The 113,467-nt window shown below is 72.3% G+C and carries 98 protein-coding genes, 3 tRNA genes and 2 pseudogenes (2 of these 103 only partly in view); 51 read left to right on the forward strand and 52 right to left on the reverse strand.

Translation table 11 applies throughout. The features are described 5' to 3' along the window. From ACZ7DL_RS10515 to ACZ7DL_RS10535, 5 genes are all read left to right on the forward strand, one after another. On the forward strand, positions 1-1,050 hold the 3' portion of the coding sequence (locus ACZ7DL_RS10515) for a carbohydrate kinase family protein (RefSeq protein ID WP_470773133.1). The gene continues 105 nt to the left of window position 1, outside the view; 1,050 of the gene's 1,155 nt are visible here — the last part of the coding sequence; the start codon falls outside the window, past its left edge; it ends in the stop codon at positions 1,048-1,050. 314 nt (positions 1,051-1,364) lie between these two features. Beyond that, the gene (locus ACZ7DL_RS10520) at positions 1,365-2,444 is read left to right on the forward strand and encodes a PhoH family protein (protein ID WP_470773134.1); all 1,080 of its coding nucleotides are present in this window, start codon (positions 1,365-1,367) and stop codon (positions 2,442-2,444) included. Positions 2,445-2,456: 12 nt separating this feature from the next. Then, complete coding sequence (gene ybeY / locus ACZ7DL_RS10525; RefSeq protein WP_470773135.1) at positions 2,457-2,954, forward strand: rRNA maturation RNase YbeY; 498 nt, start codon at positions 2,457-2,459, stop codon at positions 2,952-2,954. Positions 2,955-2,961: 7 nt separating this feature from the next. Further along, entirely contained in the window at positions 2,962-4,263 is a 1,302-nt protein-coding gene (locus ACZ7DL_RS10530; RefSeq protein ID WP_470773136.1) for a hemolysin family protein, read from the forward strand. After that, on the forward strand, positions 4,260-4,619 hold the full coding sequence (locus tag ACZ7DL_RS10535) for an MmcQ/YjbR family DNA-binding protein (protein WP_470773138.1): 360 nt from the start codon (positions 4,260-4,262) through the stop codon (positions 4,617-4,619). Before ACZ7DL_RS10530 ends, ACZ7DL_RS10535 begins: the two co-directional genes overlap by 4 nt. Here the strand turns inward: ACZ7DL_RS10535 and ACZ7DL_RS10540 are convergent. Then, a complete protein-coding gene (locus tag ACZ7DL_RS10540) occupies positions 4,581-6,020 on the reverse strand; it encodes an MFS transporter (RefSeq protein WP_470773139.1) in 1,440 nt (479 codons plus the stop codon). The two genes, ACZ7DL_RS10535 and ACZ7DL_RS10540, sit on opposite strands and share 39 nt — an antisense overlap. A gap of 148 nt (positions 6,021-6,168) precedes the next feature. Between ACZ7DL_RS10540 and ACZ7DL_RS10545 the strand changes: the two genes are divergently transcribed. The 5 genes from ACZ7DL_RS10545 to ACZ7DL_RS10565 all read left to right on the forward strand — a co-directional run bounded on the left by ACZ7DL_RS10545 (position 6,169) and on the right by ACZ7DL_RS10565 (position 10,720). Further along, a complete protein-coding gene (locus tag ACZ7DL_RS10545; protein WP_470773579.1) occupies positions 6,169-6,990 on the forward strand; it encodes a helix-turn-helix transcriptional regulator in 822 nt (273 codons plus the stop codon). 28 nt (positions 6,991-7,018) lie between these two features. Continuing rightward, a complete protein-coding gene (locus tag ACZ7DL_RS10550; protein ID WP_470773140.1) occupies positions 7,019-7,372 on the forward strand; it encodes a cytidine deaminase in 354 nt (117 codons plus the stop codon). Between the two features lie 298 nt (positions 7,373-7,670). Beyond that, positions 7,671-8,147, forward strand: coding sequence for a hypothetical protein (locus ACZ7DL_RS10555; RefSeq protein ID WP_470773141.1), 477 nt, complete (start codon positions 7,671-7,673; stop codon positions 8,145-8,147). Positions 8,148-8,321: 174 nt separating this feature from the next. Beyond that, positions 8,322-9,650, forward strand: a complete 1,329-nt coding sequence (locus ACZ7DL_RS10560; protein ID WP_470773143.1) for a WxL domain-containing protein — start codon at positions 8,322-8,324, stop codon at positions 9,648-9,650. A gap of 59 nt (positions 9,651-9,709) precedes the next feature. Further along, positions 9,710-10,720, forward strand: a complete 1,011-nt coding sequence (locus tag ACZ7DL_RS10565; RefSeq protein WP_470773145.1) for a DUF916 domain-containing protein — start codon at positions 9,710-9,712, stop codon at positions 10,718-10,720. On the opposite strand, the gene ACZ7DL_RS10570 is transcribed toward ACZ7DL_RS10565, so the two are convergent. Continuing rightward, complete coding sequence (locus ACZ7DL_RS10570) at positions 10,614-10,952, reverse strand: P-II family nitrogen regulator (RefSeq protein WP_356151878.1); 339 nt, start codon at positions 10,950-10,952, stop codon at positions 10,614-10,616. The genes ACZ7DL_RS10565 and ACZ7DL_RS10570 overlap by 107 nt on opposite strands. Beyond that, positions 10,949-12,259, reverse strand: coding sequence for an ammonium transporter (locus tag ACZ7DL_RS10575; protein ID WP_470773147.1), 1,311 nt, complete (start codon positions 12,257-12,259; stop codon positions 10,949-10,951). Before ACZ7DL_RS10575 ends, ACZ7DL_RS10570 begins: the two co-directional genes overlap by 4 nt. A gap of 175 nt (positions 12,260-12,434) precedes the next feature. Here ACZ7DL_RS10575 and era point away from each other — a divergent pair, with 175 nt between their 5' ends. After that, on the forward strand, positions 12,435-13,388 hold the full coding sequence (gene era, locus ACZ7DL_RS10580; protein ID WP_470773149.1) for a GTPase Era: 954 nt from the start codon (positions 12,435-12,437) through the stop codon (positions 13,386-13,388). Positions 13,389-13,730: 342 nt separating this feature from the next. Here era and ACZ7DL_RS10585 read toward each other — a convergent pair whose 3' ends face one another. After that, positions 13,731-14,591 carry a helix-turn-helix transcriptional regulator gene (locus ACZ7DL_RS10585; protein WP_470773150.1) on the reverse strand — a complete coding sequence of 287 codons (861 nt, stop codon included), beginning with the start codon at positions 14,589-14,591 and terminating at the stop codon, positions 13,731-13,733. A gap of 134 nt (positions 14,592-14,725) precedes the next feature. Here ACZ7DL_RS10585 and ACZ7DL_RS10590 point away from each other — a divergent pair, with 134 nt between their 5' ends. After that, positions 14,726-15,571 carry an NAD-dependent epimerase/dehydratase family protein gene (locus ACZ7DL_RS10590; protein WP_470773152.1) on the forward strand — a complete coding sequence of 282 codons (846 nt, stop codon included), beginning with the start codon at positions 14,726-14,728 and terminating at the stop codon, positions 15,569-15,571. A gap of 4 nt (positions 15,572-15,575) precedes the next feature. Here ACZ7DL_RS10590 and ACZ7DL_RS10595 read toward each other — a convergent pair whose 3' ends face one another. Genes ACZ7DL_RS10595 through ACZ7DL_RS10605 form a run of 3 tightly spaced genes read right to left on the reverse strand, consistent with a single transcriptional unit; the run spans position 15,576 to position 18,306 of the window. Continuing rightward, a complete protein-coding gene (locus ACZ7DL_RS10595) occupies positions 15,576-16,892 on the reverse strand; it encodes a GH1 family beta-glucosidase (RefSeq protein ID WP_470773154.1) in 1,317 nt (438 codons plus the stop codon). Between the two features lie 57 nt (positions 16,893-16,949). Then, complete coding sequence (locus ACZ7DL_RS10600; RefSeq protein WP_470773156.1) at positions 16,950-17,216, reverse strand: protealysin inhibitor emfourin; 267 nt, start codon at positions 17,214-17,216, stop codon at positions 16,950-16,952. 22 nt (positions 17,217-17,238) lie between these two features. Continuing rightward, on the reverse strand, positions 17,239-18,306 hold the full coding sequence (locus ACZ7DL_RS10605) for a M4 family metallopeptidase (RefSeq protein ID WP_470773158.1): 1,068 nt from the start codon (positions 18,304-18,306) through the stop codon (positions 17,239-17,241). A 334-nt stretch (positions 18,307-18,640) separates the two neighbouring features. Here ACZ7DL_RS10605 and leuA point away from each other — a divergent pair, with 334 nt between their 5' ends. The 6 genes from leuA to ACZ7DL_RS10635 all read left to right on the forward strand — a co-directional run bounded on the left by leuA (position 18,641) and on the right by ACZ7DL_RS10635 (position 26,582). Beyond that, complete coding sequence (leuA, locus tag ACZ7DL_RS10610; protein WP_470773161.1) at positions 18,641-20,362, forward strand: 2-isopropylmalate synthase; 1,722 nt, start codon at positions 18,641-18,643, stop codon at positions 20,360-20,362. A 185-nt stretch (positions 20,363-20,547) separates the two neighbouring features. After that, positions 20,548-21,243 carry a TerB family tellurite resistance protein gene (locus ACZ7DL_RS10615; RefSeq protein WP_470773162.1) on the forward strand — a complete coding sequence of 232 codons (696 nt, stop codon included), beginning with the start codon at positions 20,548-20,550 and terminating at the stop codon, positions 21,241-21,243. A gap of 163 nt (positions 21,244-21,406) precedes the next feature. Beyond that, a complete protein-coding gene (locus tag ACZ7DL_RS10620) occupies positions 21,407-23,482 on the forward strand; it encodes an MMPL family transporter (protein ID WP_470773164.1) in 2,076 nt (691 codons plus the stop codon). A 45-nt stretch (positions 23,483-23,527) separates the two neighbouring features. Continuing rightward, a complete protein-coding gene (locus ACZ7DL_RS10625) occupies positions 23,528-24,721 on the forward strand; it encodes a sensor histidine kinase (protein WP_470773166.1) in 1,194 nt (397 codons plus the stop codon). Then, positions 24,718-25,383: a response regulator gene (locus ACZ7DL_RS10630; protein ID WP_470773168.1), complete on the forward strand. Its 666-nt coding sequence runs from the start codon at positions 24,718-24,720 to the stop codon at positions 25,381-25,383. The genes ACZ7DL_RS10625 and ACZ7DL_RS10630 overlap by 4 nt, the downstream gene beginning before the upstream one ends. Continuing rightward, positions 25,380-26,582, forward strand: a complete 1,203-nt coding sequence (locus ACZ7DL_RS10635; RefSeq protein ID WP_470773169.1) for a sialidase family protein — start codon at positions 25,380-25,382, stop codon at positions 26,580-26,582. Before ACZ7DL_RS10630 ends, ACZ7DL_RS10635 begins: the two co-directional genes overlap by 4 nt. Here ACZ7DL_RS10635 and ACZ7DL_RS10640 read toward each other — a convergent pair. Genes ACZ7DL_RS10640 through ACZ7DL_RS10660 form a run of 5 tightly spaced genes read right to left on the reverse strand, consistent with a single transcriptional unit; the run spans position 26,570 to position 33,138 of the window. After that, positions 26,570-27,562: a dihydrodipicolinate synthase family protein gene (locus ACZ7DL_RS10640; protein WP_470773171.1), complete on the reverse strand. Its 993-nt coding sequence runs from the start codon at positions 27,560-27,562 to the stop codon at positions 26,570-26,572. The genes ACZ7DL_RS10635 and ACZ7DL_RS10640 overlap by 13 nt on opposite strands. Then, complete coding sequence (locus ACZ7DL_RS10645; RefSeq protein WP_470773173.1) at positions 27,563-28,567, reverse strand: oligopeptide/dipeptide ABC transporter ATP-binding protein; 1,005 nt, start codon at positions 28,565-28,567, stop codon at positions 27,563-27,565. Further along, positions 28,564-30,540 (reverse strand): dipeptide/oligopeptide/nickel ABC transporter permease/ATP-binding protein, encoded by a 1,977-nt coding sequence (locus ACZ7DL_RS10650; RefSeq protein ID WP_470773175.1) that lies wholly within the window; start codon positions 30,538-30,540, stop codon positions 28,564-28,566. The genes ACZ7DL_RS10645 and ACZ7DL_RS10650 overlap by 4 nt, the downstream gene beginning before the upstream one ends. Next, positions 30,540-31,496 carry an ABC transporter permease gene (locus ACZ7DL_RS10655; protein ID WP_470773177.1) on the reverse strand — a complete coding sequence of 319 codons (957 nt, stop codon included), beginning with the start codon at positions 31,494-31,496 and terminating at the stop codon, positions 30,540-30,542. The genes ACZ7DL_RS10650 and ACZ7DL_RS10655 overlap by 1 nt, the downstream gene beginning before the upstream one ends. A 4-nt stretch (positions 31,497-31,500) precedes the next feature. Continuing rightward, complete coding sequence (locus tag ACZ7DL_RS10660; protein ID WP_470773179.1) at positions 31,501-33,138, reverse strand: ABC transporter substrate-binding protein; 1,638 nt, start codon at positions 33,136-33,138, stop codon at positions 31,501-31,503. 388 nt (positions 33,139-33,526) lie between these two features. Here ACZ7DL_RS10660 and ACZ7DL_RS10665 point away from each other — a divergent pair, with 388 nt between their 5' ends. From ACZ7DL_RS10665 to ACZ7DL_RS10685, 5 genes are read left to right on the forward strand one after another with little or no spacing between them, the layout of a single operon-like run. Next, positions 33,527-33,742 (forward strand): hypothetical protein, encoded by a 216-nt coding sequence (locus tag ACZ7DL_RS10665; RefSeq protein WP_470773581.1) that lies wholly within the window; start codon positions 33,527-33,529, stop codon positions 33,740-33,742. A 29-nt stretch (positions 33,743-33,771) separates the two neighbouring features. Then, on the forward strand, positions 33,772-33,903 hold the full coding sequence (locus ACZ7DL_RS10670; protein ID WP_470773182.1) for a hypothetical protein: 132 nt from the start codon (positions 33,772-33,774) through the stop codon (positions 33,901-33,903). Then, positions 33,900-34,646: a DNA repair protein RecO gene (gene recO, locus ACZ7DL_RS10675; RefSeq protein ID WP_470773184.1), complete on the forward strand. Its 747-nt coding sequence runs from the start codon at positions 33,900-33,902 to the stop codon at positions 34,644-34,646. The genes ACZ7DL_RS10670 and recO overlap by 4 nt, the downstream gene beginning before the upstream one ends. A 26-nt stretch (positions 34,647-34,672) precedes the next feature. Continuing rightward, a complete protein-coding gene (locus ACZ7DL_RS10680; RefSeq protein WP_470773186.1) occupies positions 34,673-35,521 on the forward strand; it encodes an isoprenyl transferase in 849 nt (282 codons plus the stop codon). A gap of 40 nt (positions 35,522-35,561) precedes the next feature. Next, positions 35,562-36,926 carry a histidine-type phosphatase gene (locus tag ACZ7DL_RS10685; RefSeq protein ID WP_470773187.1) on the forward strand — a complete coding sequence of 455 codons (1,365 nt, stop codon included), beginning with the start codon at positions 35,562-35,564 and terminating at the stop codon, positions 36,924-36,926. A gap of 53 nt (positions 36,927-36,979) precedes the next feature. Here ACZ7DL_RS10685 and ACZ7DL_RS10690 read toward each other — a convergent pair whose 3' ends face one another. The 4 genes from ACZ7DL_RS10690 to ACZ7DL_RS10705 form a co-directional block, all read right to left on the reverse strand. Further along, positions 36,980-37,390: a Fur family transcriptional regulator gene (locus tag ACZ7DL_RS10690; RefSeq protein WP_470773188.1), complete on the reverse strand. Its 411-nt coding sequence runs from the start codon at positions 37,388-37,390 to the stop codon at positions 36,980-36,982. Positions 37,391-37,460: 70 nt separating this feature from the next. Next, complete coding sequence (locus ACZ7DL_RS10695; protein WP_470773190.1) at positions 37,461-38,363, reverse strand: metal ABC transporter permease; 903 nt, start codon at positions 38,361-38,363, stop codon at positions 37,461-37,463. Next, positions 38,363-39,133 carry a metal ABC transporter ATP-binding protein gene (locus tag ACZ7DL_RS10700; protein ID WP_470773583.1) on the reverse strand — a complete coding sequence of 257 codons (771 nt, stop codon included), beginning with the start codon at positions 39,131-39,133 and terminating at the stop codon, positions 38,363-38,365. Before ACZ7DL_RS10700 ends, ACZ7DL_RS10695 begins: the two co-directional genes overlap by 1 nt. Before the next feature lie 17 nt (positions 39,134-39,150). Continuing rightward, positions 39,151-40,128, reverse strand: a complete 978-nt coding sequence (locus tag ACZ7DL_RS10705; protein WP_470773191.1) for a metal ABC transporter substrate-binding protein — start codon at positions 40,126-40,128, stop codon at positions 39,151-39,153. Between the two features lie 161 nt (positions 40,129-40,289). Between ACZ7DL_RS10705 and ACZ7DL_RS10710 the strand changes: the two genes are divergently transcribed. After that, positions 40,290-41,672 carry a glycine--tRNA ligase gene (locus tag ACZ7DL_RS10710; protein WP_470773192.1) on the forward strand — a complete coding sequence of 461 codons (1,383 nt, stop codon included), beginning with the start codon at positions 40,290-40,292 and terminating at the stop codon, positions 41,670-41,672. Between the two features lie 217 nt (positions 41,673-41,889). Here ACZ7DL_RS10710 and ACZ7DL_RS10715 read toward each other — a convergent pair whose 3' ends face one another. Next, the gene (locus ACZ7DL_RS10715) at positions 41,890-42,945 is read right to left on the reverse strand and encodes a chitinase (protein WP_470773194.1); all 1,056 of its coding nucleotides are present in this window, start codon (positions 42,943-42,945) and stop codon (positions 41,890-41,892) included. Positions 42,946-43,106: 161 nt separating this feature from the next. On the opposite strand from ACZ7DL_RS10715, the gene ACZ7DL_RS10720 reads away from it, so the two are divergent. Next, entirely contained in the window at positions 43,107-44,117 is a 1,011-nt protein-coding gene (locus ACZ7DL_RS10720) for an aldo/keto reductase (protein ID WP_470773195.1), read from the forward strand. A 26-nt stretch (positions 44,118-44,143) separates the two neighbouring features. Beyond that, the gene (locus ACZ7DL_RS10725) at positions 44,144-44,743 is read left to right on the forward strand and encodes a TetR/AcrR family transcriptional regulator (protein WP_470773197.1); all 600 of its coding nucleotides are present in this window, start codon (positions 44,144-44,146) and stop codon (positions 44,741-44,743) included. Positions 44,744-44,851: 108 nt separating this feature from the next. On the opposite strand, the gene ACZ7DL_RS10730 is transcribed toward ACZ7DL_RS10725, so the two are convergent. Together ACZ7DL_RS10730 and ACZ7DL_RS10735 are read right to left on the reverse strand one after the other, a co-directional pair. Then, positions 44,852-45,298, reverse strand: a complete 447-nt coding sequence (locus ACZ7DL_RS10730) for a hypothetical protein (RefSeq protein ID WP_470773199.1) — start codon at positions 45,296-45,298, stop codon at positions 44,852-44,854. 79 nt (positions 45,299-45,377) lie between these two features. Then, entirely contained in the window at positions 45,378-45,926 is a 549-nt protein-coding gene (locus tag ACZ7DL_RS10735) for a DUF2231 domain-containing protein (RefSeq protein WP_470773200.1), read from the reverse strand. Between the two features lie 121 nt (positions 45,927-46,047). Between ACZ7DL_RS10735 and ACZ7DL_RS10740 the strand changes: the two genes are divergently transcribed. Then, the gene (locus tag ACZ7DL_RS10740; RefSeq protein WP_470773202.1) at positions 46,048-46,800 is read left to right on the forward strand and encodes a helix-turn-helix transcriptional regulator; all 753 of its coding nucleotides are present in this window, start codon (positions 46,048-46,050) and stop codon (positions 46,798-46,800) included. A gap of 79 nt (positions 46,801-46,879) precedes the next feature. Here ACZ7DL_RS10740 and ACZ7DL_RS10745 read toward each other — a convergent pair whose 3' ends face one another. Beyond that, positions 46,880-47,104, reverse strand: a complete 225-nt coding sequence (locus ACZ7DL_RS10745) for a hypothetical protein (protein ID WP_470773204.1) — start codon at positions 47,102-47,104, stop codon at positions 46,880-46,882. Positions 47,105-47,210: 106 nt separating this feature from the next. Continuing rightward, on the reverse strand, positions 47,211-48,638 hold the full coding sequence (locus tag ACZ7DL_RS10750) for an MFS transporter (protein WP_470773206.1): 1,428 nt from the start codon (positions 48,636-48,638) through the stop codon (positions 47,211-47,213). 176 nt (positions 48,639-48,814) lie between these two features. On the opposite strand from ACZ7DL_RS10750, the gene ACZ7DL_RS10755 reads away from it, so the two are divergent. Beyond that, positions 48,815-49,723 (forward strand): helix-turn-helix transcriptional regulator, encoded by a 909-nt coding sequence (locus ACZ7DL_RS10755; RefSeq protein WP_470773207.1) that lies wholly within the window; start codon positions 48,815-48,817, stop codon positions 49,721-49,723. A 3-nt stretch (positions 49,724-49,726) separates the two neighbouring features. Here the strand turns inward: ACZ7DL_RS10755 and ACZ7DL_RS10760 are convergent, their stop codons facing one another. From ACZ7DL_RS10760 to ACZ7DL_RS10770, 3 genes are all read right to left on the reverse strand, one after another. Further along, positions 49,727-50,410 carry a DUF6766 family protein gene (locus ACZ7DL_RS10760; protein WP_470773208.1) on the reverse strand — a complete coding sequence of 228 codons (684 nt, stop codon included), beginning with the start codon at positions 50,408-50,410 and terminating at the stop codon, positions 49,727-49,729. An 87-nt stretch (positions 50,411-50,497) separates the two neighbouring features. Beyond that, positions 50,498-50,875, reverse strand: a complete 378-nt coding sequence (locus tag ACZ7DL_RS10765) for a hypothetical protein (protein WP_470773209.1) — start codon at positions 50,873-50,875, stop codon at positions 50,498-50,500. Between the two features lie 187 nt (positions 50,876-51,062). After that, the gene (locus ACZ7DL_RS10770; RefSeq protein WP_470773210.1) at positions 51,063-52,514 is read right to left on the reverse strand and encodes an MFS transporter; all 1,452 of its coding nucleotides are present in this window, start codon (positions 52,512-52,514) and stop codon (positions 51,063-51,065) included. An 82-nt stretch (positions 52,515-52,596) separates the two neighbouring features. Here ACZ7DL_RS10770 and dusB point away from each other — a divergent pair, with 82 nt between their 5' ends. Next, on the forward strand, positions 52,597-53,739 hold the full coding sequence (gene dusB / locus ACZ7DL_RS10775) for a tRNA dihydrouridine synthase DusB (protein ID WP_470773212.1): 1,143 nt from the start codon (positions 52,597-52,599) through the stop codon (positions 53,737-53,739). A gap of 246 nt (positions 53,740-53,985) precedes the next feature. On the opposite strand, the gene ACZ7DL_RS10780 is transcribed toward dusB, so the two are convergent. The 3 genes from ACZ7DL_RS10780 to ACZ7DL_RS10790 all read right to left on the reverse strand — a co-directional run bounded on the left by ACZ7DL_RS10780 (position 53,986) and on the right by ACZ7DL_RS10790 (position 59,397). Further along, positions 53,986-55,752 carry an alkaline phosphatase family protein gene (locus ACZ7DL_RS10780; protein ID WP_470773214.1) on the reverse strand — a complete coding sequence of 589 codons (1,767 nt, stop codon included), beginning with the start codon at positions 55,750-55,752 and terminating at the stop codon, positions 53,986-53,988. 178 nt (positions 55,753-55,930) lie between these two features. Further along, entirely contained in the window at positions 55,931-57,868 is a 1,938-nt protein-coding gene (locus ACZ7DL_RS10785; protein ID WP_470773216.1) for an amylo-alpha-1,6-glucosidase, read from the reverse strand. After that, positions 57,865-59,397, reverse strand: coding sequence for an MGH1-like glycoside hydrolase domain-containing protein (locus tag ACZ7DL_RS10790; protein ID WP_470773217.1), 1,533 nt, complete (start codon positions 59,395-59,397; stop codon positions 57,865-57,867). Before ACZ7DL_RS10790 ends, ACZ7DL_RS10785 begins: the two co-directional genes overlap by 4 nt. Positions 59,398-59,517: 120 nt before the next feature. On the opposite strand from ACZ7DL_RS10790, the gene ACZ7DL_RS10795 reads away from it, so the two are divergent. From ACZ7DL_RS10795 to ACZ7DL_RS10815, 5 genes are all read left to right on the forward strand, one after another. Further along, positions 59,518-60,738, forward strand: coding sequence for an ROK family transcriptional regulator (locus ACZ7DL_RS10795; RefSeq protein ID WP_470773219.1), 1,221 nt, complete (start codon positions 59,518-59,520; stop codon positions 60,736-60,738). Positions 60,739-61,155: 417 nt separating this feature from the next. Continuing rightward, positions 61,156-63,876 (forward strand): pyruvate, phosphate dikinase, encoded by a 2,721-nt coding sequence (ppdK, locus tag ACZ7DL_RS10800; RefSeq protein ID WP_470773221.1) that lies wholly within the window; start codon positions 61,156-61,158, stop codon positions 63,874-63,876. A 259-nt stretch (positions 63,877-64,135) separates the two neighbouring features. Next, positions 64,136-65,386: an ABC transporter substrate-binding protein gene (locus ACZ7DL_RS10805; RefSeq protein WP_470773223.1), complete on the forward strand. Its 1,251-nt coding sequence runs from the start codon at positions 64,136-64,138 to the stop codon at positions 65,384-65,386. Beyond that, positions 65,383-66,285 (forward strand): carbohydrate ABC transporter permease, encoded by a 903-nt coding sequence (locus tag ACZ7DL_RS10810; protein WP_470773225.1) that lies wholly within the window; start codon positions 65,383-65,385, stop codon positions 66,283-66,285. The genes ACZ7DL_RS10805 and ACZ7DL_RS10810 overlap by 4 nt, the downstream gene beginning before the upstream one ends. Beyond that, complete coding sequence (locus tag ACZ7DL_RS10815; RefSeq protein ID WP_470773226.1) at positions 66,278-67,111, forward strand: carbohydrate ABC transporter permease; 834 nt, start codon at positions 66,278-66,280, stop codon at positions 67,109-67,111. The genes ACZ7DL_RS10810 and ACZ7DL_RS10815 overlap by 8 nt, the downstream gene beginning before the upstream one ends. A gap of 236 nt (positions 67,112-67,347) precedes the next feature. Here ACZ7DL_RS10815 and nirD read toward each other — a convergent pair whose 3' ends face one another. From nirD to ACZ7DL_RS10855, 8 genes are all read right to left on the reverse strand, one after another. After that, on the reverse strand, positions 67,348-67,698 hold the full coding sequence (nirD, locus tag ACZ7DL_RS10820) for a nitrite reductase small subunit NirD (protein ID WP_470773228.1): 351 nt from the start codon (positions 67,696-67,698) through the stop codon (positions 67,348-67,350). Continuing rightward, positions 67,695-70,310, reverse strand: coding sequence for a nitrite reductase large subunit NirB (nirB, locus tag ACZ7DL_RS10825; RefSeq protein ID WP_470773229.1), 2,616 nt, complete (start codon positions 70,308-70,310; stop codon positions 67,695-67,697). Before nirB ends, nirD begins: the two co-directional genes overlap by 4 nt. Beyond that, positions 70,311-71,528: an NAD(P)/FAD-dependent oxidoreductase gene (locus ACZ7DL_RS10830; RefSeq protein WP_470773230.1), complete on the reverse strand. Its 1,218-nt coding sequence runs from the start codon at positions 71,526-71,528 to the stop codon at positions 70,311-70,313. A 297-nt stretch (positions 71,529-71,825) separates the two neighbouring features. Next, positions 71,826-72,455, reverse strand: a complete 630-nt coding sequence (locus ACZ7DL_RS10835; protein ID WP_470773231.1) for a class F sortase — start codon at positions 72,453-72,455, stop codon at positions 71,826-71,828. A 152-nt stretch (positions 72,456-72,607) separates the two neighbouring features. Next, entirely contained in the window at positions 72,608-73,120 is a 513-nt protein-coding gene (locus ACZ7DL_RS10840) for a hypothetical protein (RefSeq protein ID WP_470773232.1), read from the reverse strand. A 280-nt stretch (positions 73,121-73,400) separates the two neighbouring features. Then, a complete protein-coding gene (locus tag ACZ7DL_RS10845; RefSeq protein ID WP_470773233.1) occupies positions 73,401-73,781 on the reverse strand; it encodes a hypothetical protein in 381 nt (126 codons plus the stop codon). 125 nt (positions 73,782-73,906) lie between these two features. Further along, positions 73,907-74,497: a LuxR C-terminal-related transcriptional regulator gene (locus tag ACZ7DL_RS10850; protein ID WP_470773234.1), complete on the reverse strand. Its 591-nt coding sequence runs from the start codon at positions 74,495-74,497 to the stop codon at positions 73,907-73,909. A gap of 177 nt (positions 74,498-74,674) precedes the next feature. Further along, positions 74,675-76,324 (reverse strand): M4 family metallopeptidase, encoded by a 1,650-nt coding sequence (locus tag ACZ7DL_RS10855; RefSeq protein ID WP_470773235.1) that lies wholly within the window; start codon positions 76,322-76,324, stop codon positions 74,675-74,677. Positions 76,325-76,462: 138 nt separating this feature from the next. Here ACZ7DL_RS10855 and ACZ7DL_RS10860 point away from each other — a divergent pair, with 138 nt between their 5' ends. Then, positions 76,463-76,891 (forward strand): gamma-glutamylcyclotransferase family protein, encoded by a 429-nt coding sequence (locus tag ACZ7DL_RS10860; RefSeq protein WP_470773237.1) that lies wholly within the window; start codon positions 76,463-76,465, stop codon positions 76,889-76,891. 10 nt (positions 76,892-76,901) lie between these two features. On the opposite strand, the gene ACZ7DL_RS10865 is transcribed toward ACZ7DL_RS10860, so the two are convergent. From ACZ7DL_RS10865 to ACZ7DL_RS10875, 3 genes are all read right to left on the reverse strand, one after another. Then, positions 76,902-77,732 carry an arylamine N-acetyltransferase family protein gene (locus ACZ7DL_RS10865; protein WP_470773238.1) on the reverse strand — a complete coding sequence of 277 codons (831 nt, stop codon included), beginning with the start codon at positions 77,730-77,732 and terminating at the stop codon, positions 76,902-76,904. 56 nt (positions 77,733-77,788) lie between these two features. Then, complete coding sequence (locus ACZ7DL_RS10870; protein ID WP_470773239.1) at positions 77,789-80,224, reverse strand: molybdopterin oxidoreductase family protein; 2,436 nt, start codon at positions 80,222-80,224, stop codon at positions 77,789-77,791. Between the two features lie 105 nt (positions 80,225-80,329). After that, on the reverse strand, positions 80,330-81,007 hold the full coding sequence (locus ACZ7DL_RS10875; RefSeq protein WP_470773240.1) for a SanA/YdcF family protein: 678 nt from the start codon (positions 81,005-81,007) through the stop codon (positions 80,330-80,332). 152 nt (positions 81,008-81,159) lie between these two features. Between ACZ7DL_RS10875 and ACZ7DL_RS10880 the strand changes: the two genes are divergently transcribed. The 5 genes from ACZ7DL_RS10880 (at position 81,160) to ACZ7DL_RS10900 (ending at position 88,137) form a co-directional block, all read left to right on the forward strand. Beyond that, on the forward strand, positions 81,160-81,951 hold the full coding sequence (locus ACZ7DL_RS10880; protein ID WP_470773241.1) for a sirohydrochlorin chelatase: 792 nt from the start codon (positions 81,160-81,162) through the stop codon (positions 81,949-81,951). 115 nt (positions 81,952-82,066) lie between these two features. Beyond that, the gene (locus ACZ7DL_RS10885; RefSeq protein ID WP_470773242.1) at positions 82,067-83,344 is read left to right on the forward strand and encodes a deoxyguanosinetriphosphate triphosphohydrolase; all 1,278 of its coding nucleotides are present in this window, start codon (positions 82,067-82,069) and stop codon (positions 83,342-83,344) included. A gap of 136 nt (positions 83,345-83,480) precedes the next feature. Next, positions 83,481-84,743 carry an NAD(P)/FAD-dependent oxidoreductase gene (locus tag ACZ7DL_RS10890; protein ID WP_470773243.1) on the forward strand — a complete coding sequence of 421 codons (1,263 nt, stop codon included), beginning with the start codon at positions 83,481-83,483 and terminating at the stop codon, positions 84,741-84,743. Between the two features lie 126 nt (positions 84,744-84,869). Further along, complete coding sequence (gene dnaG / locus ACZ7DL_RS10895) at positions 84,870-86,774, forward strand: DNA primase (RefSeq protein ID WP_470773245.1); 1,905 nt, start codon at positions 84,870-84,872, stop codon at positions 86,772-86,774. A gap of 67 nt (positions 86,775-86,841) precedes the next feature. Beyond that, positions 86,842-88,137, forward strand: a complete 1,296-nt coding sequence (locus ACZ7DL_RS10900) for an RNA polymerase sigma factor (RefSeq protein ID WP_470773247.1) — start codon at positions 86,842-86,844, stop codon at positions 88,135-88,137. A gap of 18 nt (positions 88,138-88,155) precedes the next feature. On the opposite strand, the gene ACZ7DL_RS10905 is transcribed toward ACZ7DL_RS10900, so the two are convergent. Together ACZ7DL_RS10905 and ACZ7DL_RS10910 are read right to left on the reverse strand one after the other, a co-directional pair. Next, complete coding sequence (locus ACZ7DL_RS10905) at positions 88,156-88,557, reverse strand: YbaK/EbsC family protein (protein WP_470773249.1); 402 nt, start codon at positions 88,555-88,557, stop codon at positions 88,156-88,158. Between the two features lie 142 nt (positions 88,558-88,699). Beyond that, positions 88,700-89,083: a VOC family protein gene (locus tag ACZ7DL_RS10910; RefSeq protein ID WP_470773250.1), complete on the reverse strand. Its 384-nt coding sequence runs from the start codon at positions 89,081-89,083 to the stop codon at positions 88,700-88,702. Positions 89,084-89,167: 84 nt separating this feature from the next. On the opposite strand from ACZ7DL_RS10910, the gene ACZ7DL_RS10915 reads away from it, so the two are divergent. Further along, on the forward strand, positions 89,168-89,968 hold the full coding sequence (locus ACZ7DL_RS10915; RefSeq protein WP_470773251.1) for a TetR/AcrR family transcriptional regulator: 801 nt from the start codon (positions 89,168-89,170) through the stop codon (positions 89,966-89,968). A gap of 165 nt (positions 89,969-90,133) precedes the next feature. Here the strand turns inward: ACZ7DL_RS10915 and ACZ7DL_RS10920 are convergent, their stop codons facing one another. From ACZ7DL_RS10920 to ACZ7DL_RS10935, 4 genes are all read right to left on the reverse strand, one after another. Further along, positions 90,134-92,062 (reverse strand): ABC transporter ATP-binding protein, encoded by a 1,929-nt coding sequence (locus tag ACZ7DL_RS10920; RefSeq protein WP_470773252.1) that lies wholly within the window; start codon positions 92,060-92,062, stop codon positions 90,134-90,136. Next, positions 92,062-93,795 (reverse strand): ABC transporter ATP-binding protein, encoded by a 1,734-nt coding sequence (locus tag ACZ7DL_RS10925; protein WP_470773253.1) that lies wholly within the window; start codon positions 93,793-93,795, stop codon positions 92,062-92,064. Before ACZ7DL_RS10925 ends, ACZ7DL_RS10920 begins: the two co-directional genes overlap by 1 nt. Positions 93,796-93,949: 154 nt before the next feature. Beyond that, positions 93,950-95,404, reverse strand: a complete 1,455-nt coding sequence (locus tag ACZ7DL_RS10930) for an FGGY family carbohydrate kinase (RefSeq protein ID WP_470773255.1) — start codon at positions 95,402-95,404, stop codon at positions 93,950-93,952. Between the two features lie 82 nt (positions 95,405-95,486). Beyond that, positions 95,487-95,792 (reverse strand): YtxH domain-containing protein, encoded by a 306-nt coding sequence (locus ACZ7DL_RS10935; protein WP_470773257.1) that lies wholly within the window; start codon positions 95,790-95,792, stop codon positions 95,487-95,489. 158 nt (positions 95,793-95,950) lie between these two features. Here ACZ7DL_RS10935 and ACZ7DL_RS10940 point away from each other — a divergent pair. The 3 genes from ACZ7DL_RS10940 (at position 95,951) to ACZ7DL_RS10950 (ending at position 96,350) form a co-directional block, all read left to right on the forward strand. Further along, a tRNA-Asn gene (locus ACZ7DL_RS10940) sits at positions 95,951-96,023 on the forward strand. Between the two features lie 6 nt (positions 96,024-96,029). Next, a tRNA-Asn gene (locus ACZ7DL_RS10945) sits at positions 96,030-96,102 on the forward strand. A gap of 174 nt (positions 96,103-96,276) precedes the next feature. Then, positions 96,277-96,350: transfer RNA gene (locus tag ACZ7DL_RS10950), tRNA-Ile, on the forward strand. Between the two features lie 209 nt (positions 96,351-96,559). Here ACZ7DL_RS10950 and pcp read toward each other — a convergent pair. From pcp to ACZ7DL_RS10965, 3 genes and pseudogenes are all read right to left on the reverse strand, one after another. Next, positions 96,560-97,210 (reverse strand): annotated as a pseudogene (pcp, locus tag ACZ7DL_RS10955) (pyroglutamyl-peptidase I). A gap of 351 nt (positions 97,211-97,561) precedes the next feature. Further along, on the reverse strand, positions 97,562-98,035 hold the full coding sequence (locus ACZ7DL_RS10960; RefSeq protein ID WP_470773258.1) for a pyridoxal-phosphate dependent enzyme: 474 nt from the start codon (positions 98,033-98,035) through the stop codon (positions 97,562-97,564). Then, on the reverse strand, positions 98,035-98,955 hold the full coding sequence (locus ACZ7DL_RS10965) for a polysaccharide deacetylase family protein (RefSeq protein WP_470773584.1): 921 nt from the start codon (positions 98,953-98,955) through the stop codon (positions 98,035-98,037). Before ACZ7DL_RS10965 ends, ACZ7DL_RS10960 begins: the two co-directional genes overlap by 1 nt. A 258-nt stretch (positions 98,956-99,213) precedes the next feature. On the opposite strand from ACZ7DL_RS10965, the gene ACZ7DL_RS10970 reads away from it, so the two are divergent. The 5 genes and pseudogenes from ACZ7DL_RS10970 to ACZ7DL_RS10990 all read left to right on the forward strand — a co-directional run bounded on the left by ACZ7DL_RS10970 (position 99,214) and on the right by ACZ7DL_RS10990 (position 103,990). Beyond that, positions 99,214-100,488 (forward strand): M20 metallopeptidase family protein, encoded by a 1,275-nt coding sequence (locus tag ACZ7DL_RS10970; RefSeq protein ID WP_470773259.1) that lies wholly within the window; start codon positions 99,214-99,216, stop codon positions 100,486-100,488. Then, on the forward strand, positions 100,485-101,030 hold the full coding sequence (locus ACZ7DL_RS10975; protein WP_470773260.1) for a GNAT family N-acetyltransferase: 546 nt from the start codon (positions 100,485-100,487) through the stop codon (positions 101,028-101,030). Before ACZ7DL_RS10970 ends, ACZ7DL_RS10975 begins: the two co-directional genes overlap by 4 nt. Next, a complete protein-coding gene (thpD, locus tag ACZ7DL_RS10980) occupies positions 101,027-101,977 on the forward strand; it encodes an ectoine hydroxylase (RefSeq protein ID WP_470773261.1) in 951 nt (316 codons plus the stop codon). The genes ACZ7DL_RS10975 and thpD overlap by 4 nt, the downstream gene beginning before the upstream one ends. 56 nt (positions 101,978-102,033) lie before the next feature. Then, positions 102,034-102,537 (forward strand): annotated as a pseudogene (locus tag ACZ7DL_RS10985) (MFS transporter); the annotation flags it as partial. 94 nt (positions 102,538-102,631) lie between these two features. Beyond that, positions 102,632-103,990 carry a serine/threonine-protein kinase gene (locus tag ACZ7DL_RS10990; protein ID WP_470773262.1) on the forward strand — a complete coding sequence of 453 codons (1,359 nt, stop codon included), beginning with the start codon at positions 102,632-102,634 and terminating at the stop codon, positions 103,988-103,990. Between the two features lie 152 nt (positions 103,991-104,142). On the opposite strand, the gene ACZ7DL_RS10995 is transcribed toward ACZ7DL_RS10990, so the two are convergent. Next, on the reverse strand, positions 104,143-104,898 hold the full coding sequence (locus tag ACZ7DL_RS10995; RefSeq protein WP_470773264.1) for an ANTAR domain-containing protein: 756 nt from the start codon (positions 104,896-104,898) through the stop codon (positions 104,143-104,145). Positions 104,899-105,033: 135 nt separating this feature from the next. Between ACZ7DL_RS10995 and ACZ7DL_RS11000 the strand changes: the two genes are divergently transcribed. After that, complete coding sequence (locus ACZ7DL_RS11000) at positions 105,034-105,402, forward strand: STAS domain-containing protein (protein ID WP_470773266.1); 369 nt, start codon at positions 105,034-105,036, stop codon at positions 105,400-105,402. Next, complete coding sequence (locus tag ACZ7DL_RS11005) at positions 105,399-106,352, forward strand: anti-sigma factor RsbA family regulatory protein (protein ID WP_470773268.1); 954 nt, start codon at positions 105,399-105,401, stop codon at positions 106,350-106,352. Before ACZ7DL_RS11000 ends, ACZ7DL_RS11005 begins: the two co-directional genes overlap by 4 nt. Before the next feature lie 124 nt (positions 106,353-106,476). Here the strand turns inward: ACZ7DL_RS11005 and ACZ7DL_RS11010 are convergent, their stop codons facing one another. The 4 genes from ACZ7DL_RS11010 to ACZ7DL_RS11025 form a co-directional block, all read right to left on the reverse strand. Further along, positions 106,477-107,514, reverse strand: a complete 1,038-nt coding sequence (locus tag ACZ7DL_RS11010; RefSeq protein ID WP_470773269.1) for a rod shape-determining protein — start codon at positions 107,512-107,514, stop codon at positions 106,477-106,479. Positions 107,515-107,668: 154 nt separating this feature from the next. After that, positions 107,669-111,262 (reverse strand): SAV_2336 N-terminal domain-related protein, encoded by a 3,594-nt coding sequence (locus ACZ7DL_RS11015; RefSeq protein ID WP_470773271.1) that lies wholly within the window; start codon positions 111,260-111,262, stop codon positions 107,669-107,671. Next, on the reverse strand, positions 111,252-112,340 hold the full coding sequence (locus tag ACZ7DL_RS11020) for an AAA family ATPase (RefSeq protein WP_470773273.1): 1,089 nt from the start codon (positions 112,338-112,340) through the stop codon (positions 111,252-111,254). Before ACZ7DL_RS11020 ends, ACZ7DL_RS11015 begins: the two co-directional genes overlap by 11 nt. A gap of 38 nt (positions 112,341-112,378) precedes the next feature. Next, positions 112,379-113,467 carry the 3' portion of a VMAP-C domain-containing protein gene (locus ACZ7DL_RS11025; RefSeq protein ID WP_470773274.1) on the reverse strand. Its footprint extends 663 nt past the window's final position, so only the last 1,089 of its 1,752 coding nucleotides appear in the window; the start codon falls outside the window, past its right edge; it ends in the stop codon at positions 112,379-112,381.

Raw genomic sequence — 113,467 nt, forward strand, 5'->3', positions numbered from 1 at the left:
GACCCGCCCTGGGACGTCTACCTCACCGGCACGGTCTTCCTCGACATCATCTTCACCGGCCTGGACTCGGCGCCCGTCCGCGGCACGGAGTCCTGGGCCCGGGGCATGGGCTCCAGCCCCGGCGGGGTCGCCAACATGGCCACCGCCCTGGCCCGGCTCGGCCTGCGGACGGCCCTCGCCGCGGCCTTCGGAGACGACCACTACGGCGAGTACTGCTGGGACGCGCTGGAGCAGGGCGAGGGCATCGACCTCTCGGCCTCGCGGACCGTGCCCGGCTGGCACTCCCCGGTGACCGTCTCCATGGCGTACGAGGGCGAGCGGACGATGGTCTCGCACGGGCACGAGCCGCCGCCCGAGGCCGTGTTCGGCGAGGGGGCCCCGGCCCGGCCGCCCCGCGCGCGTGCGGCCGTCGCCTCCCTCACCCCCGGGACGCGCGCCTCGTGGATCGCCGAGGCCGCCCGCGAGGGCACCCGGATCTTCGCCGACGTCGGCTGGGACGACACGGGGGCGTGGGACCTGGCCGGGCTCGCCGACCTGGAGCACTGCGAGGCGTTCCTGCCCAACGCGGAGGAGGCCAAGCGATACACCGGCACCGACTGTCCGCGGCTGGCCGCGCATGCCCTGACCGCGTACGTGCCGGTGGCCGTGGTGACCCTCGGGTCGGAGGGGGCGTACGCGGTGGACCGGCGGACCGGGGAGACGGCGGAGGTGCCGGCGATCGCGGTGGAGGCGCTGGATCCGACGGGTGCGGGGGACGTGTTCGTCGCCGGGTTCGTGACGGGGTCCCTCGCGGGGTGGCCGCTGGCCGACCGGCTGGCGTTCGCCGGGCTCACGGCCGCGCTGTCGGTGCAGGAGTTCGGGGGGTCGCTGTCGGCGCCAGGGTGGTCGGAGATCGGGGCGTGGTGGCGGCGGGTGCAGTCCCTTCCGGGGCAGGAACCGAGGGCGCTGCGGAAGTATGCGTTCCTTGACGGGCTGGTGCCGGAGGAGCTGGATCGGCCCTGGCCGCTGCGGCGTGCCGTGCCGACCATCGGGTTCCGTCGGTCCGGCTGACGTGACCAGGGGGCTCCGCCCCCTGGACCCCCGTTTCGCCCACCCGCCCACCCGTCTCGGTCGGCCGAGAAGTGACCCACCGGGGGTCGCGGATCGGCCCGCCGGCAAGCGGCCGGGCCTGCGGGCTTGCGGCTCGGCCCGCAGGCAAGCGGTCGTATGAAAGGGCCTGCGGGCTTGCGGCTCGGCCCGTCGGCAAGCGGTCCCGTGAAAAGTCCTACAGGCTTGTCAGTCCACCGTCGTACCCTGGAATCGCGAGGCCGCCCTCAGCTACGCGGCCGTGACGAGGAGGAAGCGCAGGCCTTAAGCGCCGGCCCATGACAGAGACACCCACAGCTCACACACCCGCGCAGGAGCAGGCGAGAGCGCAGTTCACCGTCCCCGCCCAGCACCCCATGGTGACCGTGCTGGGTTCCGGCGACTCCCTCCTGCGCGTGATAGAGAGGGCCTTCCCGGCGGCCGACATCCACGTCCGGGGCAATGAGATCAGCGCGGTCGGCGACCCGAGGGACGTCGCTCTGATCTCGCGCGTGTTCGACGAGATGATGCTGGTGCTCCGCACCGGGCAGCCGATGACGGAGGACGCAGTGGAACGCTCGATCGCCATGCTCAAGGCGAGCGAGAACGGGATGAGCGACGGGCCGGAGACCCCGGCACAGGTTCTGACGCAGAACATCCTGTCCTCGCGGGGCCGCACGATCCGCCCGAAGACCCTCAACCAGAAGCGGTACGTCGACGCGATCGACAAGCACACGATCGTCTTCGGCATCGGCCCCGCCGGTACCGGCAAGACCTACCTGGCCATGGCCAAGGCCGTGCAGGCCCTCCAGTCCAAGCAGGTCAACCGGATCATCCTGACCCGTCCGGCGGTGGAGGCGGGCGAGCGGCTCGGCTTCCTGCCCGGCACGCTCTACGAGAAGATCGACCCCTACCTGCGCCCGCTGTACGACGCGCTGCACGACATGCTCGACCCGGACTCCATCCCGCGGCTGATGGCGGCGGGGACGATCGAGGTCGCGCCGCTCGCCTACATGCGTGGCCGCACGCTCAACGACGCCTTCATCATCCTGGACGAGGCCCAGAACACGAGCCCCGAACAGATGAAGATGTTCCTCACCCGCCTCGGCTTCGACTCGAAGATCGTGATCACGGGTGACGTGACCCAGGTCGACCTGCCGAACGGGCAGAAGTCGGGCCTGCGGCAGGTCCAGGAGATCCTGGAGGGCGTGGAGGACGTCCACTTCTCCCGGCTGTCGTCCCACGATGTCGTACGGCACAAGCTGGTGGGCCGTATCGTCGACGCGTACGAGCAGTACGACAGCAAGCACGGCACCGAGAACGGCGCCCACAAGGGCGGCCATGGCAAGACCGGTGCCAAGGGCCCCAAAGGGAAGTAGACCAGCACCGCCATGTCGATCGACGTCAACAACGAGTCCGGCACCGAGGTAGACGAGCAGGCGATCCTCGACATCGCCCGCTACGCGCTCGCGCGGATGCGCATCCACCCGCTCTCCGAGCTCTCGGTGATCGTCGTGGACGCCGACGCCATGGAGCAGCTGCACGTCCAGTGGATGGACCTGCCGGGTCCGACCGATGTCATGTCGTTCCCGATGGACGAGCTGCGGCCGCCGTCCAAGGACGACGAAGAGCCGCCGCAGGGGCTGCTCGGTGACATCGTGCTGTGCCCGGAGGTCGCCGCGAAGCAGGGCGCCGATGCGCCCACGCAGCACTCCATGGACGAGGAGCTCCAGTTGCTCACCGTCCACGGAGTGCTGCACCTGCTCGGGTACGACCATGAGGAGCCCGACGAGAAGGCCGAGATGTTCGGTCTCCAGGCCGCGATCGTGGACGGCTGGCGGGACGAGCGCGGTCTGACCGGGCCGTCCCCGGCGCCGACCGTCTCGTAAGCGCCCCATGTCCGTGCAGATCGTGGTCGGCGCGATCGCGCTGGTCGTCGTCGCCTGGCTCGCCGCCTGCGCGGAGGCGGGCCTCGCGCGCGTCTCCAGCTTCCGCGCCGAGGAGGCCGTGAAGTCCGGCCGGCGGGGCAGCGCCAAGCTCGCCCAGATCGCCGCCGATCCCACCCGCTATCTCAACCTGGCCCTGCTGGTCCGCGTGGCCTGCGAGATGGCCGCCGCCGCGCTGGTGACGTACGCCTGCCTTCAGGAGTTCGCCGCCACCTGGCAGGCCCTGCTGATCGCCATCGGCGTGATGGTGCTCGTGTCGTACGTCGCCGTCGGCGTCTCCCCGCGCACCATCGGCCGCCAGCACCCCCTGCACACGGCGACCGCGGCCGCGTACGTGCTGCTGCCGCTGGCCCGGGTCATGGGGCCGATCCCGTCGCTGCTGATCCTCATCGGCAACGCGCTCACCCCCGGCAAGGGCTTCCGGCGCGGCCCCTTCGCCTCCGAGGCGGAGCTGCGCGCGCTGGTCGACCTCGCCGAGAAGGAGTCGCTGATCGAGGACGACGAGCGCCGCATGGTGCACTCGGTGTTCGAGCTGGGCGACACCCTGGTCCGCGAGGTCATGGTGCCGCGCACCGACCTGGTCACCATCGAGCGCTTCAAGACCATCCGGCAGGCCCTCACCCTCGCCCTGCGCTCCGGGTTCTCCCGCATCCCGGTCACCGGCGAGAGCGAGGACGACATCGTCGGGATCGTGTACCTGAAGGACCTGGTCCGCAAGACGCACATCAGCCGGGAGACGGAGGGCGACCTGGTGTCCACGGCCATGCGCCCCGCCGTGTTCGTGCCCGACACCAAGAACGCCGGCGACCTGCTGCGCGAGATGCAGAAGGAACGCAACCACGTCGCCGTCGTCATCGACGAGTACGGCGGCACCGCCGGGATCGTCACCATCGAGGACATCCTGGAGGAGATCGTCGGCGAGATCACCGACGAGTACGACCGGGAGCTGCCGCCCGTGGAGGACCTCGGCGACGACCGCTTCCGGGTCACGGCCCGCCTGGACATCACCGACCTCGGCGAGCTGTACGGCCTGGAGGAGTACGACGACGAGGACGTGGAGACCGTCGGCGGACTGCTCGCCAAGGCGCTCGGCCGGGTGCCCATCGCGGGCGCGTCGGCTGAGGTGGAACTGCCCGACGAGCGCACGCTGAAGCTGACCGCGGAGGCCGCCGCCGGCCGCCGGAACAAGATCGTCACGGTTCTGGTGGAACCGGTGCCCGTGCCCGTCGCCGAGGAGGAGAAGGCCGAGTGACCCCGCAGGAGCTGCGCGCCTTCTGCCTGTCCTTCAACGCGGCCGTGGAGGAGTTCCCGTTCAACCCGGAGACCTCGGTCTTCAAGGTGCTGGGCAAGATGTTCGCCCTGACGAACCTGGACGCGCGACCCCTGACGGTCAACCTCAAGTGCGACCCGGAGGACGCGATGCGGCTGCGCGGCGAGCACGAGGGGCTGATCGTCCCCGGCTGGCACATGAACAAGCGGCACTGGAACACCGTCACGGTGGACGGCGAACTCCCGGACCGGCTGGTCCGGGAGCTGATCGAGGACTCGTACGACCTGGTCGTCGCCGGTCTACCGCGTGCCGAGCGGCTGCGGCTGGACCGTCCGTGACCTGAGGCCCAGGCCGACCAGGACGGCGGTGGCGAGGACGACGCCCGCGTCCAGGGCCAGGACCGTGTGCGCCCCGGTCAGCAGATCGCCGGAGGTGGTGGCCAGCACGCCGAGCAGCGGGATGCCGACCGTGAGGCCGACCTGCTGGGTGGAGGTCACCAGGCCGGTGGCCAGGCCCTGTTCCTCGTCCGGGACACCGGAGGTGACCGTGAGGCCGTACGAGATGATCGCGCCCAGGTGGCACATGCTCGCCAGGGACACGGCGGCCGTGGCCAGCCACACCGACCAGGTGTGAGTGTTCAGCAGGAGCAGCGTCGCCACCAGCGCGCCCTGACCGGTCAGCGAGCCGACCAGCGTGCGGCGGGCGCCGAAGCGGCCGATGACCCGCGCCGCGAGGCTGCCGGCGACGGCCGACAGGACGCCCTGGACGCCGAAGACCAGGCCGGTCTCGAAGGCAGACAGGTGCAGCACCTCCTGGAGGTACAGCGTCAGCACGAAGATCACCGTCGACATCATCGAGAAGGTGACCAGACCGGCCAGATTGCCCCAGGCCACCGTGGGGCGGCGCAGCATGGGCAGCGAGACGAGGGGTGCCGCCGAGCGGGACTCGACCACGGCGAACGCGGTCAGCAGCAGCAGGCCCGCGACCAGCGCCACGAGGACGTTCGCGTGGCCGAAGCCGTGGTCGGCGGCCGTGGACAGGGCGTAGATCAGGGAGAGCAGGCCCCCGGTGACGGTGATCGCGCCGGGCACGTCCAGGCGCGGCCGCTCGGGGGTGCGGGACTCCGGCAGCAGGCCGGGCGCGAGCGGCAGGACGATCAGCGCGAACACCGTGAGCACGGCCATCGTGGAGCGCCAGCCGAGCGTGTCCGTCAGCACACCGCCCGCGACCATGCCGACGGTGAAGCCCAGCGACAGCAGCATGCCGGAGATGCCGAGGGCGCGGTCGCGGGCCGGGCCCTCCGGGAAGGTGGTGGTCAGCAGGGACATGCCGGCCGGGACGATCGCCGCCGCGCCGACGCCCTGGAGCGCGCGCCCGACGAGGAAGACCGCCGGGTCCCAGGCCAGCGTCGCCAGCAGGGAGGCCGCACCGAACAGCGCCAGACCGGTCAGGAACAGCCGGCGGCGGCCGTACAGGTCGCCGATGCGGCCGAAGAGCAGCAGGAAGCCGCCGGAGGGCAGCGCGAACGCGGTGACCGCCCACTGGAGGGCGGACTGGCTCATGCCGAGGTCGCGGCCGAGGTCGGGCAGGGCCACGTTGAGGACGGAGAAGTCCAGCGCGACCATGAACTGGGCCGCGCACAGGACGAACAGGACGAGCTTGTCGCGCGTCGACAGCCGGGGGGCGCCGAGCGGTTCGCCGGTGGCAGCGGACGGATGGGTGGTGGTGTCGATCGCCATGACACCGAGCTTGCGGTGATCGGAATACCGCTGGGGAGTCGGAACTTATGGTGGTGGTGGCACCACCAGACAGCATGAGGGGGATCGGTACGTGCCGGCAGTCGACACGGTGAAGAGTCCGCGCCGCAGTGAACTGCGCGAGTTCCTGATGAGCCGGCGGGCCCGGGTCAGCCCCGGGGACGCCGGGCTGCCGGTGGGCGGCGGGAGGCGCCGTACGCCCGGGCTGCGCCGGGAGGAGGTCGCCGTACTCGCCGGTGTGGGCGCCTCCTGGTACCAGTGGCTGGAGCAGGGGCGGGAGATCTCCGTCTCCCCGCAGGTGCTGGACGCCGTCGCCCGGGTGCTGCGGCTGAGCGACGCCGAGCGCCGGCACCTGTATCTGCTGGCCGGGCTGAACCCGCCCACGCCCGAAGTCGACCCGGGCCGGCGGGACATGTGCGAGGGGTTGAAGCGGCTGATCGACACCTGGATGCCGTATCCGGCGCACATCATGGACCTGTACTACAACTGCGTGCTGTACAACGACGCTGCGGCGGTGGTGCTCGGCATGCGGCCGGAGATCACCCAGAACTGCCTCGTCGACTTCTTCACCGACCCGCTGTACCGGTCGCGCAGCACCAGCTGGGAGCGGAACGCGCGCACGGTCGTGGCGCAGTTCCGGGCCGCGTGCGCCGCCCGGCCGGACGACGAGGGGTTCCAGGCGGTGCTGGCCGAGGTGTCGGCGCGCAGCCCCGAGTTCGTGGCGCTGTGGGCGGAGCGGGACATCGAGGACCAGGGGCAGGTCCGCAAGGAGCTGGACCATCCGGTGGTCGGCCTGCTGGTGGTGGAGTCCACGGTGATGAAGGTGCCGGCCCGGCCCGATCTGATGGTCGTGCTGCACGCTCCGCTGGACGAGGCGAACACCGCGGCCAAGCTGGAGTGGCTGGCCTCGCCGGAGGGCCGGCGGGGCGTGATGTACCCCGTGGCGGGGTGAGGGGCCCGGAGCTTCGTATGCTCTGGGCATGACCGAGAGCAACGGGCTTGACCCTGAGGACCGCAAGATCGTGACCCTGGCCCGTTCCGCGCGGGCCCGCAACGGTGTCCCCGAGGGGGCGGCCGTACGGGACGAGACCGGGCGTACGTATGTCGCCGGGTCGGTGCAGCTTGCTTCGCTGAAGCTCAGTGCGCTGCGGACGGCTGTCGCCATGGCCGTGGCTTCGGGGGCTACGTCGTTGGAGGCGGCGGCGGTGGTGAGTGACGTGGAGTCGGTGCCGGCGGAGGACTTGGCTGCCGTGGCCGACCTGGGTGGTGCGGGGACGCCGGTGCTGCTGGCCTCGCCGGACGGCACTGTGCGGGGTACCGTTTCCGCCGGCTGAGCTCCCAGGGGGCTCCGCCCCCTGGACCCCCGTTTCCCACCCGTCCACCCGAAACTGCCGGCCGAAAGCCGCCGACCGGGGTGGGGGCTCCCTCGCTGGAGAGCTGACCGAACAACAGGTCGGCTGGAATTCAACCTTGTTGGGGCCTCGCCCGCGCGCGTCAATGGGGCCATAGGTTCCGACGGACCGTCAGATCCGCACCGCCGCGCAGTGTGCCCGCACCCGCCTGCGCAGGCCTCCCCGTCCGTCGGCGTCCCCACATGGCACTCCCCCCACAAGGAAAGGGCAGCGGATCCCCATGAGAGGCAAGCGCACGGCAACGGGTGCGGCACTGGCCGCCGGGGCCCTCGCGGTCACCGGACTGGCCTTCGCCCCCACCGCGGCCGCCGTCACTCCCCAGTCGGCGACCATCAATGCGAGCTGCGGCATCTTCGGTGGCGGCACGGCCGCGCTCACCGCCACCCAGAGCGGCACCTCGGCCACCATCACCCTCACCTCCACCGCGATCAAGGCGCCGGTCGCGGTGGCCCAGGACTCGATCACCTCCACGCTCACCCTGGTCAAGGCGAGCGGCGGCACCACCGTCTTCAGCGGGACGAAGAACCCGGCCATGGCCAGTGGCGACGCGGTCAGTGTCGGCCCGCTCCCCGCCACCGTGGCCTCCGGTGACAGCCTGGAGGCGTACGGCGGCTCGCTCAAGATGGTGATCTTCGGTGTCACCGTGACCTGTACGGCCACGGCCAAGCAGTCGCCCGGCCCGTTCGTCTTCGACTGACCGTACAACTGAGCGATCTGTTCCGGATCGTGCGGAACTCTCCGGGATGCCGCAGAAACTGATGAACCGTCAGATTTCTGCGGCATCTCCATTGACTTCTCACCCCCGCTCCACATCAATGCCCCCTGTCGGCGCAGATGAGCCGCTGCGCCCGCAACCCTCAGGAGGGGGCCCATGGGTCCGACACCCCGAAGAGCCCGACGGTGGCGCTGGGCGTCACTGCTCGGGTCGACCGCCCTCGCGGTCACCGCGGGCGGCGCGCTGGCCTGTCCGGCCGGCGCCGCCGGCGCGAACGTGGACTTCGCCACGCACTGCATTCCGCCGGCCGTCGCGGGCATTCCGCCGATCGACGGCACCACCACCGCGAGCGTGTCGGTGGACCGCACCAGTCCCAAGGTCGGCGACACGGTCACCGTGACCTACACCGTGGTCACGGCCGCCGCCAGCAACCCCACCGACCTGGCCCTGCCCGCCGACATCATGACCCCGACCGGGAAGGTCACCCTCGGTGGCGCCCAGAGCGGTGACGTCACCGTCGCCGGGCCGAAGAAGAATCCGCCGGTGCCGGGGAAGGCGGCTTTCCCGTCCTTCTCCATGACCGGCACCTTCACCGTCACCAAGGCCGGGCGGATCACCCTCTCGCCCGGCGACTACAACATCCACACCAGCTACATCCTGGAGCTGGACACCCCCTGCACGGTCATCACCCCGCCCGCCCCGGCCTCGCAGACCATTACCGCGACCGACGGAACGCCGGCCAACACCCGGTCCATCTCGCTGAGTTCCGCCTCCGGTGACCCCGGTGCCGGTGTCACCGTCAGCGGGACGAACTTCACGCCGGGTGCCAGTGTCACCCTGGCCGGACGGGCCGGCGGCACACAGACCGCGGACACTGCGACCGTGACCGCGAACGCCCAGGGCGCCTTCAGCGGCTCCCTCGTCGTCAACGACAAGACGACGACCGGGATCGTGGCCTACGAGGGCGGCTCCTGGAACCCGGACAAGGGTGCCGGGCCCGCGGCCTACGTCGTCAACGACAACACGCCCGTCCCGGCCGGCAGCCAGAAGCTGACCACCACCGTCAAGGCGGGCACCCTGTCCATGTCCCAGGCCGGGGACTTTGTCGCCCTGTCGGCGGTCGGCTTCGGCGAGGGCGGCCCCTCGACCGGCGACCTCCACACGGTGACCGTCAAGGACTTCCGCGGCGGGCCCGCGGGCTGGTCCCTGACCGGCAAGGTCACCGACTTCACCGGCCCCGGCGCCAAGATCGACGCGGGCAGGCTCAGCTGGACGCCGGCCTGCGCGACCAAGGCGGGCAGCCCCAGCACGTGCCGGGCCGGCTCGGCGGGCACCGTCGGCAGCTCGGGAGCGACCCTCGCGTCGACTGCCAACGGCACGCTCACCGGCGGTGAGTTCACCGTCGACGCAGGTCTCTCCCTGGACGTACCGGCGTTCACGCCTCCGGGCGCGTACTCCGGCGTGCTCACGCTGACGCTCACGTGAGCGTACGGGCGTCCGCACCCGCCCGTTCCCCTGTCTCCGGTCCGTGGGGGTCCGCACCCATGCGCAAGCTGTACGTCCTTCTCCTGGGGCTTCTGCTGTCCTGGCAGGCCACGCCCGCCCGCGCCGCCGACAACGGCAGCTGGTCCGTCTACCCGGTCGCCTCGAAGATCGCCGCGCGGCCCTACTTCACCCTCTCCGCCGAGCCCGGCCAGACCCTCGGCGACAAGGTCGCCGTCCGGAACAGGACCGGGCGGCCGCTCACCTTCCGGCTGTACGCGGCCGACGCCTACAACACCGCTCGGGACGGCGGTTTCGCCGTGCGGGCCGCCGGGGAACGCATGCGCGGAGTGGGCGCCTGGGCCAGGCCCGCGAAGTCCCGGATCACCGTGCCCGGGCACAGGACCGTCACCGTGCCCTTCACCCTGCGCGTCCCGCAGGACGCCGAGCCCGGCGACCATCCCGGCGCGATCGTCGCCGTCGACGAGCGGGTCGACCCCGGCAGCGGCCGGCTCGCGCTCGGTGTGCAGCGGGCCGTCGGCGCCCGCGTCTATCTGCGGGTGGGCGGGCCCGCGCTGCCCGCGCTCTCCGTCGGGCAGCTGCGGATCAGCCACCACCAGCCGCTGATCCCGGGCCTCGGCGACAGCACGGCCACCGTCTCCTACACCCTGCACAACACCGGCAACGTCACCCTCAGCCCCAAGGTGCAGCTGAAGGCACGCGGGCTGTTCGGCCGTACGCTGCTCGACCGGGAGCTGACCCGGGTGCCCGCAGAGCTGCTGCCGGGGCAGCGGGTGCGGCTGGTCGAGACCTGGCGCGGGGCGCCCCAGTTCGACCAGGCGGACGTGACGCTCACCGCGAGCGCCCAGGACACCCGGGAGTCGGCGAGCGCCGGCTTCCTCGCGCTGCCCTGGCTGCTGGTGACGCTGGTGTTCGCCGTGGGTGTGCTGACCGGGGTGCTGCTGGTCAGAGCGCGTCGGGTCCGCGCTCGCCGGTCCGCACCCGGACGACCGTCTCCACGGGGACGGCCCACACCTTCCCGTCCCCGATCTTCCCCGTCTGCGCGGCCCTGACGATCGCGTCGATCACGTCCTCGGCGACCGCGTCCTCCACGACGACCTCGATCCGCACCTTCGGCACCAGGTCGACCCGGTACTCGGCCCCCCGGTAGACCTCGGTGTGGCCGCGCTGCCGGCCGTAGCCGCTCGCCTCGGTCACGGTCAGACCGTGCACCCCCAGCTCCTGGAGAGCGGTCTTGACCTCGTCCAGACGGTAGGGCTTGACGATCGCGGTGATGAGCTTCATGCCTGGGTCTTGACCTTCTGGGCGGAGGAGAGGACGGACGCGCTGACCGGGGCACCGTGGCCCAGGACGCCGTGATCGTATGCCGTCTCGGCGTGCACCGTAAGGTCCAGGCCGGTGTGCTCCTGCTCCTCGCTCGCCCGGAAGCCCATCGCCTTGTCGATCAGCTTGCCGAGGCCGTACGTCACCGCGAAGGCGTACCCACCCACGACCACCACGGCCAGCAGCTGCTTGCCGAGCAGGGCGAGCCCGCCGCCGTAGAAGAGACCCTCCGCCCCGCCGGTCATCGCCTTCTCGGCGAACAGGCCGATCAGCAGGGTGCCGATGATGCCGCCGACCAGGTGAACGCCGACGACGTCCAGGGAGTCGTCGTAGTTCAGCTTGAACTTCCAGCTCACGGCGTACGAGCAGACGACACCGGCGGCGAGGCCGACGACGAGGGCGCCGAGCAGGGAGACCGTGCCGCAGGACGGGGTGATCGCGACCAGGCCGGCCACCGCGCCCGAGGCCGCGCCCAGGGTGGTCGGGTGGCCGTCGCGCCGCTGCTCGACGAAGAGCCAGCCGAGCAGGCCGGTGCAGCCGGCGGCGAGCGTGTTGAGGAACGCGGCGGCGGCGAGGCCGTTCGCGCCGAGCGCGGAGCCGGCGTTGAAGCCGAACCAGCCGAACCAGAGCAGGCCGGCGCCGAGGACCACCATGGGCAGGTTGTGCGGGCGCATGGCGTCCTTCTTGAAGCCCAGGCGGGGGCCGAGGACCAGGCAGAGTGCGAGCCCGGAGGCGCCGGAGGTGATCTCGACGGGCAGACCGCCGGCGAAGTCGAGCGCGCCGAGCTTGTCGAGGATCCAGCCGCCGGGGCCCCACACCCAGTGGGTGACCGGAACGTATACGAGCAGCGTCCACACCGGTACGAAGACCAGCCACGCCGAGAACTTCGTACGGTCGGCGACCGCGCCGCTGATCAGCGCGGCGGTGATGATCGCGAAGGTCAGCTGGAAGGTGGCGAAGAGGACGGTCGGGACGGTGCCGTGGACGCTGTCCGGGCCGAGGCCGCGCATACCGGCGTGACCGAGCCCGCCGATCAGGCCGCCGCCGATGTCGTCGCCGAAGGCCAGGGAGTAGCCGGCCGCCAGCCACACCACCGTGACCAGGGCGATCGACACGAAGCTCATCATCAGCATGTTGAGGACGCTCTTCGTGCGGACCATGCCGCCGTAGAACAGGGCGAGGCCCGGGGTCATCAGCAGCACGAGGGCGGTCGCGGCGAGCAGCCAGGCGGTGTCTCCGGTGTTCACGGCGGCGGCGGCGAAGGTCACGGGCGTCTCCAACGGTGTGGGGGCTGCGTCAGAGGGTCACCGGTGTGCGTTTCCGGTCGCGTACGGGTGTGTTTCCGTGACGTTTCGTTGCGTGCGGGTTTCCGGAAACTCACGGCGGCGGGGGCTGGTCCGGGCCGGTACGGCACTGTCTTGTGGATCAGGGAGAATGGTCACCATGAGCGTTCGCACCCAGTCATCCGAGCAGCCGGCCGAGACCGTCCACCGCGCCGGCTTCGCCTGCTTCGTGGGCCGCCCCAACGCGGGCAAGTCCACCCTCACGAACGCTCTGGTCGGGCAGAAGGTGGCGATCACCGCGAACCAGCCGCAGACCACGCGGCACACGGTGCGCGGCATCGTGCACCGGCCGGACTCCCAGCTGATCCTGGTGGACACGCCCGGTCTCCACAAGCCGCGCACGCTGCTCGGCGAGCGGCTCAACGACGTCGTACGCACGACGTGGGCCGAGGTCGACGTGATCGGCTTCTGCCTGCCGGCGAACGAGAAGATCGGTCCCGGTGACCGCTTCATCGCCAAGGAGCTGGCGGGGATCAAGAAGTCCCCGAAGGTCGCCATCGTCACCAAGACGGACCTCGTCGACTCCAAGGCCCTCGCCGAGCAGCTGATCGCGATCGACCAGCTGGGCAAGGAGCTGGGCATCGAGTGGGCGCAGATCGTCCCGGTGTCGGCGACCGCGAACAAGCAGGTCGACCTGCTGGCGGACCTGCTGATCCCGATGCTGCCCGAGGGCCCCGCCCTCTACCCCGAGGGCGACCTCACCGACGAGCCCGAGCAGGTCATGATCGCGGAGCTGATCCGTGAGGCCGCGCTGGAGGGCGTACGCGACGAGCTGCCGCACTCCATCGCGGTGGTCGTGGAGGAGATGCTCCCGCGCGAGGACCGCCCCGCCGACAAGCCCCTCCTCGACATCCATGCCAACGTCTACATCGAGCGCCCCTCCCAGAAGGGCATCATCATCGGCCCCAAGGGCAAGCGGCTGAAGGAGGTCGGCATCAAGTCCCGCAAGCAGATCGAGGCGCTGCTGGGGACGCCGGTCTTCCTGGACCTGCACGTGAAGGTGGCCAAGGACTGGCAGCGCGACCCGAAGCAGCTCCGCAAGCTGGGCTTCTAGCCCTTTCCCACCCACCCACCCGACTCGGCCGGCTGCAAGGCGCCCGCCACGGGGCTCCGCCCCGGACCCCACGATCGCCCGGACCCCACACGCGCCGCCGACCTGGCACGGCGTGCCGCGCCGCGCAGGGGCGCGCTGCTTACCCCGCACGGCCGCGTCGCGCCGGGGCACCGTGAGCGCCTGCGCCTCGGGGCTTTGCGCCCGGCGTCTTGCGCCTGCGCCTCGGGGCTTTGCGCCCGGCGTCTTGCGCCCGCCCCTCGGCGTTTTGCGCCCGGCATCGGGTGGGCGGCCCTGCCTCGGGGGCCTTGCGCCCGCGGCCCGGCGTCTCGCCCCCGCGGCGCCTCACCTCGGTTGGGTGGCGTCCCGTGGGGTCAGGTCCTGTGTTCCCACCACCCGCAGCAGCTCCAGCTTCTCGTGGGACTCCGTGCCGGGGCGGGCCGTGTGGATGATGAGGTGGTGGTGGGCCTCGTGGCTCAGCAGGACCTCGCAGTCGAGTTCCAGGAGGCCCACGACCGGGTGCAGGAAGCGCTTGGTGGAGGGGCGGCGCAGGGACACCTCGTGTGTGTCCCAGAGCCGGGCGAACTCCTCGCTGGCCGCGCGTAGTTCGGCCACCAGGGCCGCCGGTTCCGGGTCGTCGGGGCGGGCCGCCGCCACCGCGCGCAGGTTGGCCACGTGGTCGCGGGCGTGCGCCGGGAGGTCCTCCGGCGGAAAGAGGGCGCGGGCCGTGGGGTCCAGGAAGAAGCGGCGGGTCAGGTTCCGCTCCCGCGGCGGGCGTGCGAGCGCGTCCCCGACCAGCGCCTTGGCCAGCGAGTTCTGCGCCAGCACCGCACCGCTGTCCGTGACCACCTGCGCCGGCGAGTCGTACAGCCGGTCCAGGACCAGCAGCAGCCCGGGGCGGACGTGGGCCGAGGCCGCGTCCCGGCGCGGGGGCTCCTCGCCGACCAGGTGGAAGAGGTGGTCCCGTTCGTCGTCGGTCAGCCGCAGCGCCCGGGCCAGCGCCGTCAGCATCTGGCGGGAGGGCCGAGGGCCGCGGGACTGCTCCAGGCGCGTGTAGTAGTCGACCGACATCCCGGCCAGCGCCGCCACCTCCTCCCGGCGCAGTCCGGGGATACGGCGGCGGGCACCGGGCGCGAGGCCCACGTCGGAGGGTTCCAGGCGGGCGCGGCCACGGCGCAGGAAGTCGGCGAGTTCGGCTCGGTTCACCCCTCCAGGCTGCGCCGGACCGGCCGGCTTATCCAGGGACTGTCGATCCCCCGATCGGGAGGTCTCTCCCACCGTCGCCGCCCGCGGCCGAGGCTGGCAGCACCGAACCGGCTTCGATCGAGAGGAACACCGCCATGCTGACCCTGATCACCGGCGTCACCGGACAGGTGGGGCGCGGCTTCGCCCCCCGGCTGCTCGCCCAGGCCCGGCCGGACGAGAAGGTCCGTGTGCTCGTCCGCGACGAGACCCGCGCCGCAGACCTCGCCGAGCGCGGCGCCGAGGTCGTCGTCGGCGATCTGCGCGACACCGACGTCCTCGGCAAGGCGCTCACCGGAGTCGACGCGGTCGTCAACATCGCGGCCTCCTTCCGGGGCGTGCCCGAGGAGGAGATGTGGGCCGTCAACCGGGACGCCGCACTGGAGCTCGGCCGCGCGGCCGTCGCCGCCGGGGTCCGACGGTTCGTGCAGGCCAGCACCATCCTGGTGTACGGCCTCGGGCGCGGCCGGCCGCACCTCGAGGACGACCCCACCGTGCCGGGCGGCCCGATGTGGATGGCGTACCCGCAGGCCAAGGCGGCGGCCGAGCGCGGCCTGCTGGAGCTGGACGGGCTGGACGTCCGGGTGGGCCGCCTCGGCTTCGTCTACGGCGAGGGCGACCCGCACCTGCCCGGCATCACCCGCTGGACCGCCCACCAGCCGGCCACCAAGCGGCACCACCTGGTCCACGTCGCCGACGTCGCCCAGGGCCTGACCCGCCTGCTGTACGCTCCCGGCGCCGATGGCCGGGTCTACAACATCGCCGACGACGCCCCGGTCACCGTGCTGGAGATCCACCGGCTCCTCGGCGTGGAACCGCCGGCGGACGGGCCCGACCCCGACCCCTGGTACGGGATCGCGTCCACCGACCGCATCCGCCGCGAACTCGGCTACCGGCCCCACTTCCCGACCCTGTGGGCCGCTCGGGACGCCGGAGCCCTGTGAGGGGCTACGCGCTCTGGGCCCGCAGCAGGTCCCGGAACCAGTGGTAGGAGGCCTTGGGGGTGCGCTTCAGGGTCGGGTGGTCGATGTGCACCAGTCCGAAGCGGCGGGCGTAGCCCTCGGCCCACTCGAAGTTGTCCATCAGGGACCACACGAAGTAGCCGCGTACGTCGACCCCGGCCTCGATCGCCCGGTGCAGGGCCCGGATGTGGGCGTCCAGGTAGGCGATCCGTTCCTGGTCGTCGACGCCCTCGTAGGAGCAGCCGTTCTCGGTGATGACCACGGGCGGGAGCCGGTCGGCGTACCGGTCGCGGAAGCCGGTGAGCAGTTCCGTCAGGCCCTCCGGGACGACCGGCCAGCCGAAGTCCGTCGTCGGCCGCCCCTCGATCTGCCGGACCGAGAAGGGAAGTTCCGGCGGCATCGCCAGTCCGCCGAACTCGGTCTCGGTGCCCTGCGGGGCGCCCACCCTCGTCGGGGCGTAGTAGTTGACGCCGTACCAGTCGACCGGCTCGGCGATCACCTTCAGGTCGGACTCGACGTCGCCCGGCATCAGGTCACCCATGCCCTCGGGGTATGCGCCCAGGATGACCGGGTCGGCGAAGAGGCGGTTGAGGAGGACGTCGTAGAAGCCGGCCGCCTCCAGGTCCGCCTGCTCCTGCGAGGCGGGCCAGGTGGGGCCGTGGGAGTTGGCGATGCCGATGTCGCTCGCGCCGGCCGCGCGCAGCGCCCGTACGGCCAGACCGTGGGCCAGCAGCTGGTGGTGGGCGACCGGGAGCGCGTCGAACAGCAGCTTCCGGCCGGGGGCGTGTGCGCCCAGGGCGTGCCCGAGCAGCGTGTGTTCGGCGGGTTCGTTGAGGGTGATCCACTTGCGGACCCGGTCGCCGAGCCGGTCCGCCACCACGCTCACATGGTCGGCGAACCGGGCCGCCGTGTCCCGCTCCAGCCAGTCCAGCGAGGCGGGCAGATCCCAGTGGAACAGGGTGGGCACCGGCCGTACGCCCGCCGCGCACAGCTCGTCCACCAGGCGGTCGTAGAAGTCCAGACCGCCGGGGGAGTTCACCCGGGGCCAGGAGACGGAGAAGCGGTAGGCGTCCACGCCGAGGCCGGCGAGGAGGGCCACGTCCTCGCGGTAGCGGTGGTAGTGGTCGCAGGCGACCGCCGCAGTGGAGCCGTCCTTCACCCGCCCCGGCTCGGCCGTGAACACGTCCCACACGGAAGGCTCCCGCTCCTCGGCCGCCCCCTCGATCTGGTGCGCCGAGGTCGACACGCCCCAGAGGAATCCGGCCGGGAACCGAGGAATCGCGGTGCCTGCGTCAGTCGCCATGGCCGGATCATCCGTACCCGCGGTAACGGAAGTCAACGCCCCGGCGGGAACCGGCCGTCACGCGCCTTCCTTCAGCACCCGTGACACCAACTGCCGCTGGTCCTCGCTCAGTCGGGGATCGGCCGCGTACACCGTGCGGCCGTCCACCGTGATCTCGTAGCTGAAGCCGTCCGGGACGCCTGTCGAAGGCGTGCCCCGGCCGGACGCGAGGACGCGTTCGGCCAGGTCCTGCCACTCCTGGGCGTCGGGCCGGCCCGAGGTGTCCACCTCGGCCCGGCGCTCGATGCCCGCGAAACCGCCCGTGCGCCGCACTCGAATACGCATGGGTCTGATGTCTAGTACGGAACTAGAGCGTCCGCACCCCCACCTCTTCCCACGCCTTCTGCACGGCCTGGAGTTCGTCCCCGGCGCCGTACCGCTCGCGGGCCGCCTTCACCGTCAGTGTGGCGAAGTCGACGAAGAGGGCGTCCTCCTTCAGTTCGCCGCCGGTGAGCACGTCGTACCAGATCTGTCCGGCCTTCTCCCAGGAGTGACCGCCGAGGGCGGTGGCGGCCAGGTAGAACGCGTGGTTGGGGATGCCCGAGTTGATGTGCACGCCACCGTTGTCGCGGCCGGTGCGGACGTAGTCCTCCATCGTCGCCGGCTGCGGGTCCTTGCCGAGGACGTCGTCGTCGTACGCCGTGCCGGGGGCCTTCATCGAGCGCAGGGCGGTGCCGGTGACGCGCGGGGCGAGGAGCCCGGCGCCGATCAGCCAGTCGGCCTCGGCGGCGGTCTGGCCGAGCGTGTACTGCTTGATCAGCGAGCCGAAGACATCGGAGAGGGATTCGTTGAGCGCGCCGGACTGGCCGTGGTAGTCCAGGTTGGCCGTGTACTGGGTGACGCCGTGGGTCAGCTCGTGGCCGATGACGTCGACCGGGATGGTGAAGTCGAGGAAGATCTCGTTGTCGCCGTCGCCGAACACCATCTGCTCGCCGTTCCAGAAGGCGTTGTCGTAGCCCTCACCGAAGTGCACGGTGGCGTCCAGCGGCAGCCCGTTGCCGTCGATGGAGTTCCGGCCGTACACCTTGAGGTACAGGTCGAAGGTGGCGCCGAGGCCCGCGTAGGCGCGGTTGACCGTGGCGTCGGAGCCGGGCTCGGAGCCCTCCTCGCGGACCTTGGTGCCGGGCAGGTCCTGGGAGTGCTCGGCGTCGTAGACGGTGCGGTGCGGCCGGTCGGCGGCGCCCGCGGGCGGGGCGACGGCGGGCGCACCGAGCACCGTGGTCAGGCGGCGCTTGGTGCGCTGGTAGGCGTCGTGCTCCAGGGACCGGCGGGCCGGGCCGGAGAGCGCGGGGTCCTCGGTGCGGGCGAGCTTGTCGAGGACGTGCGGCGGCACGATCGTGCAGAAGACGGGCTGGAAGCCCCCGTTGGTCGTCATGCCCGGCACCCTTGCACTGTGTGACGCCAGTGTCACTACCTGCCACCATGATTGGTGAAATACCGGGACAGGGAACGCGACGCTCCGTGACGCTGTGGTACGGCGATGTGGTGCAGCACACCTTTTGTCCATTTTCGCCCGGTGGTCCCGCATACTGGGACAGGTCCACGCGCCCGGGAACCGCTCGGCTAGGCTGCGGAGCATCATGCGTTTCTGGCTGCTTCTTCTTAGCTGCCGCGGCGAGGGCCTGTAGTCGAGGCCGACTCCCTCCCCGCGGAGCTTGGCGTTGCGTCGTCGGCCGTCCTTCCGGACATCCTGAGGAGCCTTACGCACCATGGCCAACCGCCAGCAGCCCAGCCCCATGCCGATCCACAAGTACGGCCGCTACGAGCAGGTCGACATCCCGGACCGCACCTGGCCCGACAAGCGGATCACCGCCGCCCCCCGCTGGCTCTCCACCGACCTGCGCGACGGCAACCAGGCCCTGATCGACCCGATGTCGCCCGAGCGCAAGCGCCGGATGTTCGACCAGCTGGTCAAGATGGGCTACAAGGAGATCGAGGTCGGCTTCCCCGCCTCCGGCCAGACCGACTTCGACTTCGTCCGCTCGATCATCGAGGAAGAGGGCGCGATCCCCGAGGACGTGACCATCTCCGTCCTGACCCAGGCCCGCGAGGACCTGATCGAGCGCACCGTGGAGTCCCTGAAGGGCGCCCGCCGGGCCACCGTCCACCTGTACAACGCCACCGCCCCGGTCTTCCGCCGGGTCGTCTTCCGCGGCTCCAAGGACGACATCAAGCAGATCGCCGTCGACGGCACCCGCCTGGTGATGGAGTACGCCGAGAAGCTGCTGGGCCCCGAGACCGAGTTCGGCTACCAGTACAGCCCCGAGATCTTCACCGACACCGAGCTGGACTTCGCGCTGGAGGTCTGCGAGGCGGTCATGGACGTCTACCAGCCGGGCCCGGGCCGCGAGATCATCCTCAACCTGCCCGCCACGGTGGAGCGTTCGACGCCGTCCACGCACGCGGACCGCTTCGAGTGGATGAGCCGCAACCTCTCCCGCCGCGAGTACGTGTGCGTCTCCGTCCACCCGCACAACGACCGCGGCACGGCCGTCGCCGCCGCCGAGCTGGCGCTGATGGCCGGCGCCGACCGCGTCGAGGGCTGCCTGTTCGGACAGGGCGAGCGCACCGGCAACGTCGACCTGGTCACCCTGGGCATGAACCTGTTCTCGCAGGGCGTCGACCCGCAGATCGACTTCTCCGACATCGACGAGATCCGTCGCACGTGGGAGTACTGCAACCAGATGGAGGTCCACCCGCGCCACCCGTACGTGGGCGACCTGGTCTACACGTCCTTCTCCGGCTCCCACCAGGACGCCATCAAGAAGGGCTTCGACGCCATGGAGGCCGACGCCAAGGCCAAGGGCGTCACCGTCGACGACATCGAGTGGGCGGTGCCGTACCTGCCGATCGACCCGAAGGACGTCGGCCGCTCCTACGAGGCCGTCATCCGGGTCAACTCCCAGTCCGGCAAGGGCGGTATCTCCTACGTCCTGAAGAACGACCACAAGCTCGACCTGCCCCGCCGGATGCAGATCGAGTTCTCGAGGATCATCCAGGCGAAGACCGACGCCGAGGGCGGCGAAATCACGCCGAAGGAGATCTGGGCGGTCTTCCAGGACGAGTACCTGCCGAACCCCCAGAACCCGTGGGGCCGCATCCAGGTCAGGACCGGCCAGTCGACCACCGACACCGACGGCGTGGACACCCTCACCGTCGAGGCCACCGTCGACGGCGAGGACCGGGTCCTGTCCGGCTCCGGCAACGGTCCGATCTCGGCCTTCTTCGACGCCCTCCAGTCCATCGGCATCGACGTACGCCTGCTGGACTACCAGGAGCACACGATGAGCGAGGGCGCCTCCGCGCAGGCCGCCTCGTACATCGAATGCGCGATCGACGGCAAGGTCCTGTGGGGGATCGGTATCGACGCGAACACGACGCGTGCGTCGCTGAAGGCGGTCGTCTCCGCGGTGAACCGCGCGGCCCGCTGACCCCGTCCGACCGGGTCCTTCGACGCCCTGACCACCGTGTCCGGCGGTCAGGGCGGCGTCGTTTATCGGCCATCGTGCCCCTCAGGTCACGGAAAGGTCTCTTACGGGGTACTGACTCAGGCTCCGGGATGTGGCTAACATCACGCCAGCACGGCGATGCTGCCGTGCGATTAGGGAGGTGCGACGTGCTGCCAGTACGGGGACGAGACGGCCGTGCCACCAGGGCTGTGCGCATCCTGGGCACCCGCACCGCGTGGACACCCGTCGGGGACGGCGAGTTCTTCTGCCCCGGCTGCGGCGGTGACCGCAACTACCAGCGACTGACCGGCCGTCGCCGCCTCACCCTGCTCGGCGTGCCCGTGCTGCCGCGCGGCACGACCGGACCCGTCGTGGAGTGCGCGGCCTGCCGGCACCACTTCGGCACCGAGGTCCTGGACCACCCCACCACCCGCCGCTTCTCCGCAATGCTCCGCGACGCCGTGCACACCGTCGCCCTCGCCGTGCTCGCCGCGGGCGGCACCTGTTCCCGTACGGCCCTGGAGACGGCCGCCGCCACGGTCCGCGCGGCCGGCTTCGCCGACTGCACCGAGGACCAGCTGGCCGCCCTGGTCGAAGCCCTCGCCGCCGACACCGGAAGGTTCTTCGAGCAGCCGGCCGGCGCGAGTCTGACCATAGAGCTGCACGAGGCCCTGGACCCGCTCGCCCCGCACCTCGCCCCGGCCGGCCGCGAGTCCCTCCTCCTCCAGGCCGCCCGCATCGCACTCGCCGACGGCCCCTACACCCCCGCCGAACGCGACGCCCTCGCCACCGTCGGCGCGGCCCTCACCATCCGCGCCGACGACGTCACCCGCCTGCTGGCCGCGGCCCGCACCCCCTCCTGACCCCGCCCGGCGCTCCCCGATACTCCCCCGGGAGTAACGCCCCTGCGAGGCCACCCCCGGCAGTACCGCCGAACTCGCCCCCACACCCGACGAACACGTCCCTCTCCGGCGGAAGTCTGGAAGCCGTATCCAGAGATCCGTTCCAGAGGGGAGGCCCGTATCCATGGGGGCCACGACTGCACGGGAGACACGCGGGCGGCGGAGGCTGCCGTGGCTGGTGGTGGGGCTGTGGGTGGTCCTGCTGGCAGTGGCGGCGCCGTTCGCCGCCCGGCTCGCCGACGTCCAGCACGACCGAGCCACCGACTACCTGCCGGCGTCCGCCGACTCCACCCAGGTCGCCGAGCTGGAGGAACGGCTGCCGGGCGGCGAGACCACCCGGCTCGTCCTCGTCTACCACCGCGCCGGCACACTCACCGCCGCCGACCGGGCGACCGCCGCCCGGCAGATCCGGGCGATCGCCCGGCAGCACACCCTGACCACCCCGCCCCGGGGCGTCCCGTCCACCGACGGCACCACCCTGCTGTACCCGGTCACCAGCAACGAACCGGGCACCGACGAGAAGCGGCGGGATGCCTTCGTCGCCGACGTCCGCCGAGCCGCTCACAGCGAGGGAGGTCTGACGGTACGGGTCGGCGGTCCGGCCGCCCTCGCCACCGACGCCTCCGGCATCTACTCCTCCCTCGGCGGCCCCCTGCTCTACACCACGATCGGTGCCGTCGCGGTCCTGCTCATCCTCATCTACCGCAGCCCGGTGCTGTGGCTGGTCCCGCTCATCGTCGCCGGCCTGTCCGACCTCCTGGCCCGGTCGGCCGCCTACGGCCTCAACCAGACCCTCGGCACCAGCGTGACCGGCCAGAGCGCCGGCATCATGACCATCCTCGTCTTCGGCGCCGGAACCGACTACGCCCTCCTCCTCGTCGCCCGCTACCGCGAGGAACTCCGGCGCCACGAGCGGCCGTACGACGCCATGCGGGCAGCGCTGCGCGGCTGCGGGCCCGCCGTCCTCGCCTCCTCCGGCACGGTCGCCGCCGGGCTGCTGTGCCTGCTCGCCGCCGACCTCAACTCCAGCCGCGGCATGGGCCCGCTCGGCACCGTCGGCGTGCTGTGCGCCCTGGCCGCGATGCTGACCCTGCTCCCGGCCGTCCTCGTCCTGCTCGGCCGCCGGGTCTTCTGGCCGCTCGTGCCCGCCCACGGCAGCACGCCCACGGTCCGCCGCTCCCTGTTCGCCGCGATGGGCTCCTCCGCCGGGCGCCGCCCGCTGACCGTCCTCGCCTGCGGCGCCGCCCTGCTCGGCGCGCTCGCGCTGGGCACGCTGAACCTGCCCGGCTCGCTCCGGCAGCTGGACACCTTCGTCGACCGGCCCGAGTCCGTGACCGCCATGGAGACCGTGGCCCGGGCCTACCCCGAGCGGTCCGCGCAGCCCATCGAGGTCCTGACCCCGGCCGGCCGGGCCGAAGCCACCCTGGCCGCCGTCCAGGACACCAAGGGAGTGGCGGACGCCCGTCAGGGCCGTACCGGCGGCGGATGGACCGAGATCGCGGTGACCACCTCGGCCCCGCCCGAGTCCGCCGCCGAGACCACCGTCATCGAGGCGCTCCGGCACCGGCTGCCCGGCTCCCACGTCGGCGGCCCCAGCGCCCAGCAGCTCGACCTGCGGGACACCGACGCCCGCGACCGGCTGGTGGTCGTCCCGATGGTCCTCGTCTCGGTGCTGCTCATCCTTCTCGCCCTGCTGCGCTCCCTTCTCGCCCCCCTGCTCCTGGTGGCCGCCGTGGTCGCCGTGTGGGGCGCGGCCCTCGGCCTCGGCGGGCTTCTCTTCGGACCACTGTTCGGCTTCCACGGCACCGACCCGGGGCTCGGCCTGCTGTCCTTCGTCTTCCTGGTCGCCCTCGGCGTCGACTACGGCATCTTCCTGATGCACCGGATGCGGGAGGAGTCCCTCGGCGGGGCGGAGCCCGCGCAGGCCGCGCTGACCGCACTGCGCACGACCGGCGGGGTCATCGCCTCCGCCGGGCTGGTCCTCGCGGCCACCTTCGCCGTGCTCACGAACATGGGCCTGGTGCCGCTGGTCGAGCTCGGCTTCGTCATCGCCGTCGGCGTCCTGCTCGACACCTTCCTGGTCCGCACCTACCTGGTGACCAGCGCGAGCGTGGCACTGGGCCGGCGGGTGTGGTGGCCGGGGCCGCTGTCCCGGACGCCGTCCGCCGGGCGCGAGCGCGTCCCGGAGCCCGTGGCCTGACCTCCGGGCGCCCCGCCCTCGGCAGGGGCGCCCGCCTACCGGAAGATGAAACCCGTGCAGGCAACCATCACCGCCACCCGGCCCCGACGGGCCTTCGCGTCCCTGGACCCCCGGCAGCAGGACGTCTGTCTCGCCGCCGGACTCGCCGTCCTCGCCTCCGGCATCGCCGTCACCGTCGGCAGCGGCCGGCACCCGGACCCGCTCGGCTGGACCCTGCTCCTCGCCCTGCACGCGCCGCTCGCCTGGCGCCGGCGAGCCCCGCTGGCCGTTCTCGCGCTCATGATTCCGCTGATCGCGGTCTACCACCGGCTCGACTACAACCACTCCGCGCCGACCGCCGCGTCCATGGTCGTCCTCTACACGTTCGCGGTGAACGCGAGCCCCCGGCACACGGCCCTCGTCGGCTGCGCCGTCGTCGCGCTCATGGCCGTCCTGAAGATCGACCACGGGACGGCCGGGCTGGCGGTGACCTTCCAGATCACCGGCTGGATCGTCTCCATGCTCGTCCTCGGCGGCTACATCCGCGCCCACCGGGAGAACGCCGCCGCCGCGCTGGAGCGGGCCGAACGCGCCGAACGGACCCGGGAGGAGGAGGCCCGCCGCCGGGTCGCCGAGGAACGCCTGCGCATCGCCCGGGACCTGCACGACCTGCTCGCCCACAGCATCACCCTCATCGGGGTGCAGACCTCGGTCGCCGCGCACGTCCTGGCCGCCGACCCCGACCGCCTCGACCGCACGGCAGTCGCCCGCGCCCTGGACGACATCGCCGAGACCTGCCGCACGGCCCGCGGCGAACTCCGCACGACCCTGGAGGTGCTGCGCGACCCCGGCTCCCCGGACGCCCGTGACCCGCTGCCCGGCCTGCACGGCCTTGCCGACCTGGCGAAGACGGCGGGCGCCCGCGTCGACCTGTCGGTACAGGCCGGCGAGGTCCCGCCCGCCGTGGGGGCCGCCGCCTACCGGATCGTGCAGGAGGCGCTCACCAACGCCGTGCGCCACGGCGGCCGGGACGACCTCACCGTCCGGGTGGGTGTCCGGCGGGCGGAGGGCGCCCTGCGGGTGCGGGTCACCGACGACGGAGCGGGTGGCGGCGACCGGGCCGTGGGCACGTCCGGCTTCGGGCTCGTCGGCATGCGGGAGCGGGCCCGCAGCGTCGGCGGGACGGTCGAGGCCGGGCCGCGCACGGACGGCCGGGGCTTCGAGGTGCGCGCCCTCCTGCCGCTGGGGGAGGAGCGATGATCCGAGTGCTGCTCGCCGACGACCAGACCCTGGTCCGGGCCGCCTTCGCGATGCTGGTGGAGTCCGCGCCGGACATGGTGGTCGTGGGCCAGGCGGGCACCGGCCGGGAGGCGGTCGACCTCGCCCGCACCGAACGCGCCGACCTCGTGCTGATGGACATCCGCATGCCCCGCCTGGACGGCATCGAGGCCACCCGGATCATCGCCGCCGACAAGGACCTCGCCGGGCTGCGGGTGCTGGTCCTCACCACGTACGACACCGACGAGAACATCGTCGACGCGCTGCGCGCAGGTGCCTCCGGCTTCCTGGTCAAGGACACCCGCCCGGCCGATCTCCTCGACGCGATCCGCACGGTCGCCGCCGGAGACGCCCTGCTCTCCCCGGGGCCCACCGCACGGCTGATCGAGCGGTTTCTGCGCAGCCCGTCCACCCCGGCGACGGGCGGCCCCGAGTGCCTGTCGGACCGGGAGCGGGAGGTGCTGACACTGGTCGCCCGAGGCCTCAACAACACCGAGATCGCCGAGGTGTTGGGGCTCAGCCCGCTCACCGCCAAGACCCACGTCAGCCGGATCATGGGCAAGGTCGGCGCCCGGGACCGGGCCCAGCTGGTGATCCTGGGCTACGAATCGGGGCTGGTGATCCCGGGGAACATCAGCGGGTGACCCCGCGCAGCCGCTCCCTGCTCACCAGCCTGGCGCTCCTGACCTCGCTCACCGCCCGGATGCCCGCGCACGCCGCGTCCGGCGGCTGTGTCTCCTCCCTGCCGTACGAGTCGGGGCGCGGCGGATACGCCACCTACCGCATCCCCGCCGTGGTGAAGACCAGGCACGGTACGGTCCTCGCCTTCGCCGAGGGCCGGCGCGGCAGTGCCGGTGACACCGGTGACATCGATGTGGTCCTGCGCCGCTCCACCGACGGCGGCTGCACCTGGGGCCCGCTGCGCGTGGTGGCCGCCGGGCACGGGAACACCCGGGGCAACCCGGCGCCCGTGGTCGACCCGCGCACCGGTGCCGTCGTCGTGGTGACCTGCGCCAACGGCGGGACCGTGACCGAGGGGCAGATCATGCGCGGCGAGGTCGCCCCGGAGCGGGGCCGCCGGGTGTTCGTGCAGCGCAGCTGGGACGACGGCCGGCGCTTCACGCCCCCGCGGGACATCACCGCGGAGGTGACGCGGCCCGGCTGGCGCTGGTACGCCACCGGCCCCGGCCACGCCGTCGCCCTCACCCGGGGGCCCCACACCGGCCGCCTGCTCATCCCCGCCAACCACTCCGCGGCTCCGCCCGCCGGCTCCCGCGACACCGGGCAGGAGCCCCGGTACTACGGCGGCCACGCCCTGTACAGCGACGACACCGGCCGCACCTGGCACCTCGGCTTCGTGGACGCCACCTACGACGGCAGGACCAACACCAACGAGACGAGCGCCGCCCAACTCCCCGACGGGGGCGTCTACTTCAGCGCCCGCGACCAGAACGGCAGCGTGCCCGGCAACCGCCTCGACGCCTACTCCGGCGACGGTGGCCGCACCCTCGACCGCCCCTACACCGTGCAACCGGCCCTGAACGACGTCCCGGTGGTCCAGGGCAGCGTCCTTCAGCTCCGCGGCGCCGACGCCCCGCTGCTGTTCTCCGCCCCCTCCGTGCCGACCGCCCGCCGCGCCCTGGCCCTGTGGGCCGGCACGGACGCCGGCCGCACCTTCACCAGGCTGCTCACCCTCTCGGACCGCCCGGCCGCCTACTCCGACCTGGTCCAGCTCACCCACGACACGATCGGCGTGCTCTACGAGACCGGCGCCCGAAGCCCCTACGAATCCCTGGAGTTCCGCAGGTTCCGCCTGCCCTGGGGCGGCCCTCAGCGCCGGTGATCGCCCAGGCCCAGCAGCCCGGCGGCCGCCAGGAACTTGCCGACCCGCTCGACCTCGTCGCCGGACAGCGGGACCTGTGGCTCGGCGGTCGCCGGGCAGTCGATCACACCCCGCAGATGCAGCGCCGCCTTGAACGCGCCCAGCGCCGACGAACTGCCGCCCATCCGCGCCCGGTCCCCGGCACCGGTCAGCCCGAACAGCGCGCACAGCCGCTCCTGTTCGGTCCGCGCGGCCTCCCAGTCGCCCGCCCGGCACTGCCGGTAGAGGCGGACATAGCCATGCGGGTCGACATTGGCCAGGCCCGGCACTGCCCCGTCGGCGCCCAGCGCCAGCGCGGCGTCGGCGATCAGCTCGGAGCCGGTCAGCACGCTGAAGCCGGGGTGGGCCCGAGCGCCGGTGACGACGTCCCGGAAGGCCGCCAGATCCCCGCTGGAGTCCTTGATCCCGGCCAGCACACCGTCCCCGGCGAGCCCCAGCACCAGGTCGGCGGGGAGCTTGGTGTGCACGGCGACGGGGATGTCGTAGGCGATCACCGGAACCGGGCTGGCGGCGGCGATGCGGCGGTAGTGGTGGACGATCTCCGAGGGGTGGGTGCGGGCGTAGAAGGGAGCGGTGACGACGACGGCCCGGGCGCCGGCCGCGGTGACCGCCGAGACCTGGTCCAGGACGCGCGGAGTGGTCATGTCGATGGCGCCCGCGAGGACGGGCAGCTGACCGGCCACGTGCGCGGTGACGGCCTCCACCACCTGCCGGCGCTGCCGGTCCGTCAGGAAGGCGGCCTCCGAGGTGGAGCCGAGCAGGAACAGCCCGTGCACCCCGGCCTCCACCAGAAAGTCGACCAGGCGCAGCAGCGAGCGCACGTCCACCTCGCGCTCCGGCGTCAGCGGAGTGCAGACGGGAGGGACGACACCGGTCAACTGCACTGATTCGTTCGCCTCCGGGGCGTTGCGCGCCGGCTCACTGGATGCGGGGAAGGACATTCAGGGCTCCTGGCTTGCTAGGTCTCGCGTCGACTGGTCCTCCTCCACAGGATGGTGACACCGGTAGCGGTGTCCGGGCTGCGACGCGGCCGAGAAGTCCGGCATCACCTGGGCGCACACCTCGTCGGCCTTCCAGCACCGGGTGCGGAACGGGCAGCCGCTCGGCGGGCGGGTCGCCGAGGGCACCGGACCGGACAGCGGGATCGGGGCGATGGGGTCCAGCAGGCCGGGGGTGGCCGAGAACAGGGCGCGCGTGTACGGGTGCCTGGCGCTGTCGGGGACCCGGCCGGCCGGGGTCTCCTCCACGATCCGGCCCAGGTACATGGTGATCACCCGGTCGCTCATCCGCCGTACCGTCTGGATGTCGTGCGAGACGAAGACCAGCGCGAGACCGAGGCGTTCCCTCAGGTCCAGCAGCAGGTTGAGGATCTGCGCCCGGACCGACACGTCCAGGGCGCTGGTCGGCTCGTCGGCGACGACCAGGGCCGGGTCCAGGGCGAGCGCGCGGGCGATGGCGACGCGCTGCCGCTGCCCGCCGGACAGCTGCCCGGGCAGGGCGTCGGACAGGGCGCGGGGGAGCCCCACCAGGGCCATCAGCTCCCGCACCCGGTCCTCCCGTTCGGCCCGGCCGCCGCGCTGGTGGACGTCCAGCGGGTCGCGCAGGATGCGGCGGATCGTCAGCCGGCGGTTCAGGGCCGTCGACGGGTCCTGGAAGATCATGCCGGTGCCCGCGCCGACCGCGGCCCGGCGTTCGGCGGGCGGCATCGCCCACAGGTCCCGGCCCTGGAACGACACCGTGCCCGAGACCGGCCGCTGGATGCCCACCAGTACCTTCGCCAGCGTCGACTTCCCGCACCCCGACTCGCCGACCACGCCGACCGTCTCCCCGGGTGCCACGCAGAGACCGGCGCCGGTCAGGGCGTACACCCGGTCCCGCCGGAACAGGCCGCCGGTGCGCGCCTTGTGCACGACGTGCGCGTCCCGCACCTCCACGACAGCGGTCACTGCAGCGCCTCCTCGCTCTCCGCCGATGTCGGCTCCACCGCCGGGTGGTGACAGGCGGTCGTGTGCGCCGGGGTGCCCGCGAGGACCGGGGCGGACCGGTGGCACACCTCGGTGGCGAGTGGGCAGCGGTCGGCGAACCGGCAGCCCGCCGGGAAGTCGGCCGGGGCCGGGACGACCCCCTTGATCTGCGTCATCCGCTCCTCGGCCGACTCCAGCGAGAGCACGCTGCCGAGCAGGCCGCGCGTGTAGTGGTGGGCCGGAGCCGCCACCAGGTCGGCGGTCACCCCGCTCTCCACGATCTGCCCGCCGTACATCACCACTACCCGGTCGGTGATGTCGGCGACCAGCGCCAGGTCGTGCGAGACCAGGATCAGCGCGAAGCCCAGCTCCGCGCGCAGCCCGAGCAGCAGCTCCATGACCTGGGCCTGCACGGTGACGTCCAGGGCGGTGGTCGGCTCGTCGGCGACGATCAGCTTCGGGTCACGGGAGAGGGCCATGGCGATGAGCACGCGCTGGCGCTGGCCGCCGGACAGCTCGTGCGGATAGCTGCGCAGGGTGCGCTCCGGGTCGAGACCGACCAGTGACAGCAGCTCCCGCGGGCTGCGCCGGCCGCCGCGCCGGACGAGCTGCTTCAGCTGGGCGCGGATGGTCATGGCCGGATTCAGGGAGGACAGGGCGTCCTGGTAGACCATGGCCATCTCGTGGCCGAGCAGCCGCCGCCGCACCCGCATCGGCTCGGCGAGCAGATCCCGCTGCCTGAACCGCACCTGGCCGCCGATCCGGGCGCCTTTCGGCGCCAGGCCCATGACCGTGAGCGCGGTCAGCGACTTGCCGCAGCCCGACTCGCCCACCAGCCCGAGGACCTCACCGGGATACACCTCGAAGCTGACCCCGGCCACGATGTCCACACCCCGGTGCCGGTCCGGGAAGCCGATGGCGAGGTCCTCCACGGCGAGCACCGGCCCGCCGCTCCGGTCGGGCAGCGGCCGGGCCCGGGAGCGCAGCCGCCGGGCGGCCTCGGTGAGACCGGGGAGCGGCAGCACCTCGCCGGTGCCGGGCTCGGGCGTCTCCAGCCGGTCCTCCGGCGCCCGCACCTCCCTCGGGGCGGGCGCGGCCCACGCGTCCGACACGCCCTCGGAGAGGATGTTCAGCGACAGCACGGTGAGCAGGATCAGCAGTCCGGGGAAGACGGTCGCCCACCAGCCGCCGGTCAGCACCATGTTCTTGCCGTCGGCGATGACACTGCCCCAGGAGGGGTCCGGGGGCCGGACGCCCGCGCCGATGAAGGACAGGGACGCCTCGAACACGATGGCCTCGGCGACCTGGACCGTGCAGAACACCAGCACCGGGGCGGCACAGTTGACGGCCACGTGCCGCAGCACGATGTGCGGGGTGCGGGCGCCGATCACCCGCTCGGCGGTGACGTAGTCCTCGCCGTACTGGTCGAGTACGTTGGCCCGCACGACCCGCGCCACCGGCGGCGTGAACAGGAACGCGATGGCGCAGATCAGCACGCCGATCCCGCCGCCGAACACGGCGACCAGCACGGCCGCGAGCGCGATGCCCGGGAACGCCATCACCACGTCGAGGCAGCGCATCAGCGTCTCGTCCACCGCCTTGCGGGAGGTGGCGGCGAGCGCCCCGAGCACGGCGCCGACGACGAGCGCGAGCGCGGTCGCGCCCAGCCCGATCGCCAGCGACCACCGGGCGCCGTACATCAGCCGGCTCAGGATGTCCCGGCCCAGGCTGTCCTGTCCCATCCAGTGCGCGGCGGACGGCGCCCCGGTCCCGCCGGCCGGGTCCTGCTGGTCGAGCGGATCGTCCGGGGCCAGGACCGGCGCGAGGACGGCGACCAGCACGACCACGGCCAGGAAGCAGACGGCGACCTTCGACAGCAGCGGCAGCCGGCGCGGGCCGCGCAGCCGGACGCCGGGCCGGGACAGCCGCTCGGTGAGGCTCGCGCGCGTGACCATCAGCCCGCCCTCAGTCGTGGGTTGACCAGCAGATACAGAATGTCGATGACGAGGTTGACGACGACGAACCCGGTGGCTGTGGTGAGCACGACGCCCTGCACCACCGCCGGGTCCCCGTTCTGCACGGCGTCGATCATCAGCTTGCCCATGCCGGGCAGGGAGAAGATCGTCTCGATGACGACCGCGCCGCCGAGCAGGTAGCCGACCCGCAGGCCGAGCACGGTGAGCGGATTGACCAGGGCGTTGCGCAGCACGTTCCGGCCGACCACCACCCGGGGCGGCAGCCCGCTCCCGACGGCCGTACGGACGTAGTCCCTGTCCAGCTCCTCCACCACGGACGTCCGGACGATCCGGGTCAGCTGGGCGGCGACCGGCAGGGACAGGGCGACGGCGGGCAGGGCCATGGTCTTCAGCCAGCCGGTGACGGAGTCGGCCGGGTTGATGTAGCCGCCGGTCGGGAACCAGCCCCGGTCGACGGCCAGGTACTGGATCATCAGCAGCGCCAGCCAGAACCCGGGCGCGGCCACTCCGACCAGCGAGACGACCCGGATGAACTGGTCGGGCAGCCGGTCCCGGTACACGGCCGCCGTGACCCCGCCCGCCAGCGCCAGCACGACCGCGAGGGCGAGGCCGAGGAAAGTCAGCTGGAGGGTGAGCGGCAGCGCGGTGGTGACCTGGTCGACCACCGGGGCGCGGGTCAGGGCGCTGGTGCCGAGGTCGCCGCGGAGCAGGTCGCCGACGAAGTGGACGTACCGCACCGGCAGCGGGTCCAGCAGCCCGTTGCGCTCCCGGAAGTCGTGCAGCTGCTGCGGGGTCGGATTGGCGCCCTGGAAGAACGCGGACGCCGGGTCGACGTCCGAGAACCGCATCACCAGGAACACGAACAGCACGATGCCGAGGAGCAGCGGTACGAGCAGGGCGATGCGGCGGAGCAGGATCCGTACGACGGCCGTCATGCCGTCAGATCCAGTTGGCCTGGAGCAGATTGATGCCCGGGTACGGCTGGGCCCTTATCCCGCTGAGCTCGCGCGCGTCCCAGGCGGTCATCAGCTCGTTGTGGACGACCGGGTAGAGCACGGCCTGCTCGGCGACGACGTCGATGTAGTCCTGGATCATCGCCTTCTTCTTCGCGGGATCCGGTTCCCGGGTCGCCCGGTCCATGTCGGTGAAGAGCCGCCGGGCGACCGGGTGGCCGCCCCACCGCGTGTACCGCATCCACAGGTTCTCGGGGCCGTAGTTGTAGTGCATGATCAGGTCGGCGTCGAGCCCGAACTGGTTCGGGTTGGAGGCCGCCGCCACCACCTGGTAGTCCTGCTTCTGGTCCATCTTGGTGAAGACGGCCGTGGTCTCCTGCGGCGCCAGGGTGGTCTCGACGCCGATCGCGTCCCAGGAGGACTTGATGGTCGGCAGACAGTCGACGATCCAGCTGACGTTCACCGCGAGGATCTCGACCGTGAGGTTCTTCACCCCCGCGGCCCTCAGCAGCGCCTTCGCCTTCGCCGGGTCGTGGTCGTAGACGGTCCCGGCCCGCCGGTAGCCGGGGTTTCCCTCGTCGAGGAACGAGGACGCCGGCTTTCCGTGCCCCTTCAGCGCGACCCGCACCATCTTCTCGGTGTCGATGGCGTAGTGCAGCGCCTGCCGCACCCGGACGTCGTCGAAGGGCTTGTGCCGGGTGTTGAACATCAGGAAGAGGTTGTTCATCCCGGCGCCGCCCGCGACCTTCAGACCGCCCTGTTCCAGCCGGGGGATGTTCGCGTAGGGGATGTTGTCCGCGACCTGCGCGCCGGCACCGGTCCCGGAGATCTTCGCGACACGGGGAGCGGCGTCCACGATGGTGAGCCAGTTCATCTTCCGGAAGGCCGGCTTGCGCGGGCCGTTGTACGCGGCGAACGCCTCGAAGGCGGTGTTGGACTTCGGATGGTGCGCGGTCTGCCGGTACGGCCCCGAGCCCACCGCCAGCCCCTTGATCGCGTCGTCCCAGGCACCGGGCCGGGAGAACACGTGCTTCGGCATGATCTTGGCGAGGGTGAGCCGGGAGAGCCCGTCCGGGAAGGGGAACTTCAGCACCAGCTCGACGGTCCCCGCGTCGACCTTGCGGACGCTCTTCAGCCAGGAGACGAAGAAGCCCTTGGCGAGGGTCTGCGTCTTCGGGTCCAGGATCCGGTCGAAGACGAACACGACGTCGTCGGCGGTGACGGGCTTGCCGTCGTGGAAGGTCGCGCCCGGGCGGAGGGTGAACCGCCAGGTGGTGGCGCTCGGATCCGCCGGGATCTCGGTGCCGAGCGCCGGATACGGCGCCCGGGTGATCGGGTCGGTGTCCAGCAGCCCCTCGTAGATGTGGTTGTTGGCGGCCATCGCGAACGCCGACGCGGTCTGGGTCGGATCCCAGCTGCCGTCGTTGCCGTACCCGATCACGGCGGTCAGCGTCCGGTCCTTGCCGGTGCCGCCGCCCCCGGTGTCGTTCGTGGACTCCGGGCCGGTCGAGCAGCCGGCCAGCACGGGCGGCAGGGCGAGGGCCGCGCCGAGCGTGCCCGCGTAGCTCAGGAACTGCCGGCGGTGGGGTGCCGGTACGTCGGGGGTCACGTCGTCGTCGCGCACGGGTCCTCCAGCGGGTGGATGGGGGAGGGTGGGAGGTGAGATACGACGTCCTACGTCCTACGTCCGGTCGGTAGCGCGACCATAGGAGGGCCCCCGGGGGCGGTCAAGAGCGCGCACACGAATGGCCCAGCCGCCACAGGTCGGGACCGCTGAAGGCGCGGCGGACACCCCTGGGTGCGGCCCCGCCCGGGGCGCACACGAGCGCCCCGGCCTCGTCCGAGCGGTGACGTTCCGCCTCGTCGGGGCGCAGGCTGCCGCCGAGTGTAGAGGCGGAGCGTCACCCTGGGTGCGCAAAGAGTGAAACTCGGAAAGGCGGGGGAGCACCGTGGGGGTGCGGCGAACCCCACGGGGCGCCGTCTGTCGAGGAGTCGGAGGAGAAGTCGAAGTGGTGAAGCCTGCCGTCGGCAGCCATGTCATGGACACCCGGACCGGCAAGGTCGGCATCGTCATGGGGCATGAGGGGCCGTACGTGCAGCTGAGACCGTACGGCGGAGGGCGCGAATGGGATGCCGAACCCGGTGCGCTGCGCAGCGCCACCCCCGCCGAGCGGCTCAGCGCGGCGACCGCCCACGCCAACGCCCGCAGTCGCGGAGAGGCGCCCTAGCCGCTCCCCGCATGGGCGAGAATGGTGCCATGAGTCTGTTCCGCGACGACGGCATCGTGCTGCGCACCCAGAAGCTCGGGGAAGCGGACCGGATCATGCTGTGCTCGCCCGGGGGCCGACCCCCGGACCCCCGGCCGGGAGCTCGTGGGGGTGTCCGGTGAGTCTGTTCCGCGACGACGGCATCGTGCTGCGCACCCAGAAGCTCGGGGAAGCGGACCGGATCATCACGCTGCTCACCCGCAGTCACGGTCGGGTACGGGCCGTTGCCCGGGGCGTGCGGCGCACCAAGTCGAAATTCGGGGCCCGGCTGGAGCCCTTCTCCCACGTCGACGTGCAGTTCTTCGCGCGCGGGAGCGAGCTGATCGGGCGTGGGCTGCCGCTGTGCACGCAGAGCGAGACGATCGCCCCGTACGGCGGCGGGATCGTCACCGACTACGCGCGGTACACCGCCGGGACCGCCATGCTGGAGACCGCCGAGCGGTTCACGGACCACGAGGGCGAGCCGGCCGTGCAGCAGTACCTGCTGCTGGTCGGCGCGTTGCGCACGCTCGCCCGGGGTGAGCACGCGCCGCACCTCGTCCTCGACGCCTTCCTGCTGCGCTCCCTCGCCGTCAACGGGTACGCGCCCAGCTTCGGCGACTGCGCGAGGTGCGGGATGCCCGGCCCGAACCGGTTCTTCTCGGTCGCCTCCGGCGGCTCCGTCTGCGTCGACTGCCGGGTGCCCGGCAGCGTCGTACCGTCCCCGCAGACTCTGGTACTGCTGGGGGCGCTGCTTACGGGAGACTGGGAGACGGCGGACGCGTGCGAGGCGCGGTACGTCCGCGAGGGCAGCGGGCTGGTGTCGGCCTACCTGCACTGGCACCTGGAGCGCGGGCTGCGCTCCCTCCGGTACGTAGAGAAGTAGTTCACGGTCGAGGAGACGAGAAGCACATGGTCGTACGCGGGATCCTGGGGCGCCAGCGGCGCGAGTACAAGGCGCCGGAGCCGCACCCGTCCGGCGCCCGCGCACCCAAGCTCCCGGGTGAGCTGGTGCCGAACCACGTGGCGATCGTCATGGACGGCAACGGGCGATGGGCCAAGGAGCGGGGCCTGCCGCGCACCGAGGGGCACAAGGTCGGTGCCGAGCGGGTGCTCGACGTGCTCCAGGGCTCGATCGAGATCGGTGTGCGCAACATCTCCCTGTACGCCTTCTCCACCGAGAACTGGAAGCGCTCGCCCGACGAGGTCCGCTTCCTGATGAACTTCAACCGCGACTTCATCCGCAAGACCCGCGACCAGCTCGACGAACTCGGCATCCGGGTGCGCTGGGTGGGCCGGATGCCCAAGCTGTGGAAGTCGGTCGCCAAGGAGCTCCAGGTCGCCCAGGAGCAGACCAAGGGCAACGACCTGCTCACCCTGTACTTCTGCATGAACTACGGCGGGCGCGCCGAGCTCGCCGACGCGGCGCAGGCCATCGCCGAGGACGTGAAGGCGGGCCGCCTCGACCCGTCCAAGGTCAGCGAGAAGACCATCCAGAAGTACCTGTACTACCCGGACATGCCGGACGTCGACCTGTTCCTGCGGCCGAGCGGTGAGCAGCGCACCTCCAACTACCTGCTCTGGCAGAGCGCGTACGCCGAGATGGTCTTCCAGGACGTGCTGTGGCCCGACTTCGACCGGCGCGACCTGTGGCGGGCCTGCGTCGAGTTCGCCTCCCGCGACCGGCGCTTCGGCGGAGCCGTGCCGAACGAGGAACTGCTCGCCATGGAAGCCGCCATGAAGGGCGGGTCCACCTCGTAGCCACCGGGGGTTCACACGGGCCGCCGAGGATGCGGGACTCATGAGACGTCTCACCCCTGTCCTCGCCCTCGGCGCCCTGCTGCTCACCGCCCTGCCCGCGCACGCGTCCGACGGCCCCGCGCACCGCGAGAGTTACGGCACGAAGGCGCCGTACTCCCCCAAGCTCTCGGCTCCGCTCCAGCAGGGGGGACCCCCCTCCCGGCAGAACCCGCACGGCTACCAGAAGGCCCCGGCCGGATTCGTTCCCGTCTTCACCGAGAACGCCTCCCGGCACGGCTCCCGCGCCGCCAGTGACAGCGAGGACGGCGACCTGGTCCTCGCACTGTGGGACCAGGCCCAGGCGGAGGGCCGGCTCACCCGCCGGGGCGAGGAGTTCGGGCCCCGGGTGCGCGCCCTGACGGCCGCCATGTCCGACATCGGTCACGGCAGCCTCAGCGGGCGCGGCCGGCAGGAGATGCGGGACACCGCCACGCGCCTGGAGCGGCGCCTGCCGGTCCTGTTCGCCCGGATCGCCGACCGGGGCGAGAAGATCGACGTCGTCAGCTCCGGGCAGGGCCGGGCCGTGGACAGCGGCGCCGATTTCACGGGTGCCCTGGCCGCCGCCGACCCGGCCCTGAAACCGCTGATCGGGCCGACCCGCACCGACAAGGACCTGCTGTACTTCCACAAGGCGGCGGGCGGCGCCGCGTACCGCGACTACATCGAGAACGACCAGCGCCTCAAGGGCACCCTGGCGGGCATCACCGACCAGCCGAGGACCCGGCAGGCCGCCCGCAGTGTCCTCGGCAGGATCTTCACGGACTCCTTCGTCACCCGGATCCCCGACCAGGTCGGCGCCGCCCAGGCCGTCTACAACCTGTACGCCATCGCCCCGGCGATGCGCGAGGAGAGCCCGGACGGCAAGGGCTGGGGCATGGAGCGCTTCATCTCCCGCACGGACGCGGCCTGGTTCGGCTACCTGTCCGACGCCGAGGACTTCTACGAGAAGGGCCCCGGTTTCTCGGACAGCGACATCACCTGGAAGATGGCGGGCGTCCTGCTCGACGACTTCTTCGAGCAGGTCGAGGCCAAGCGGGCCGGCACCAGCGACCTCGGCGCCGAACTGCGCTTCACCCACGCCGAGGAGATCATCCCGCTGGCCGCGCTGATGGGGTTGCCCGGCAGCACGGAGCCGGCGGAGCCCGGAGAGCCGTACACCTACGCCGGCAACCCCTGGCGCGGTGCCGCCGTCTCCCCGCTCGGCGCCAACATCCAGTGGGACGTGTTCCAGAAGGGCGACCGCTACCTGGTCCGCATGCTCTACAACGAGAAGGAGACGGCCTTCAAGCCGGAGTGCCGTCCGATCGCCGCGGGCAGCGCCTTCTACGACTTCGACGAGCTGGAGCGCTGCTTCGGACGAGACTGAACGCAGCCGGGCGGGGCGGCTCCGCGGTCGACGGCCCCCGCCCCCTACGGCGCTCAGCCGGCCGCGCACTCCGAGCACGTGCCGAAGATCTCCACCGTGTGGGCCACGTTGACGTACCCGTGCTCCGCGGCGATCGTCTCCGCCCACCTCTCCACCGCGGGCCCCTCCACCTCGACCGCCTTGCCGCAGGTGCGGCAGACGAGGTGGTGGTGGTGTTCGCCGGTGGAGCAGCGGCGGTAGACGGACTCACCGTCGGACGTGCGCAGGACGTCGACCTCGCCGGCCTCGGCGAGGGACTGGAGGGTGCGGTAGACCGTGGTCAGACCGACTGAGTCGCCCTTGTGCTTGAGCATGTCGTGCAGTTCCTGCGCACTGCGGAACTCGTCGACCTCGTCCAGGGCCGCCGCCACGGCTGCACGCTGGCGGGTCGCGCGGCCCTTCACGGGCGGTCCAGCGGTCGTCACCGTTGCCTCCTTCGCTGGCTCACGTCTCGCTTGTTGCCCGGGTCATTCTGCCAGCCCGGACTGTCAGCGGTCAGACGCCGATCTCGTCTCCGGCCCCGCGCGAGGCCGGAATCGAGCACTCCGCCGGTTCCCCGGCGGGCTGCGCCGCGGCGGCCGCACGGGCGCGTCGGCGGGCCAGCGGCGTGGCCAGGGCGGTCAGCACGACGAACGCGGCGATCGTCAGCAGGACGATCGTGGCGCCCGGCGGGACGTCCTGGTAGAAGGAGGTGATCGTGCCGCTGATCGACACGGTGACACCGAGCGCCACGGCGATCGCGAAGGTCGCGGCGAAGCTGCGGGTGAGCTGCTGCGCGGCGGCGACCGGTACGACCATGAGCGCGGAGACCAGGATCAGGCCGACCACCCGCATGGCGACGGTCACGGTCACCGCCGCCGTGACGGCGGTGAGCAGGTTCAGGGCGCGCACGGGCAGCCCGGTGACCCGCGCGAACTCCTCGTCCTGGCTGACCGCGAACAGCTGGCGGCGCAGCCCGAGGGTCACGAGCATCACGAACGCGGCGAGGACCACGATCGCGGTCACGTCCGAGGGGGCGACCGTCGACAGCGAGCCGAACAGATACGACATCAGGTTGGCGTTGGAGCCGCCCGGCGCGATGTTGACGAACATCACGCCGCCGGCCATGCCGCCGTAGAAGAGCATCGCCAGGGCGATGTCGCCGCGCGTCTTGCCGTACCAGCGGATGAGTTCCATCAGGACCGAGCCGAACGCGGCGACGGCCGTGGCCATCCACACCGGCGAGGCGTTCAGCAGGAAGCCGAGGCCGACGCCGGTCATCGCCACGTGCCCGATGCCGTCGCCCATCAGGGGCTGGCGGCGCTGGACCAGGTAGATGCCGATCGCGGGCGCGGTGATGCCGACCAGGACGGCCGCGATGAGTGCCCGCTGCATGAAGGCGTAGTTCAGGAAGTCCATCAGCTCAGCAGTCCCGTGCGGATCGGTTCGGCGCCCGCGGGTGCGTGCGGGTGCACGTGGTCGTGGCCGGGCAGCGCGTGCTGGCCGACCGCCTGCGGGGGCGGGCCGTCGTGCAGGACGCAGCCGTCGCGCAGGACGACTGCCCGGTCGATCAGGGGCTCCAGCGGACCCAGTTCGTGCAGCACGAGCAGGACCGTCGTACCGGCCGCGACCTGCTGCCGCAGCGTCTGGGCCAGCACCTCCTGGCTGGCCAGGTCGACTCCCGCCATCGGCTCGTCCATGATCAGCAGTTCGGGCTCGGCGACCAGGGCGCGGGCGATCAGCACCCGCTGGTGCTGGCCGCCGGAGAGCGCGGTCGCCGAGTCCTTGGCCCGGTCCGCCATGCCGACCGACTCCAGGGCCCGGTGTACGGCCTCGCGGTCGCTCTTGCGGAAGAGGCCGAAGCGGGTGCGGGACAGCCGGCCCGAGGAGACGATCTCGGTGACCGTCGCCGGGACCCCGCCCGCGGCCGTCGTGCGCTGCGGTACGTAGCCCACGCGCGCCCAGTCCCGGAAGGACCGGCGCGGGGTGCCGAACAGGTCGATCGTGCCGCCGCTGACCGGCACCTGGCCGATGATCGTGCGGATCGCCGTGGACTTGCCGGAGCCGTTCGCGCCGAGCAGGGCGACGACCTCGCCGCGGCCGACGGTGAGGTCGATGCCGCGCAGTACGGGACGCGCGCCGAGTTCGGCGGCCACCCCCCGCAGGGCTATGACGGGTTCTCCCATGATCCTGCCCTCCCTGTCGGTCACTTGGCGCCCAGCGCCTGCCGGAGTGCCTTCAAGTTGGCCTCCTGGACCGCGAAGTAGTCCTTGCCGCGACTCTTGTCGGTGATGCCCTCGATCGGGTCGAGCACGTCGGTCTTCAGGCCCGCGTCGTCGGCGACGGTCTTGGCGGTCTTGTCGCTGACCAGGGTCTCGTAGAAGACCGTGGAGACGTGGTCGGCCTCGGCCGTCTTCTGCAGGTCCCGGATCCGGGCGGCGCTCGGCTCCGACTCGGGGTCGAGGCCGCTGATGGCCTCCTCGGTGAGGCCGTAGCGCTCGGCGAGGTAGCCGAAGGCGGCATGCGTGGTGATGAAGACCTTGGTCTTCGTGTCCGCGAGGCCGTCCTTGAACTGCGTGTTCAGCTCGTTCAGCTGCTTCACCAGGGCCGCGGTGTTCTTCTTGTAGTCGGCCGCGTGCTTCGGGTCGGCCTTCGCGAAAGCCTTGCCGACCCCCTCGGCGACCTGGGCGTACCGCACCGGGTCGAGCCAGATGTGCGGGTCCTTGCCCGCCTCTTCCCCGTTCTCGTGGGTGTCGTGCTCGGCCGCGTGGCCGCCCACCTCGTCGCCGTGGTCCTCCAGCGTGGTCAGGGAGGCCGCGTCGATCTTCGTCTTCACCGCGGACTGGGCCACCGCGTCGTCGACGGACGGCTGGAGGTTCTTCAGGTACAGGACCGCGTCGGACTCCTCGAGACCGGCGATCTGCTGCGGGCTGATCTCCAGGTCGTGCGGCTCCTGGCCGGGCGAGGTGAGCGTGGTGACGTGGACGTGGTCGCCGCCGATCCGGTCGGCGAGGAAGGCCATCGGGTAGAACGACGCGACGACGTCGAACTTGCCGGTGTTGGCCGCGGCGCCGTCGCTGGAGCAGGCCGAGAGGGTGCCTGTGCCGAGGGCGATGACCATGGCGGCCGCGGCGGCGGGTATGGAGCGCTGCGCGCGGGGCCGGGTGCGTCGTCGTACGTTCATGACAGTCATTTTCAACAAACATGGAAACCGTTGTCAACAACGCTCGTCATGCGGTCCGAGCAGGGGGCCGATTTGGTCGTGGGGGAGCCTGCGCCGGTAACCTGAATCATTCGCTGGAAGCATCTCGCTTCAACGCCCGTCGTCGTAATGAAGAGAGCACCGTGGCCGCCGACAAGATCGACACCATCGTCAGCCTGAGCAAGCGCCGTGGCTTCGTTTTCCCGTGCAGTGAGATCTACGGCGGACAGCGTGCCGCCTGGGACTACGGACCGCTGGGTGTCGAGCTCAAGGAGAACATCAAGCGCCAGTGGTGGCGCTACATGGTGACGTCGCGCGAGGACGTCGTCGGTATCGACTCGTCCGTCATCCTGGCCTCGGAGGTCTGGGTCGCCTCGGGCCATGTCGCCACCTTCACGGACCCGCTGACCGAGTGCACCTCGTGCCACAAGCGGTTCCGCGCCGACCACCTGGAAGAGGCGTACGAGGAGAAGAAGGGCCACGCCCCGGCGAACGGCCTCGCGGACATCAACTGCCCGAACTGCGGCAACAAGGGCCAGTTCACCGAGCCCAAGCAGTTCTCCGGTCTGCTCTCCACCCACCTCGGCCCGACCCAGGACTCCGGCTCCGTCGCCTACCTGCGCCCGGAGACCGCCCAGGGCATCTTCACCAACTTCGCCCAGGTGCAGACCACCTCGCGCCGCAAGCCGCCGTTCGGCATCGCGCAGATGGGCAAGTCGTTCCGCAACGAGATCACGCCGGGCAACTTCATCTTCCGCACCCGCGAGTTCGAGCAGATGGAGATGGAGTTCTTCGTCAAGCCGGGCGAGGACGAGCAGTGGCAGGAATACTGGATGGAGCAGCGCTGGAACTGGTACCGCGGTCTGGGTCTCCGTGAGGAGAACATGCGCTGGTACGAGCACCCGAAGGAGAAGCTCTCCCACTACTCCAAGCGCACCGCCGACATCGAGTACCGCTTCCAGTTCGGCGGCAGCGAGTGGGGCGAGCTGGAGGGTGTCGCCAACCGCACCGACTACGACCTCTCCGCCCACTCCAAGGCCTCCGGCCAGGACCTCTCCTACTTCGACCAGGAGGCCGGCGAGCGCTGGACGCCGTACGTCATCGAGCCCGCGGCCGGTGTCGGCCGCACCATGCTGGCCTTCCTCCTCGACGCCTATGTCGAGGACGAGGCGCCGAACGCCAAGGGCAAGATGGAGAAGCGGACCGTGCTGCGCCTGGACCACCGCCTCGCCCCGGTGAAGGTGGCCGTCCTCCCGCTGTCCCGGAACCCGGAGCTGTCCCCGAAGGCCAAGGGCCTCGCCCAGGCGCTGCGGCAGAACTGGAACATCGAGTTCGATGACGCCGGCGCCATCGGCCGCCGCTACCGCCGCCAGGACGAGATCGGTACGCCGTACTGCGTGACCGTCGACTTCGACACGCTCGAGGACAACGCGGTGACCGTGCGCGAGCGTGACTCGATGAAGCAGGAGCGCGTGTCGCTGGACCAGATCGAGGGCTACCTGGCCCAGCGCCTCATCGGCTGCTGACGCCGGACGGCACTCTTTCGCCCACCCACCGCCCGACCCGTTCGGCCGGTGGGTGGGCTTTCTCGTCCAGGAAGCCGTCGCGGTCACGACCTGGCGGCGGCCACGCCCGCGCCGTCCGCGGCCCGGTGGCAGCGGGCCGGCACTTCCCGCGGGGTGCGGGGGCAGCCGGCCGTCAGGGCCTTGGTGGGACCACCGGCGGCCGGTAGGGCCGACGCCGTCAACGGCCCTGCAGCGCCCTGACGTTGTCGCCGAAGGTCCAGTTCTTCGAGCCGTCCCAGTTGATCGACCAGGTCATCAGGCCCTTGAGCGACGTGCCGTAGTGCTTCCAGGCCTGGGACACCAGGGACGGAGCCATGTAGCCGCCGCCCGCGCCGGACTGGGCCGGCAGACCCGGGACCTGCTTGTCGTACGGCACCCTGATCGTCGTGCCCTGGACCACCAGCCCCTTGGCGAGGCAGTCGGTCTGCGCGGTGAAGCCCTGCACCGTGCCGGCCGCGTACGAGTCGCCGGAGCAGCCGTACATGCTGCCGTTGTAGTACTGCATGTTCAGCCACCACAGCCGGCCGTTGTCCGCGTACTTCTTGATGATCGGCAGGTACGCGCCCCAGATCGAACCGTAGGTGACGCTGCCGCCGGTGACGTACGCCGTCTCCGGGGCCATCGTCAGGCCGAAGCCGGCCGGCATCTGCGCGAGGATCCCGTCGATGATGCGGATCAGGTTGGCCTGGGACGGGGAGAGCCGGCCGATGTCCCCGCTGCCCACCAGGCCCGTCTCGATGTCGATGTCGATGCCGTCGAAGCTGTACTTCTTCAGGATCGGCACGATGGTCGCCACGAAACGGTCGGCGACGGCCGAGGACGACAGGTCGATGCCGGCCGCCGCGCCGCCGATCGAGAGCAGGATTGTCTGGCCGGACGCCTTGGCCGCACACATCTCGGCGGGCGTGGCCACCTTCACGCCGGCGTCCATGCCGTCCTCCCACAGGGCCGTGCCGTCGGAGCGGATGACCGGGAAGGCCGCGTTGATCACGTTGTAGCCGTGGGCGGGGATGCGGGAGTCGGTGATCGGGGTCCAGCCGAAGGGCGGGTGGACCCCGTTGGCGGAGCCGTCCCAGTTCTCCCAGTAGCCCTGGAGCACCTTGCCCGCCGGCCGTGACCTCACCGCGCAGGTGTCGGCGGCGGAGGCGGTGGGCGCGGTGGCGAGCGCGAGCGGGACGGCCAGGGCGGTCGTGGTGAGGGCGGCGGTGAGCAGGCGCAGGGCGCGGCGGAGCATCGGGCCTCCCGGTGGGGGATCGGTGAGGTGTCGTAGACATGACAGTGCGCTGGTCCAGACCTGCCGTCAATAGGTCTGGACCATTCGGCGCGCCCGATCATGCTGACAGCTATGGAATGACAGATATTGAAATCTGTCAGCTGTCATGTCAGAGTGGAGGCATGACGATGCGAACCCGACCCCTCGGAACCACCGGCCCCCAGGTCTCCGCCCTCGGCCTCGGCTGCATGGGCATGTCCGCGCTCTACGGCGACGCCGACCGCGCGGAGTCCGTCGCGACGATCCACGCCGCCCTGGAGGCGGGCGTGACCCTGCTGGACACCGGCGACTTCTACGCCATGGGGCACAACGAGATGCTCATCGGCGAGGCCCTGCGCGCCGCGCCGCCCACCCTGCGCGAAAAGGCGCTGGTCAGCGTCAAGTTCGGCGCCCTGCGCGACCCGGCGGGCAACTGGATCGGCTACGACGGCCGCCCCGCCGCCGTGAAGAACTTCGCCGCCTACTCCCTCCAGCGCCTCGGCGTCGACCACATCGACGTCTACCGGATCGCCCGCCTCGACCCGGAGGTGCCGATCGAGGAGACCGTCGGCGCGATCGCCGAACTGATCGAGCAGGGATACGTGCGCCATGTCGGCCTGAGCGAGGTCGGCGCCGAGACCATCCGCCGGGCCGCCGCCACCGCCCCGGTCGCCGATCTCCAGATCGAGTACTCGCTGATCTCCCGCACCATCGAGCGGGAGATCCTGCCGACCACCCGTGAGCTGGGCATCGGCATCACCGCGTACGGCGTGCTCTCCCGCGGGCTGATCTCCGGCCACTTCTCCCGCGACCGGCAACTGGCCGCGAACGACTTCCGCGCCCACTCGCCGCGCTTCCAGGGCGAGAACCTCCGGCACAACCTGAATCTGGTCGAGGCGCTGCGCAAGATCGCCGAACAGAAGGACGTGACGGTCGCGCAGATCGCCATCGCCTGGGTGCTGGCGCGGGGCGAGGACATCGTGCCGCTCGTCGGTGCCCGCACCCGCGAGCGGCTGACCGAGTCGCTGGGCGCGCTGGACGTCACCCTGGACGCGGCCGACCTCGCGGCGATCGAGGAGGCCGTACCCGCGGACGCGGCGGCGGGCGACCGCTACCCGACCGCGCAGATGGCGCACCTCGACAGCGAGCGCTGAACCCGCCGCCCGGTACGGTCTATGGCATGCCACCGACCAGCGAGACCCTGACCGCCGAGCGCATCCTCGAAGCCACCGAGGAGGTGCTGCGCCGCCACGGCCCGGCCAAGGCCACCGTGGTCGACGTGGCCCGCGCGCTCGGCGTCAGCCACGGCAGCGTCTACCGGCACTTCCGCACCAAGGCGGCGCTGCGCGAGGCGGTCACCAAGCGCTGGCTGGACCGGACCTCCGAGAAGCTCGCCGGGATCGTCACCGCCGGGGGCCGCGACCCCGAGCAGCGGCTGCGGGACTGGCTCGCCGCCCTCTTCGCCGCCAAGCGGCGGAAGGCGGGCGACGACCCCGAGCTGTTCGCCACCTACACCGTGCTCACCGACGAACTCGGGGGCGTGGTCCACGAGCACATAGCCGATCTGACCGGCCAGCTGACCCGGATCATCGCCGCGGGCGCCGAGGCGGGCGTCTTCCGTGTGTCCGACCCGGGCACCGCGGCCCGCGCCGTCTTCCAGGCCACCGGCCGCTTCCACGACCCCGGCTACGCCCGCGAGTGGACCGCCCCCGGCGTCGAGGAGGAGTTCCGGGCCGTCGTGGACCTGCTGGTGCGAGGGCTGCGGGCGGTCGGCGGTTGACTCGATGAGCACACCGGCACCCTTGGGTTCCAGGTGGGCCTGAAGCCGGCCGGCCACCCCGCGTCCGCCGCTGTTCGGGCGGCGGTGCGGTGAGGGCGCTCAGTCGTGTCAGCTGCCCCCGGCGCCCAGTGCGGTCAGCAGGACCAGAACCAGGGTGACCACCGCGAGCAGGCCGTGTGCCACCACGACCGCCACCGGGAAGTGCCGTTCGGCGGGGACGGTGCCTTCGGCTCCCGGGCCCGCGGCGGCCGCGGGCGCGGTGCGGTCGCGGTAGACGGGGATCCAGCGGGCCAGCATCACGAATCCCAGCAGGGCGACCGGCAGCAGCAGGATGAACGACGTCCAGGCCAGGGCGGTCTTGTCGGCCACGATGTAGATGATCCACACCAGCAGTCCGATCGCGGCCAGAGCGAAGTGGCCGAATACCACGGGCGCGGGCAGGCGGCTGGTGCCGGTCTGCTGCCGGCGAATGCCGCCGCGTCGGATCCAGGTGCCGAGCATGTAGAACCCGCCGAGAGCGGTGACCACCCAGGTGATCAGTGCGGCGATGTCCATGGGGAACTCCAGAGGGGAACGGTGGTGACGGCGGCTGGGGGACCCGGCTGCCGTCGTGGGGACGTGCCGAGGGGCCGGGTCACACAGCGGATCCGGCACACCTCCGGTTGCCGTCGGGCGTGTATCCCTCGGCCTGGGTGTTCTCGTCGGCGACCCGTACGCCGTAGCGGTAGGCGAGCTTGCCGCCCAGGAATCCCGAGACCGCGAGGGCCGCGATGCTGAGCGCGGACAGGGCGAGCTTGCCGATGCCCACACTTGCGCCGCCGGCGTAGTCGCCCTGCCGCCACAGGAAGCCGACGACGTAGGCGGCGGTCACCAGCAGGTTCAGCGTCATGTGGACCAAGGCGGTCCGGAAGGCCGGCGTGCCGGCCGGAATCGCGAACAGATCGAGGAATCCGACCATGGCCGCCAGCAGGGCACCGATCACCCCGACCGCGATCAGCCACTCGGACGCCTGGGTGAGGAACCCGGGGCGGTGCACGACATGGGACGCGATGTCGAACACCAGGCTGGTCACCCAGGCACCGATCGGCACTGTCACGAGGATCGGGTGGAACGGGTGCCCGTACGGGCCGGCGAGCGCGGCGCTGACCGGTCGCTTCGCCTCCAGCTGTGACTCACTGGCCATCGCAACCTCCCACTAGTTTCACCAATAAATCTTGGTCTTATTGCGGGGAGGCGTCAAGACGCGCAGTGCGGAGGGGTAAAAGAACGCTTGTGCCCACAGGACTGGGCGTTACCGTGGTGTGGTGGCTTTTGATCCGACAGTGCAGGCCGACGGGGCTGACAGCGCCATCGACTCCATCAGCGTCCTGAGTGAGGAGTCGCGGCGGCGTATGTTCGCCTTCATCCGCCGCGCCGGCCGTGCCGTCACCCGGGACGAGGCCGCCGCCAGTGTCGGCATCTCCCGCAAGCTCGCCGCCTTCCACCTCGACAAGCTCGTCGACGCCGGCCTGCTGCACGCCCGCTACGAGACGCCCGGCGGGATCCGCAAGGTCGGTCGGCGACCGAAGGTGTACGAGCCCACCGACGCCCAGATCACCGTGAACATCCCCGACCGGCGCCACGAACTCCTCGCGGATCTCCTCTTGGACGCCGTCCTGACCGAGGGTGCCGACGAGAGCGCCGCACAGGCGGCCGTGCGGACCGCGGAACACCGTGGCCGGCAGCTGGGCGAGGCCGCCCGCGAGGAGACCCGCCCCGGCCGCCTGGGCCCCGAGCGCGGGCTGACCGCCTGCGAGCGCCTGCTCGATGCGTACGGCTACGAACCGGTGCGGGAAACCCCGACCCGGCTGCGGCTGCGCAACTGTCCCTTCCACCCGTTGGCCGCCAGGGCCCCGGAACTGGTGTGCGGGATGAACCAGGCATTCCTCTCCGGCTACCTCGCCGGCCTCGAGGTCAACGGCGTGAACGCGGTCCTGGCTCCCGAGCCCGGGGAATGCTGCGTACGGTTGGGCACGAGCGACACCGATCGTGATGACCGGATGGCTCAGGACGGCTGAGGCGAGGCCGGCCGCCCACGGCGCCCAGAAGGTACTCGGACTCCTCGGCGGCCAGGGGCGGACGGCGGGTACGCGTGGCTCAGCGCGACGACTGCCGGGGCGCCGCCGGGTCGACCGTCGCCTGGTGGGCCTCGGCCAGGTGCTCCTGCGCCTTCAGCCACGGCAGGAACTGCGCGCCCTGCCGCCGGCCGCAGGTGTCGCACCGGATCGTGCGACGGACACCCCGGCGTTCCACCCGGACCACGTGTTCCCGGCCGTGCCGGTCCCAGCGGCTGACCTTGCTCGTCCTGCTGCCTGACGGCATCACGCCCTCCCTCCCCGGGCCGGCCCACCCGGCCGCAAGGAGTGTGCAGCAGGACCGCCGTCGACAGGGGCGGTTCATCCCGAATGGGGCAAGCCGTGCCCCGCGCTCAGCCGACCGTCCGGGGCAGCCGCAGGCTCAGCAGGCCGGTCAGCACGATCCCGGCCAGCTGCACCAGCAGCGTGGTGACCAGCGCGTCCCGCATGCCCAGATGCGGCGCGAGGACCAGGAACAGGGTGCCCAGCGTGGCCACGCCCAGGGCCAGTGCCGACTGCTGAGTGGTCACCATCACACCGCCGCCGACGCCGGCCCGGGCGGGCGGCACCTCGGACAGCACGAGCCGCATGATGTTGGGCAGTTGGAGCGCCTGACCCGCACCGGCCACGGCCGCGCCCGGCAGCAGCGAACCGAGGTCCAGATGCGGCCAGTCCCGCCAGGCGGCCAGCACGATCAGCAGGATGCCCACGCCCTGGACGACGGACCCGGCGGTGACCACCCGGGTGCCGTACCGGGCGATCAGCCGGGGCCCGGCGAGCGAGACGAACAGGAACGCCACGGCCATCGGCGCGAGCGCCAGCCCGGCCGGCACCGGGCCCAGCCCGGCGCCCTGCTGGAGCGCCAGCGCGATCACGAACATGAACCCGCTGAAGCCGATGGAGAACGGCACCATCAGCACCAGACCGCGCCGCATGGACGCCACCGCGAACAGGCTCGGCGGCACCAGCGGAGTCCGCCCCGCCCGGTCCGCCCGTCGCTCCACCACCCAGAACGCGCCCGCCGCGAACGGGAACGCGGCCAGCGACAGCCATGTCCACAGCGGCCAGCCGGCGGCCCGGCCCTCGGTGAGCGGCGCGAGCAGCGTCAGCAGGGACACCGCGAGCAGGACCGTGCCGGGCCCGTCCACGGGCTCCGGGTGCTGCGAGCGCGTCTCCGGTACGAACCGCGCCGCGAGCACCAGCCCCAGCACGACCACCGGCACATTGACCAGGAAGATCGCCCGCCACCCGGTTCCGGCGACATCGGCGGCGACCAGCACCCCGCCGAGTATCTGCCCGGCCACCATGGACAGCCCGGCCGTGGCGCCGTACAGGCTCATGGCCTTCGCCCGGCGCGCGCCGCTCGTGGCGGCCTGGATGGTGGCGAGCACCTGCGGCAGCATCGCGGCGGCCGCGGCGCCCTGCGCGGCCCGGGCCGCGACCAGGCTCCACGCATCGGGCGCCAGCCCGCAGGCCAGCGAGGTGACGCCGAAGGCGGCCATCCCGCCGAGGAACAGCCGGCGCCGGCCGAACAGGTCCCCGAGCCGGCCGCCGAGCACGAGCAGCACGGCGTACGCGACCCCGTACCCGGCGACGACCAGCTCCAGCACGGCCTCGCCCGCGGCGAGGTCGGAGCCGATGGTGGGCAGGGCGACATTGACGATGAAGAAGTCGACCAGCGGCAGCGCCGCGGCCAGCAGGACGGTGAACAGCCCGGGCCCGCCGAGCGCGGGCGGCGCGGCCGTCGGCCGGACGGCCGGGGCGGTGACGGTTTCACTCATGCCTCCGAGCCTGCGGGACCGCCCAAGCTGGTACCAGAGTGTCTTTCTCCTGGTAGCAGAACTACCCGGAAACAGGTTCGGGGATCAGGGGAGACCCTCAGTCCGGTGGTGAGAGCCCGTTGTCCTGGTAGTGGAAGCACCTGGAAACAGGCTGGCCGGAGCGGCACCCTGGGCGTATGACGACCACGGCCCAGGAGACCCCGCATCAGCCGGCCCCGCCGACCCGTCCGGGCCCGGCCCGGGGAGCGGAGATCCGCCGGCACGAGCTGGCCGCCTTCCTGCGCAGCAGGCGGGAACGCATCACGCCGGAACAGGTGGGCCTGCCGCGCGGCACCCGCCGACGCACCCCCGGACTGCGCCGGGAGGAGGTCGCCCAGCTCTCCGCGGTCGGCGTCACCTGGTACACCTGGCTCGAACAGGCCCGCGACATCCAGGTCTCGGTGCAGGTCCTGGACGCCCTCGCGCGCGCCCTGCGCCTCGACGCCAGCGAACGCGCCCACCTCTTCCAGCTGGCCGGCACGACCGACCCGACGCCCGCTGCGAACTGCCCGAGCGTCACCCCCGCCCTGCGCGAGATGCTGACCCGGCTGGAGCCGATCCCGGCCTGCATCCAGAACAGCCGGTACGACATCCTCGCCTACAACCGCACCTACGGCCGCCTGATGGGCGACCTGGACACGATCCCGCCCGAGGACCGCAACTGCGTGCTCCTCGTCCACACCGACAGGGACTGGCAGGCGGCGGTCGTCCACCTCCAGGAGACCCAGCGGTTGATGGCCGCCCGGCTGCGCGCCTCGCTGGCCGGCCATCTCGGCGAGCCCGCCTGGAAGATGCTGCTCAAGCGCCTGGAGACGGAGTCCCCGGAGTTCCGCGAGAACTGGCGGCGCTACGAGGTGGTCGGCACCCGCTCCAAGACCAAGGAGTTCCTCAACCCCTACGTCGGCCACCTCACCCTGGAACACACCGACCTGTGGCTGGGCCCCCAACTGGGCGCCCGGATGGTGACGTACACCCCGAAGAACGACGAGACCCGGGAGCGGCTGGAGCGGCTGCACGAGATCGCGTCCGGGGTGCCGGCGCGCTGACCCTCAGCCCTCCACCCCGGTGGAGGTGTGGGGCGCGCCGACCGGCTTGGACTCGGGGGAGCCGCGCTGGCGCAGGTAGACCGAGAGGATGGCCATCGAGGCGACGGCCAGCAGTTCGGACTGCCAGTTCTGGAGGGTGCGGCCCCAGAAGTCGGCCGATCCCAGGTACTCCCACCAGGAGATGGGCGCCTGGAGCCGGCGCAGGTGTTCCTCGTTGTAGGCGGCGGAACCGGTGATGGACTGCGCCAGCCAGGACCAGGCGAAGATGACGGCCATGACCAGGCCCAGGGAGCGGGCGTACAGCCGCTGCCGCCAGCCCTTGTCGGCGGCCCAGCGCGGCGAGGACGGGCCGGCGTGGTCGCCGACCTTCTGCTCCCGATCGCTCTCCACACCGGCCTTGTGCAGCTCCTTGGACTCGGGCGAACCGCGCTGGAGCAGCCAGACGGTGCCGAAGATGTAGAGGAAGAACTGGAGGTATTCCGACTGCCAGTTCTCGGTGACGTCCACGGCGAAGTCGGAGGTCGTCAGGTAGGCGAGGAAGCCGACCGGATACAGGCCGTCGGCGCGCAGCTGGTTGTTGAAGTCGGCGTGCCCGGCCACCGCCTGCCCGGCGAGGGCGAGCAGGAAGCCGGTGAGGAAGACGAGGGTGAGGCTGTTGTTCCGCAGGACGCGGGCGAGACGGTTCACCGGTGCATCAGCCCCACGGCGGTGAAGTAGCACAGGCCGGTGCCGACCAGAAGCAGGAGCAGGGCGAACAGGGTGCGCATGGCCGGCTCAGCCGCCTTTCACCGTGCACTGGTACGGCTGTCCGGGGCGGGGGACGCAGCCCGCCGCGGTGATCAGCCATCCGGCCGGGAAGGCCGACAGGAACAGGGTGTCGCCGTCCAGGACGACCTGTGCCTGCCGGCCGTAGACCCGGACGTTCCGTACGGTGCCCCCGTCGGGTAGCTGCTCCTCGGGAAGGGCCTTCGCGCACGGGGATTCGGCGGACTGCTCGACCTCCTGGCGCGTCTCCGGCGCGAGCGCCGCGCACGCGCGCGAGCCGTCGTCGCGCCGGACGCTCTCCTCGAAGCGCACGGCGGCCCGGGACGCGGCCGTCTCCCGCTCACCGAGCGTCCCGCACCCGGCCAGGCAGACGGCGCAGACGAGCACGGTCGGGCCGGTACGCCTCCAGCACGGCAACGAAAACCTCCACGGGCACGGCGGAGCTGCTGCCGGACATGGTGGGGCGAGCGCGCCGCCGGGGCCGGAAGCCGCGCCGTGTCCCGGGCGGACACGGAGCGTTCGGGCTACCCCGGCCGCCGGATCCGGCGACCCCGGGGGATGACGAAGGCAGGCCTCAGGCCCGCTCCCCGGCCCCCACCACCTGGCGCACCTGCGCCGACTCCAGCTGTTCGGCCGTCCGTTCAGCGGTGCGGCGGGCCCAGCGGCCGCTGGTGAGGAGGCCGAGGACCAGGATGGCCAGGCCGCAGCCGGCGAGGATCCACCAGCCGGGGCGGGCCGCCGAGACGAACACCTGCCGGTACGCGGACGAGCCGGTGCCGGAGGCCAGGACGGCGCCGATCACCGCGACGCCGAGCGTCTGGCCCAGCTGCCGGCTGGTGGAGGCGACGGCGGCGGCCACCCCGGCCTGGGCGCGGGGCATGCCCGACACCGCCGTGTTGGTGATCGGGGCGTTCACGAAGCCGAAGCCGATGCCGAAGAGGACGTAGCCGAGCAGGAGGGTGGTGTTCGCCGTCTCCGCCTCGAAGGCCGCGAACAGGACACCGCTCGCGGTCATCGCCGTACCGGCCACCAGCAGGGGGAGGCGGGGGCCGCGGCTGCCGACCAGACGGCCGGAGAGGGGCGCGCACAGGAACGTCGGCACGGCCATCGGCAGCATCCACAGGCCGGCGTGCAGGGCGTCGAGGCCGCGAACGTTCTGGAGGTACAGGGTGGACAGGAACAGGAAGCCGCCGAGGGCGGCGAACGCGCTGATCGCGATCACGGTGGCGCCGCTGAACGGGGCCGAGCGGAAGAAGCGCAGGTCTATGAGGGGTTCGGCGCGCCGGGGCTCGTACCGGAGCAGGGCCAGCAGGGCGGCCACGGCGATCACGGCGAACGGCGCCACGTGCCCGGCGCCCGACTCCGGCGCCTCGATGATCGCATACGTCAGCGAGCCGAACAGGGCGATCACCAGCAGCTGGCCGACCGGGTCGGGGCGGCGGGCCCTGGGCGCACGGGACTCGGGGACGAAGCGGAGGGTGAGCAGCAGGGCGGCGAGGCCGACCGGGAGGTTGACCCAGAAGATGGCGCGCCAGCTCACCGACTGCACCAGCAGCCCGCCGACGAGCGGGCCCGCCGCCATGGAGATGCCGACCACCGCACCCCACACACCGATCGCGCGGGCGCGCTCCCGGGCGTCGGTGAAGGTGTTGGTGATGATCGACATGGCGACCGGATTGAGCATCGAGCCGCCCACCGCCTGCATCATGCGGAACACGATCAGCAGTTCCAGGCTGGGGGCGACGGAGCAGAGCACGGAGCCGAGGGTGAACACCACCAGGCCCGCCATGAAGACGCGTTTGCGCCCGATCCGGTCGGCCGTGGAGCCCGCGAGCATCAGCAGCGAGGCCAGGACGAGCGTGTAGGCGTCGATCGTCCACTGGAGGCCGGAGGTGGTGGCGTGCAGGTCGCGCTGCATGGACGGCAGCGCCACGTTCAGCACGGTGTTGTCGAGGCTCACGATGAGCAGGCTCATGCAGCAGATCGCGAGCACGAGCAGGCGTTGGCGGTGGCTCGACTCGGGCATGGGCGCCATCGTACGCCGACTTCGATAGTGCGTCTAACTAATGGGTTGTACATGATCTTTGGCGATACGCGACAATGGGGCAATGCCCACGTCCGAGTCCCCCCTGCAGATCGGCCCGCACACCGTACGGCCGCCCGTCGTGCTCGCCCCCATGGCCGGCATCACCAACGCGCCCTTCCGCACGCTGTGCAGGGAGTTCAGCGGCGGCAAGGGGTTGTTCGTCAGCGAGATGATCACGACCCGGGCGCTGGTCGAGCGCAACGAGAAGACCATGCAGCTGATCACGTTCGACGCGAGCGAGCGGCCGCGCTCGATCCAGCTGTACGGCGTCGACCCGGCGACCGTCGGCAAGGCCGTCCGCATGATCGCGGAGGAGGACCTGGCCGACCACATCGACCTGAACTTCGGCTGCCCGGTGCCGAAGGTGACGCGGAAGGGCGGCGGATCCGCGCTGCCCTACAAGCGGAACCTGCTGCGGGCGATCCTGCGCGAGGCGGTGAGCGGCGCCGGTGACCTGCCGGTCACCATGAAGATGCGCAAGGGGATCGACGACGACCACATCACCTACCTGGACGCGGGGCGGATCGCCGTCGAGGAGGGCGTGACGGCCATCGCCCTGCACGGCCGTACGGCCGCCCAGCACTACGGCGGCACGGCCGACTGGGACGCCATCGCGCGCCTGAAGGAGCATGTCCCGGAGATCCCGGTGCTCGGCAACGGCGACATCTGGTCGGCCGAGGACGCGCTGCGGATGGTGCGGGAGACCGGCTGCGACGGCGTCGTGGTCGGGCGTGGCTGCCTGGGCCGGCCGTGGCTGTTCGCGGACCTGGTGGCGGCCTTCGAGGGACGTCCGCAGGACGTGGCCCGGCCGTCCCTGCGGGAGGTCGCCGACGTCATGGTCCGGCACGCCACCCTGCTCGGCGAGTGGATCGGCGACGAGTCCAAGGGCGTGGTCGACTTCCGCAAGCACGTCGCCTGGTACCTGAAGGGCTTCGCGGTCGGCTCCGAGATGCGCAAGCGGCTCGCGATCACGTCGTCCCTCGCGGAGCTGCGGGCGGGCCTGGACGAGCTGGACCTGGACCAGCCGTGGCCGACCGGTGCGGAGGGGCCCCGGGGGCGTACGTCCGGCAACAACCGGGTGGTGCTGCCGGACGGGTGGCTGAAGGACCCGTACGACTGCACGGGCGTCACCGAGGAAGCCGAGCTCGACACGTCGGGGGGCTGACCGACCCGGGGCTCCGCCCCGGACCCCGCCAGGGGCTCCGCCCCTGGACCCCGCCTCGCCCACCCACCACCCGACTCGGTGGGCTGGAAGGTGCCGTGACCGGGCTCGGTGGGCTGGGAGGTGGCGTGGGTCGGCTCTGTGGGCTGGGAGGTGCCACCACCCGACTCGGTGGGCTGGAAGGTGCCGTGACCGGGCTCGGTGGGCTGGGAGGTGGCGTGGCTCGGCTCGGTCGGGTGGAGGAATCCGTCAGCTCTTCTTCGGATGCGGAGTGGAGCCGTACGCCGTCAGGAAGCGGTCACGGAAGGCGCTCATCTTCCATACCGGTGCGTCGTGGGCGGGGCGCAGGCCGTCCGTCCATCCCCAGTCCGCGATCTTGTCGAGGACCTCGGGATCCTTGGCGACGACCGACACCGGCACGTCACGGCTGGCGTGGTTGCCGCTGACCCGGGCGATGGGCTGGTGGTCGCCGAGGAAGACCAGCACGGTGTCCTCGGTGCCGTACCGCTCCAGCCACTCGGTCAGCGCGGTCACCGAGTACTGGATCGACTTGCCGTACTCCTGGCGGGACTTGGTGGTGTCGGCGATGACGTCGGCCGGATCGTTGCCCGCCGCCTCGATGTCCTTGAAGACCGAGCCGTCGCCCAGCCGGTCCCAGCCCACCCTCTTCGGGATGGGCGCCCAGGGCTGGTGGCTGGAGGTCAGGATGAGCAGCGACATGCGCGACTTGCCGGCGGCGGGCTTCTTGCTGTGCACCCGCTCCTGGTACTGCTGGAGCGCGTACTGGTCGGGCATGGTCGACCAGCTGAACTTCGGCCCCCGGTAGCCGAGCTGGAAGGCGTTGTAGACCTTGTCGAGCCCGTACCACTTCTGCTCCGGCCACCCCTTCTGCACGCCCGGCATGACGCCGACCGTGTCGAAGGCGCCGGTCTTCTCGAACGCCCCCGTCAGGCTCAGGTGGTCGCTCGCCATGACCGTGCGGTAGCGCTGCTGGTTGCTGATCCACAGGCCCGACATGGTGGTGGAGTGGCCGAGCCAGCTGCTGCCGCCGTAGGTCGCCGAGGTCAGCCAGCCGCTCTTCGCGTGGAAACCGGCCTTGGCCAGGGCCTTGGTCCGCGCCGTGAGCGTCCTGTCCACTCCGGGCGCCATGACCGGGTCCTCGATCGCGCTGCGGCCGTAGCTCTCGATGAACGTGAAGATCATGTCCTTGCCGCGCAGATCGGGCACCAGCTGATCGGCCGGGGTGTTCCCGAAGGCGTCGACCCGGGCCACCTTCCGGAACTCCGCCTCGTCCTCGAGCGTGTCCGAGACCCGGCGGGCCTGGACCTTGAGCGCGGTCGCGGTGCGGTCGGAGGCGATCGGCACACCGGCTATCTGGAGGCCGAGGGAGGAGCAGGTGATCCAGACCACCCCGGCGATCAGCGTGCCCCGGGTCGCGGTGCCGGGGTGCCGGGCGAGGAGATTGCCCAGCCGGACCATGGACAGCGCCAGCAGGACGAAGACCAGCAGCACGAGAGCGATCACCCCGGCCACGGCGGCGAGGGTGGTCGTCCGGCCCAGGGAGTCCTCCAGATACGACTCCGCGTCGCCGAACAGACTCCAGTCGAGCACGACGTTGAAGCTGCGGCCCAGGTACTGGTTGAAGCCCATGTCGAGCGCGTTCAGCACGGTCATCGCCCCGAGCAGGACCCCGGACACCGCGGCCACCGCCACCCGCGGCCGGCGCGGCAGCGCGAGCAGCACGGCGGCCCCGATGATCGCCTCACCGGGTATCCGCAGGAACTTCGCGGGCCCGAGCCGGACGACGGTGTTGGGCATCACGAGCGCGGCGACGACGAGCACGGCGGCGAGCACGGTGACCGTGACGGACAGGGCCTGGGCGGCGGCGGGGTGCCGTGCCCGCCAGCGCCGCCGCCACGCCGACCAGAGGGTCCAGGGGCGGCGGGAGGGCCGTGGGGCGGGCGCGGCGGTCTCCTCGGGGACCGCCGCCTCCTCGGCTGACTGGAGCGCGCTCATGCCCTCCCGTACGGCTCCCCGCGAAACACCGTTCACGACGGCCGGGCAAACACCAGGTCAATTCAGCCGAGGGCAGCGGAACAGGGGCGCGGCGCTGTATCCATCTGCGGCTCCGCCGCGCGGGTGCGAACAACCCCCACGCACCCGCGGCCACCCGACAACGCCACCACCCCACCCCTCAGGCGCCCCCCACCGCCGTCAACAGCGCAAGCGGCGCGGCCGCGGACCGGGCCTCCCTCCCGCAGGCGTGCGGATACGGCACCGGCGCATCGTGCGGAGCACGCCCGTACCCCGCCAGTACCTCCGGCAGCCGATGCCCCGCCGCCGTCGCCGCGTCGACCAGCGCGTGGGCGACCGTGCGGGCCTCGTCGTGCAGCCCGTACCGCGCCAGACCCAGCGTGATCAGCGCGTTGTCGTGCGGCCAGACGGAGCCGCGGTGATAGGACAGCGGATGGTAGGCCGGCTGGCCGGAGGCGACCGTGCGGACGCCCCAGCCGGAGAAGAAGTCCGGCTCCAGCAGCCGGCGGCCCACCACCTCGCCGTACTCCTTGTCCAGCAGCCCCGACCACAGCAGATGCCCGGCGTCGGACGCCAGCGCGTCGATCTGGCGGCCCTGCCCGTCCAGGGCCAGCGCCGGGAAGGAGCGCTCCCCCATCCAGAAGTCCCGCTGGAACCGGTCCCGCAGGTCGGCCGCCGCCTGCTCCAGCAGGGCGGCGTACGTCTCGTCGGCCCACACCGCCCGCGCCACACCGGCCGTGCGCCGCAGCGCGTCGTACGCGTAGCCCTGGGCGCCCGCGGCCATCACCGCGCCGGTGGGCCGGGTGCCGTCGGCGCAGCAGATCGCGCCGGGGGAGTCCTTCCAGTTCTGGTTGGCGAGGCCGCCCTCGTCGGCGCGGTAGACGAGATAGCCGCGCGAGGTCAGGCCGCCGTGGTCCAGCATCCAGCCGATCGCCGCGCGGGCGTGCGGTTCCAGCCGGCGGGCGAGGACGGCGTTCCCGGTCTGTTCGACGTACGCGCCGAGCAGGACCAGGAACAGCGGGGTGGCGTCGACCGAGCCGTAGTAGCGGCCGAACGGCACCTGTCCGAAGTGGGCCAGCTCGCCGTGCCGTACCTCGTGCACGATCTTGCCGGGCTGGGCGACCGGGGAGAGGGCGGTGCCGGTGGCCTGGGTGGCGGCGAGCGCGGTGAGGGTGGCGGCGGCCAGCCGCGGGCGGTACGGCAGTGCGAACAGGGAGGTGAGCAGGGCGTCACGGCCGAGGAGCGTGAGGAACCAGGGGGCGCCGGCCGCCGGGACGCGCAGCTCCTCGCCGTCGGGTCCGTGCGCCGGGACCTGGAGCGCGGCCAGGTCGGCGAGGCCCCGGGCGCAGGCGGCGGCCAGCTCCGGCCAGCCGGCCGGGAAGGCCACGCCCTCCATGAACTCGGCTTCCCGCGCTGCGAGTTGTTCGCGCACGGCGGCGGGGTGGCGGGGCACGCGCAGGGCGCGTTTCTCGCCGTGCGGGCGGGCGATCACCCGCAGCAGCAGCTCCGTCGTGCCGTGCGGCGCGAGGTCGAGGGTCCACACCAGGCGGCGGGCGCCGGTGCCCGTCTCCTCGACGGCGTCGGGGGCCGGGTCGGCCGTGATCGTCGTACAGGACCGCCATTCGGCGCGCCGGTAGGAGAACTCGATGCCGTCGTCCAGGACCGCGCGGGAGCGTACGGCGCCGGCTTTGACGTAGGTGCGGTGGTCGGAGCGGAGTTCGAACTGGTCGGTGAAGTCGGCGTCGACGGTGAGCGCGAGCCGGACGGTGGTGGGCACCGGGCGGTTGCTGGTCACCCTCACGGACTCCACGAACGAGCTGTCACCGACGGCCTGTTCCCGGAAGAAGGTGTGCGCCGGGGGCTCCTGCCGGCCACCGCGCGGGACCAGTACACAGCGCGCCGCGTCCCCGTCCGCCACCGGGGTGAGCACCTCGGGCACCGCGCCGTCGACGGTGAGCTGCCAGCGGCTGAGGTGCCGGGCGTCCCGGACGAACAACCCGTCCGGGGTCGCGCCGCTGCGCACCCCGCTGATGTCACCACGGTCGCCCACGGCGGCGAAGGTGGCGCCGTGCACAAGCAGATGATGCCGGTCCGTCATCCCCGGTCCCCTCCTCTGTCACTCCTGTCGAACGGTGCGGTGTCCATGGGGGGTGCGACTTTTTGTGGGCTCTTGTCCAGAGCTTGACGCTCGTGCGGTGCGGCCCGCCGGTGGCACAGGTCGAGCGCCAGCGCCGCCGTCCAGCTGAAGCCGGTCGCGCCGCAGGGCTCGCCGGTGTACGGGTCGACGTACTCGGCGAAGCCGGTGGCGCCGGCGAGGTCGAGGACCGCCTCGCGCAGCGCGTCGGCCGCCGCGGTCTCGCCGTGCGTCCGCAGCCCGCGCTCCAGCAGCCAGCCGGTGTTGAACCAGGCCGGGCCCCGCCAGTACCGATGCGGGTCGAAGGCCTCCCCGAGCAGGTCGTAGCTCGGCACCAGCCGGGTGCGGTCGCCCAGGGAGAAGTGCGGCCCGCAAAGGGTGCGGACCAGGGCGGCGGTGAGGTCGCGGGGGAGTCCGGGCACGATCAGCGGGACCAGTCCGGAGACACCGCGCTCGGGGATCAGCCCGGCGCCCCGCAGGTCCCGGCACAGGAACATCCCGGCCTGCGGGTCCCACAGCCGCTCCGCCAGCGCCGCCGTCAGCCGTTCGGCGCGGGCCCGCCGGGCGGTGCCGGACGCGCCCAGTTCCTCGGCGATCCGCGCGAGGGCGTGCTCGGAGGCGATGAGCAGGGCGTTGAACGCCGGGTCCTCCACGGCGAACCCCCCCTCCCCGCCCCCGTCTCTCCCGCCCTGCCCAGCCCCGTCTCTCCCGCCCTGCCCAGCCCCGTCCCGGTATCCGCGATCGCGGTAGTCGGCGGCCAGCCGTACGTACCGCCCGTAGTCCAGATCCGTCGGCCGGTCCTCGGGGGCGCCGTGGTCGAGGTCGGCGCGGCGGAAGGTGCGGGCCGGGGCCGGGGTGATCCGGGCGAGCGGGGCGTCCCAGCAGGGGCTGTTGTCCATGCCCTGCTCCCAGGGATGGACCACGGACACCAGACCGCCGCCGCCCAGGTCCCGCCGGTGCAGCAGATACCGGTGCCAGGCCGCCAGCCGCGGGTACACCCGGGTCAGGAAGGAGCGCGCCCGAGACAGGCCCGGGTCGGCGCGGTGCACCAGCCAGGCCGCCAGCGCATGCACCGGTGGCTGCACGATGCCCGACGTCTGTACGGTGCGCGGGGCGCCCGCGGCGCGGCCCGCGGTGGCCGAGCGCCAGAAATCAGGGCTCGGGAAGTACGCGTCGAGCGGTACGGAGGGGTTGAACACGATGTGCGGGACGCGCCCGTCGCCCCACTGCGCCGACAGCAGCGTCTCCAGTTCGGTCTGGGCCCGCAGCGGCGAGACGTGCCGCAGCCCGATGGCGATGAACGCGGAGTCCCAGGACCACTGGTGCGGATACAGGCTCCGGGAGGGGACCGTGGAGCGGCCCGTCCAGTTCGCCTCCAGCACCCGGGCCGCACTGACGTGCAGGGACGTCATCGTCTCCGGTGGATGGGCCGGTGGATCGTATGCGATCTCGTACGGGGTGGGACGGGCAGTGAGCTGGGCAGAGCGATCCACTCGGGGCTCCCCGAAGACGTCCGGCCGACCGGGTTTGGCTGCGGCCACCGAAGGGTTACGTCTATTTAACACGCAAAACTTACTATGTAATGCAGGCTTGGGAAACACAAGGGGGTGCGCATGACCGGACGTCCGGGAAGGACCGGCAAGAGCGGAAGCCAGGCAGGGGCCGGTGATCTGCTCGAACTGGTGCGCAGTGGACGGGCCGTGACGCGTGGCGCGCTCCAGCAGGCGACCGGACTGTCCCGGGCCACCGTCGGCCAGCGCCTGGACCGGCTGTTCCGGGCGGGCTGGCTGCGCGAGGGCGCCGGCGGCCCGGTCGACTCGCCGCTCGGCGGGCGCCCCTCCATCACCCTGGAGTTCGACGACTCCCACGCCGTGGTCCTCGCGGCGGACCTGGACACCCGGCACGCCCGCGCGGCCGTCCTCTCCCTGACCGGCGAGATCCTCGCCGAGCACTCCGGCACGCTGGTGGTCGAGGACGGTCCCGAGGCCGTCCTCGGCGAACTGGGCCACTGGTTCGCCGAGCTGCTGACCAAGGCCGGGCACCGGGCCGAGGAGGTCTGCGGGATCGGGCTCGCGGTGCCGGGCCCGGTGGACAGCGAGACCGGCCGGGTGGTCCAGCCGCCGATGATGCCGGGCTGGGACGGCCACGACATAAGGGCCCGCCTGTCCCGCGCCCTCACCGAGCACACCGGAGCCCGCACGGTACCGGTCCTGGTGGACAACGACGCCAACCTCATGGCCTACGGCGAACAGCGCACCGGCTACCCCGACTGCACGGCCTTCGTGCTGGTCAAGGTGTCCACGGGCATCGGCGCCGGGGTTGTCGTGAACGGCTCCGTCTACCGGGGCGTCGACGGCGGCGCGGGCGACATCGGGCACATCCGGGTGGGCGCCGACGCGCAGTGCCGGTGCGGCGCGTACGGCTGTCTCGCGGCCGTCGCGAGCGGTGGTGCCGTGGCCCGGCGGCTGGCCGCCTCCGGGGTGCCGGCCGCCTCCGGCGCGGACGTACGGGACCTGCTGGCCGCCGGGCACCCGGAGGCGGCCGCGCTCGCCCGGGAGGCCGGGCGCCGGGTCGGGGACGTGCTGGCGACGGTCGTGACCCTGCTCAACCCGGGCGTGCTGATGATCGCGGGTGACCTGGCCGGCACGCCCTTCCTGACCGGCGTGCGCGAGCTGCTCTACCAGCGGGCGCTGCCCCGTTCCACGGCCCACCTGGACGTCGTCACCTCCCGGCTCGGCGAACGGGCCGGGCTGATCGGCGCCGGGGCGCTGGTGGTGGAGCACCTGTACGCGCCGGAGCGGGTGGAGGAGCGGCTGGCGGCGATGGGCGTGTGACCCCCGTGTTTCCCTGCTCGAACGCGTCCGCGGGCGGGTCCGCATGGTGAAACAGGGCGCTCTGTGGCAGCGTGATTCTCGCCACCCTTGATAAGGGTTGCGCTCAGATGAGCGAATCAAGTGCGGCTGCACTTCTCCAAGGGGTGGCACTCGGTGCCACCCCTTGTCTGTTCAGCGATCGAAATCAGACGTGTCGGGAGCTGCTCATCTGAGCGACAAACCGCACCTGTGGGCGCTGTTGTGTTCAAGAAGTGAAAACATACGGCTGGCTTCGCTTGCCAAGCCTTGACTTTCGATCCGCTGGCGGACGGGTGGTTACAGGCGTATGACGCGCAAGTGGACGTACCCATGAACCTTCGATCTGGGTATGTTCCTCGCCGTCAGGGCAGCCACCGTGGCCTCAAGGAGTCGAGACCCGTGTCGGAAAACAAAGAACCCCACGTAGCGAAGTTCGTTTACGACTTCACCGAGGGCAACAAGGACCTCAAGGACCTCCTCGGCGGCAAGGGTGCGAATCTCGCCGAGATGACCAACCTCGGTCTGCCGGTCCCTCCCGGCTTCACCATCACCACGGAGGCCTGCAAGGTCTACCTGGAGAGCGGTGAGGAGCCCGCGGCACTGCGTGACGAGGTAAGTGCGCACCTCGACGCCCTCGAAGCCAAGATGGGCAAGAAGCTCGGCCAGGCCGACAACCCGCTGCTGGTCTCCGTCCGCTCCGGCGCCAAGTTCTCCATGCCGGGCATGATGGACACGGTCCTCAACATCGGCCTGTCGGACAAGTCGGTGCAGGGTCTGGCACAGCAGGCCGGCGACGAGCGGTTCGCCTGGGACTCCTACCGCCGCCTCATCCAGATGTTCGGCAAGACCGTCCTCGGCGTCGACGGCGAACTCTTCGAGGAGGCCCTCGACAAGGCCAAGGCGGCCAAGAAGGTCACGGTGGACACCGACCTGGAGGCCGCGGATCTGAAGAAGCTGGTCACCACCTTCAAGAAGATCGTCAAGAAGGAGGCCGGCCGCGACTTCCCGCAGGACCCGCGCGAGCAGATGGACCTCGCCATCAAGGCGGTCTTCGACTCCTGGAACGGCGACCGGGCCAAGCTGTACCGCCGTCAGGAGCGCATCCCGCACGACCTGGGCACGGCCGTCAACGTCTGCTCGATGGTCTTCGGCAACCTCGGCCCCGACTCCGGCACCGGCGTCGCCTTCACCCGCGACCCCGCCTCCGGCCACCAGGGCGTCTACGGCGACTACCTCCAGAACGCGCAGGGCGAGGACGTCGTCGCGGGCATCCGCAACACGGTCCCGCTCGCGGAGCTGGAGCAGATCGACAAGAAGTCGTACGACCAGCTGATGCAGATCATGGAGACGCTGGAGAACCACTACAAGGACCTCTGCGACATCGAGTTCACGATCGAGCGCGGTCAGCTGTGGATGCTCCAGACCCGCGTCGGCAAGCGCACCGCCGGCGCCGCCTTCCGCATCGCCACCCAGCTGGTCGACCAGGGCCTGATCGACGAGACGGAGGCCCTCCAGCGGGTGACCGGCGCCCAGCTGGCCCAGCTGATGTTCCCGCGCTTCGACGACAGCGCCAAGACCGAGCAGGTCGGCCGCGGTATCGCCGCCTCGCCGGGCGCGGCGGTCGGCAAGGCGGTCTTCGACTCGTACACCGCGGTGAAGTGGTCCCGCTCGGGTGAGAAGGTGATCCTGGTCCGCCGGGAGACCAACCCCGACGACCTGGACGGCATGATCGCGGCCGAGGGCATCCTCACCTCGCGCGGCGGCAAGACCTCCCACGCGGCCGTCGTCGCCCGCGGCATGGGCAAGACCTGTGTCTGCGGCGCGGAGGAGCTGGAGGTCGACACCAAGCGCCGCCGGATGACGGTTCCCGGTGGCCACGTGGTGGAGGAAGGCGACCTGATCTCCATCGACGGCTCGACGGGCAAGGTCTACCTGGGCGAGGTCCCGGTGGTCCCGTCCCCGGTGGTGGAGTACTTCGAGGGCCGCATGCACCCCGGTGCCGACGACGCGGACGAGCTGGTCGAGGCGGTCCACCGCATGATGGCCTTCGCCGACCGCAAGCGCCGGCTGCGGGTGCGCGCCAACGCGGACAACGCCGAGGACGCGCTGCGCGCCCGCCGCTTCGGCGCCCAGGGCATCGGCCTGTGCCGCACGGAGCACATGTTCCTCGGTGAGCGCCGCGAGATGGTCGAGAAGCTGATCCTGGCCGACACCGAGGAGGAGCGCGAGGTCGCCCTGCGGGAGCTGCTGCCCCTGCAGAAGAAGGACTTCGTGGAACTCTTCGAGGCGATGGACGGCCTCCCGGTCACCATCCGTCTCCTCGACCCCCCGCTGCACGAGTTCCTCCCGGACATCACGGAACTCTCGGTGCGCGTGGCCCTGGCCGAGTCCCGCCAGGAGCCGCACGAGAACGACCTGCGGCTGCTCCAGGCGGTCCACCGCCTGCACGAGCAGAACCCGATGCTCGGCCTGCGCGGTGTCCGCCTCGGCCTGGTCATCCCCGGCCTGTTCACCATGCAGGTCCGGGCGATCGCGGAGGCGGCGGCCGAGCGCAAGGCGGCCAAGGGCGACCCGCGCGCGGAGATCATGATCCCGCTCGTCGGCACGGTCCAGGAGTTGGAGATCGTCCGCGAGGAGGCGGACCAGGTCATCGCCGAGGTCGAGGCGGCGACCGGTACGCGGCTCAAGCTGGCGATCGGCACGATGATCGAACTGCCGCGAGCGGCTCTCACGGCCGGCCAGATCGCGGAGGCGGCGGAGTTCTTCTCCTTCGGCACGAACGACCTGACCCAGACGGTGTGGGGCTTCAGCCGCGACGACGTCGAGGCGAGCTTCTTCACGGCGTACCTGGAGAAGGGCATCTTCGGGGTGTCGCCGTTCGAGACGATCGACAAGGACGGCGTCGGTTCCCTGGTGAAGGCCGCGGCGGAAGCGGGCCGGCGTACCCGCCCCGACCTGAAGCTCGGCGTCTGCGGCGAGCACGGCGGTGACCCGGAGTCGGTCCACTTCTTCCACGAGGTGGGTCTGGACTACGTCTCCTGCTCCCCGTTCCGCATCCCGGTGGCCCGCCTGGAGGCCGGCCGCGCGGCGACCCAGTCGGAGGGCAGCGACCACCGCTGACCTTCCCCGGAACCCGGAGCCGCCGTTGGTCCCCGACCCTCACCGATCGGCGGCGGCCCCGGAACACGAAAGAGAAGGGGCGGCACCCCAGTGCGGGGGGTGCCGCCCCTCGTCATGCGGAGCACAGCCGAGGCCCCCATCGGTCGTAAAAGGATCCGACGGCGCAGGAGGGCACACGGCCGTACCCCCTCTTTCGTAATCGCCCCGCATGGTTGATCGTTGGGCCGTGCATCGATGACGAACGTCAGGGGGGCACAGGATGACGATCAGTCGCAGGAATCTGCTGGCCGCGGGTGCGGGAGCCGTCGGACTGCTGACGGCTTGTGGATCCAACACCGGGCGTGGAGGCGGTGGTTCGGGACCGCGGTTGTCGCAGTGGTACCACCAGTACGGTGAGGCCGGCACCGAGCAGGCCGTCCAGCGGTACGCCGCCGCTTTCAAGAAGGCGCACGTCACGGTCCAGTGGCGGCCGGGGAACTACGACCAGCAGACCGCCGCCGCGCTGCTCACCGACTCCGGGCCCGATGTCTTCGAGGTCAACGGGCCCACCCTCGACCAGATCCAGGGCGGTCAGGTGGCCGACCTCACCGATCTCCTCGGGGGCGTCGCGGACGACTTCAATCCGGCCGTGCTCGGGCCCAAGACCCACCGAGGGCGGGTCTACGGCATTCCGCAGGTCATCGACATGCAGATGCTCTACTACCGCAAGAGTCTGCTGAAGGACGCCGGGGTCGCGCCACCCACCACCCTGGACGCCCTCGTCGACGCCGCGAAGAAGCTCACCGGTGGCAAGGTCAAGGGCCTGTTCCTGGGCAACGACGGGGGAGCAGGCGTCCTCGGCGGAACCCCCTTGTACGCGGCTGGACTCCAGCTCGTCACCGACGACGGCAAGGTCGGCTTCGACGACCCCGTGGCCGCCCGCACCCTCGGCAAGCTGCACCGGCTGTACGCCGACGAGTCCCTGCTCCTCGGCGCGCCCACCGACTGGTCCGACCCGGCCGCCTTCGTGCAGGGGCTGACCGCGATGCAGTGGTCCGGGCTGTGGGCGCTGCCGCAGATCAAGAAGGAACTCGGTGACGACTTCGGGGTGTTGCCCTTCCCGCGGGACGGAGGCGCAGGCCGGCCCGCCGTGCCCGTCGGCGCGTACGGGGCCGCCGTCAGCACGCGCGGCGAGCACCGCGAGCTGGCCGAGGAGTACGTGAAGTGGCTCTGGGTCGAACGCACCGACTACCAGGAGGACTTCGCGCTCTCGTACGGCTTCCATATCCCCGCCCGGATCTCCCTCGCGAAGAAGGCCACCGCGCTGAGGACGGGCCCGGCCGCCGACGCCGTCCGGTTCACCACCGACCACGGCTACGCCCAGCCGCTGCTGTGGACCCCGGCGAGCCAGACCGCCTACCAGGACGCGCTCAGCCGGATCATCAAGAGCGGTGCGAGTCCGGAGAGCGAACTGCGGGCGGTCGTCGGGAAGGTGTCGGCCGAACTCGACCGCGTGAAGAAGAAGCCGTGAGGCGCAACAGAGCGCTCTGGTTCTGGGCGTTCGTCGGGCCGTTCGCCCTCGGGCTCGCCCTGTTCACCTACGTTCCGCTGCTGTGGAGCGTGGCACTCAGCTTCTTCGACGCGCACAACACCGTCACACCCACGGACTTCGTCGGGCTGGACAACTACACGGCGATGCTGCGGGACGACGCCTTCACCGACAGCCTGCGGACCTTCCTCGTCTTCACCGCGTTCATCGTGCCCGTCACCTACGTGTGCTCCCTCTCCCTCGCCCTGATGGTCAACCGGGTCCGGCGGGCCCGGGCCTTCTTCCGGTCCGTGTTCTTCCTGCCGGCCGCGTGCAGTTATGTCGTGGCCGCGCTGATCTGGAAGATGTCGATCTTCAACGGGGTGCGGTTCGGGCTGGCCAACACCGTGCTGGGGTGGTTCGGCGGCGATCCCGTCGCCTGGCTGTCCACCACCGACCCGCCCTGGTACTGGCTGGTCATCGTGACCGTTCGGCTGTGGCTCCAGGCCGGGTTCTACATGATCCTGTTCCTCGCCGGGCTCCAGCGGATCGACCCCGTGCTGTACGAGGCGGCGGCCGTGGACGGGGCCCGGCCCGGCTGGACCGTGCTGCGGCACGTCACCCTGCCCCAGCTGCGCGCCACCTCGGTCGCGGTGGTGCTGCTGCTCGTCATCAACGCCTTCCAGGCATTCGACGAGTTCTACAACCTGCTGTCCGACGCCCGGGGCTATCCACCGTACGCCCGGCCGCCGCTGGTCTACCTCTACTACACCGCGCTCGGGCAGGGGCAGAACCTGGGGCTCGGCAGCGCGGGCGCGGTGATCCTCGCGCTGGTCGTCGCCGTCGTCACGGTGGGGCAGGCACGCTGGCTGAAGCTGGGAAGGACGGACGGCGATGGATGACGCCCTGGTGCGGGCCGGGCGGGCGCTGCGGCTGGTGCTGCTGATCGCGCTCGCCCTGCTCTTCCTGATCCCCTTCTATCTGCTCGTGCGCAACGGCCTGGCCGGTGAGCAGGACATCACCTCTCCCGAATGGACCTTCTTCCCACGCGAGGTGAGGTGGGGGAACGTCGGTGAGCTGTTCGACGACTCCTCCGTTCCCTTCGCCCGGTCCCTGCTCAACTCCGCGCTCATCGCCGTCGCGACGACGCTGGGCACCCTGCTCCTGGCGTCCCTCGCCGGGTACGGCCTCGCCCGCATCCCGTACCGGCACGCGAACAAGGTCTTCTACGGCATCCTGGGCACCCTGCTGGTCCCGGCGGCCGTCACCTTCGTACCGAGCTTCGTGCTGGTGTCGTCGCTGGGGTGGATCTCCACGCTCCGCGGGCTGATCGTCCCGACGCTGTTCCCGGCGTTCGCCTGCTTCGTCTTCCGGCAGTACTTCCTCGGTTTCCCGCGGGAGCTGGAGGACGCGGCGCAGGTGGACGGGCTCGGGTACTGGCGGACGTACTGGCTCGTCGTCGTGCCGGTCGCCCGTCCGGTGTTCGCCGCCGTCGGCACGATCGTGTTCCTCGGCGCGTGGAACTCCTTCCTGTGGCCGCTGGTGATCGGGCAGGACCGGAACGCCTGGACCGTGCAGGTGGCGCTGTCGTCGTTCACGACGTCCCAGGTGATCCGGCTGCACGAGCTGTTCGTCGCGGCCGCCGTGTCGATCCTGCCCCTGCTGCTGGTCTTCCTGTGCTTCCAGCGGTGGATCGTGGCGGGGGTGGAGCGGTCCGGGATCGACTGACCCGGCCGGGGGTCAGAGCGTGCCGCCGCTGTCCACGACCAGGTCGGTGCCGACGACGGAGGCCGCGTCGCCGGAGGCCAGGTACAGGACGGCGGCGGCGAGCCGAAGTTCTCCACCGCGGACCGCACCAGCGCCTCGGCGTCGGCCGCGCGGGAGACGCCGGCGGCCACCGCGAGGGCCTTGCCGCCCTGCTCCTCGATCAGCCGGACGGTCTCCGCGAGGGGGTCAAGTACGGCTCAGGCAGCCCGCACCTGGTACGCGGCGATCCGCACCGACTCGTCGTCCAGGCACTGCCCGTCGGCCAGATCGAAGCGCTGCTTCAGCAGCGGCGACGCCACGAACGGGCGGCCCTGGTGGGTGCCGGTAAGGCCGCGGGAGAGGACGGCCGCGCCGGTGAACGGGTCGCGGTTGTCGACGGCGTACAGCCGGTCCGCGCGGTCGCGGAAGACGGCCACCTGTCGGCCGTCCGGCAGCAGCGCCGCCACCCCGCGGCCCGGGACCAGCATGCTCAGGTCGCAGACCGTGAACCAGCCGTCCGCCAGCTGCAGCTGGACCTTCAGATCGGTCGTCTCGAGAGCCAGGGTCATCGCTGGGCGCTTCCTTCCAGGACGTCGTCGGCGGGCCGCAGGCCGATGTTCAGCAGCGGCAGGTCGGGCTTGATCTGGTCGCGCTCCGGGACGAAGGAGACGACCGGGTCCGGGGTGTCGGGTGCGTTCACGAAGGACACGAACCGGGCGAGCTTCTCGGGGTCGCCCACGGTCTCCGCCCACTCGTCGCGGTAGTGCGCGACGTGCTCCCGCATCAGCTTCTCCAGCTCGTCGCAGATGCCGAGCGAGTCGTGCACCACCACGTCCCGCACGTGCTCCAGGCCGCCCGGGATGCGCTCCAGCCAGGTGCTGGTGCGCTCCAGCCGGTCGGCGGTGCGGATGTAGAACATCAGGAACCGGTCGATCAGCCGGACCAGTTCGGCGTCGGACAGGTCCTGGGCGAGGAGGTCGGCGTGGCGCGGGGTGGCGCCGCCGTTGCCGCCGACGTACAGGTTCCAGCCGTTCGCGGTGGCGATCACGCCGAAGTCCTTCGACTGGGCCTCCGCGCACTCGCGCTGGCAGCCGGAGACCGCCGACTTCAGCTTGTGCGGGGACCTCAGGCCCCGGTAGCGCAGCTCCAGGTCGATCGCCATCCGGACCGAGTCCTGCACACCGTAGCGGCACCAGGTGGAGCCCACGCAGGACTTCACCGTGCGCAGCGACTTGCCGTAGGCGTGCCCCGACTCGAAGCCGGCGTCCACCAGCCGGGCCCAGATCAGCGGCAGCTGCTCCACCCGGGCGCCGAACATGTCGATCCGCTGGCCGCCGGTGATCTTCGTGTAGAGGCCGAAGTCCCGGGCGATCTCACCGATCACGATCAGCTTCTCGGGCGCGATCTCCCCGCCGGGGATGCGCGGCACGACCGAGTAGGAGCCGTTCTTCTGGAGGTTGGCGAGGAAGTGGTCGTTGGTGTCCTGGAGCGCGGCCTGCTCGCCGTCCAGGACATAGCCGCTCGCGCCGATCGAGGGGGCGAGCGAGGCGATGATCGAGCCGACCGTCGGCTTGCACACCTCGCAGCCCTCCCCGCCCCGGGCGGCCTCACGGCCGTAGCGGTCCAGCAGCTCCTGGTACGAGGTGAGGCGCAGCGCGAGGACGATCTCGTACAGCTCCTCGCGGGTCTGCGCGAAGCAGCCGCACAGGCCCTTGTCGACCTCGACGCCGGACGCCTCCAGCTCCGCGGTGACCAGCTGGCCCAGCACCTTCACGCAACTGCCGCACCCCGTACCGGCCTTGGTGCACTTCTTCACCTCGGGCACCGTCACGCACTGGTGCTCGGTGACCGCGCCGCGGATCGTGCCCTTGCTGACGTTGTGGCAGGAGCAGATGATCGCGTCGTCCGGAAGGGCGGACGGGCCGAGCTGGGCCCCCGAGCCGGCTCCTTCGGGCAGGACGAGCGACTCGGGGGAGACGGGGGGCACCGAGCCGGTGAGCGCGCGCAGCGTGCCGTACGCCTCCGCGTCACCGACCAGGATGCCGCCGAGCAGCGTGCCGTCAGAGCCGATGACCAGCTTCTTGTACACCCCGGCGCGGGAGTCGGAGTAGACGACGTCCAGGCAGTCGGCGGTGGCGCCGTGGGCGTCGCCGAAGGAGGCCACGTCGACGCCGAGCAGCTTCAGCTTGGTGGACAGGTCGGCGCCGGTGAACGTCAACTGTTCAGCCTCGTCCGCGGCGATCGTCGCGGCCGCGGTCTCCGCCTGCTCGTAGCCGGGGGCGACCAGGCCGTACACCCGGCCGTCCGCCGCCAGCGCGCACTCGCCGATCGCGAACACCTGCGGGTCGGTGACCGTACGGCACTGCTCGTCGACCGTGATGCCGCCGCGCTCGCCGACCGCCAGGCCGCAGTCCCGGGCCAGCTGGTCGCGGGGGCGCACGCCGGCGCTGAACACCACCAGGTCGGTGGCGAGTTCGGAGCCGTCGGACAGCTTCATGCCGGTGACGGCCCCGGAGGCGTCCGTCACGATCTCCTGGGTGCCCACGCCGGTGTGCACGGTCAGGCCCATGCCCTCGATGGTCCGCAGCAGCGCCGCGCCACCGCCCTCGTCCACCTGCACCGGCATCAGGCGCGGCGCGAACTCCACGATGTGGGCGTTGAGCCCGAGGCCCTTCAGCGCGCCGGCCGCCTCCAGTCCGAGCAGGCCGCCGCCGACCACGGCACCCGTGGAGGCGGTCTTCGCGTACTCCTCGATCGCGAGGAGGTCCTCGATCGTGCGGTAGACGAAACAGCCGGTGGCGTCCTTGTTCGGCACCGGCGGCACGAACGGGTAGGAGCCGGTGGCCAGGACGAGGGCGTCGTAGTCGACGGTGAGTCCCGAGCGGGCGGTGACCTTGCGCGCCTCCCGGTCGATGTGCTCCGCCGGGTCGCCCACGTGCAGCTCGATGCCGTGGTCCTTGATGAACTCCATGTCGGTCATGGAGAGGTCCTCCGGCGTCTTGCCGGAGAAGTACGAGGTCAGCTGGACGCGGTCGTAGGCGGGACGCGGCTCCTCGCACAGCACGACCACGCGGTGCGTGGCGGTCAGGCCGCGCTCGGCGAGCGCTTCGAGGAAGCGCTGGCCGACCATGCCATGGCCGACGAGCACGATCGTGGGGGTGGCCCCCAGGGTGGCGGTCATTCAGGAGCCTCCATCGTTGGTGAGCAGGTGGAGCAGAGGGCCGCCGTCGGAGGGGAGCGGCTCTGCTCCCTCCCAGGCGCGGGCCAGCGCGCCGACGGTGCCGAGTTCCCCGACCAGGACCCCGCCGACCAGGCGGTCGTCGCGGACGACGACCTTGCGGTAGGTGCCGCGGGTGGCGTCGGTGAGCCGCACCACGTCGTCGCCGGGGCGCGGCTCGGTCTCGCCGAAGGCGGCGAGGTCGAAGGGGGAGCCCGGCCCGGTGAGCGTCAGCCGGGTCAGGGAACGGGTGCCCGTGTAGCGGGCGGTGGTGTCCCGGGCGAGCAGCTCGGCGAGGACGTCGGCCTGTTCCAGGGCGGGAGCGGCCAGGCCGTAGACCGTGCCGTCGTGCTGGGCGCAGTCGCCGATGGCGTGGATGTGCGGGTCGGAGGTGCGCAGCGCGTCGTCGACGAGGATGCCCTTGTGGACGGCGAGACCCGCCTGCTCCGCCAGGCCGGTGCGCGGGCGTACCCCGCAGGCGACCACCACGAGGTCGGCGTCGAGGGCGTAGCCGTCGGCCAGCTCCACGGAGCGGACCGCGCCCGCCACGCAGCGCACGTCCCGCACCCGGCACTCGGTGTGCACCTCGACGCCCAGCTCCCTGAGGTGCCGCAGCACCAGCCGGGAGGCGTCCGGGTCGAGCTGGCGCTCCATGAGCCGCTCGGCCTGCTGGGCGAGGACCACCTGGGCGCCGCGCACGGCGAGCGCCCGGGCCGCGGAGACGCCGAGCAGCCCGCCGCCGATGACGACCGCGCGCACTCCCGGCCGGACCGCCTTGGCCAGCCCCAGGCAGTCGTCCAGCGTACGGAACGCGTGGACGCCCTCGGGGAACTGGTGGTCCGCGGTGAACAGGCCGCGCAGCGGCGGCAGCACCGGGTTGGAGCCGGTGGCCAGGACCAGCGTGTCGTATGCGATCGAGGTGCCGTCGGCGCAGTCGAGGGTCCGGGCGGCCCGGTCGATGCCGGTGACCCGGGTGCGCAGCAGGCCGTCGGGCGCCGGCAGGCCGATCACCTCGGGGGCGTACCGGCCGGCCAGCACCTCGGCGAGCAGCACCCGGTTGTACGGCGGGTGCTCCTCCTCGCCGACGAGCAGTGCGGGGGCGCCCAGCTCGCCGAGCCGCCGGGCGAGCCGTACGCCCGCGAGGCCGGCGCCGATCACCACCACACGCGTATTCGAGGTCATGTCCCGAGCGTGCGGCCCCGACGTTACCCGGCAGCATCACTCCTGTTTCCCGCGAGGAACGCTGCCCTCAGCACCGGCGCGCGGGGGGTGTGAGGGTCCCGTGCGCGCGCCGGGCCGGGCTGTGAGGAGGGGGCGCGGGCGGTGCGGTGGGACGGCGAGTCGCGCGGCCGTCATCGGGGCGGCCCCGCCGCGCACTTCTCCGCGGGCGGCGACCGCACCCGCCCCGGCGCCGAGGGATGCCGCCGCCCTGAGGCACTGACCTCGGCGGAGCCAGCGTCCTTCGGCGGACCGTTCGCCTCAGCGGCTGCCCGTCAGGTGGGCGAACACCACCACGTTGCCCTGGTAGCCGGTCGTGCGCGAGTAGCCGCCGCCGCAGGTGATGACGCGCAGTTCGGGGCGCGGGGCGGCGCCGTAGACCTTGTCGTCGGGGAAGTCGCGGGCCGCGTACACCTCCACCGCGTCCACGGTGAACACGGCCACCGTGCCGTCCCGGCGGTCCACCTCGATGGTGGCGCCCCGCTTCAGCGCGCCCAGGTCGTAGAAGACGGCGGGGCCCTCGGCGTTGTCGACATGGCCGGCGACGATCGCGGTGCCGGTCTCGCCGGGCAGGGTGCCGGCCTCGTACCAGCCGGCGAGGTTCTTCTGCTCGGCCGGCGGCACGTCCAGGCTGCCGGAGCGGGTGAGGGCCAGGCCCATCAGCGGGGCGTTCACGCGGATCGCGGGGATGCGGATGCGGGTGGGCCGGGACGGTGCGAGCGCGGCGGCCGTGTCCCGCCCGCCTCCCGGATCGAGGCGGCCCTCGGCGGCCGTCGGCTGCGGTGGCGTGTGCCGGACGGCACCGCTGCCGAGCAGCCACACCCCCGCACCGAGGGCCACGACGGTGACCGCGGCTATGGCGGTGTCGCCGAGCCTGGTGCTGCTGCGCATGCGAACCCCTCTCCCGGGGGTGGCACCCCCGAACGGGACCCTTGAGGGGACCGGCCCTGGGCCGGTCCCCTCCCCCTCCGGGCCGCGAGGGGCATCGGACCCGGAGGGGGCGGGATGTGCGGTACCGGCGGACGGACAGCGGAGGGTGTCCGTCAGATCCCGTCGCCTCTCGCCCGGCGATGCAGGAGCCAGGTACCGCCCGCGGCGGCGACGGCCAGAGCCGCCACGCCCGCCGCGGTCTGCACGGGGTCGGTGCCGAGTCCGCCACCGACCCCCGTCTTCACGCTTCCTCGCGGCTGCACCTGCTGCGCCGCGCTCAACGCCACGACCACCACCAGGTCGCCCGTCACCTGCCGGTCTCCCTCGGCGCACCGGGCGACGATCTCGTACGTCCCCGGCTGCGCGCTCGGCGGCACCCGGAACTGGCCGATCGCCTCGCCCTCGTGCGCGCTGGGCGCCAGCGTGAAGGTCCCGGCGCCGACCGCGCTCGCGTCCCCGGTCGCCGAGCCCTTGTCCCCGCACGCGGCGGTGTTCACCGTGACCTGCCCTCCCGGTGCCACGGTGGAGGGGTACACGTCCAGGCGGCCGGCGTCCACGGCGTAGGCGGGTGCCGCGGCGGCCACGGCGAGCGCGGTACCGGTCAGCAGACGGGCGGTGCGTCGCATGGTGCTCCCCAGGGCTTGTCCGACTCGTGCCCTACCGAGGTAAGTGGCTCCGCAGCCCGGCCGCTTCCTGAGGATTCGTCAGAAATGCGGTGAACGGGTGTCGCCGGCACCCCCCGCCCGGCCTAGTCCCCGCGGCGTTCCGGCAGGTCACGGGCGTACCCGGGGTCGGCGCGAGACGGTAATACGAAGAGCACACGAATGGAGCGGTGGCGCCGGTGAACGGGTGACGAAAGAAGGCCGGTGCCTGTGCGGCACCGGCCTTCACGGCTGCCGTCGGTCCTCAGGAGGGTGCGAGATCCACCGCCAGAGTCGTGTTGGCGCCCGCGGGGCGCTGCAGAGTGAACTTCTGCGTGTACGACTTGTCGTCGTCACACGTCACCGTGGCCGTGGCGCTCTGTGACTTCGTGGGGACCTTCTTGAGGGTGACCTTGTACTCACCCGCGTCCGTCACGTTCGGGCTCTTGTCCTTGCGCGTCTCCTGCTGCGACTTGATCGACACGGTCGTGGGGGAGCCCCCGTCGGCGCAGTCATCGACGTCCCCCGTGACGGTGACCTTCGGCGAACTGGTGTCGGCCACCGCCTGACTCGCCGCCGTGACCGTGGCCGCGCCGGTCAGGGGAAGTACCGCCGCGAAGGCGAGAATTGCGACACGATTGCGCATGACTTCTCCTAGCATGCAAGGGCATTCCTCTACCACGGTCAGGGTTCGGTCCGGGGTGGTCAAGGGGAACGATTACCCAGGGCGGACGGGGCAGAATTACCCACGGCGAACGCACTGCGGCCGCTCTATTCCCGGCCGGTCAGTCCGTATTCGATCGCCATGCGGGTGAGGTCGGAGCGCCGCCGGGAGCCCGTTTTCTCGCCGATTCGATCGAGGTGTGACCGGACGGTGTGCTTGCTGATGGAGAGTCGACAGGCGATTTCGTGATCGGTCGCGCCGTCGGCGATGTGCCGGAGAATTTCCTGCTCCCGGTCCGTTAAATGCCGGGGTTGTTTCAGCAGGCCGTCGACGGGTGTGGACAGATAATGACGGCCCGAGGCCACCACCCGAATCGCCGTCAGCAATTCCTCCGCCTCGGCCTGGCGGCTCAAAAATCCGCTGGCCCCCGCCCGGATGGCCTGAAGCGGGTCGATCCGCACGGAGGACGCCGTGACGATGACGGCATGCCCTCGCTTCCGCAGCTCCGCCACGGTCGCGGCGAGCTTCGTCAGCGGCTGCTGGAGGTCCATCAGGATCACGTCGGCGCCCCGCAGGGTGCCGTCCGCGCCCTGGAGCGAGGAGGCGTCGGCGACCAGGCGGAGATCGGGAGCGGTGCCGATCAGCTGCGAGACGCCGTGCCGGAACAGGGGGCAGTCCCCGATGACCGCCACCCGCATGAACCCGGCACACACAGGACGTCTCCGATCTTGCCCGAGGGGTCGCCCTCCTCCCCTCAGCCTCGACGGGGCCCGGCCCACCGGCGCGCCGGACTAGGCCGTCCGAGGGGGCACGCGCACCGGACGAGCGGCCGCCCCGGTGTTCCGGGGCGGCCGCCGTCACCCGTCCGCGCAGGCTCAGTTCACGTTGACCGCGCTCCAGGCGGCGGCCACCGCGTTGTACTCGGTGCTGCCCGCACCGTAGAGGTCCTTCGCCGCGTTCAGGGTCGCCGTGCGGGCGCCCTTGTAGTTCGTGGAGGACGTCATGTAGACCGTCAGCGCCCGGTACCAGATCTTGCCGGTCTTCTCCCGGCCGATGCCGGTGACCGTCGAGCCGTTGTAGGTCGGGGAGTCGTAGCTGACGCCGTTGATGGTCTTCGCTCCGCTGCCCTCGGCGAGGAGGTAGGCGAAGTGGTTGGCGACGCCGGAGGAGTAGTGGACGTCCAGGTTCCCGACCGACGAACTCCAGTTGTCCGCCGAGCTGCCGTCCCTGGAGGGCTTGTCCATGAAGCGCAGGGCCGGCTTGCCGAAGCCGGAGCGGACGATCCGCTCGCCGATGAGGTAGTCACCGGTGTCGGACGAGTTGTTCGCGTACCACTCGACCATCGTGCCGAGGATGTCCGAGGTGGCCTCGTTCAGTCCGCCGGACTCGCCCGAGTAGGTCAGCGCGGCGGTCTTGGACGTCACGCCGTGCGTCATCTCGTGCCCGGCGACGTCCAGGGAGACCAGCGGACCGAAGGTGGTGCCGTCCCCGTCGCCGTACGTCATGCAGAAGCAACTGTCGTCCCAGAAGGCGTTGTTGTACTTGCTGCCGTAGTGGACGCGGTTGTACGAGCCCTTGCCGTCGCCGGCGATGCCGCTGCGGCCGTGGATGTTCTTGTAGTAGTCCCAGGTCTCGTCGGTGCCGTACTGGGCGTCGACGGCGGCCGATGCGCGGTCCGCGGTGGCGCCGGTGCCCCAGTGGTTGTCGGCGTCCGTGAACAGGGTCGCGGGGGCCCGGCTGAAGCAGATGCCGAAGAAGCACAGGTCGGTCTTGCCCTCGGCGTCACCGGTGTAGGTGTTGCCCCGCGTCGGGTCCTTCAGCTGGTACGACGAGCCCGACAGGGTCGTCTCCAGCGGCACCGTCCCGCTGTACAGGGACGAGCCGTCGCCGGTGGCCGTCTCGATGCTGTCCCAGGCGTCGATCTGGGCGCCGGTGCGCGCGTCCGTCAGCACGGTGCGGGCGACCGGGTTGCCGAGCGAGTCCAGGCCGGCGGCGTTGGTCCGCCAGGCCAGCTTCGGGCTGCCGTGCAGGGCGTCGACCACCAGCTCCGGCTTGGCCTTGACCTGCTTCAGCCGCTTGCCGAGGTTGGCCGCGCGCAGGGCGTTCAGCGCCAGGTCGGCGGCTTTGGGGGCGGCGATGTCCGGGGTGACGGAGGGTACGGAGATCACCTGCCGGGTGGCGCGGTCGGCGCTGCGGTAGCCGCCGTCCGGCGCCAGGTGGACGACGAAGTCGCCGCCCAGGACGGGGAGTTCGCGGTAGGCGCGGTCGTAGCGGACGTGCTGGGTGCCGTCCTTGTCGACGATCACATCCCGGACACTGGTGTCCTGCGGGGAGGTGAGGCCCAGGGTGGCCGCGTGGGCCAGGAGGGCCGACGCGGCGTTCTCGATCGCGGTGGCCCGGGTCGGTCTGCCGTCGGCGTGGGCGGCGGGGGAGAGGCTGACGGCCAGCAGGGTCGCGGTGGCGACGGCGACACCGGCGGTTGCTGTGCGACGGGTTCCTCGGACGTGCTGCCGTATCCGGCTCATCTGTCTCCTCGGGAAGGCGCCAGGCTAGGCGTGGGGGTGGCGCTGATGTCACCGAGATTTAAGTGGCCCTGACATGTCATGTCCATAGCGTCTTCATGGAGATGTGTGGGGAGCCGGCGAGGGTACAGAATCGTTTCCGTGATCGCCGAGGACCCCCGCCCGCTGCCCTTCTTCGTCTACGGCACGCTCCGCCCCGGCGAGGTGAATCACGACCTGTTCCTCCGCGGCCGCACCCTCGCCGAGGAACCGGGACGCCTCACCGGCGCCGTGCTGTACGACGGCCCCGGCTATCCCTACGCCGTCGAGGAGCCCGGCGGCGAGGTGCGCGGCGAGCTGGTGACCGCCCGGCCGGAGGCCTACCGGGAGCTGCTCGCCGCACTGGACCGGCTGGAGGAGTACGCGCCGGGCGACCCCCGCAACCTCTACGAGCGCGCCGCCCGGGACGTCGTACGCGCCGCCGGCGGCACCGTCCGTGCCTGGGTCTATCTGGCCGCCCCACGCGTCGCCGCCCGGCTGCGCGGCACCGGCACCCGCATCGTTGACGGCGACTGGTTCTCCCGCCGCTGACCCGAGCCCGTCAGCTCAGCAGGGTCAGCCCCTCGGGCACCTCGATGCCGAACTCCTCCGTCACCATGCGCCGCGCCTCGGCCTCGTCCGTCAGCGTGCGCTCGGTCACCGTGCCGTCGGCGCGGGTCTCGGTGAACCGGGCGCCGTCCAGGGCGAGATGTCGCTCGGCGGTGGCCCGCTGGAGATACGGGCGGCGGGTGAACGGAGAGCGCGGGTGGGTGCCGATGAACCAGTTGAACATGCCGAAGTCGGCGGCGGTGAACGGCTCCAGCGTGAACGCGTACTGACCGGCCCACTCCCCGCCCCGGCGGTCGTACGTCTGAAGCTCCCACAGCTCCAGCGGCCCGTCGTGCGGCAGGTGCATCAGCCGGTGCCGGCGCCCGGCGCCCTCGCACTCGGTGCCGGTCACCAGCGGCACCGGCAGCAGCAGCGAACCGGCCGCGCCGAAGCCGACGTCCGCCAGATACGGCTGCGGCTCGCCGGCCACCTCCACCTTGAGCATCGCGTGCGTCCGCGGCCGGCTCTCCGGCGTCTCCGCGCCCACCACCACCCGCGCGGCCAGCGGGGTCACCCGGAAGCCCAGCGCCTCCAGCGCCAGCCGCAGCAGGGTGTTGTGCTCGTAGCAGTAGCCGCCGCGCCGGCCCCGGATCATCTTGGCCATCAGGTCGGCGGGCGCGAGGGAGGGGACCTCGCCCCGCAGCGGGTCCAGGTTCTCGAAGGTCAGCGACAGCGCGTGCGCCAGATGCACACCCCGCAGGGTGGCCAGGTCGGCCCGCCGCTCGCCCTTCCAGCCGATGCGGTCGAGGTAGGCGTCGAGGTCGTACTGTTCGGTGTCGGACATACCCCGAACCTAAGCGAGCCGGGCCGCCAGGGCCGCGTCCCCTGGTCCGAACCCCACTACGCCGATGGCCCTACGACCTCGACCCGGACCGCGCACGACTTGAACTCCGGCATCCGGGACGTCGGATCGAGCGCCGGGTTGGTGAGGGTGTTGGCGCGGCCCTCGCCCGGCCAGTGGAAGGGCATGAAGACGGTGTCCGGGCGGATGGCACTGGTGATCCGGGCCGGCGCCACGGCCCGGCCGCGCCGGGAGACCACCGCGACCGGGTCGCCGTCGGCCGCCCCCAGCCGGGCCGCGAGCCGCGGATGCAGCTCCACGAACGGTCCGGGCGCCGCCGCGTTCAGCTCCGCCACCCGCCGGGTCTGCGCCCCCGACTGGTACTGCGACACCACCCGCCCGGTGGTCAGCAGCAGCGGGTACGCGTCGTCCGGCTCCTCCGCCGTCGCCCGGTACACAACGGGCACGAACCGGGCCCGGCCGTCGGGGGTGGCGAAACGGTCGAGGAAGAGGCGGGGCGTGCCGGGGTGCACGGGGGCCGGGGCGTCGAGGGTGCTGCCGGCGTCCGGGGCCGGGTCGTGGGGCAGGGCGTCGGGAGCGGTGTCGGCGTCCGCCGTCGGGTCGTCGGGCAGGGCGTCCAGGGCCGTGTCCTCGCCGTCGACCGCGGCGGAGCCGGCGCCACCGGCCGCCGCGCCGCTCTCCGTACCCGGCGTCGTGCCACCGCCGGGTGTGCGGCCGGCGGGCCCGCCCACCGCGCCGCTCGCCGTACCCGGCGTCGTGCCGCCGCCCGCGCCGGGCGTCTCGCCGGCGTCCGCACCCGCCACCGTGCCGCCGGCGCGTGCACTCGACGCCTCGCCCACGACCGTGCCCCCGGTGCCCTCCTCGGGCGGGGTTTCCGGGCACGGCCAGAAGACGCCGTTCTCCTCGGCCAGGCGGCGGTAGGTGATGCCCGAGTAGTCGGCGAGGCCGCCCGCGCTCGCGCGGCGCAGTTCGGCGAAGACCTCCTCCGGGTCGGTCGGGAAGCCCTTCTCCACGCCCAGCCGGGCGGCCAGCTCGTGCAGGACGTACAGGTCGCTGCGGACGCCGGGCGGGGGAGCGACCGCCTGGCGGCGCAGCAGCACGCGGCCCTCCAGGCTGGTCGTCGTGCCCGTCTCCTCGGCCCACTGGGTGACCGGCAGCACGACGTCCGCCAGCTCCGCCGTCTCGGAGAGCACGACGTCGGCCACAACCAGGAAGTCCAGCGACCGCAGCCGCTCCTCGACGTGGGCCGCGCGCGGAGCGGACACCACCGGGTTGGAACCCATCAGCAGCAGCGCCCGGACGTCCGTGCCGAGGGCGTCGAGCAGCTCGTACGCGCTGCGCCCGGGACCGGGCAGGCTGTCCGGGTCCACCCCCCACACCCCGGCCACATGGCGGCGCGCCTCCGGGTCGTCCAGCTTGCGGTAGCCGGGCAACTGGTCGGCCTTCTGGCCGTGTTCGCGCCCGCCCTGCCCGTTGCCCTGCCCGGTGAGGCAGCCGTAGCCGGACAGCGGGCGGCCCGCCCGGCCCGTCGCCAGGCACAGGTTGATCCACGCGCCCACCGTGTCCGTGCCCTTGGACTGCTGCTCCGGGCCGCGTGCCGTGAGCACCATCGCCGACTCCGGCTCGCAGAACAGCCGTACCGCTTCACGGAGCTGCGGAACGGACACCCCCGTGATCCGCTCCACGTACTCCGGCCAGTGCGCCATCGCCGCGGCCCGGGCCTCCTCCCAGCCGCTGGTCCGCTCCCGGATGTACTCCTCGTCCGTCCGCCCCTCGGCCACCACCAGGTGCAGCAGGCCGAGGGCGAGGGCGAGATCGGTGCCGGGCCGGGGCGCGAGATGCAGGTCGGCCTGCTCGGCGGTCTTCGTCCGGCGCGGGTCCACGACGATCAGCGTGCCGCCGTTCTCCCGCAGCTCCGTGAAGAAGCGCAGCGACGGCGGCATGGTCTCGGCCAGGTTGGAGCCCACGAGGATCACACAGCCGGTCCGCGGGATGTCCTCCACCGGGAACGGCAGCCCCCGGTCGAGACCGAACGCCTTCATGCCCGCCGCCGCGGCGGACGACATGCAGAACCGGCCGTTGTAGTCGATCTGCGAGGTGCCCAGCACCACCCGAGCGAACTTGCCGAGCGTGTACGCCTTCTCGTTGGTCAGCCCGCCTCCGCCGAACACCCCGAGCGCGTCCGGGCCGTATTGCTCCCGCGTCGCCCCGAGCCGCTCGGCGATCCGGTCCAGCGCCTCGGCCCAGCTCGCCTCCACCAGCCGGCCGCCCTCCCGCACCAGCGGCGCGGTCAGCCGTACCGCCGGAGACAGCACCTGGGCCGCCGTCCGGCCCTTGCCGCACAGCGCGCCCCGGTTGACGGGGAAGTCCGGGCGCTCGGTGACCTCGACGCCCCCCTGGGGCAGGGGCGTGATGTTCATCCCGCACTGCAAGGCGCAGTACGGGCAGTGGGTGGGCGTCGAGGTGTTCTCCATACCGCCCAGCGTGCGTCGGGTGTGTTACGGCCCCGGGTCGCATCCGGTTACACGCCCGGCACGGCGACCTCCCCGCGCCGCCCCGCACACCGTGAGGTGATCGCGTCACCGCCCGGCGGCGAGCGCCCGCGCCACCCCGGGTTCCTTCGGCCCCAGGAACCGCGGGTCCGGCCGGAACACCGCGTCCAGCACCGCCTTGCCCGCCGCGAACACCTCGCGCGTGCCGCCGTAGTACCAGGTCGCGTCGTGCTTGGCGTCGACCCCGAGCCCGTAACTGTCGACCCCCGCCGCCTCGCACAGCGCCACCGCCCGCCGGATGTGGAAGTCCTGGCTGATCAGCACGGCCCGGTCCACGCCGAAGATCTTCTTGGCCCGGACGCAGGAGTCCCAGGTGTCGAACCCGGCGTAGTCGCTGACGATCCGCGCGTCCGGCACCCCGTGTTCGGTGAGGTACGTGCGCATGGCGTCGGGCTCGTCGTAGTCCTCCCGGCTGTTGTCCCCGGTGACGAGGACGACCTCGACCCGCCCCGCCCGGTACAGCTTCGCCGCCGCGTCCAGCCGGTGCGCGAGGTACGGCGACGGCTCGCCCTGCCACAGCCCGGCCCCGAACACGACCGCGACCTCGGTGCGCGGCACGTCCGCCGCCGTCCGCAGCCGGTCCGCCGTGGACACATGCAGCCAGGTCGACGGCAGCAGCGCCAGCACACATCCGGCCATCACGGCCTGCACCAGCCGCCGCTGCCCGGTACGCGTGCGCGGCCATCGCGGCCGACGGATCTTCATAGGTCCCCCCGTGATCGCCTCCGACCAAGGAGGACGCGAGCGAGGGCGATCCGGTTCGCCTCACAGCGTGCGTCCGTGCGAGGTGAACCCGCGGAAAATACCCGTGACGGCCACGCAACGGGCATGCAACGTCTCGCGGCCAGGATTCTTCCATGACGGCGTCCATCCCACCCCGCACCAGCAGCCGGCTCGTCTCCCCGCTCGGCCGCCGCCGCCCGGCTCCCCCCGCCGGGCTCGTCCTGGTCGCCCACGGCAGCCGCGACCCCCGGGCGCTCGGCACCGTACGGGCCCTCATGGCGCGGGTCCGCGAGCTGCGCCCCGCCCTCCCCGTCCACCTGGGCCACATCGAGCTGAACGAGCCCCTGCTCCCCGACACCCTCGCCGCCCTGGGCAGCGCCCCCGCCGTCCTCGTCCCGCTCCTCCTCGGCCGCGGCTACCACGTCAAGAAGGACATCCCGGAGATGGCCGCGGCAGTCTCCGCCCAGACCCGCACGGCCGGCCCGCTCGGCCCGCACCCGCTGCTGGCGGAGGCCCTGCACGCCCGCCTGACCGAGGCCGGCTGGCCCCCGGTCATGGACACCGCCACCCGGCGCACCAGCGCGGTCGTCCTCGCCGCGGCCGGCTCCCGCGATCCCGATTCGGCCACCGACACCCGTCGCACCGCCCGCCTCCTGGCCGACCGCCTCGGCGTCCCCGTGGTCCCGGCGTACGCCTCGGCGGCGACCCCGACCGTCCCCACGGCCCTGCGCACCCTGGCGGCCCGCGGCCGGCACCAAGTGGCGATCGCCTCGTACTTCACGGCCCCCGGCCGCTTCGCGACCCAGTGCGCGGCCCAGTCCCCATGGATCGCCTCGGCCCCCCTGGGAGCCCACGATGCGATGGCCCGCCTGATTCTCCACCGCTACGACCAGAGCCTGACGACACCGTCCACGGCAGCCGCCTGACGGGGCGCGAGGCTGTATCGGTGGGCGGCTGTGCCACGTGGGCGCGACAGGCCACACACAACCCGCAGCCACCCGAAAACAGAACCAGGCAGACGACTGGGCTTACTGTCGACTCATGGAAGGCACCACACTCACCACGGCATACGACCCGACGTCAGTCGACCGCTGGGCCCCGGAACCCGACAAACGCCCGGGCCGCACAGCCTTCCAACGCGACCGCGCCCGCATCCTCCACTCCTCCGCCCTCAGGCGCCTCGCCGGCAAGACCCAGGTCGTCACGCCAGGCCAGCGCAGCGCCAGCGCCTGGGACGCCAGCCCCAGAACCCGGCTCACCCATTCCCTGGAATGCGCCCAGGTCGGCCGGGAGCTGGGTGCGGCCCTCGGTTGTGACCCCGACCTGGTGGAGGCGGCCTGCCTCGCCCACGACCTCGGCCACCCGCCCTTCGGTCACAACGGCGAACAGGCGCTGAACGAGTTCGCCGACGACTGCGGCGGCTTCGAGGGCAACGCCCAGTCCCTCAGGCTCCTCACCCGCATCGAGCCCAAGCGCTTCACCGAGGACCGCTCCGTCGGCCTCAACCTCACCCGCGCCACCCTCGACGCCGCCACCAAGTACCCCTGGCCGCGCGGCACGCACCCGACCGACCCGGCGTCGCGGAAGTTCGGCGTGTACGAGGACGACCGCCCGGTGTTCGACTGGGTCCGGGCCCACGCCCCCGGCACCCGCACCTGCTTCGAGGCGCAGGTCATGGACTGGTCGGACGACGTGGCGTACTCGGTGCACGACGTCGAGGACGGCCTGCACGCCGGCCACATCGACCCCGACTGCCTGCACGCCGAGCCCGAACGGCAGGCGGTGTTCGAGGTCGCCATCGGCCGGTACGTCCCCGCGGACACCGCCCCGGCCGAGCTCGACGCGGCCCTGGACCGCCTCCAGGACGAGGAGTGGTGGCCGCACGGCTACGACGGCACCGCGGTCGCCCAGGCCCGCCTGAAGGACGCCACCAGCCAGCTCATCGGCCGCTTCTGCCTGGCCGCCGAGAGCGCCACGCGCGCCGCGTTCGGCGCCGGCCGGCTCACCCGCTACGGCGCCGAACTGGTCGTACCCCGCCAGACCCGCATGGAGTGTGCGGTGCTCAAGGCGGTCGCGGACCGGTATGTGATGCAGCGCGCCGAGCAGGAGCAGCTGCGCGCCGACCAGCGGGTGATCGTCGCGGAGCTGGCCGAGGCGCTCACCGCCCGCGCGCCCGAGGGCCTCGACCCCCAGTTCCGGGCGCTGTTCGACGCCGCGGGCGACGACCGGGCGCGCAAGCGGGTGATCGTCGACCAGATCGCCTCCCTCACCGACGCCTCCGCCCTCTCGCTGCACGCGAGACTGACGGGGCATATGTGAGAGGAACATGACCCCGGTGGCCTGATCGGGGCACTCCCTCTTCCCGCAGCCCGCCGCGTGCGGGACGCTCGCATGTGGCGGCACCCGCTGTGTTCTCTGGGGAGACACCCCCCAGACCCCCCGTAGGAGGCATCAAGTGGTCGACGCGGATCAGACATTCGTCATCGTCGGAGGCGGCCTCGCCGGCGCGAAGGCGGCCGAGACGCTGCGCGCGGAGGGCTTCACCGGCCGGGTGATACTGATCTGCGACGAACGCGACCACCCCTACGAGCGCCCGCCGCTGTCCAAGGGCTATCTGCTCGGCAAGGAGGAGCGCGACAGCGTCTTCGTGCACGAGCCCGCCTGGTACGCGCAGAACGACATCGAGCTGCATCTCGGCCAGACCGTCGACCGCATCGACCGTACGGCGAAGACGGTCCGCTTCGGCGACGACGGCACGCTCGTCCACTACGACAAGCTCCTCCTGGTCACCGGCGCCGAACCGCGCCGCCTCGACATCCCCGGCACCGAGCTGGCGGGCGTCCACCATCTGCGCCGGCTCGCCCACGCCGAGCGGCTCAAGGGCGTGCTGGCCGCGCTCGGCCGGGACAACGGGCACATCGTGATCGCGGGCGCCGGCTGGATCGGCCTGGAGGTCGCGGCGGCGGCCCGCGAGTACGGCGCCGAGGTCACGGTGATCGAACCGGCGCCGACCCCGCTGCACGGCGTCCTCGGCCCCGAGCTGGGCAACGTCTTCGCCGAGCTGCACCGCGAGCACGGCGTCCGCTTCCGCTTCGGCGTCCGGCTCACCGAGATCGTCGGCCAGGACGGCATGGTCCTCGCGGCCCGCACCGACGACGGCGACGAGCACCCGGCGCACGACGTCCTCGCCGCCATCGGAGCGGCGCCGCGGGTCGCTCTCGCGGAGGCGGCGGGGCTGGAGCTGGCCGACCGGGCGCACGGCGGCGGGATCGCGGTGGACGAGCGGCTGCGCACCTCCGACCCGGACATCTACGCGGCCGGTGACGTGGCGTCCTTCCCGCTCGCCCTGTTCGACACCCGGCTGCGGGTGGAGCACTGGGCGAACGCCCTGAACGGCGGCCCGGCCGCGGCCCGCTCGATGCTCGGCCGGGACGTCGTCAACGACCGCGTTCCCTACTTCTTCACCGACCAGTACGACCTGGGGATGGAGTACAGCGGCTGGGCGCCGCCCGGCTCGTACGACGAGGTGGTGATCCGCGGCGACGCCGGGAAGCGGGAGTTCATCGCGTTCTGGGTGGCGGAGGGGCGCGTGCTGGCCGGGATGAACGTGAACGTGTGGGATGTCACAGAGCAGATCCAGAACCTCATCCGCTCCCGGGCCCGGGTGAACATCGAGGCGCTCTCGGACCCCCACGTACCGTTGGCAGGGCTCGCCTAGGCGTCTGCCGGGCCCGGCCGCCGTGCGGCTGCGGGCCGTTCCCGGCCGGTGGCGCGGGTCGCCGCGCCCCTTCCCGGGCGCTGCACGTGCCCCATGTGTGTCAGTCCGCCCCCGTAGAATTCACCCGTGGCAGGACGGATCAACGACGAGGACGTGAAGGCGGTACGGGACGCGGTCCCGATCGACGCCGTGGTCTCGGAGTACCTCCAGCTGCGCAACGCGGGCGGCGGCAACCTCAAGGGCCTGTGCCCGTTCCATGACGAGAAGTCGCCGTCCTTCCAGGTCAGCCCGAGCAAGGGACTCTTCCACTGCTTCGGCTGCCAGGAGGGCGGCGACACCATCACCTTCGTGATGAAGGTGGACCACCTCTCCTTCTCCGAGGCGGTCGAGCGGCTCGCCGCCCAGGCCGGCATCACGCTGCGGTACGAGGAGGGCGGGTACAACCCGGCCCACCAGCGCGGCGAGCGGATCCGCCTGGTCGAGGCGCACAAGATCGCCGCGCAGTGGTACGCCGAGCAGCTCGCCACCAGCCCCGAGGCCGAGACCGGCCGGATCTTCCTTGCCGAGCGCGGCTTCGACCAGGCCGCCGCCGTCCACTTCAACGTCGGCTACAGCCCCCAGGGCTGGGACCACCTCACCCGCTATCTGCGTGGCAAGGGCTTCACGGACAAGGAACTGATCCTCTCCGGGCTCTCCCAGGAGGGCCGCCGCGGCCCCATCGACCGGTTCCGGGGCCGGCTGATGTGGCCCATCCGGGACATCGGCGGCGAGGTCGTCGGCTTCGGCGCCCGCAAGCTGTACGAGGCGGACAACGGCCCGAAGTACCTGAACACCCCCGACACGGCGATCTACAAGAAGTCCCAGGTCCTCTACGGCATCGACCTGGCGAAGCAGAACATCGCCAAGACCAGCCGGGCCGTCGTGGTCGAGGGCTACACCGACGTCATGGCCTGCCATCTCGCCGGCGTGACGACGGCCATCGCGACCTGCGGTACGGCCTTCGGCGGGGAGCACATCAAGATCCTGCGCCGGCTGCTGATGGACAACGGCTCGGCCCGCGTGATCTTCACCTTCGACGGTGACGCGGCCGGGCAGAAGGCCGCTCTGCGTGCCTTCGAGGACGACCAGAAGTTCGCCGCCGAGACGTACATCGCGATCGCGCCCGACGGCATGGACCCGTGCGAGCTGCGGCTGGCCAAGGGCGACGAGGCGGTCGCCGACCTGGCCGAACCCCGCACCCCCCTCTTCGAGTTCGCGCTCCGCCAGATCGTCGGCCGCTACGACCTCGACACCCCGGCGGGCCGCGCCGCCGCCCTGGACGAGGCCGCCCCGATCGTCGCCCGGATCAAGAACAGCGGCGCCCAGCACGAGGTCGCCGTCGAACTGGCCGGCATGCTCGGCATCCTGGACACCCAGTTCGTGGTCCGCCGGGTGGCCCAGCTGGCCCGCTGGGCGCGGGAGCGGGGCGGCGCCGGCCGGGGCCCGGCACCGGCCCCGCAGCAGCGCCCGCAGGAGGCCTACGAGCCGGCGCGGACCGGCTCGGGCCCCGCCCTCACCCTGCGCAACCCGGTCTACGCCACCGAACGTGAGCTGCTGAAACTCGCGCTCCAGCGCCCCGAGTTGGTGTCGCCCGCGTTCGACGCGTACGGCGTCGACGAGTTCACCGCCCCTCCCTACGCGGCCGTACGCCAGGCGATCGCGGAAGCGGGCGGCGCGGAGTACGGCGTCCAGGACCCGCAGGAGTACCTGGTCCGGGTCCGGGAGGCGGCCCCCGACGACACGGTCCGGGCGATGGTGACGGAGCTGGCGGTGGAGGCGATCATGCGCCGCACGGTGGACGAGGCCTACGCGGGCGAGCAGCTCGTCACGGTCCGTCGCCGTGCCGTGGCCCGCCGGCTCACCGAACTTCAGGTCACGCTGACCCGGCTCGGCCACTCCGATCCGGCCCAGTCGGCCGCCATCCAGAACGAGATGATGGTCCTGACCAGGTACGACCGGGCACTTCAGGACGAGGGCCCGTCGGCTCTCTGAGCGACCGGGATGACCGTCCGGTCACGGACCGGATGCAAAAAGTCACCGCACGCCCCTCGTGGCGGAGTTGTGTCGTACCCCACACTGGGTGCGGTGCCCGAGTCCTCGGAGCGCAGGCCGTCGACTCTCCGCTCCCGAAGTAGCGCTGCCGCAGCCTACGGCAGCGATCATCCTGGAGGTCGCCCCCGTGCAGACCCAGACCCTCGCCCAGACCGACAGCAGCAGCGCCACCGGCACCACCGCGGACGAGCCGGACGCGGAGTCGGATGTCCTCGCGGCCGTCCCCCCGCAGGGCCGTGCCGCCCTGCACCCGGAGGCGGTGCCCGTGGAGCCGACGGAACCGCCCGCCGAGGCACTCACCGAGGAGCCCGAGGAGCCCGAGGAGATCGAGGAGGCCACCGAGCCCGTCGAGCCCGTCGCGGCACCGGCCGCCGCCCGGGCCGAGACGAGCGGCCCCTCCGCCGACCTGTTCCGCCAGTACCTGCGCGAGATCGGGCGTATCCCGCTGCTCACCGCCGCCGAGGAGGTGGAACTCGCCCGCCGGGTGGAGGCCGGCCTGTTCGCGGAGGAGAAGCTGGTCAGCACCCCCGACCTGGACAGCCAGCTCGCGCTCGACCTGGACCGGCTCGTGGTCATGGGCCGGATGGCCAAGCGCCGGCTCATCGAGGCGAACCTGCGGCTGGTGGTGTCCGTCGCCAAGCGGTACGTCGGCCGCGGCCTGACCATGCTCGACCTGGTCCAGGAGGGCAACCTGGGCCTGATCCGGGCCGTGGAGAAGTTCGACTACGCGCGCGGCTACAAGTTCTCCACCTACGCCACCTGGTGGATCCGCCAGGCCATGTCCCGGGCGCTCGCCGACCAGGCCCGCACCATCCGCGTCCCGGTCCACGTCGTGGAGCTGATCAACCGGGTCGTCCGCGTGCAGCGGCGGATGCTCCAGGAGCGCGGCTGCGAGCCGACCGCGGAGGAGGTCGCCGCCCACCTGGACCTGGCGCCCGAGCGGGTCGGCGAGGTGCTGCGTCTCGCCCAGGAGCCGGTGTCGCTGCACGCCCCGGTCGGCGAGGAGGACGACGTCGCCCTCGGCGACCTCATCGAGGACGGCGACGCGGCGAGCCCGGTCGAGTCGGCGGCGTTCCTGCTGCTGCGCGAGCACCTGGAAGCGGTGCTGTCCACGCTGGGGGAGCGCGAGCGGAAGGTCGTCCAGCTCCGGTACGGCCTGGTGGACGGCCGCCCGCGCACGCTGGAGGAGATCGGCCGCATCTTCGGCGTGACCCGCGAGCGGATACGGCAGATCGAGTCGAAGACGTTGAACAAGCTCAGGGATCACGCCTTCGCGGACCAGTTGAGGGGCTACCTGGACTGAGGGTCCGGGCGGTTCTCCCTACGTGAGGCCGGCGATCGGTGCCTCGGCGGCGGCCGGGACCGCGGCCATGAGCACCGCCGCATCGATCTCGATGCTGCGGTCGGGCCGGCCGCTGCCGCAGTGCACGCGTCCCAGGCGGGTGACGGTCTCGTCGAACACCACCACCGCGGCCCGGTCCGCGGACACGGGGCACACCCCGCCCGGCTGCATCCCCGCCCGCGCCAGCCGCCCGGCATCGGCCGGGGACAGGTCGGTGCGGCGGATTCCGGCCGCGCGGGCGAGAGCCCCGTACCGCAGCCGCGCATGGCCGGGCAGCGCCGCGAGCAGCAGACGGTCGTCGGGCGTGACGAACGCCAGGGTCTTGACGGTCCGCTCCAGTGGGATCCCCAGCGCGGCGCACACCTCCGCGGGGCTGATCACGCCAGGGTGTTCATGCAGCCGGAAGGACACGCCAAGCGCTGCGAGGACCTCCGGCGGACCGGTGGGTGCGAGAGCGTTCACCTCGACGAGATTACCTGCCGGGAAGGGGAGTTGATCGCTGTTCGACCACGTGGGTGCGGCTTCACCGGGCGGGGGTGACCCAGTCGACCAGCTGGATGATCACGCCGTTCGGGTCGGTCACCTGGAAGAGCCGCTCGCCCCACGGCTCCTCCCGCAGCGGCATGGTGATGGTGACCTGCTCGTTCCTCAGCCGCTCGTACTCGGCCTCCAGATCGGTCACGGTGAAGGCCAGGATCAGCCCGGCGGCGTGCTGGTCCCGGAAGCCCTCGGGCAGGACCTCGATCCCCCGTCGCAGGAAGATCACATGGGCCGCGTCCGCACGGACGAGGGAGGCGAAGCCGTCCGCGGCGGCGGCCTCCTCGAAACCGAAGTGCTCGGTGAGGAATCGGGCGGAGGCGGTGACGTCGTCGACGTTCAGGGAAACGGCGGTGGCGGTGATCTGCATCTGTACACCGTACTCTATACAGCGTACAAAGATAGGGTTCACGTTTCGGAACCTCCCGCAGGAGTCCGCGAGAGAATGTGAACCATGGCGAAGCCGAAGGACCGCACCGGCGCAGGCGACCCTGCGCGCACCCTCGAACTGCTGTGGCGGGAGGCAGGACACAACGTCTCCAGACGCGGTCCGAAGCAGCAGCTCAGCATCGACACCGTCGTACAGGCCGCCATCGAGCTCGCCGACCGCGACGGCCTCGACACGCTCACCATGCGCCATATCGCCCAGGAGCTCGGCGTCACACCGATGACGCTCTACACCTACATCCCGGGCAAGGCCGAGCTCCTCGACCTCATGCTCGACGCCGTCTACCAGCAGATGCCCCGCACCGAGCACCTGCCGGGCACCTGCTGGCGCACCCGTGTCACGACCGTCGCCCAGGAGAACCGGGCTCTCTTCCGGCGCCACCCCTGGGTGGCCACCCTGCCCGTCACCCGCCCTGCTCTCGGGCCCGGCCTGATGGCCAAGTACGAGCACGAACTGGGCGCCTTCGACGGGATCGGACTCGACGACATCGAAATGGACGCCGCGCTCACCCACCTCCTCGCCTTCGTCCAGTCCACGGCCCGCACCGCAATCGACGCCCAGGCCGCCGCCCGCGACAGCGCCATGTCGGACCAGCAGTGGTGGGAGGCCAACGCCCCCCTCCTGGCCCGTGTCTTCGACCCCGCCCGCCACCCGCTCGCCACCCGCGTGGGCAGCGCGGCCGGCGCAGCCCACCAGGGCGCCTGCAACCCCGACCACGCCTACGAGTTCGGGCTGCGGTGCGTGCTCGACGGCTTCGCGGCACTCATCGAGGAGCGCAACGCCCGGGCGCGGGCCGAAGACCGCTAGGGCCTTTCTCCCGGATCAGGCCGGCTCCGACCGACCGACCCTGCCGGCCGACCGACCCTGCCGGCCGACCGAGTCTGCCGGCCGGCCGAGCCCGCCGGCCCGCCCGAGCGGGGCCTGGCGCGTGAGTCAGGCCCCGTGACCCCGGCAGGATCGGCCGGCGAGGCCCTAGTCCACCTCGGCCACAGCCTGCGCGAACTGGGCCTTGTACAGCCGGGCGTACGCCCCGTCGGCCGCCAGCAGATCCGCGTGCGCGCCCTGTTCCACGATGGACCCGTTCTCCATCACCAGAATCGTGTCCGCGTCCCGGATGGTCGACAGCCGGTGCGCGATCACGAACGACGTCCGGCCGGAGGCGAGTTTGGCCATCGCCTTCTGGATCAGCACCTCGGTCCGCGTGTCCACGGAACTCGTCGCCTCGTCCAGCACCAGGATGACCGGGTCCGACAGGAACGCCCGCGCGATGGTGATCAGCTGCTTCTCACCGGCGCTGACGCCCGTGCCCTCGTCGTCGATCACGGTGTCGTAGCCGTCGGGGAGGGTACGGACGAAACGGTCCGCGTGTGCCGCCCGCGCCGCCTCCTCGATCTCCCCGCGCGTGACCTCGCGCGAGGCGCCGTACGCGATGTTCTCCGCGATGGTGCCGCCGAACAGCCAGGTGTCCTGGAGCACCATGCCGATGCCGGAACGGAGTTCGTCCCGGGTCATCTTCCGGATGTCCACCCCGTCCAGGGTGATCCGGCCGCCCGAGACGTCGTAGAACCGCATCAGCAGGTTGACCAGCGTGGTCTTGCCCGCGCCGGTCGGGCCGACGATCGCCACCGTGTGCCCCGGTTCCACCGTGAGCGACAGGTCCTCGATCAGCGGCTTCTCGGGGTCGTACCGGAACGACACATGCTCCAGGCGCACCCGCCCGCGCAGCTGGGCCGGCCGCTCGCCCGGCACCGGATCCGCCTCCTGCTCCTCCGCGTCCAGGAGTTCGAAGATCCGCTCGGCCGAGGCGACACCGGACTGCACCAGGTTCGCCATCGACGCGACCTGCGTCAGCGGCATCGAGAACTGCCGCGAGTACTGGATGAACGCCTGCACGTCACCGATGGAGAGGGCGCCGGACGCGACCCGCAGCCCGCCGACGACCGCCACCAGCACGTAGTTCAGGTTCGACACGAACATCATCAGCGGCTGCATGACACCACTGTTGAACTGCGCCTTGAACGCGGCCTGGTACAGCGCCTCGTTCTGCTCGGCGAACTGCTGTGCCGACTCCTCCTGCCGCCCGAACACCTTCACCAGGGTGTGCCCGGTGTACATCTCCTCGATGTGGGCGTTCAGTTTGCCGGTGGAGCGCCACTGCTGCACGAAGTGCGGCTGCGACCGCTTGCCGACCCGGGTGGCGACCACGAACGACAGCGGCACGGTGACCAGCGCCACCAGCGCCAGCAGCCAGGAGACCCAGAACATCATCACGAGGACGCCGATGATGGTCAGCACCGAGTTGATCAGCTGGCCCATCGACTGCTGGAGCGTCTGCCCGATGTTGTCGATGTCGTTGGTCGCCCGGGACAGCACCTCACCGCGCTGGCGCTTGTCGAAGTACGACAGCGGCAGCCGCGACAGCTTCGTCTGCACGTCCTCCCGGAGCCGGTACATCGTGCGGTTCACGGCCCGGTTCACCAGCCGGGTCGCGATCGCCATCAGCAGACCGGCGACCATGAACGTGCCGAGCGCGAGCAGCAGGACGTTCCCGACGGCGTCGAAGTCGATGCCCTTGCCGGGCGTGAAGTCGGTGCCCTTCAGCATGTCCGCGACCCGGCCCTGGCCGCGCTCGCGCATGGAGGCGAGCACCTGCTCCTTGGTGTCCCCGGCCGGCATCTGCCGGCCGATGATGCCCGCGAACACCAGGTCGGTGGCCCGGCCGAGGATCTTCGGGCCGATCACGCTCAGGCCCACGCTGATCACCACGCACAGCAGCAGGGCGTAGATCGTGAGCCGTTCCGGTTTGAACTGGGCGACGAGCCGTTTGCCCGACCCCTTGAAGTCCATCGAGCGCTGGTCGGGGCCGCCCCCGGCCATCATGCGTCCCATGGGCCCGGCCATCAGGCGGCCTCCGCTTCCGTCAGCTGGGAGAGCACGATCTCCCGGTAGGTCTCGTTGGATGCCATCAGTTCCCGGTGCCGGCCGGTGCCGACCACCCGGCCCTCGTCCAGCACGATGATCCGGTCCGCTTCGCGGATGGTCGCCACCCGCTGGGCGACGATGACGACGGTCGCCTCGGCGGTCTCCTGGGCGAGCGCGGCGCGCAGGGCCGCGTCGGTGGCGTAGTCGAGCGCGGAGAAGGAGTCGTCGAAGAGGTAGATCTCCGGGCGCTGCACCAGGGTGCGGGCGATCGCGAGCCGCTGCCGCTGGCCGCCGGAGACGTTCGTCCCGCCCTGTGCGATCGGGGCGTCCAGGCCACCCTCCAGCTTCTGCACGAAGTCCTTGGCCTGCGCCACCCCCAGCGCGTGCCACAGGTCCTCGTCGGTGGCGTCCGGGTTGCCGTAGCGCAGGTTGGTGGCGACCGTGCCCGCGAACAGGTACGGCTTCTGCGGCACGAGTCCGACGGTCCTGGCGAGCAGCTGCGGATCGACCTCCTGGACGTTCACGCCGTCCACCAGGACCTCGCCCTCGGTGGCGTCGAACAGCCGGGGGACGAGCCCGAGGAGCGTCGACTTGCCGCTGCCGGTGGAGCCGATCACGGCGGTCGTCTCACCGGGCCGGGCGATCAGGTCGATGGACCTCAGCACCGGCTCCTCGGCACCCGGATAGCGGAAGCCCGCGCCCCGGATCTCCAGGTTCCCGTGCACGCGCAGCTCCGTGACCGGCGCGAGCGGCGGCACGACGCTCGAATCGGTGTCCAGGACCTCCTCGATGCGCTCGGCACAGACCTCCGCGCGCGGCACCATCATGAACATGAAGGTGGCCATCATCACGGCCATGACGATCTGCATCAGATAGGCGAGGAACGCGGTCAGGTCGCCGATCGCCATCCCGCCGCTGTCGATGCGGTGGGCGCCGAACCACACCACCGCTATGGACGACACGTTCACCACCGTCATGACGATCGGGAACATCAGGGCGAGCATCCGGCCGGTGGCCATCTGCATGTCGGTCAGCTCGGCGTTGGCCTTGCCGAACCGGCCCTGCTCGTACTCGTCCCGGACGAAGGCGCGGATCACCCGGTTGCCGGTGATCTGCTCGCGCAGCACCCGGTTCACCGTGTCCAGGCGGACCTGCATCGACCGGAACAGCGGGCGCAGCCGGCGCACGATGAGCGTCACGGAGACGCCGAGCACCGGGACGACCGCGACCAGTACCCCGGACAGCGGCACGTCCAGGCCGAGGGCGAGGACGATACCGCCCACGCACATGATGGGCGCCGACACCATCAGCGTGAACGTCATCAGGACCAGCATCTGGACCTGCTGGACGTCGTTCGTCGTACGGGTGATGAGTGAGGGCGCCCCGAAGTGACCCACCTCACGCGCGGAGAAGGACTGCACCCGGTCGAAGACGGCCCCGCGCACGTCCCGGCCGAGCGCGGAGGCGGTCCGGGCGCCGTAGTACACGGCACCGATGTTGCACACGACCTGCGCCAGGGAGATGCCGATCATCAGGGCGCCGAAGGACAGGATGTAACCCGTGTCCCCCTTCACGACACCGTTGTCGATGATGTCCGCGTTCAGCGTGGGCAGGTAGAGGGTGGCGCAGGTTTGCAGGAACTGGAGCAGTACCAGGAACGCTATGGGTTTCTTGTAGGGCCTGAGATAGGTCCGCAGAAGTCGTATGAGCACGCTACGTCTCTCGGAGTCGGCGACAGGGGCTGGTCGGTTGCCCCTGGCCCCTATCGTCGGACACTCCACCCGCGTTACCTCAACCGATTAATCCGGCGGTGTCCGGCCCCGTACGGCCCCCCGGGTCTGCGGTGTTGCACCCTCATATGGCCCGCTACGAGTTGAATGCCCCCGGGTGGGTCTGCTCCCGCACCGCCGTGAACTGCTGCCGTACCGCCTGCCCCACGGCCAGCTCCTCGCCCGGCTCCAGCACCTGCGCCGCCGCACCCTGCCAGGCCGGCGGGGTGCGCGGATCGAGGGCGCCCTGCGACACGCCGAGCGCCCAGGCCGCCTGCCGGGCCGCGCCGATCGCCGCGTAGTCCGCCGGCTGCGGTACGACGACCTGGGCGCCGAACAGCGAGGGCGCCGCGGCCTGCACGGCGGGCAGCTCGGCGGCCGGCCCGAGCAGGAAGATCCGCCGTACGTCCACGCCCCGGCCGCGCAGCACGTCCAGCGCGTCCGCGAGCCCGCACAGCATGCCCTCGAACGCGGCCCGCGCCAGATGCTCGGGCCTCATCGACTCGCGCCGCAGCCCCGCGAGGGTCCCCGCGGTGTGCGGCAGGTTCGGCGTCCGCTCGCCCTCCAGATACGGCAGCAGCACCAGCCCGTGCGCCCCCGGCGTGGACTTCATCGCCAGGTCGGACAGGCTCTCCAGGTCCGGCAGCCCGAGGAGTTCGGCGGTGCCGCGCAGGGTGCGTACGGCGTTCAGGGTGGTGACGACCGGCAGGTGCATGCCGGTGGCGTCGGCGAGGGAGGTGATCATCCCGGACTGGTCGGCGAGCGCCTCGGGGTGCACGGCCATCACGGACCCGGAGGCGCCGAGCGAGACGACCGCGTCCCCGAGAGAGATGCCGAGCCCGAACGCGGCGGCCATGGTCTCCCCGGTGCCGGCCGAGATCAGCAGCCCCTCCGGGGTCGTACCGGCCGCGTCCGCCGGGCCGATCACCTCCGGCAGCATCGCCTGGTGGCCGAGCGCCAGCTCGACCAGGTCGGGCCGGTAGGCGCCGGTGGCCGCCGACCAGTAGCCGGTGCCGGAAGCCCCGCCGCGGTCGGTGGTCCTTCTCACAGGCCGGCCGAGCAGCTGCCAGACGAGCCAGTCGTGGGCCTGGAGCAGCATGGCCGTCCGCAGCGCGTTCTCGGGTTCGTTCTTCGCCAACCAGCGCAGCTTGGTGACCGGCTGGGCCGCCTGCGGCACGCAGCCGACCGCCTGGGCCCAGGCCTCCCGGCCGCCGAGCGCGTCCACGAGGTCGGCCGCCGCGACCTGGGCGCGCTTGTCGCCGCCGACCAGGGCCGGGCGGACGGTGTTGCCCTGGGCGTCCAGCGGGATCAGCGCGTTCTGCTGCGCGGACACGCCGATGGCCTGGACGCCCTCCAGCAGGCCGCCTCCCGCGGCCTCGCCCAGGGACAGCAGCCAGGCCTGCGGGTCGACGTCGCTCGGGCGGCCTGAGCCGTCCGGCGTCTCGGCCGGATGCGGCGCGTATCCCTGCCGTAGTACGGCACCGGTGTCCGTGTCGCAGACCACGATGCGAGTGAAATCGGACGAGCTGTCCAAGCCGGCGACTATCCCCATGCCGAGAATTTTGCAGCATTCCTGCGCATGCGTTGGTCCAAGGCGCTCAAGGGGAGGCAGGTGCGTGGGGTGCGGGTGATCGTCAGGTGTTGCTCGTGCCCCACTCGTCCTCGCCCGTGCCGTTGACGTTGCGTTCGCGCAGGGACCGCACCCGCTGGGCCACCGACGCCGGGACCCGGTCGCCGACCTTGTCGCTGACCGTGTGGAACGCCTTGCCGGCGTAGACGCGGCCCTGCTGGGCGGCCGTCTCGGCGGTGTTGCGGACCGCGGGGTTCTCCGCGATCTGCCGCGCCGACTTCTTCAGCTGCTCGTAGCGCTCCCGTCCGGCCCTCGTGCCGAGTACGTAACCGAGGGCCAGACCGGCGAGGAACGTGAGCCGGTAGCGCATGGCTGCCACCCTTCCCGTGCGTAGGTCTCTGGTGCGGCGCTGACGCCGAGGGATACCGATTGGCGGAGCACCCCCCTGCTTGCGCTAATGTATGTGTCGCAGCGAGCGCCCGCCCCCTGGCGAATACCCAGGTAGGCACGTTCGATGCAACGAGGCGATCCTCCGTAGCTCAATTGGCAGAGCAGCCGGCTGTTAACCGGCAGGTTACTGGTTCGAGTCCAGTCGGGGGAGCTTCGGTCCTCCGTAGCTCAATTGGCAGAGCAGCCGGCTGTTAACCGGCAGGTTACTGGTTCGAGTCCAGTCGGGGGAGCGCTGAACGAGGACCCCGCAGGGGTCCTTTTTCATGTCCCCGGGAACCGCCGCGCCCGCGCCGCGTGTCCTCAGGCCATGAGCAGCGCGGAAGCCGACCATCCGAAGCAGGAGATCGTATGAGCGGCTATGCTGCGGCAGACGGCGCGCACACTTGTACGCGACACGCCGCTATGGGGCGGTAGCTCAGCCGGTTAGAGCAGCGGACTCATAATCCGTCGGCCGTGGGTTCGAGTCCCACCCGCCCCACCGCCGCCCGTCGGTGCAGGAACGTTTTCACCTGTGCCGCAGCGTTAACCCCCTCCGGCTGGAGGGGGTTACGGCGTCTCTGGAGATCATTGGCTCGGCCCAGGCTCGGCCGGGCGCCGTTCCGTGGGCGACCGAGCACGGACAGTCACCGGAGGGGTGCCGGCCGCGGCGCGTTCCCCGCGGGCGATCTCGAACCACGGCCGCGCTCGTCAGTGGGTCGCTCCGGCGGCGACCGCGATGTCCGACTCGTGGGCCAGTGCGGTCGACAGGACGACGCGGAGGCCGTTCGCCGCTTGGTCCACCGGGAGCGAGGGGACCTGGCCCTTCACGGCGCGGGGCATCTCGGGGGTGTGCGGGATGTGGACGAAACCGCCGCGCCGCTGCTTGCCCTCGGTGGCGAGCAGGTGCATCAGGCCGTAGAACACGCGGTTGCACACGAACGTGCCGGCGGTCTGGGAGACCTCGGCGTACAGGCCGGTCTGCTTCTGCACCTCCGTCATGCAGCGCTTGATCGGGAGGGTGGAGAAGTAGGCGGCGGGGCCCTCGGGGACGATGGGCTCGTCGACGGCCGTCCGGCCGGCGTTGTTGGCGAGGGGGCAGTCGTTGACGTTGACGGCGACGCGCTCGACCGAGATGCCGTTGCGGGGGGAGAGACCGATCGACAGGACGAGGGCCGGGTCCGTCTCCAGTACCGCCTCGCGCAGCACTTTCAGGGATTACCCGTAGATGCAGGGCAGTTGAACGGCCGTCACCTCCGTCCCGTCCGGCGGGTTCTCCTGGAGCAGCTGTGCCGCACCCCAGGAGGGGTTGTAGGTGTCGATGTCGAACGGCTCGAAGCCCGTCACCAATACGCGCGTCATGTGAACTTCCTTTCGCAGAGGGGAGTTTGGCTGTCGCGGACGGTCAGTCGATGTAGACGGAGGCGCCGTTCATGGCGGCCTGGCCGCCGGGCAGGATCCGGCCTGGGTGGCGCGGTTGACCATCTCGGTCTCGAAGTAGGTGGTGAAACCGAGGTACTGGAACAGGGCCGGGCGGCCAGTGCCCGCTGCGCGGCGGCGGGCAGGGCGCGTACCAGGGGATGGCCGGCGTACGGGATGAGGGCCGGCGGGAGGTACAGCTGTCCGGTGCGCAGTTCGTCCCGGAGCAGCCGGCGGGGGTCCCGGCGGACCCCGCCCTCGTGTACCGGTCCCGCTGGCCGCCGCCCGCGGTTGTCACCGGGCCCCCTCGGGCAGCGGCCCGGACGCGTCCGCGGCGAGGACCCGCACGCCGGGCAGCGGGGCGGCCCGGTCATGCCGTGGGTGCGGCGCCAGACGGGGGAGTGGACGGTGTCGAGGTACCGGTCGGCGCCGTCGGGGCACAGACAGGCGGCGGCGGTGCGCCCGGCGTCGGCCCGGAACAGCCGCAGCGCCGCCGCGACCAGGGCGCCCGCGCTGGCCCCGACGCCGATCCCGGTGGTGCCGCGCAGCTAGATTGCCGGACGTGGACTCCACCAGCCCCGCACCCGGGTCCACCCGGTCCGCGACGTCCCGCCACAGGGCGAGCGCCGTGCGTCCCTTGATGGACCCGTACGGGTTGTACCCCTCCAGCTTCAGCCACAGCTCCCGCGGTGTGCCCGCGACCTCCAGCCCCAGGCGGACCACCGGCGTCGGCGCCAGGCCGTCCCCCGCCCCCGGCATCCAGGTCATCAGTGCGCGCCGTTTCCGGTCGCCTCCTGCCACACATACTCCGCGATCTGGGCATGGGTCGCATACCAGACGTCATCCCGGGCGGCGATGTGGTCCAGCAGCTCCGCCAGGACCACGATCCGCGAGCGGTGCCCGATGACATGCGGATGCATCGTCAGCTGGAACAGGCCGCCCTCGGCGTGGGCCGCGTCGAACTCGTCCCGCCACAGCGGGATCAGCTCCCGGGGCGGGGTGTAGGGGCGCACGGCGGAGTAGCGGTCCATGTTGAGGTAGGCGGCGTCGTCGCGGATCCACTCCGGGGGGATCTCCACCACGCCCGTGGGCTCGCCGTGGGCGAGCAGTTCGTACGGCTCGTCGTCCGCCATCAGCGAGGAGTCGTAGCGCAGTCCCAGCTCCCGGGTGATGTCCAGGGTGTGCTCGCTGAAGTCCCAGGACGGGGTGCGGATCCCCACGGGGCGCCGGCCCGTCGCCCGTTCCAGGGTGTCCGCGCTCCGGAAGGCGAGGTCCCGCTCGTGCTTGTACTCCAGCTCCATGTTCCGTTCGTGGATCCAGCCGTGCAGGGCGACCTCGTGGCCGGCCTCGACGTAGCCACGGGCCTCCTCCGGACGCAGCAGGGCGCACACCGCCGGCATGAAGAAGGTGGCGGGCACGGCGTGCCGCGCCAGCAGGCGCAGGATGCGGGGCACACCGACGCGGGCGCCGTACTCGCCCTGCGACAGCTTGCCGGGCATGACCTCGCCGTCGCGCAGCGGGATGGTCTCGTGGTCGGGATCGAAGGAGAGCGCCACCGCGCAGCGCGCCCCGCCCGGCCAGGACGCCGGCCGGAGACTCCGTCCGGCGCGGACCCGGCCGACGTGCCGCCGCCATTCGGTCTCGTCCCATTCCCAGGGGCGTCGGGGAGCTCCCGAGGACGCAGACATCGCCATGTATACGGTCCTCACCCTCACTCGGGTCTGCGGGCTGTCCTCACCCGAGCATGTCAGCGCGTCGACCGCTGGTCAGCGGGGGGAACCCGCCATCCTGTCAGCAGGCGGCCCTGTCCGGATCCGGTACGCCGGGGCTCCGGCGGTCTGTCCGGGCGGCACCGCGCTCCCTACCGTGAGGGAGTACCGCCTCCTCGTGTGCCGCCGCTGCGGGCCGCGCCGCCATGGGCCGGGCCCGGGAAGGAGAACGGCCGCATGACACCTCCGCCTCGGTCCGCACCCGGCACGGCCGACGCCGCCCGCCCCGCGGCCGTCGCCGGCCCGGCCCTCCTCGACGAGGCACGCCGGCTGGCCCCCGAAGCGGTGGCCCTGCGCCGCGCCCTGCACCAGGGCCCCGAGTCCGGCCTCGACCTGCCGGCCACCCAGCGGCTGATCCTGGACGCGCTGGACGGCCTCGGCCTCAAGGTCCGTACCGGCGACGCCCTGTCCTCCGTCACCGCGACCCTCACCGGACGGGCCGACGGCCCGACGATCCTGCTCCGCTCCGACATGGACGCGCTGCCGCTCACCGAGGAGACCGGGCTGCCGTTCGCCTCGCGCAGCCCCGGGTTGATGCACGCCTGCGGGCACGACGTTCACATGGCGATGCTGGTGGGCGCCGCACGGCTGCTCGCCGCGCGGCGGGACGGGCTCACCGGGCGCGTGGTGTTCATGTTCCAGCCCGGCGAGGAGGGCCACCACGGTGCCCGCCTGATGATCGAGGAGGGGGTGCTGGAGGCGTCCGGCGCCCGTGCCGACGCCGCCTTCGCCCTCCATGTGCACCCGAACCTGCCCGCCGGCGCGCTGCGGCTGCGGCCCGGCCCGCAGATGGCGGCCTCCGACCGGTTCCGGGTCCTCGTCCGGGGCCGCGGCGGGCACGCCTCGGCCCCGCACACCACCTGCGACCCGGTGCCCGTGGCCTGCGAGATCGTGCTCGCCCTCCAGACGATGGTCACCCGCAGCCTGTCCGCCGACGACAGCGCCGTCCTCAGTGTGACCCGGCTGTCCGCGGGTACCGCGGCCGGCATCATCCCGGACACCGCGGAACTGGGCGGCACGCTGCGCACGCTGGCCGAACCGACCCGGCGGGGGCTGCACGAGGCGATCACCCGGGTCGCCCAGGGGGTGGCCGCCGCGCACGGAGCGACGGCGGAGGCGACCATCGAGTCCGGCTACCCGGTCACCGTCAACGACACCGCCTTCACCGACCTCGTGCTGCGCACCGCCGCCGACGCGCTCGGCCCCGGGGCGGCGGAGGTCCTGGCCGCCCCGCAGATGACGGCGGAGGACTTCTCCTACGTCCTGCGGGCCGTCCCCGGTGCCCTGGCCTTCCTCGGCGCGTGCCCCCCGGACCTGGCACCCGACGAGGCCCCGTCGTTGCACTCGTCCCGCATGGACATCGACGAGAGCGTGCTCGCCACGGGCATCGCCTGCGAGGCCGCCGTCGCGCTGGCCTTCCTCGCCGGCCACGGACCGGAGCCGGCCCGGTGACCGCCCCCGGCATACGGGCCGCCCGCCCCGGCGAACTGGAGCAGGTCGAGGCCCTGTGGCTGGAGGCGAGCCGCTGGCTGGCCGGCCGGGGCCTGGACCAGTGGCAGTACCCGCCGCGCCGGTGGCGCATGGCGGAGGCCATCGAGGCGGGCGACTGCTACCTCGCCTTCCACGCCGGCCGGCCCGTCGGCACGATCACCGTCCACGAGCGGGCCGACCCGGAATGGTGGCGCGACGACGACCCCGCGTCCGCCCTCTACGTCCACGACCTCGCGGTGAGCCGGGCCGTCGCCGGACAGGCGCTCGGCGCCCGGCTGCTGGACTGGGCGGGCGCGCTGGCGGCCCGGCGGGGCAAACGCTGGCTGCGCCTGGAGGCATGGAAGACGAACCGCCTGCTGCACCGCTACTACCTGGACCAGGGTTTCGACCTGCTGCGGATCGTGGACCTGCCGCACCGCAACTCCGGGGCCCTGTTCCAGCGTCCGGCCGCCGCCCCGGCCGGCCCCGCCGCGTCACCCGAACCGGAGGAGAGCCGACGATGACCACCACGGCGCGCCCCGCCGCCGGGGACCCGTACCCGACGCGCACTCCCGAGGCCCTGGCCCCGTTCCCGCGCCGGCACCCGGTCGTCTGGAACCCCGCCGCGGCCGGCCCGCTGTCCGCCGCCGAACTGGCCGCCTACGACCGGGACGGATGCCTGTACGTCGAGGCGCTGCTGTCCGCCGAGCAGACGGCGGCCTGCCTGGCGGAGACCGGACGGCTGGCGGCCGACCGGTCCCTGCGCGCGTCGGGGCGGGTGGTGCCGGAGCCCGACGGCGACGGCATCCGCTCGGTGTTCGAGGTGCACGCGCTGAGCGACACGTTCCGCGCGATCGTGCACTCCGCCCGGCTCGCCGACGTCGCACGCCAGATCCTGGCCTCGGACGTGTACGTCCACCAGACCCGGGTCAATCTGAAGTCGGCGTTCGACGGCTCGGGCTTCGGCTGGCACTCGGACTTCGAGACCTGGCACTCGGAGGACGGCATGCCGGCACCGCGCGCCCTGAGCCTGTCCATCGCCCTGACCGAGAACGCCCCGCACAACGGCCCCCTCATGATCATCCCGGGGGCGCAGCGCACCTTCGTCCCGTCCGTCGGCGAGACACCGCCCGACTACCACCGCACGTCCCTGCGGGGGAAGAACCTGCCCGCGGGACCGGCGGACCGGGCCGCGGTCACCGCGCTGGCCCGGGAGCTCGGCATCCGCCAGTTCACCGGCCCGGCGGGCTCGGCGGTGGCCTTCGACGCCGACAGCCTGCACGCCTCGGCCCCCAACGTCTCACCGTTCCCGCGCACCAACCTCTTCGTCGTCTACAACAGCGTCGAGAACCCTCTCGGCACCCCGTACGCGGCCCCGCGCCCGCGGCCCGGCTACCTGGCGAGCCGCACCTTCACGCCCGTACCGCGCCGGGCCGGTGATTCCGTTGACCCCCGGACGGAAGGCCCGTAGATTCCCCTCCCGTCGTGGGCAATGGTCCAGACCAGCTCTGCGGGGGGTGTGCTGTCGTGGCTCAGGAGCAGCGGGTGCGCGAGTCGGCCGGTGCCGAGCGGGGCGGGATCTTCTCGCCGCCGTACCTCGCCGCCACCCTGACCTTCGCCGTGGTGATGTTCCTGACCGGGTTCGCCGCCCTGGCCGCCGTGCCCACCCTGCCGACGGCGGTCCGGGAACTCGACGGGGTCTCCCTGCTCCCCGTCGTGGCGGGCTGCTTCGTCGCCGCCGGCCTGTTCGGCGGGCACTGGGCGGACCGGGCGGGCGCCCGGCGCCCCCTGGCCCTCGGCATGGTCCTGTCGGTGCTCACCCTGCTGGTGTCCGCGTCCAGCGTCTCGGTCTGGCAGCTCGCCGCCGGCCGGTTCGTGGACGGGCTGGCCGCCGGGATGGTCGCGGTGTCGGTGACCACCGCCGTCGGCCAGGCGTACCCCGAGCGGCTGCGGCCCAGGATGCTCGCCATGATGAGCGCCGGCTGGGTCCTTCCGTCCCTGCTCGGACCGCCGCTCGCCGGGCTGGCCGCCCTGCTGGCCGTCCGCGCCCGCGGCGGCTGACGCCCCGACAACGGGGCACGGACGGGGGCATGGACGGGTCCTGTCCGGCGGTCATACTGTCCGCATGGAACGCATCGGGGGATACCTCATCGAGCGCCGGCTCGGCGAGGGCGGCATGGGAACCGTCCATCTCGCGCGGACGCGAGGCGGCCGCGCCGTCGCGCTGAAGGTCGCCAAGGCGGAGCTGGCCGCCGACCCGGTCTTCCGGGAGCGGTTCCGCAGCGAGGTCGAGGCGGCCCGCGCGGTGGGCGGCTTCCACACGGCCCCGGTGGTCGACGCCGACGTCGACGGCGACCCGCTCTGGCTGGCCACCGCCTACATCCCCGGCCTCACCCTCGCCGAGCGGCTCGCCGCCGAGGGCCCCATGGACGAGCCGCAGCTGCGGTCGCTGGCCGCCGCGCTCGCCGAGGCGCTGGAGTCCATCCACTCCTGCGGCCTGGTCCACCGCGACCTGAAGCCGGGCAACATCATCATGGCCGCCGACGGGCCGCGCGTCCTCGACTTCGGCATCGCCCGGGCCGTCGAGTCGACCCGCCTCACCGCCACCGGCACCGCCTTCGGCACACCCGGCTTCCTCGCCCCCGAACAGGCCCTCGGCAACGATGTGACCGGCGCCGCCGACGTGTTCGCCCTCGGTGCCGTACTGGTCGCGGCGGCGGGCGGCGCCGCCTGGGGCGAAGGCACACCGATGGGGCTGATGTACCGCTCCGTGCACGAGTCGCCGGACCTGTCCGCCGTACCCGCCGGCCTGGCGGAGCTGGTCTCGGAGTGCCTGGCGAAGGAGCCCTCGGCCCGGCCCACGCCCAGCGCGCTGCTGGACCGGCTGACCGGCCCGGCACCCGACCCGGCCCGCCCGACGGCACCGCCGTACCCGCCGACGCTCACCGCGCCCCCGGCGACGCCCGGCGCACTCCCGGACACTCCCGGCACATCCCCGGCGACGCCCGGCACAGCCCTGCCGGCGTTCACCACACCGCCGCCGCCCACGACGCCCCCGCAGCCCGTGCACCATCCCGCCACGCCCCCGCAGTCGGCCGTGCCGTTCGCAACGCCCGGGCAGCAGCAGCCGTTTCCGGGATTCGGCACCCCGCCGCATCCGCAGCCCAGCCCACCGCCGGCCCCCTACGGCTTCGGACCGCCGATACCGTACGGCAGCCCGGAGGCCGTACTCGCCGACTCCCACTCCGGCGCCGTCGTCAACGCCACCGGAGTCCTCCTCGAAGTGACGGGCGCCACCGCCGACTTCGGATGGGACGAGATCGCGCACGTCGAACGCACCTGGCGCGGCCACCGCCTGACCCTCACCGTGCGGCTGTGGGACGGCGGCGTGTACTCCTGCGAGCTGAACGCCCGCCGCAAGGCCCGGCTCGACGCCTGGCTGGCCCAGCTCGACCCGGTACTCCACCGCTATCTGACCCGCTAGCGAGCCGGGTCCAACCGCCCGGCCGATTCCGGTAGTTGCCCGCTCACACGCTTGAACCGGTCAGGTCCTGGGCACGGACCTCCTACCGGCGTCCACCGCCGGGTGGTGTCGGCAGCAGGAGGGCGTCATGGACCGTCGCATCCGGGTACGTGTCAGCCGGCGGCCCGCCGCCCCGCGCGAGCAGGAGATCGACCGCAGGACTCCCTCCGGGCGTCTGCTGCCGTACTGACCCGGCCGGCATACCGGGCCGCCGCCGCGGCCAGGGCCGTCCGCAGGGGCGCGGGCGGTGCCGGGCCGTCGGGCACCGCGCTCGCCGTGACCGCCGCCGCCACCTGCCGCAGCTTGGTGTTGGACCGCTGGGACGCCTCCCGCAGCATCTCCCACGCCTCATCCGGGGTGCACCCGTGGGCCGCCATCAGGATGCCGCGGGCCTGGTCGATCACGGGGCGTGAGTCCATCGCGTGGCGCAGCTGCTCTATCTCCAGCCGCAGCAGATCCAGTTGCTCGGCGCGTTCCCGGGCCACCGCGGAGGCGGCCCGGTCGGGCAGGCCCGGGGGCAGGTCGGCGCTCAGCGGGTCATCGGGGTCCAGGCCCACCAGTTCCAGCACCCGGCGCGGCTGGCCCCGCCACCCGATCGCACCGACCGGTACGCCGTACCGGCGGCCGAACGCGTCCAGCGTGTCCAGGACCGCCAGCCCGGCCGTGTCGAGGAAGGTCACCCCCGTCACGTCGAGGTCGACCCGGGCGGCGCCCGCGGGCAGGGCCGCCAGCGCTTCGGCGAGGATGTCGGTACAGCCGCGGACCAGTTCGCCGCGCGCGGTGAGGACGATCCGCTCGCCCTCGGTGTGGCTGTCGACGGTCAGGGTGGCCGGCTGCCCGGTGTGCGGTGCGGGTGCCGCTGAGGTCATGTGTTTCGTCCCCGGTCCGCTGTGTCCGCTGTGTGGTCCGTCCTTCGCCTGCCCCCTGTGCCGGGGTCTACACCCCGGCGAGGCAAGCCCTGCCGCATACTGGGCACTCTGCTACCTGTGCGGCTGGGAGATGACGTGAGCGGAACGGAGCCGGCGCGGCCCCCGTCGGCCGCCGCCGTGCCGATGCCCTCGGTGCCGCGGCTCGACGTGTACCCGCTGACCGGGCGGACCGGGTTCCGGGCGGCGGGCGAGGTGAGTCTGCGTACGCGCACCGTCTGGGAGCACGCGCTGGAGCGGGCCGTTCGCGAGGGCGAGGACATGTACTACTTGGAGCTTTCCGCGCTGACCTTCGTCGACGTCGCCGGCGCCGGCGCGCTGGCGGACACGGCCCGGAGCTTCGGCGAGCGGCGGCGACTGGTGCTGTGCCGGCCGCCGGCCGCCCTGCCGCGCATGCTGGACCTACTGTGGCCCGGGCTGCCGGGGATCGAGGTGTCGACGTCATGACCAGGTCGGCCGAACCCGATGACCCGTTCGTGCATCCCGCGCTGTTCTACGGCGACACCGAGCAGTATCTGGCCGGAACCGTCCCCTTCGTCCGTGCGGCGCTGGCGGCGGACGAGCCGGTCGCCGTCGCCGTCCCCGGCGAGAACCTCCGGCTGATCCAGGACGAGCTGGGTGCCGACGGCGCCGCCGTACGGTTCCTGGACATGCGGGAGGCGGGACGCAACCCGGGCCGGATCATCCCCGGCGTGCTGCGCGCCTTCGCCGACGCCCAGCCGCCCGGCCGGCGGGTCCAGATCATCGGCGAGCCGGTCTGGGCGGGCCGCAGCCCGGCCGAGTACCCGGCCTGCGCCCAGCACGAGGCGCTGATCAACGCGGCGTTCCGGGGCCGCGAGGTCACCATCCTGTGCCCGTACGACACCTCCGCCCTGGACGAGCGGGCGCTCGCCGACGCGTACGCCACCCACCCGCTCGTCATCCCGGTCGGTTCGGCCACCGGGCGGACCAGCGCGGCCTACGACCCGGAGGGCGTGGTCGCCCGCTACAACGAGCCGCTGCCGCCCGGGCCCGGCACCGGCCCGGACGTGCTCGGCCTCAGCTACGACGAGGACTCCCTGTCCGCCGTCCGGCACCTGGCCACCGACCACGGCGCCCGGCTGGGCCTGTCCGGCCTGGCCCTGGAGAACCTGACCCTGATCACCGCGGAGCTGACCACCAACAGCGTCGTCCACGGCGGCGGTACGGGCGAGCTCACGGTGTGGCCCGAGGACGGGTACGTGCTGTGCGAGGTCCGCGACAAGGGCCGCATCACCGACCCGCTGGCCGGCCGCAACCCCGCCGCCCGCGACCAGCGGGGCGGACGCGGACTGCTGCTGGTCAACCTGGTGGCGGACCTGGTCCGGATCCACACCGGCCCGGAGGGCACCACCATCCGGTGCTACCTGGCCCGCTGAGGCCGCCGCCGCGGCCGGCGGGCCGCCCGGCCCGGCAGGCGGCCGTGACCCTCAGCCGCCCCACGGCGCCTGCCACGTCACCGTCGTGACCGGATCGCCGGTCATACGGCGGGCCCGGCCCGGCTCAGGCGGCGAGCGGGTCCAGGACCAGCGGCTCGATGCTGCCCTCCAGCATGGCGCCCAGGCCCTGCGCCACGCAGATGTCGGGCCGCTCGGCGATGTGCACCGGCATCCGGGTGGCCTGCCGCAGCATCTCGTCGAACCCGGGCAGCAGCGCCGAGCCGCCGACCATCATGATCCCGCGGTCGGCGAGGTCGGCCACCAGGTCGGGCGGGCAGTCGCGCAGCACCTCGCCGATGCCGTCCAGGACAGCCGTCAGCGGGGTCTGGATCGCGTCGCGCACGGCGGCGGTGTCCACGCGCACACTGCGCGCCAGGCCCGTCGCCACGTCCCGGCCGTGGATCTCGGTCGACGCCGGGCCGTGCGGGGTCAGGCCGTTTCCGGACAGGGCCAGCTGGAGCGGCCGTACCGCCTGGCTGGGCAGCATCAGTTCGTGCTCGTGCCGCAGATGCTGCACGATCGCGTGGTCCACGGCCTCGCCGCCCACCGGGATTCGCTCGGCGGCGACGATGGAGCCCAGCGAGAGCACCGCGACCTGGGTGGCCGCCGCCCCGCACACCATGACCATGGTGGCCTCGGGCCGCTCCACCGGCAGCCCGCACCCCACGGCGGCGGCGATCAGCGTGTCCACCAGCTCGACCCGCCGGGCCCCCAGCCCGACCAGCGTCTCGATCGTCGCCCGGCGGGCCAGCGGATCGGCGTCGTGCGGCGCGCAGGCCGCCGCCCGCAGCCGGGGCTTGCGGCGCAGGGCCCGGCGCATCTTGTCGCCGAGCAGGTGCCGCAGCATCCGCTGCGCCATCTCGATGTCGACCACCGTGCCACCGGAGATGGGCCGTACGACCCGGATGTAGTCCGGGGTACGCCCCGTCATCTTCTCCGCGAACTCGCCCACGGCGATGAGCGCGCCGGTACGGGTGTTCACGGCCGCCACCGAGGGCTGATCGACGACGAGACCGGAGCCCTTCACATACACCCGGGTACGGGCCGCGCCCAGGTCGACGGCGAAATGGCAGCGGCGCAACTGCTCCAGGCTGACGGTCACGGCGATCCTCCCGAGTGCCCAGTCCTTGAGCCCGCCTGATCGGCGGGCTCACTGGCATCCTGCGCGGGGCCGGAAGCGGGCGCCTTTCCTGGGCGGCCGGGCGGGGCGCCGCTGAACGGGCGTATTTCCGGCCCGTCCCGGTGTGTCGGCCGCGTCAGAGGGAGCGGGCGGCCTCCAGCAGCGGTTCGAGGGACGACACGGTGATCTCGCTGCCGCCCTCGCGCAGGCCGCGGCGCCCGGCCGCGGTGGGGGCGTAGCCGACGAAGCGGAGGCCGAGCTGCTGGGCGGCGGTCAGTTCGGCCACCGAGGAGCTGACCAGCACCGCGGAGCGGGCCGGTGTGCCGACGGCGTCCAGGGCCCGCCGCAGGCAGTCGGGGTGGGGCATCAGCAGGGCGAGGTCGTGGCTGCGGCCGTGGACACCCGCGAGGGGCAGGCGATAGGGCTCCAGGTAGCGGCGGACCGCCTCGGGGCCGGCGTCCGTCACCACGCTGACCCGGCGACCGGACCCGTGCAGGGCCCGGACGAGCGCGAGCGAGCGGTGGGTCGTGGGTGCGTCCGGTACGGCGTCCAGTTCGAGGGCGTCGAGGCGCGCCCGCAGCGTCGGGCCGAGCCGGTCCTGGGCGAAGGCCCGCAGCAGGTCCAGCGGATGCACGAACACCTCCCGGCCGGCCGCGCTCGCGCGGGGCAGCGGCCGGCCCGCCAACACCTCCTCCGGAGGGCGGTGCTCGACCACCAGGGACAGCAGCTCGCGCACGGCCTCGCGGGCCCGTTGCGCCGAAAAGAGCCGGGCGAGGGGACCGTCGAAGCCGATCAGGACCGTCTCGGCGTCGCCGAGGAGGGCCGCCAGCCGCCGGCGTGACGGTGCCGGCCGCTCCGGATCCGGCAGGGGCCTGCCCTCCGGGGCCAGCCACACGCTGTACGACACGGCCAGCCCCGGCACCGGCCAGCTGCGCACCGCCGTGTTCACCTGCCGCTGGGCCGCGCCCGCCCGGCGCAGCGGATGACGTCGGGTCAGCCGGGTGGCCGCCGCGCGCAGATGCTCCAGCAGGACCCCGGCGACGCCGCTGGTCTCACCGCGGACGAAGGCGACCGGGTCGACGACGTGCCAGGACAGCTCCACCACGGCGGTGAACGCGCCCGGGCCGGAGCTGGGCAGCGACACCGTGTGCCGGGCCTGGTGCGGGGTGAGGTCGACCGAGTAGTACGTCTCCGGGCGGGGCGGGCGGGAGCCGTAGGGCTGGACCGGGTCGAGCAGGGTGAGCGGGCCGTCGGGCAGCGTGTGGACGACGGCCGTACGGCCCGGGGTGGGCAGGCCCAGCTCGCGCAGGTCACGGCTGATGAAGGGACCCTGGACCAGGTCCCGTTCCCCCGGCTCGGCGGCGGCCGGCACGAGGACGCAGTACCAGGCGACCGGCGGGGTGTCCGGGGCGTCGTCCCGATAGAGCGGCCGGAAGCGCACGGAGCCCTGCGCGGCGGAGCTGGCGGCGAACTCGTCGTACAGCGCGGGCGGTACGACGACCATCACCTCCGCGGCGGCCTCCGGCGGCCCGGCGGGCGGCCGTCCGAAGGTCACCCGCAGACGCGGCGGATCGGCCAGCCGGGCCCGCGCGTGGGGGAGTTCGCGCAGGACGGCGACCAGGACGGGCAGCAGGAAGACGCCGGGTTCGGTGCGCACCCGGTAGCCGTCCGGGCGGACGTCCACCCGGTACCGGCGCGGGCTGAGCGCGCCGCGCGCGAGGATCTCGTGCACGGCGGCTTCGAGGGTGATGCGGGCTTCGGGGCGGCAGCTGAGTTCCTCGGCCGTGAAGTGGATCTCGGTCCGGCCGACGGGGAGTTCGACTCCGGCCTCGACCTCGGCCTCGGTTTCGGCCCCGGTTTCGGCCCCGATCCGGGCCTCGGTTCCGGCCGCTGCTTCGGCTTCGGTCCTGATCTCGGCCCCGGTTTCGGGTTCAGCCCCGGCTTCGGCCGCTGCTTCGGCTTCGGTCCCGAGCTCGGCGTCCGTTTCGGGCGCTGCTTCGGCGTGGGTCCCGATCTGGGCCTCAGTCCCGATCTCGGCTCCTGCTTCTGCCGCCGTTTCGGCTTCGGTCTCGACTTCGGCTTCGGTCTCGGCCTCTGCTTCGGCCTTGGCTTCGGTCTCCGCCAGGCCGGCCCGGAGCCGTCGCACGCTGTCCTCGCTGACCGTGGCGAACGGATCGCCCTCCACGGCCGTCCCCGTGCCCCGGGGAGCCGGGACCGACGCCTGGAACTCGCCCGGTGCCCGGCCCGCCCTCCGGTCGATGAACTCGCCGATGCGGCCGAGGAGTTCGCCGGTGCGGTGGCGGGCGGTGCGTGGCAGGCCGAGCAGGAGCAGCTCGCGTACGCCGTCCCGGAAGGCGTAGGCGCCCGGCGGGCCGCCCGGGACGGTGGTGAGCATGCCGCTGAGGATGACCTCGGCCAGGTGCTGCGGGCGTGGATCGGGTTCCACGGCGGCCTGCACCAGGCGCATGACCGGCAGGTCGGGGCGGCCCACCGCGAGATGGCCGGCCAGCCGGAACGCCTCGGGCGACGCGGTCGCCCGGAACCGCAGGACCAGCTCCTCGGCGGACAGCAGACCGACGTCCGTACGGTCCTCGGAGTTCGCCGGCAGCGGACGGCCCAACCGGGCCACCGCGGCCGGGACTTCCGCACCGCCCGGCGTCGTCAGCAGCGCGGCCCAGTGCGCCAGCCAGCGCGGCTCCGGCTCCAGCACGGGCAGCGGGACCACACCGCGGGCATCCTGTCGCTCGTCCTGCTCGTAGGGCGTGAACGCGAGCGACGCCGTCGGGGCCGCCGGGTGCGGGGCGGACAGCCGGCCGGCAGCGGCGGGCAGCGCCGTGTCCCGCCACAGGTGCTCGGGGAGCGGCTGAACGACGGCCAGGGGCATCCGGCGCGCCCAGCGGTGCAGGGTGGCGTACCACAGCGTCCCGGCGGGGCCCTGCCGCCACTGCGGGCCCATGCAGTCGCTGATCAGCAGGGTGACGGTACGGCCGTCGGCGGGCGCGTGCGCGTCGGGGCCGCGCACGGTGCCGTCGGCCTCGGCTCGGTACAGCACGACCGTGCGGAACGCGCCCGACTGGGCCAGCACCGTGTGCAGTTCGCGGACCAGGGGGCGCCAGACCGGCATGGTGGGACCGGCGTCGTACACCAGGTGCAGGCGCAGCCAGCGCTCCCGTGCCGGCCGCAGCACGGGCAGCCACCACTCGGGGTCGGCGCCCAGGCGGGCGATGCGGTCGGCGGTCGCCCGCTCGTCCAGCTCGTGGCCCACGGGAGCCTCGACGCGGCGGGCCAGCGGGCGCAGCGAGCGCTGCAACGCGAGCGGGTGGCGCAGCATCGGGGGCGCCGGCGCGAGGAGGGTGGCGTGGGACCGGTCCGCCGCCGGGGCGGGGCGGCGGGAGGGAAGGTGCAGCGGGACCCGGGCGGGCGGCCCGGGCGCCCGGGCCGGTTCCGGCTCCTGTGTCTCCCGCCGGGGCGGTGGCTGGTCCGGGGGCGGTGGCTGGTGCGGCGGGGCCGGCTCCCCGGTGGGCCGGTCGTCGGCGGACTGGCCTTCGGCGGCTTCCGGGCCGGGGGCATCGGGACCGGGGACACCTGGGCCGTCGGGCGTCATGTGCCGGGCCAGCCAGAGCAGTTCGGCCAGTTCCAGCGGGGTCGGGCGGTCCCCTTGGGCCGCCTGGGCCAGGACGTCGGCCAGGCGGACCAGGGGGTCCGGGGAGCCGGGGTGCTCAGAAGACATCGGACCGGGCGGTCTGCCCCAGGTACGGCATCAGCTGTTCGGCCAGCCGGTCCAGGGAGTCGGCGTCCAGGTCGGCGGAGCGGGCCAGGTAGATCGCGTTGAGGAGCTGGTCGGTGGCCAGGTCGCCGACACCCGCCCGGGACAGGAAGCGGTCGATCAGGGTCCGCGCGTAGGCGTCGGGTTCGCCCAGATGGGCGCGGACGATCTCGGCGAGGTGCCGGTCGTCCGGCTGCCGCAGATGCAGCGTGACACAGCGGCGCAGGAAGGCGGGCGGGAACTCGCGCTCGCCGTTGCTGGTGAGGACGACGAAGGGGAAGGCCCGGCAGCGGACCCGGCCGCGGGCCACCGGGACCCGCTCGTCGGTGCCGTCGGCCAGCACCTCGGCGATGCCGTCCGGCGCGAGCCGGGAGGCGCGCACCAGTTCCGGGATCTCGTACTGGCCCTCCTCCAGCACGTTCAGCAGGTCGTTGGGCAGGTCGAGGTCGCTCTTGTCGATCTCGTCGATGAGCAGCGCGCGGGGGCGGGCGTACGGCAGCAGGGCGGTGCCGAGCGGGCCCAGGCGCAGATGGTGCTCGATGCCCGACCCGTCGGCCGTGCCCTCCGTCCCCGCCGTCCCCTCCGCCCGGTCCGTCCCCTCCGCCCGGTCCGTCCGGTCCGGCCGGTCGGTCCGGGCGGCCTCCTGCCGGGCCGCGTACAGCCGCGAGAGCGGGTCGTACTGGTAGAGGCCGTCGTGCAGCGAGCTGCGGCTGGTGATGTTCCAGCGCAGGACCGGGCCGAGCCGCAGCTCACGCGCGACCGCGTACACGAGCGAGGACTTGCCGGTGCCGGGCGGGCCGGTGACCAGCAGCGGACGGCGCAGATACAGGGCCGCGTTGACCAGCTGGACCGTCTCCTCGGTGGCCTGGTACGTCTCGGCGCGGTGGGCGCGGTCCGGGGAGACGGCGGCGGCGTCCGCGGCCGCGTCCGGCGCCGGGAGCGCCGGCCCGCCGTCGAAGGCCCGCCAGGGCGGCGGCGGGGGCAGCTGGGTGATGCCGTCGTGCGGCTCGTTCGTGCCGGTGTAGACGGGCCACAGGGGCATGGGCTTCTTCTCCGGGGGACGGTCGGTCGTGCGGTCGGTCAGGCGACGGGCGAGTGCAGGCTCGCGGTGGTCTCGGGGAAGCACCGTGGATCGTCCCAGAGCAGCTGGAGGTCTCTCGCCCAGTGCCGCTCCGGCTCGTCGTCGGCGTCCGCGGTCAGGCGCAACGACAGGATGTGCCGCGGGAGTTCGGCGGGCGGGACGCCGGCGACCGAGGCGGTGAGCTGGTCGAGGAAAGCGCTGCCGGGACAGGGCGGATCCTGTGCCGAGGTGCCGGGGCAGGACGCGTCCGTGTGCGCGGCGCAGGGAGCGCCGGTCCGGGACCACAGCAGGACCGGTACGGGCACGGTGAGACCGACTTCGAAGTGCTGCCGTGCCGCGGCCGGCGGGGCCGCGAAGCCGGCCAGCCCGGCGTCGCCGTCCCACAGCCGCTTGCGCAGACTCGGCGGCCGCTCCCGCGTGCCGCACTCGACGCGGTGCACTTCGACGCCGCCTCCGGAGTCCAGCTTCTGCCACTTCTTGCGCAGCTGGTGGCGGAGCCGGCCACTGTGGTGACGCGCGCGGTCGGCCACCACCAGGGGATAGGCGCAGCCGAGCGGCGTGCTGTCGTCCGCGCCGCACTCCCAGTGCGCCACCGCCTCGTTGAGCCACTCGCGCGGCAGGACGAACGTCACCAGCTCGTCGGCGTCCGGGGCGAGCTGGGCGACCGCGTCGTCGATGCGGCTCTGGACGTAGGCCCGGACAGCGGTGCGCGGCAGCCGGCGCGCGCCCACCGGCCGTCGGTGGCCGTCGCGGTACGCGGACACCTCCACGGTGACCTGGTCGGGACCGGCGCCACTGTGATCGATCTCGACCACGACCGGGGACCAGGCCGGGGCTGCCGGCACCGCCGGGGCGTCCGGCACGCCCGGCACGTCCGGTGCCGCCGGGGACCGTAACGCCGCTTCCCCGTCCAGCAGTTCGCCGAGCCGGTCGGCGAACCGGCTCACCGCGTCATGGTCCGGGACCTCCCACTGCACATACGCGGCAGCCGCCCACAGGGAGGGGAAGCCGCCCGGCGGCAGGGGCGGCCCGAAGGCGCCCACCGCGTCCACGTACAGCCGGTTGGGGTCGCCGGGGTGGCCAGCGCC

The sequence above is a fragment of the Streptomyces sp. NPDC036984 genome, assembly GCF_055607665.1.

Bases quoted from the DNA above. Each gene is read 5' to 3' on its own strand.
- ACZ7DL_RS10770 (WP_470773210.1), bottom strand. From the start codon at position 52,514: ATGCCCGAGTCGAGCCACCGCCAACGCCTGCTCGTGCTCGCGATCTGC.
- ACZ7DL_RS11020 (WP_470773273.1), bottom strand. From the start codon at position 112,340: ATGCCCCTGTGGCCCGTCTACACCGGCACGAACGAGCCGCACGACGGC.
- ACZ7DL_RS10620 (WP_470773164.1), top strand. From the start codon at position 21,407: ATGGGGGCCACGACTGCACGGGAGACACGCGGGCGGCGGAGGCTGCCG.
- ACZ7DL_RS10685 (WP_470773187.1), top strand. From the start codon at position 35,562: ATGAGACGTCTCACCCCTGTCCTCGCCCTCGGCGCCCTGCTGCTCACC.
- ACZ7DL_RS10815 (WP_470773226.1), top strand. From the start codon at position 66,278: ATGGATGACGCCCTGGTGCGGGCCGGGCGGGCGCTGCGGCTGGTGCTG.
- thpD (WP_470773261.1), top strand. From the start codon at position 101,027: ATGACCACCACGGCGCGCCCCGCCGCCGGGGACCCGTACCCGACGCGC.
- ACZ7DL_RS10695 (WP_470773190.1), bottom strand. From the start codon at position 38,363: ATGGACTTCCTGAACTACGCCTTCATGCAGCGGGCACTCATCGCGGCC.
- leuA (WP_470773161.1), top strand. From the start codon at position 18,641: ATGGCCAACCGCCAGCAGCCCAGCCCCATGCCGATCCACAAGTACGGC.
- ACZ7DL_RS10885 (WP_470773242.1), top strand. From the start codon at position 82,067: ATGGAAGGCACCACACTCACCACGGCATACGACCCGACGTCAGTCGAC.
- ACZ7DL_RS10855 (WP_470773235.1), bottom strand. From the start codon at position 76,324: ATGAGCCGGATACGGCAGCACGTCCGAGGAACCCGTCGCACAGCAACC.
- ACZ7DL_RS10730 (WP_470773199.1), bottom strand. From the start codon at position 45,298: ATGGACATCGCCGCACTGATCACCTGGGTGGTCACCGCTCTCGGCGGG.
- dusB (WP_470773212.1), top strand. From the start codon at position 52,597: ATGCCCACGTCCGAGTCCCCCCTGCAGATCGGCCCGCACACCGTACGG.
- ACZ7DL_RS10720 (WP_470773195.1), top strand. From the start codon at position 43,107: ATGACGATGCGAACCCGACCCCTCGGAACCACCGGCCCCCAGGTCTCC.
- nirB (WP_470773229.1), bottom strand. From the start codon at position 70,310: ATGACCGCCACCCTGGGGGCCACCCCCACGATCGTGCTCGTCGGCCAT.
- ACZ7DL_RS10920 (WP_470773252.1), bottom strand. From the start codon at position 92,062: ATGGCCGGGCCCATGGGACGCATGATGGCCGGGGGCGGCCCCGACCAG.
- ACZ7DL_RS10835 (WP_470773231.1), bottom strand. From the start codon at position 72,455: ATGCGCAGCAGCACCAGGCTCGGCGACACCGCCATAGCCGCGGTCACC.
- ACZ7DL_RS11005 (WP_470773268.1), top strand. From the start codon at position 105,399: ATGACCAGGTCGGCCGAACCCGATGACCCGTTCGTGCATCCCGCGCTG.
- ACZ7DL_RS10805 (WP_470773223.1), top strand. From the start codon at position 64,136: ATGACGATCAGTCGCAGGAATCTGCTGGCCGCGGGTGCGGGAGCCGTC.
- ACZ7DL_RS10915 (WP_470773251.1), top strand. From the start codon at position 89,168: ATGGCGAAGCCGAAGGACCGCACCGGCGCAGGCGACCCTGCGCGCACC.
- ybeY (WP_470773135.1), top strand. From the start codon at position 2,457: ATGTCGATCGACGTCAACAACGAGTCCGGCACCGAGGTAGACGAGCAG.
- ACZ7DL_RS10570 (WP_356151878.1), bottom strand. From the start codon at position 10,952: ATGAAGCTCATCACCGCGATCGTCAAGCCCTACCGTCTGGACGAGGTC.
- ACZ7DL_RS10970 (WP_470773259.1), top strand. From the start codon at position 99,214: ATGACACCTCCGCCTCGGTCCGCACCCGGCACGGCCGACGCCGCCCGC.
- ACZ7DL_RS11015 (WP_470773271.1), bottom strand. From the start codon at position 111,262: ATGTCTTCTGAGCACCCCGGCTCCCCGGACCCCCTGGTCCGCCTGGCC.
- ACZ7DL_RS10840 (WP_470773232.1), bottom strand. From the start codon at position 73,120: ATGCGACGCACCGCCCGTCTGCTGACCGGTACCGCGCTCGCCGTGGCC.
- ACZ7DL_RS10560 (WP_470773143.1), top strand. From the start codon at position 8,322: ATGGGTCCGACACCCCGAAGAGCCCGACGGTGGCGCTGGGCGTCACTG.
- ACZ7DL_RS10780 (WP_470773214.1), bottom strand. From the start codon at position 55,752: ATGAGCGCGCTCCAGTCAGCCGAGGAGGCGGCGGTCCCCGAGGAGACC.
- ACZ7DL_RS10605 (WP_470773158.1), bottom strand. From the start codon at position 18,306: ATGACGACCAACGGGGGCTTCCAGCCCGTCTTCTGCACGATCGTGCCG.
- ACZ7DL_RS10910 (WP_470773250.1), bottom strand. From the start codon at position 89,083: ATGCAGATCACCGCCACCGCCGTTTCCCTGAACGTCGACGACGTCACC.
- ACZ7DL_RS10625 (WP_470773166.1), top strand. From the start codon at position 23,528: ATGAAACCCGTGCAGGCAACCATCACCGCCACCCGGCCCCGACGGGCC.
- ACZ7DL_RS10630 (WP_470773168.1), top strand. From the start codon at position 24,718: ATGATCCGAGTGCTGCTCGCCGACGACCAGACCCTGGTCCGGGCCGCC.
- era (WP_470773149.1), top strand. From the start codon at position 12,435: ATGAGCGTTCGCACCCAGTCATCCGAGCAGCCGGCCGAGACCGTCCAC.
- ACZ7DL_RS10965 (WP_470773584.1), bottom strand. From the start codon at position 98,955: ATGTCTGCGTCCTCGGGAGCTCCCCGACGCCCCTGGGAATGGGACGAG.
- ACZ7DL_RS10785 (WP_470773216.1), bottom strand. From the start codon at position 57,868: ATGACGGACCGGCATCATCTGCTTGTGCACGGCGCCACCTTCGCCGCC.
- ACZ7DL_RS10755 (WP_470773207.1), top strand. From the start codon at position 48,815: ATGACGACCACGGCCCAGGAGACCCCGCATCAGCCGGCCCCGCCGACC.
- ACZ7DL_RS10870 (WP_470773239.1), bottom strand. From the start codon at position 80,224: ATGGAGAACACCTCGACGCCCACCCACTGCCCGTACTGCGCCTTGCAG.
- ACZ7DL_RS10590 (WP_470773152.1), top strand. From the start codon at position 14,726: ATGCTGACCCTGATCACCGGCGTCACCGGACAGGTGGGGCGCGGCTTC.
- ACZ7DL_RS10750 (WP_470773206.1), bottom strand. From the start codon at position 48,638: ATGAGTGAAACCGTCACCGCCCCGGCCGTCCGGCCGACGGCCGCGCCG.
- ACZ7DL_RS10530 (WP_470773136.1), top strand. From the start codon at position 2,962: ATGTCCGTGCAGATCGTGGTCGGCGCGATCGCGCTGGTCGTCGTCGCC.
- ACZ7DL_RS10935 (WP_470773257.1), bottom strand. From the start codon at position 95,792: ATGCGCTACCGGCTCACGTTCCTCGCCGGTCTGGCCCTCGGTTACGTA.
- ACZ7DL_RS10850 (WP_470773234.1), bottom strand. From the start codon at position 74,497: ATGCGGGTGGCGGTCATCGGGGACTGCCCCCTGTTCCGGCACGGCGTC.
- ACZ7DL_RS10555 (WP_470773141.1), top strand. From the start codon at position 7,671: ATGAGAGGCAAGCGCACGGCAACGGGTGCGGCACTGGCCGCCGGGGCC.
- ACZ7DL_RS10880 (WP_470773241.1), top strand. From the start codon at position 81,160: ATGACGGCGTCCATCCCACCCCGCACCAGCAGCCGGCTCGTCTCCCCG.
- ACZ7DL_RS10715 (WP_470773194.1), bottom strand. From the start codon at position 42,945: ATGCTCCGCCGCGCCCTGCGCCTGCTCACCGCCGCCCTCACCACGACC.
- ACZ7DL_RS10795 (WP_470773219.1), top strand. From the start codon at position 59,518: ATGACCGGACGTCCGGGAAGGACCGGCAAGAGCGGAAGCCAGGCAGGG.
- ACZ7DL_RS10745 (WP_470773204.1), bottom strand. From the start codon at position 47,104: ATGCCGTCAGGCAGCAGGACGAGCAAGGTCAGCCGCTGGGACCGGCAC.
- ACZ7DL_RS10995 (WP_470773264.1), bottom strand. From the start codon at position 104,898: ATGACCTCAGCGGCACCCGCACCGCACACCGGGCAGCCGGCCACCCTG.
- ACZ7DL_RS10725 (WP_470773197.1), top strand. From the start codon at position 44,144: ATGCCACCGACCAGCGAGACCCTGACCGCCGAGCGCATCCTCGAAGCC.
- ACZ7DL_RS10930 (WP_470773255.1), bottom strand. From the start codon at position 95,404: ATGGGGATAGTCGCCGGCTTGGACAGCTCGTCCGATTTCACTCGCATC.
- ACZ7DL_RS10705 (WP_470773191.1), bottom strand. From the start codon at position 40,128: ATGAACGTACGACGACGCACCCGGCCCCGCGCGCAGCGCTCCATACCC.
- ACZ7DL_RS10595 (WP_470773154.1), bottom strand. From the start codon at position 16,892: ATGGCGACTGACGCAGGCACCGCGATTCCTCGGTTCCCGGCCGGATTC.
- ACZ7DL_RS10830 (WP_470773230.1), bottom strand. From the start codon at position 71,528: ATGACCTCGAATACGCGTGTGGTGGTGATCGGCGCCGGCCTCGCGGGC.
- ACZ7DL_RS10540 (WP_470773139.1), bottom strand. From the start codon at position 6,020: ATGGCGATCGACACCACCACCCATCCGTCCGCTGCCACCGGCGAACCG.
- ACZ7DL_RS10520 (WP_470773134.1), top strand. From the start codon at position 1,365: ATGACAGAGACACCCACAGCTCACACACCCGCGCAGGAGCAGGCGAGA.
- ACZ7DL_RS10640 (WP_470773171.1), bottom strand. From the start codon at position 27,562: ATGTCCTTCCCCGCATCCAGTGAGCCGGCGCGCAACGCCCCGGAGGCG.
- ACZ7DL_RS10545 (WP_470773579.1), top strand. From the start codon at position 6,169: ATGAGCCGGCGGGCCCGGGTCAGCCCCGGGGACGCCGGGCTGCCGGTG.
- nirD (WP_470773228.1), bottom strand. From the start codon at position 67,698: ATGACCCTGGCTCTCGAGACGACCGATCTGAAGGTCCAGCTGCAGCTG.
- ACZ7DL_RS10650 (WP_470773175.1), bottom strand. From the start codon at position 30,540: ATGGTCACGCGCGCGAGCCTCACCGAGCGGCTGTCCCGGCCCGGCGTC.
- ACZ7DL_RS10865 (WP_470773238.1), bottom strand. From the start codon at position 77,732: ATGTCCGACACCGAACAGTACGACCTCGACGCCTACCTCGACCGCATC.
- ACZ7DL_RS10550 (WP_470773140.1), top strand. From the start codon at position 7,019: ATGACCGAGAGCAACGGGCTTGACCCTGAGGACCGCAAGATCGTGACC.
- ACZ7DL_RS10600 (WP_470773156.1), bottom strand. From the start codon at position 17,216: ATGCGTATTCGAGTGCGGCGCACGGGCGGTTTCGCGGGCATCGAGCGC.
- ACZ7DL_RS10670 (WP_470773182.1), top strand. From the start codon at position 33,772: ATGAGTCTGTTCCGCGACGACGGCATCGTGCTGCGCACCCAGAAGCTC.
- ACZ7DL_RS10565 (WP_470773145.1), top strand. From the start codon at position 9,710: ATGCGCAAGCTGTACGTCCTTCTCCTGGGGCTTCTGCTGTCCTGGCAG.
- ACZ7DL_RS10960 (WP_470773258.1), bottom strand. From the start codon at position 98,035: ATGACCTGGATGCCGGGGGCGGGGGACGGCCTGGCGCCGACGCCGGTG.
- ACZ7DL_RS10680 (WP_470773186.1), top strand. From the start codon at position 34,673: ATGGTCGTACGCGGGATCCTGGGGCGCCAGCGGCGCGAGTACAAGGCG.
- ACZ7DL_RS10845 (WP_470773233.1), bottom strand. From the start codon at position 73,781: ATGCGCAATCGTGTCGCAATTCTCGCCTTCGCGGCGGTACTTCCCCTG.
- ACZ7DL_RS10655 (WP_470773177.1), bottom strand. From the start codon at position 31,496: ATGACGGCCGTCGTACGGATCCTGCTCCGCCGCATCGCCCTGCTCGTA.
- ACZ7DL_RS10990 (WP_470773262.1), top strand. From the start codon at position 102,632: ATGGAACGCATCGGGGGATACCTCATCGAGCGCCGGCTCGGCGAGGGC.
- ACZ7DL_RS10875 (WP_470773240.1), bottom strand. From the start codon at position 81,007: ATGAAGATCCGTCGGCCGCGATGGCCGCGCACGCGTACCGGGCAGCGG.
- ACZ7DL_RS10735 (WP_470773200.1), bottom strand. From the start codon at position 45,926: ATGGCCAGTGAGTCACAGCTGGAGGCGAAGCGACCGGTCAGCGCCGCG.